This is a genomic window from Micromonospora sp. PTRAS2 (assembly GCF_054052245.1).
Window position 1 is genome coordinate 229,469 of record NZ_JBSWBU010000006.1, and the last position, 115,343, is coordinate 344,811.

A 115,343-nucleotide genomic window follows, 5' to 3' on the forward strand; every position below is an offset into this window, starting at 1 on the left:
GGGGGCCCTGCGGCAGCACCGCCAGCAGCTGGCGGGGAAAGGGGACGGGCGGTCGCCCGCCGAGTTGGAGCGCCGCCACCGCCTGCGCGTCGGCGAGCGGGAACGCGACGCCGCCGTCGGAGATCAGCGACATCCCGGGCGCGGGGCCCGTCCCGTCGCCCGGGACGGCGACGACGAGCATGCCGGAGGCGGGTCCCGCGTGCACGAAGCCCCGCCCCCGGGCGTCGACCGCGGCCTGCTCGCGCGGGGCCAGGACGACCGTGCTGGCGTACGTGCTGGCCGAGGTGGGCTGCTGCCGCAGGCACAGCACCCGGCCGCCCGGGTCCTGCCACCCGGCCGCCGACAGGTCGGGCAGCCGGGACAGCAGCGAGCGGTCCGCCGACCTGGGCGCCTCGGCCAGCGCGGCGGTGTCCAACTCGATCGCGGCCCCGGCCGGCCCCGCCTCCAGGAACAGGGCCTCGGTGCGGTTCACCGGGGCGAGGCCGTCGGCGCGCAGCACGAAGTAGCGCCGCTCGCCGGAGGCCAGCTCCTGCCGGTACAGGGTGCCGATCGGGCGGCTGCGGCCGCCGACCTGCGGGCCCGCCGCGCCGGCCCCCGCGATGGTGGCCGCCCGCAGCGCCGGGCCGTCCGGGAGCCAGTCGAGCCACCGCTGCGGCGCCCGGACCGGGCGGGCGTCGAGGGCGCCGAGCGCGACCGGGACCACGTCGTCGAGCACCCGGTGCTTCACGCCGGCGTGGATCAGGAACCGCGCCCCGTCCGGCCCCCGCACCAGCAGGAACCGCCCGGCGGGCAGCGGCTCGGCGACGGCGCGCGGGTCGAGGTTGACGCCGAGGGACTCGCCGGGGGTGTCGACGACCGAGCCGGGCAGGCAGGCCAGCCACGGACCGGTGGTCAGCTCGGCCGGCGACGGCACGAGCTGCGGGGCGTCCGCGATCCCCAGGGCCGGGCCGCGCGGGACGTCCCGCAGCGAGTTGCGGGAGATCAGCTTGACCTTCGCCTGGCCGCCCTGCAGCAGCATCGCCGACGCCAGGTTCGGGGTGGGGTGCAGCACCCCGTCGAGATAGACGTACCGCGTGCCGGACTCCTTCTCGACGAGGATCGCGCCCTTCTCCCGGAAGGCCGCGCTGCCGCCCGGGACGATCCAGCCGTAGACGCCGAACCCGGCCGCGACGAGCACCGCGACCAGGATGCCGAAGCCGAGACCGGTCAGGGCCCGCCGGGCCGGGAAGACCGCCGTGCCGGGGTCGCCGAGCACGAGGGCGCAGCTGAGCCGGTCCATCATGAACTGGTACGCGTGGACATGGTCCCGCTGGGTCTGCATCCCCGCCCCTAACCGAACAGGCCCCGGGCCCAGGCGTAGACGCCCAGGACGTGCGCCAGCAGCGGTAGCACCGCCAGCCCGGTCGTGACGTCGAAGAACGTCGCCAGGTACTCCCAGATCGGAAGCATCCGGCGCGGCCACGGCCGGATCGCCGCGAGCACCAGCGCCACGACGAGACAGGCCAGGGCGACGAGCAGGCCCAGCCGTGCCCCCGGCGTCGCCCGCGCGGCGAACGTCGTGACCACCAGCAGGAGTCCGGATCCTCCGGCGGCCACCAGCGCCACCCGCTGCCACAGGCCCGTGAACGTGCGGGCCCGCAGCAGGACCGCGCTGGCCAGGACCGTCACGAGGGTCCAGCCGACCCAGCCCGGCGTCGCCATGACGAACAGGAAGAGCACCGGCAGCAGCAGCGCCGCGACCACCATCGTCACGGTCAGGTAGGTGTCGGCCAGGTAGGTGCGGTCCCGGACCTCGTCCGACGGCGCGGGCTCGATGTCGACGGTCATGTCGGCACCCGTCTTGGGCAGCTGCGGCCCCCGCAGCCCGGACATCCGGATCGCCGCCCTGGGTGCCAGCACCACGGCGACGACCACCGCCGTGGCCGCCACCGCCGCGGCCCGCTCGGCGCTCATGCCCATCGTGGCGTGCAGCGAGATCACGCAGACCACGACCAGCGCGGCGACGATCACCACGAGGAACGGCGCGAGCGGCAGCGCCGGGGCGACCGTACGCTGGGCGACGATCAACAGCACGGCCACGGCGGTGGCGGCCACCGCGGCGGCGCTGCCGGCCTCCGCCGTGACCGCGATCCGCTCCGGCGCGCCGTCGACGGCCGCGGCGGCGGCCAGCGCCGCGAAGGCCGCGGACGCCACGGCGAACACCAGCGACAGCGCCGGGTCGGCCAGCCGTCGGGCGATCCGCAACGCGGCGGCGCCGCAGGCGACGGCCAGCACGGCGGTGCCGGCCACCTGGGCCGGCAGCGGCCCGCGCGCCGCCGACGCGTACCCGAGCAGGCCGAGCGCCACGGCGGCGAGCGCGAGGAAGAGCCGACGGCGGTGGTGCGGCTGCCAGCGGTCCGCGCGGCGGTTGACGCTGGTGGCGATGCCGTCGGCCAGGTCGTCGAAGTCCAGCTCCGGCAGCGGGTCCTCGGCCGGGCGCAGCACGAGCTCCTCGCCCTCCAGCCAGTCGAGGCTCTCCGGCGTGCCGGCCAGGTCGAACGGGGCCTCGCCGACCCGCTGCAACACCCACCCGGCCGCGCCGTCCGCGTCGGTGGCCGGGCCCGCCGTCGCCGTGTGTCGCAGCAGGATCGGCAGCAGCGTCGCGACCGGGGTGCCCGACGGCACGGCCAGGTCCACCTTCCGCCGCGGGCCGGTCACGCTGATCCGGCAGAGGTCGTTGTCCAGTGTGCTGTTCACGTCATCTCCCGGTGGTCACGAAGCCGGTCTGGACCAGGCGTACGCCGCGCCGGGTCACCAGTTGGGCGCGGCCGGCCGGCAACTGTCGCGGCGTGGCCTCGCCGAGGAACCTGCCCTCCTCCTTGGGGTAGGAGAACAGCAGGGCGGGGCTGCCGAGCTCCCACAGCCGGCGGATGACCGGGTCCATCATCGCCCGCATCGCCCCGGACGTGCTCCGGGCGACGATCAGGTGCAGGCCGATGTAGGCGCCCTGGGCCAGCAGCGGCAGCAGCGGGTCGAGGGTCGAGCCGGCGCCGACGCCCCTGGTCATCAGGTCGTAGTCGTCGACGACGACGAACAGCTCCGGGCCCTGCCACCAGTCCCGGCGGCGCATCCGCTCCGACGAGACGTCCGGGCCGGGGATGCGGCGGCTCATCGACACCGCCGCCTGGCCCGCCAGCTCGAACAGCCTGTCGCCGGTGAGGCCGGTGCCGACCTGGTAGTCGGCCGGCAGGGCGGTGTCCAGGTCCCGCCGGGTGTCGCCCAGCACGACCTTCGCCTCGTCCGGGCCGTAGCGGCGGCGGACCGCGTCCAGCACCAGGCGCAGCGCGTTGGACTTCCCGGTCTCGGCGTCGCCGAACACCAGCAGGTGCGGGGTGGTCAGGAAGTCGTGCCACACCGGGGCGAGGCGCTGTTCGTCGCGGCCCACGCACACCCTGAACTCGGGCTCCGGCGGCGGCAGCTGGGCGACGGGCAGCCGGGTGGGCAGCAGCCGCACCTCGGGGGCGAGGCGACCCGGCCAGAACACCCGGATCTCCTCGGTCACCGCCTTGGTGGCCTCCGCCAGGTCGTCGACCGCCGAGCTGCCGTCCATCCGGGGCAGGGCGGTCAGGAAGTGCAGGCCGTCCGCGGTGATGCCGCGCCCCGGCTGGTTCGGCACGGTGGCCGCCTTGCGCGAGCCCACCTCCGACTCCATCGAGTCGCCGAGACGCAGCTCGACCTTCGTGCCCAGCAGGTCCCGCAGCCAGGTCCGCAGCTCCGACCAGCGGGTCGCGGTGACGACGAGGTGGATGCCGAACGACAGGCCACGGGAGGCCAGCTCGCCGATCCGCTGCTCCAGGTCGGGGTAGTCCTGCTTCACCGTGTACCAGCCGTCGACGACGAGGAACACGTGCCCGAACGGATCGTCGATCGCGCCCGCCGCCCGCTGCGCCAGGTAGGTGGCGACCGAGTCGATGCCCCGCTCGACGAACTCGGCCTCCCGCCGCTCCAGGACCTGCCGGACCTCCTCGACGGTGCGGACCACCCGGTCGCGTTCCAGCCGGGTCGCGACGGAGCCGACGTGCGGCAGCCCGGCCACCGCCGCCAGGCCGCCGCCGCTGAAGTCGAGGCCGTAGACCTGCACCTCCTCGGGGGTGTGGGTCACCGCCAGCGACAGGATCAGGGTGCGCAGCAGGGTCGACTTGCCGCTCTGCGGCGCACCGGCGACGCCGACGTGCCCGTCGGCCCCGGACAGGTCCGCGACGAACAGCTCGCGGAGCTGGTCCTGCGGCCGGTCGACGATCCCCACCGGCACCCGCAGGCGTCCGCGCAGCGCCGGGTCCCCGACGGTCGCGCCCCGCGCCGGGTCCGGGACGACGCTGGGCAGCAGCGTGTCCAGGCTGGGCGGGTCGGACAGCGGCGGCAGCCACACCTGGCGGGCCGGCGGGCCCGACCCCGCCAGCCGGCCGACGAGGACGTCGACGAGGTTGGGGCCGGTGGCCTCCTCGTCGGCTCCCGCCCCGTCCGCCGGGTCGGCCGACGGGGCGTCCGCCCGCGCCGGGTCGTGCCGGACGCGGGCCTGCCGGGTGCCGAACAGGACCACGTCGGCGGGCTCCCGGGCCTGCCGGCCGGGCTCGTCCACGACCGGGCGCCCGCCGGTGTACGGGCCGGACACGTACGCCGACTTGAACCGGACCAGGTTGCTGGTGTCGACCTTCAGGTAGCCGTTGCCCGGCTCGGACGGCAGCTCGTAGGCGGAGCCGACGCCGATGACGGCACGGGACTCCATGGTGGAGAACGTCCGCAGGGCCAGCCGGTAGGACAGGTGCCCCTCGACCCGGTTGATCCGGCCCTCGTCGAGCCGCTGCGAGGCGAGCAGCAGGTGGACGCCGAGGCTGCGGCCCAACCGGCCGATGGACACGAAGAGGTCCATGAACTCGCTCTTGCTGGACAGCAGCTCGCTGAACTCGTCGACGACGACCAGCAGCACCGGGAACGGCACGAGCGGGGCGCCGGCCGCGCGGGCCTTCTCGTAGTCGAACAGCGACGCGTGGCCGCTGGCCCGCAGCACCTCCTGCCGCCGCGTCAGCTCACCGTTGAGCGCGTCCTGCATCCGGTCGACCAGGGGCAGCTCGTCGGCCAGGTTGGTGATGACGGCCGAGGTGTGCGGCAGCCGCTCCATGCCGAGGAACGTCGCCCCGCCCTTGAAGTCCACGAGGACGAGGTTGAGGATCTCGGAGGAGTGGGTGGCGGCGAGCGCGCAGACCAGGGTACGCAGCAGCTCGCTCTTGCCCGAGCCGGTGGCGCCGATGAGGAGCCCGTGCGGGCCCATCCCGCCCTGGGCGGACTCCTTCAGGTCGAGCTCGATGACCTCGCCGTCGGCGGTGACCCCGATCGGCACGGTGAGCCGGGAGCGTTGCGGCTGCCGGCCGCGCCACGACGCCTGCACGTCGAAGGTGTGCGCGTCGCGGATGCCGAGCAGGGTGGTCAGGTCGAAGCTCGACTCCAGGGGCTTCTCGACCGCTTCGAGGGTGCCGCTGGTCCGCTTCGGCGCGATGACGCGGGCCAGCGCCTCGGCCGGCACCACGCCGAGACCGTCGCGCTCGGCCGACCGCGTCTCGTCACCGGCGGGGAAGGCGACCTCGGTGTCCCGCACGTCGAGCCGCAGCACCCGCGGCCCGCCGGGCAGGGCCCCGGTCAGGTCGAGCAGCACGACGTTGCGCAGCCCCGCGCCGTACAGGCGGGAGCTGTCCGGAAGCCGCGCCAGGTAGGCCAGGATGACGACGAACGGCTCCGCCGAGCTGGGCCGGGCCGACTGGTCGTGGTCGCCGCGGTCGACCACCTCCTGCCCGAGCAGGTCCATCAGCTCGTCGTGGCCGGCGGCGAAGAGCCGCGCCGGGCCGGCGGCGTCGTGGGCGGTGGGGTGCGCGTTGTGCGGCAGCCACTTGATCCAGTCCCATTCGGCGCGGTGCTCCTCGGCGGCCAGCACCGCGATCCGCAGCTCGTCGGGGGCGTGGAACGTGGCCAGCTGGGCGAGCATCGCCCGCGCCAGTTCGGCCGCCGGGCCGCCCTCACCCTCGAACTCGATGCTGGTGAAGCTGCGCAGACCGACGGCGATCGGCACGCCCGACACCGTGCGGTACGCCTCGGAGAAGCGGCGCAGGGAGATCGACGAGAGGGGTTCGAGATCCTCGATCGGCTTGGTGGTCGGGGGCAGGAACCGCATCATCGCGTTCTGCCGGCCCAGGCCGATCCGCACCCTGCCGAAGTCGTCGTGGCTCGGCCGGCGTTCCCAGAGGCGGCTGCTCATCGCCACCGACCAGAGCGTGTCCGGCTGGGGGTTGTCCCACAGCACGGCCTGCCGGTGCTGGTTGGCGGCCTTGCGGGCCTGCCGGCGGAGCTGGGTGACGTAGCGCAGGAAGTCCCGCCGTTCACCGCGCATCTTGCGCTTGCGGTCGGCGGCGGCCCGGCCGATCTGGACCAGCCCCATGAACAGCATCCCGACGGCCATCGCACCGCCCATGACGTACAGGATGGGGGTGCGGTTGAACAGGCCGAACATCATCATCATGCCGCCCATGCCCAGGCCCATCGGGACCATCATGGCGAACGACCGGAAGTCCAGCGGGGCCTCCTCGGCCATCAGCGGGGGCTCCTGGAGCTCGACCTCCCCGTCCGGGGCCTCCGGTCCGGCGGCACGCGGCGGCCGCTTGACGGTGATCGTGTTCACGTGCACCCTCCTCGGGTCCGGCTGCTCATCCGCCGCCCCAGGCGTCGTCCTCCCGCAGCAGCGTGACCGCGTACCGCGTGTCCTTCCCGGCGTCGTTCGCCGGCTCCTCGCCCATGGGGTCGTCGGCGACGTCGGCCGGGCCGGCGGCGGGCCGGCGTCCGGCGCGGGCGCGCCCGGCCGCTCTGCGCTCCTCCGCCTCCGCCTCGGCCCGGGCCCGCCGTTCCGCCTCGGCCCGGGCGCGCAGCTCGGCCCGTTCCGCCGCGGTGTAGTCCGGCCCGCCGCAGCGGGGCGGCTGTTCCTCGGCGAGGGGCGTGCCCCGCCGGTCCCACCGCCAGGTGCGGACCGGTTCCGGCCGGCTACGCATCCGTCCCCCGGTCCGCCCGGTCCGGGTCGGCGGCCGGCAGGTCCGCGCCGGCCAGCCACCACCGTTCGCCCGGCGCGTCCCAGGCGCTGGTGTCCTCGGGCTCGCCGGTCGGGCGTACCACCGGCACCCGGTCCGGAGCCGGCGCGTCGTCGGCGGCCCAGCTCGTCGGGGCCTCGATCAGCAGCTCGGCGGCCTCGGGCCGCTCGGCCTTCTCGCGTTCTCCGGGCCCGGGCACCGAACCGACCGGTGCGGCCGCCCACCCCGGCCGCACCGGCGCGGCGGGGCCGCCCGGTGGGTCGACGCCGCGCTCCGGGCCGGGCACACGCTCCGGGCCGGGCACACGCTGCGGCTCGGGGTCACCCTGCAGGCCGGCGGCACGCTTCGGGCCGGGCTTGCCCTGCGGCTCGGGGTCACGCTGCGGGCCGGCGGCCCGCGACGGCACGGGCACCGGCACCGGCACCGGCACCGGCAGGTCCTGGTGCCAGCCCGGTTCGGGGTCGAGCAGTTCGGCGGCGTCCGGCCGCTCCGATGCGGCGCGCCCGTCGGGATCGGCCGGTGCGGCCGGCGGCGCCACCACCGGCGGCAGGCCGGATCCACCGGGCGGCGCGCCCTGCGGGGCGTCCGGCGCGTCGACGCCGTCCGGCACCGGAGGCTGCCACGTCTGCGGCTCGCCCTCGACCAGTCCGGAGGCGTCCGGACGGTCGGGCGCACCACCCCCCGCGCCACCGGGCGCACCCGACGGCGGCGGCAGGAACGGGGGCACGCCGCCGGTCCCCGCCGGGGCGGGCGGCAGCGGGGACGCGCCGAGCCCGCTGCCCCCGGCCTCCGTGCCGCCCGGCGAGTGCGGCACGTCGACGCCGCCCGAGAGCGGCGGGTCCCAGGTCTGCCGCTCCCCCTCGACCAGGCCGGACGCGTCCGGACGGTCGGGCGCACCACCCCCCGCGCCACCGGGCGCACCCGACGGGGGCGGCAGGAACGGGGGCGCCCCGGAGGTGCCGTCCGGCCTGCCGCCACCGGTCGCGTCGGGCGGATCCACGCCGCCGAGCACCGGCGGGGCGAGCCCACCGGGCCCGTCCACGCCGGGCGGGTCGACCGTCGGCGGAGCGTCGACGCCCGGTGCCTCGAACCCCGGGAGCCCGCCGCCGTTCTGGCCGTCCGGCACCCCGCCGCTGCGGGGCGGTGGCGTGCCGGTCGGTGCCGACGGCGTACCGCCGGGCCGGTCCACGCGCGGCGGGGGCGTGGTCACCGGCGGCGTGCCGCCGGGCGGTCGCGGGGAGCCGACCGGCAGGGGCGTCGGCGGCCTCGTCACCACCGGAGGGGACGTCACCGGCGGCCGCGTCGTCACCGGCGGCGTCACGACCGGGGCCGTCACCGTGGGCTTCGGCGGCGACGTCACCACCGGGGACCTCGACGGCGGCCTCGTCACCGGCGGCGTCACCACGGGCGCGGAGGTCGACAACGGCGGCCTCGTCACCGGCGGCGTCGCCACCGGGGGGACCGTCGCCGACGGCCGCGTCGTCACCGGCGGCGTCACCACCGGGGCCGTCAACGACGGCTTCGTCACCGGCGGCGTGACCGGCGGCGGCTTCGCGGTGGTCGTCGGCGGCTTGGTCGAGGTGGACGGCGGCGTGACGGTCGGCGGCTTCGTGGGCGAGGGTTTCGGGGGCGGCGGCTTCGTCGTCGTCGGCGGCGGCTTCGTCGTGGTGGTGGGCGGTGGCTTCGTGGTCGTCGTCGGCGGCTTGGTGGTGGTGGCCGGCGGCGTCGTCGTGGGCCTGGTCGTGGTCGTCGGCGGTGTCGTCTGGAAGTTCTGGCTCGGGGTCGGTGGGACCACCCGGCCGTACGTGAGCTGGTACTGACCGGCGAGCGTGTCCACCACCTCGAACATCTGGGCGGTCATCGGCTTGACGTACTCGGTCGAGCTGATCGCGACGAGCCCGGTGTCGGTCACCCCCGCGCCGTTCGCCTTGGCGATCTCCGCCCAGCCGACGTCGATCGTCTCCATGGCGTTCTGCGCCCAGGCGAGGTAGTTGGCGCTGTTCCAGAGCTGGTCGGGAACTGATCCGGTGCCCCCGCTGCCGCCCCCGCCGGCGATCCGTTCGGCGTTGGCCCCGAGGTAGTCGGCGAACAACTGCATCTTGGCGAGGAACGCCTCGGCGGCCACTCCCGCCCACGCCCGGTCCTCGCCCGCGATCGCGTGCGCCTGGTCGTAGATGAACGACTCCAGCCAGGACAGCAGCTCGTACGCGTACTGGAAGGCGCCGTAGGCGTCGGCGAGGGACTGCGCGTCGACGATGCCGCTGGCGATCGCCGTCTTCTCCGCCCCGGAGATGGCGGTGGCCGACACCCCGACGACCGATGCCTTCAGCTTCTTCCACTGCGGCGGGTCGCTGTTGGCCCAGTCGACGTAGTCGTTGAGATCCTTGGCGGTGGCCGCCGTGCTGCCGAAGACGGCGTCCGGATCGATGTTCGGCCGCTTCCAGTCGGCATCGGGGTCGGAGTTGTTGTCCGCCACGGTTCATCCTCGATCCATCTGAAGTACGACCGGCTGGCTACGGCCGGCTCTTCCCTACGGCTGGTCGGTGGTGCCCTCGTCGTCGCCGTCGCCACCGGTCGAGCCGCCCGGCACGCCCGAACTGTTGTTGCCGTAGTCCTTGAACATGCCGATCTTGGACCAGGTGTCCCGCATGGCGTTGTCGAACCTGGCGGCGGTCAGCTTGTTGAGGTCCTCGGCGCTCTCGTATTCCCGCAGCATGGCGCGCAGGTTCCTGGCGAGGCCGACGAGTGCCTGGTCGACCGCGTTGAGGAAGCCGATGGTGTCGCCCTTGAGGCCGTAGTTGGTGGTGGAGCCGCTGGGTCCGGTGATCACCTCCCGTAGGGCGACGGCGTGACCGAAGGTGCCCGGTTTGATGTCCAGCACCGACAGTTTCCGCACCGCCTGGGTGAGTGACCCGTCCTCGGTGATGCTCTCGATCTGTCGGCAGAAGTATTCGATGGCCGCCGAACTGATGACGACCTCGCCCCGGTCGCCCGACCTTCCGTACACGCCCGTCGGCGGCTCGAAGTCGATGGGCGGCTTGTCCGTGTAGTGACGCTCCGGGTCGTAGTCGCCGGGGTCGGGGGCCGGATTCTCGACGAGCTTCTCCCACTTGTCCTGCGGGAGGATGTGGTCCCGGTAGTAGATCCAGATGTTGGTCTCGTACTGGGTGTACTCGTTGTCCATGAAGTTGTCTGCGGCGTCCTCCCGCATACGCACCACGGTGTCGAACGCCCAGCCAGGATAGTGATCGCCGTCGAATCGGTCGAGCAGCCTCAGGCTCTTGATGGCTTCGTCGTTCGGCGTGCTGTAGTCGACCATCTGACCTCCAGAACACGATGACCAGGAATGGTGCCGGTCGGGTGGGCGTCGAGGCCGCCGTCACGCGGCAGCCCCGACGCGCGGTCACCCGCCCCGGACGTCGTTCCAGATCTTCGCCGCGTTCTGTTCGGTGGTGCCGTAGTTGTCCGCGATGCTGAGCAGCGTCTGCCGCGCCGAATCCAGCGCGACCGTCATCTGGGCGGCCGCCGCGTTCCAGGCCGCCTTCGACACCTGGTACTGCTCCTGCGCCGCGCCGGTCCATTCGGCGAGCGTCCGCTCGACGCTGCCCTCCATCTCGGCCAGCGCGGAGGTGATACGCCCGTTGATCCCGTTCATGTCGGTCAGCGTGGCGTCGGCCTGGGTGAAGCTGAAACGGTAGTTCGACATCGGTCAGATCCTTTCTCGACGGTTCGGTCAGAAGCCCGGCAGCGCCTGTGCGAAGGACGCCGCCGTGGAGGACGCCTCGTCCTCGGCGGCCGAGTAGGACCGGGTGTTGACACCCATGGTCTCCATGATGGTCAGCAGCTCGTTGATCACCTTCTGGAACGCGTTCTCCCAGGCGTCCATGGCCGCGTTGAACTGAGCCGACGCCTCACCGGTCCAGGACGCCTGGAGCATTCCCATCTGGTCGTTGACGTTGCGCAGGTGAGTGGTGAACTCCTCTGCCCGGCTGGCGAACTCCTGGGCCGCCTGCTGCATGCCCGGTTCGTTGGTCTGCACCACTGGCATCGTCACAGCGAATCTCCTCCGAACGGTCGTTCCGCGATGACGCCGCGCGGTCGGCGATCCGGTTCCGCCGGCGTCGGCGACAGTTTTGCCAATCGACCCGCCCGTCGGGAGGCTTCCGCCGACGGGACTGCCCGTTCGACGCCCCGGATTGCCTTCCGGTGCCCTGTCGGCACACTCGGGAAGATCCGCTGCCTGTTCCGCCCTCATCGGCCGTCAGCGCCTTGGCCACGGCCGCCGCCGGTCCTGTACTGGGGGCCGCGTCCGGCGAAGGAGGAGCGCGTGGAGTTCAGCGAGCGCATCGAAAGCCTGTTCCAGCGGTACCAGCAGCAACGCGACGGCCTCGGCGCCCTGCGGCGGCGGATGCGGTCGATCGCCGTCACCCGCACGTCGCCGCGGCGCGAGGTGTCCGTGACCGTGGGGCACAACGGCGTCGTCTCGGACATCTCCTTCCCCACCAACGCCTACCGCCGGCTCGCGCCGGCCGAGCTGCGCACCCTGCTCATGCAGACCATCGGGGAGGCGAGGGAGGAGGCCCAGTCGCAGGCCGCGGCGGTCATCGCGCCCCTGCTGCCGGACGGGCTGAACGCCCGGGACCTGATCAGCGGCGACGTGGACACCGACACGCTGCTGCCGCCGCAGCCACGGATGGTCAACAGCGTCCGGCAGCAGTTGGGGCTGGGGCGGGTGTCGGGATGAGCGGCGACCTCTTCGTCGACCCGGAGGGCCTGGGCCGCCTCGGGGACCAGTACCGCGGCCGGGCGGACGCGTTCCGCCAGCTCCAGGCGTACATCGAGGCCCTGCGCCACACGTACGGGACCAGTTGGGGCACCGACGACCTGGGCCAGCAGTTCGCCGAGAAGTTCGTCGCCGGGCTGCTCGCGCTGGAGAACATCGTCGGCGCGGCGGCCGACACGCTCGACTACACGGCCGACGGCCTGACCGTCTCCGGCACGACCTTCCGGGGCGCCGACGACGATGCGTACGGCGCCGGCCGCAAACTCGGGACCGTCTTCGGGAACCTCCGCCCGAACTCCGGCACCAACCCCGCCACGGACAACCGCCGCTACGAGAAGCTACGGCCGGCGCTGCTGCGTACCGTGCCGGACCGATTGGAGCCGGAACGGCTGAGGCCGGGGCTGGTCCTCACCGTGCCGGCGGGCACGCTCAGCTCCTCGGTCCTCGCCCCGGCGCTGCCGCCGGACGCCGAGGTCATGGTCGGCGGCGTGCCGGTGGGCGACCACCAGCAGGTGGTGTACTTCCGGGAGGTCGCGCCGGGCACCGTGCGGGTGGACACCAACCACTACCGCGCGATCACCCCTCTGCCGCCCGGGACGGACGTGCGGCTGGGAGGCACACCGTTCGAAGTGAAGGACGGCTACCAGCTGTTCCTGGTGGACCGCGCGCCGGCCGACGATCCGCCCGCCGGGCCCACGTACGTCGACTACCACCCCGACGGCACGTCCGAGCCGTACGGCACGGCTCAGGGATAGCGCCCGATGCCCGACCTGCACATCTCGACCGACCCGGAATGGCAGTGGGTCTACGACGCCATCCTCTACGGCGTCGGCGAGGAATACCCGGAGGCGGACCCGACCGCCCTGCGCCAGATGGGTGACGAGCTGCTCGCCTTCACCAACACCCTCAACGAGGAGGTGGCCGGGACCGCCGGCCTCGCGGGCAACATGCCCGCGCTCCTGAGCGGCGACGCGGCGCAGGCGTTCGAGCACTTCGCGCAGAGCCTCACCACGAACGTGCCGGTCGCCGGCGACATCTCCACCGCCCTCGGGCAGAGCGCCTACGACTTCGCCCTCGACGCGGAGCAGACGCAGTACAACATCGCCATCGCGATGTTCACCACGCTGTGGGACGTCTTCCTGGCCCTGTCCGGCGGAGCGAGCGCCTTCATGGTGCCGGCCCTGATCCGGACCGGCAGCGAGATCGTCAGCACCCTGATCGCGCAGTTGCGCAACCGCATCCTGCAACGCATCGCCAACCTGACGTTCGACGCCATCGGCGAGGGTTTCGAGGAGCTGTGGCAGGGCCTGGCCGCCCAGGGCCTGCAGATGGCCGAGGGCAACCGGGACAAGATCGACGGCAACGACGTGCTGCTGGACTTCCTCGCCGGCATGCTGATCGGGGCGACGGCGAGCGGCGTGATGCAGGCCGGCGCGAAGTGGTTCCCCAAGGTCGGCACCCACCGGTACGGCCAGGAGATCTTCGCCGCAGCCGGCGAGCTCCTCGGCGAGACCTTCCTCTGGGGGATCCTCGGCGGCGACTTCAACCCGGGTGCCACGGTGACCTCGTCCGTCATCACCGGCTTCACCCAGCAGTGGGCCGAGGACCTCGGCCAGCACGTCCGCCCCGGGCCGCAGTCCGGGCCCGGCGGCCACGGCCAGGGCGGAGACGGCATCGGGGACCCGGCCGGCCTGGACGGCCCGAAGACCGACCGGTCCGGCCCCGGGCAGGACCCGTGGCGGCCGGGCGACGACTCCCCGGCAGGGGAGTCCGGTGCCGAGGGGCCGGGCGGCGACCCGCCCCCGTACGAGCAGCCGCTCCCGTACGACGACGTGACCGGGGGCCCGCTGCCGGTGACGGACGGTGGGCTGCCCGGGGGACAGGGGCGCGAGCCCGGCGCGCAGCGCCCCGGCCCGCCGACGAACGTCGACGACGATCCGGAGCCGCGCTCGACCACGGGCGGCTCGACGGACCCCACCGGCCGGCGCGAACCCCCGCCCGTGACCCGGGACCCCGTCGCCGAGGCCGGGCCACGGACCCGCGACGAGACGCCGCCGACCCGAGACGGCGCGCCTGGCGACCCCGCGCCCCTGGACCCCGCGCCTGTCACCGGTCCGCCCGCCACCCACGAGTCCGTCACCCGCCCGCCCACCGGCCCGGGTGACCTGCCCGCCGGCGGGGACGCGCCGCCGCTGGACCCGCCCACCGACGGGGACACGCCGCCCGTCGACCCGCCCACCGACGGGGAGACGCCGCCCGTCGACCGGGACGGCCCCTCCCGCGGTCCCGAGCACGCGCCGCAGCGGCCCGGTGAGCAGCCGTCCACCCTCGACCCCGGGCGCGCCGACCCTGGCGAGACGCCGTCCCCGGTGGGCGACACACCCGGTCCGGCCGACCCGGAACACCGTGTCGGTGACCCGGAGCACCGCCCTGCCGGCCCCGAGAACCGTCTCGACGGCCCGGAGCACCGCTCCCCGGGCCCGGAGAGCCACTTCGGCGACCCGGAGAGCCGACCCGGCGACCCGGCGACCCGGCCCGGCGACCCGGCGACCCGACCCGGCGACCCGGAGGCGCGCCCGCACGGCCCCGGCGGCCACCTGCCCCCGCCCGTGGACACCGGCCTGCGGGGCGGCCCGCTCCCCCAGGACGCCGAGGGCGTCACCGCCGGGCCCACCGGCACCCCGCGCGGTCTCGACGGCCCGGCTCCCCTCGGCGGCCCGCCCGTGCCGACGGGCCCGGCCGACGAACGGCCCGACGGCGACGGCCTGCCCGGCGTGGTGACCCAGTTGACGCCCACCGGCCCGACCCCGCCGGGCGGCCCGGCGGCCGTGCCGGAGGCCGCCACCACCGCCACCGCGCCGGCCACGACCGCCCCGGCCACCGGCACCACCGGCCCGGCCACCGGCACCATCCGCCCGGCCACCGGCGCCGAGGGCCCGACCACCGCGCCGACCGGCCCGGCCCGCGACGGCACCACCGCACCCCCGCGCGGAGCCACCACCAGTCCGCCCCGGCGGCGCGGACACCCCCCTCGCGACGCCGACCCGCGCACCGCCACCGGCTCCGCCGCCGGCCCGCCACCGCAGGTCGCCGACAGCGTCGTCCGGCCGGTCGAGCCGCCGGTCGGGACCGCCCCGCCCGGGCCGGTCGCCCCTCCGGCCGAGGCGACCCGGTTGACCAAGCCGGCCCAGTCGACCGAGGCGACCCAGTCGAGTGCGACGGCCCGGTCCAGTGAGGCGACCCGGTCGAATGAGACGGCCCGGTCGACCGAGCCGGTGCGGGCCACCGCCGAGCCGCCCCCGCCGACCATGCCTGCGGGCGGCGAGGTCAGGCCGGCCCCGACCGACGGGCCACTGCAGGCCCCCACCGACGGGCCACCACAGGCCCCGACCGACGGGCCGCAGCCGGTCCCGGCCGGGTGGGCGCTCGTCGACCCGTACGACACGACCCACGCCGAGGCCGCCCGCTCGTTCCCCGCCCGCGACGGCGAGCTCGTCGTCTTCGCCCACGGCACCCCCGACCACCTGGTGCTCGGCGACCGGCGGGTCACGCCCGAGCAGCTCGCCGAGCTGCTCGGGGCAGACCGTCCACCGCGGATCGTCCTGATGTCCTGCGACACGGGTGCGGACGCCGACGGCTTCGCGGCCAAGCTGTCGCGGCTGCTGCCCGGCACCTCGGTCACCGCCCCCACCGGCACGGTCTGGACGACCCCCGGCGGGCACGCGTTCGTCGCGGCCACCGCCTACGGCCCCGACGGACGCCCCCGCCCGGCCGAGCCGGACGCCGACCACGGGTGGCGCACGTTCACCAGCGACGCCCCCGGCGACACCCACGTGCAGGAGGCCGGCGCCGACCTGCCGGGCACCCCGCCCCGCCCGGTCGCGGACGCGGCCGGGGACGCGGTCGCGTGGAAGGGCAACGGCCGGCCGTACGCCAACCGGCCGGTCCTGGAGACCACCGAGCACCTGATCTTCGCGACCCACCTGGAGGAGCAGCTCGGGGCATACCTGTACCGGCTACCCCGGGTGCGGCGGGCGGCGCAGGCCACCGTCGCGCGGCTCCGGGAGGTGCTGGACACCTTCGACGGTCGTCCCGGCGGCGTGTGGCGCTCGTTCATCAAGGACGACCCGACCAGCGCCGGGCAGGTGGGTGACCACCTCAGCGCCGCGCAGGTCGACGAGCTGCTGGACGACGGCAACCTGCGCGAGCTGATGACGGCCTTCTACAACGCCGCCTACTTTCACCACGCCTCGCCCGATCCGACCCTGAAGACCGTCGTCCAGGAGCTGTTCGCCGACGCGGACTGGGACCGGGCCGCGCAGCTCGGGCTGGACGTGCCGGCCCTGCAACGCCAGCACAAGCAGCTCGACACGCTCTCCGGTGCGCTGATCGGCGGGCTGGCCAAGCTGGCCGGCCGGGGGCACACCTTCGGCGAGGGCGACCCGTTCGCCCTCGGCCGCGTGGCCGGGCAGTCGGAGAAACCGCTGACCGACCTGATTGCGCTCGGCGGCAGCCAGGCCAACCGGATCGCCCGCCACGGCGACCAGGCCAACCGTGGCGGGCCCGGCAAGTTCACCCCCACCCACCTGGCTTCGCTCGGCGCGCCGCTGAGCGACCGGGAGAAGAGGTATCTCTCCGGCCGGGGACGTCGGCCCTTCACCGCCGTCGAGACGGACGGCACCGGGACGGTCCACGCCGAGCCCGACGCCTCGTGGACCGCCGAGGGTTCGCTGGGCGTCGAGATGCCCCTGCCCTGGATCGGCGGCCGGGCCGGCGTCGTGCTGGACACCGGTTCCCGGCTCGCCTCGGTCTGGTACCGCCGGACCCACCACGAGGCGGGCCTGCCGGTGACGGCCGGCATCTCCGGCACCACGGCCCGGCTCATGATGGCGTTCGAGTGGCTGAACGTGCCGGGGGTCAGCCGCGAGGACTTCCTGCTGGCCGTCATCGCGTGGATGCTCACCTTCCAGGACCACTCGCTGTACGAGATCCTGCGCGGCGCCGAGATCGTGGGCAGCGGCCCCCCGGTGTCCACCATGGCCGCCGACGAGGTGTACGAGGCGCTCGCCGCCCTCGGCGTTCCGGCCCCCGTCCTGCGCCAGGTCGGCGATCCGCAGCACCGGCTGCCGGCGGCCGCGCCCGAGGGGCTGCCTCCGGCGGTCGACCTGGCCGACACGGCGCTCCTGGAGCAGCTGCTGCCGCACGAGGCCGCCTACTTCGCCAAGGCCCGGGCCACGCACACCGCGCACGGCTACGCCGCGGTGACGTCCGACGAGTTGGACGGGTCCCTGGAGGTGGCCGACGAGTTGGCCAACGCCGCCTACGACGTGGCGACGGCCAAGCAGCTCACCCAGGAGTGGCTCAACTTCAACTCCGTGGACCCGAAGGCCCTGGCCAACCGGCTCACCCGGGCCCACCTGCTCGCCCTGCAGGTGTGGACCGGCTCCAACCACAGTCTGCTCAACGCGGTCGCCCCCGCCGGCCCGTTCACCGACCTCGCCGCCGAGCTGCTGCTGGAGCACAAGATCCGGGAGGCCGTCGACCTGCTCATCGACCTCGTCCCGGCCGAGATCCCGACCATCCTCGCCAACGACCCGGTCCTGCGTGGCCTGCACGACGACATGGCCACCGACCCCGACCGGACGCCGGAGCGGATCGCCACCGCGCGGGAGCAGGCGCAGGACCGGGGCCGGGAGATCCGGGACGCCGTCGAGGCCGAGCTACGGGCGCACTTCGACATGGTCGTCGACGCGCTGCGGCAGCTCCCCCCGGCCGACAAGGGCGTCGTGTGGCGCGCGGACTGGGCGGCCGGCGGCCTGACCAACCCGCTGGGGAAGATGTTCTCGGCCTACGGCGGGGACGACCTCACCCTCTCCGGCCTGAACAGCGCCAGCCGGGACGAGCGCGTCGCCCGGGGGATCCTGGCCAGGTACACCAACAGCGCCACCAGCCACCGGGTGCTGATCGGGATCGAGCTGGCCGGTCACGCCGGCCGGGACATCACCCCCTTCTCGGCGAAACCCACCGAGCAGGAGGTGCTCTTCCTTCCGGGCGCCCGCTTCGTCGTCACGTCCCGCGAGATCGACGAGACCGCCGGCATCGAGAAGATCATGGTGAGGGAGGTGGAGCCCGAGGGGGTCGCCCGGGAGACGCTCGTCGCCGAGGCCAAGCGGTCCGTCGCGGAGGTGTCGGGGCTCGGCGTCGCCGTCCGGAGTCTCGCCGAGACCGTTCCCGCCCTGGCCGAGCAGGTGCGGGCGCTGAAGCCGGGGTTGACCGCGGCCATCGCGAGGTTCCGTGACCTGCTCGACAGGTCCACGGCCCCGTCCGACGCCGACGGGTCGGTGCGGGAGCGGCGGAGCAGGGTGCTGGCGGCGCAGCGGACGACCGCCGACTACCAGCACACGATCGCGAGGGCCTGGGTCGCCGTACGGGACCTGGAGGACCGGGCGCAGGACCCGGGCAACGCCCGCGCGATCGTGACGGAGGCCGAGCGGATCTGGGCCGACCTGTACCAGGCCGGCGAGGACGCCCACGACATCCTCGAGGCCATGGAGCACGAGGCCCTGGCCGCCAACCGGGCCCTCGGCCAGGCGCAGCACGTCCTCTTCACCGACTTCCCCGCCACCGAGTCGGGGCCGCGCACCATCGACGAGGCCGGGCAGGCCGTGGACACCATCGAGGACGGCGTCACGCAGCTCGCCGCGGCCGAGCAGGAGTCCGCCCGGCTCACCCACGGCCTGCCCGACGACGACGGACTGCTGGTCCGGTCGGCGGCGCTGGCCCGCAACCGGGACGCCGCCACCCGGGCGATGCTGGAGGCCGAGGCGGCGCACGCCCACCTGCCGACGCAGATCCGTGGCCTGGCCGACGACCTCCGGCGGGTCGAAACGGCGGTCGCCAACGCGGAGTGGGAGATCGGCAGCGCCGACTCGGCCCTCGACGCGGTCCGGTCCCTGGCGGAGCAGATCGACGACCGGTACGGCCAGTCGCAGGAGCTGGCCCGGTTGATCGACGAACTTCTCGACGACCTCGACGTGCTGGTGTTCGACGCCGCCAACACCTTCGGGCCGGCCGCCTCGCCGCTGGAGGGCGAGCTGACCATCGGCTGGGTCACCGACCCGGTCGTCGACGAGCAGGTCCCCGCCGGACGGGTCCTGGTCACCGCAGCCGACGGGGCGAACATCGACGCCGCGCGGGCCTTCCCGGCCGACCCCGACCGGTACGTGATCTTCGCGCACGGCACGCCGCACGAGCTCGACCTCGGCGGGGGGCGGGGCCGCAGCCCGGCGGACGTGGCCCGGCTGATCAGGGACGACCCCGGGTGGCAGGGCCGGCCGATCCTGCTGATGTCGTGTCGCACCGCCGCCGACGCCGACACCGGCTTCGCCGCCGCGCTGGCCCGCCTGCTCGACGTGCCGGTGACCGCCCCGACCGGCACCGCCTGGAGCACCCCGGACGGTTCGGCGCTCGTCGCCGGCACCGTCCTCGACGCCGAGGGGCGGCCCCGGCCGGCGCAGCCGGGCCCCGACGACGGGTGGCGCACCTTCACCCCCACGGCCGACGACCTCCTCGCCGTCGACGACCTGGGACCCCGCCTCGCCGGGTCGGCTCCGCCCCACACCACCGCCTCCGCGCCGCCGCCGCACCCGGTCGCCTGGAGTCCCGACAGCCGCCCCTACGGCGCCCGGCCCATCCTCGACACCGCCGAGTACCGGGAACACGCCACCCGGTTCGAACGCGACCTCGGCGCCCACCTCTACCAGCTCCCCCACGTCCAGCACGCCGCGAAGGCCACCGTCGAACGGCTGCGTGAGGTCCTGGAGGCGTACGCGAACGACGGGCGTCCCGACGGCGTGCGCCGCTCGTTCGTCAAGGACGACCCGACCAGCGCCGGCCAGGTGGGCGACCACCTCACCGACGCGGAGGTCCGTGCGCTGCTGCGCGACGGCAACCTGCGTGAACTCATGACCGCCTTCTACAACGCGGCCTACTACAACGACGCCGGCCCCGAGGCCACCCTCAAGAAGGTCGTCCAGAGCATCGTCGCGGACCAGGACTGGACCCGGGCCGACGCGTTGGGCCTCGACAGCGCCGCGCTGCGGAAGCTGCGCCGGCAGCTGACCGGCTGGAACCGCACCGTCATGCAGGGCATCGCCGGCATCGTCGGCAAGGGCTACAACTACGCCTTCGACCCCTTCGCCCTCGGGAACATCACCGCCCTGTCGAAGAAGCCGGCCGCCGACACCACCGCCATCACCGCCAGCCAGGCGGGCCGCTCCAACCGGCTCGGCACGGCCGACTTCGCCAAGAACCTCGGCGTGCCCGGCAAGCTCACCCCACGGCAGCTCGCCGCCCTCGGCGCCGCGCTCAGCGACCGGGAACGCCGCTACCTCACCGGCCCCGGGCGCAGGGCCTTCACCGTCACCACCGCCGACGGCACCGAGCAGCGCCATGCCCAGCCGGAGAGCAGCTGGACGGACGAGGGCGCCCTCGGGGTCGAGCTGCCCCTGCCCTGGGTCGGCGGACGCGCCTGGTTCGACAACGACACCACCTCGCTGTGGTACCGCCACACCCACACCAAGACCGGCCTGCCGGTCGTCGCCGGCATCTCCGGCACCACCGCCCGGCTGCTCGCCGCCTTCGCCTGGCTCAAGGTCCCGGGCGTCGCGCCGGAGCACTTCCTGCTGGCCATCGCCGCCTGGATGCTCACCTCCGAGGACCACTCGCTGTACGAGATCCTCCGCGGCGCCGAGATCGTCGACGTCGGGCCCGTCGTGTCGGAGGCGACGAGCGCCGAGGACGTCCACCACGCCCTCGCCACGCTCGGCCTGCCGGTCACGACCCTGCGTGGCCTCGCCGACACCGGCATGCTCCCGCACGAGGCCGCCTACCAGGCCAAGGCGGAGGCACACGGCTTCAAGAGCATCACACCGGGCGACCTGGCGCGCGCCGGCAGGAGGCGGTACGAGCTGTGGCAGGCGGCGGGCCAGCCGCACCTGGCGTCGCCGGCCATGCTCGACTGGATCGCCACCAACGGGATGGACACCCGGGCGCTGACCCGGCAGCTCACCCCGGCGCACTTCACCGCGCTCCAGGCGTACACGGGCAGCAACCACAGCCTGCTCAACGCCGTCGCGCCCGCCCCCGTCGTGGGCACCGTCGCGTCGGGCCTGCTCCTCGAACGCGCGGTGCGAAGGAGCGTCGACCGCCTCGTCGAAATGGTCCTCGGCGCTGCGCCCCAGGAGATCCCCTCGGCGGTCAGCACGGACCCGGCGGTCGTCGAGCTGCTCGGGCAGTTCCAGGCCGACCCCGACAAGCACGACAAGGCCGACTCCTACCGGCAGAAGCTGCGCGACCGGGCGAGCGCCCTGGCGGCCGAGCTCGAGGCGGAGATGCGGGCGCACTTCGACATGGCCATCGAGGCCATCCAACTGCTCCCGCCCGCGACGGGCATGACGGTCTGGCGCAGTGACTGGGCCGCCGGGAAGCTGGGCGACCCGGTGTCGGGGAAACTCGGCCAGTACGGCGGCACCCAGATCACCTTCGGCACGCTCAGCAGCGCGAGCCGGCGGAGCAGGGTCGCGGAGGAGTTCCTGGCGGGCTACACCGCCGACGGCACCACCCATCCGGTGCTGCTGGAGCTGCGGCTGGACGGCCATTCGGGACGGGACATCACACCGCTGTCGGCCAAGCCCGGCGAACAGGAGGTGCTCTTCCTGCCCGGCGCCCGCTTCGAGGTGGTCAGCCGCACGACCAACGACCGCTACGAACACATCGTCGTCGAGGAGGTCACGCCGGCCGCCATCGCCCTGCACACCTTCGACACCACCGCCGAGCACGCACTGTTCGAGCTGACGGGCATCGGCCGCAGCATCGAACGGACCGTCGACGCGGTCACCGACCTGACCGACGCGGCGACCCGGACGGCGGCGCAGGTCGACCAGGCCGCCGCCGACGTCGGCCCGCCGCACCGGCGGGTGGCCGACCTCGCCCGGCAGGCCCTGACCACCCTCGGCGAGGCGAAGGCACTCGACGAGCAGGCCGGACGGGACCGGCAGGCCGCGCTGACCGTTGGCGAGCGGGCCCTCGCGGAGATCGCGCCCCTGGTCACCGACCGGCCGACGCCGGCGGCGCAGCGGGCCAGGCAACGGCGGGACGCGTTGACCCAGGCGCTGCGGGGCGCGATCGCCGCCCGGTCCGCCGCCCAGCAGGCCCTGCAAGGCGCCCTGCACGCCACCCAGCAGCTCGACCTGCTCGACCGGGCGGCCCGCCAAGCGGCCGACGTCGCGTCGCGGGCCGCCGCCTACACCGACGGCGTCGCCCGGCACGCCCGCCAGGCGGAGGCCACGGCACAGGCCAGCGCCACCACGATCGCCACCGCCATCGCCGCCGCCTCCGATCTGGCGAAGCAGGCCGCCGACGGGACGGCAGCCGACCCGAGGACCACCGCGCTGCTGCTGGCCCGGCACCGGGACTCGGCCGGCAACGCGGCGGCGGACGCCGAGTCGGCCCGGTCCACCACGGAGGCCGGGATGGCCGACGCCCCCCGCGCCCTCGCCGACGCCACCCGGGCCCTCGCCGAGGCGACGTCCCACGCCGGCACGGCCGAGCAGTACCGCGGTCGGCTCGACGCCGAACGTCGACACGTCGAGCACCACGCGAGCGAGGTCGCGCGCCTGAACGCACTCGTCGTGCAGGCCGCGGCGGACGCGGTCGACGCGGCCGAGATCGCCGGCATCGAGGACATGGCCGCCCTCGACGTCGCCCTCACCGACCTGAGCGCCGAGGTCACGGCCGCGTCGGCCGAGGCGGGCCGGCTCACCGGGGAGTCGCGGTCGCACCGCCGCACGGCGGATCTCGACCGGGCGGCGACGGCCGGGATCGCCGCCGCCGAGGCCGCCGACGGGCAGGCGCGCACGGCGTACGACGACGCCCGCGCGGCCGTCGAGCTGGCGGCAGCGAAGGTCACCGAACTCGCCGGCAAGGTGCCCGCCGCCAGGCTCCAGCCGGCGAGGGACGCCCAGTCGGCCGCGCAGGACGCCCTCAGCCGGGCCGAGGAGGCGCTGGCCACCGCCGCCGGGTCGCTCGACGGGGCCCGGGAGACGGCCGAGCGCCTGCACGCGTACGCCGCGTCGGTCCACCCGGCCGTCGCGCAGCTCGACCGGGCCGCGAAGGACGTCAGCGAGGCGACCGCCGAGGTCGCCAGGGCGCAGGCCGCGGCCCGGGACGGCGCGGCCCGGATCGCCGCCGCCGAACCCCACTCGGCCGCCGCCCGCCTGGCCGCCCGCGAGGCATGGGCGGCGTACGCCGCGGCGAAGTCGGCCCACGGCCGGGCCCGGGCCGCGCTCACCGCTGCCGCCGACGGCCTCGCGCGGGCGGACGCGGCGGCGGGCAGCCCCGAGCAGTGGTCGGCCGCCCTCGACACGGCCCTGCCTGAGGTCACCCGGCAGCAGCGCAGCGCGACCCTGCGCGCCGGGGAGACGACCGAATTGGCGACCAAGGTGACCACGGCCGCGCAGCAGGCGGCCCGGGAGCCCGTGCCGTGGGCGCGGAGGGACGCGCCCGGCGACGTGGTCGACCTGTCCGTGCCCGCCGGACGGGTGCTGGTGCCGGGGTCGGACCGGGCCAACCTCGACGCCGCCCGCGCCTTCGCGCCCGACCCCGACCGGTACGTCGTCTTCGCCCACGGCACGCCCGAGCACCTCGTCGTCGGCGACCGCCGGATCACGCCCGCGCAACTCGCGCGGATGATCCAGGACGACCCCGCCTGGGGTGGCCGGCCGGTCGTCCTGATGGCGTGCGACACGGCCGCGTCGCCGGCCGGGGCGGCACCGTCGGCGAGCTTCGCCGAAACGCTGGCGGGCCTGCTGCCGGGGACGCCCGTCACCGCGCCGAACGGCACGGCGTGGCTGGCCGGGGACGGTCAGGCGTTCGTGGCGGGCACCGACTACGACGCCGACGGACGTCCCCGGCCGGCCCCCAGCACGGAGGCCGACCAGTGGCGGACCCTGACGGTGGATCCGGACACCGGTCAGGTCGACTCCCGTCCCGACGGGGCACGCCTGGGCGGGGCGGCGCACCCGGCGGTGGCCGGGCCGGTCAGCTGGGCGCCGTCACCGCCGCCGCCGTCCTGGGAGCAGCAGGCGTGGCAGGCCTTCCAGGACCTGCAGGAGGCCCGGGGCTCGGAGCGGCAGGCGGAGCGGGAGCAGCAGCTCCAGGCCCTCGCCGGCACCCCGGAGCAGCAACAGAAGCTGCTGCTCATGGTGAGCGACCACGTGATCGAGACGACGAAGCGGCACCTCTACCGTGGCTCGGCGAACCAGGTCGACCACGTGGCCCGCACCGGCGGGCTGACCCACGAGTATCTCGGCAAGGTCCGCAGCGGCGACTACTTCACCCCGGACCAGGATCCGGCCGTGCGCCTGGCCCAGCAGGGCGTGGTCGCCACGCACCTGCACACCGGCAACTGCGGCGAGAACGCCGCGCTGGCGTTCTCGCTGCTCTGGCAGCTGCTGCCCGGGGTCCGGCTGACCCAGATCAACCACAGCCTCGACCACGCGTTCGTGGTCATCGGCGACCCCGACAGCGCCGACGCGGTGATCTGCGACCCCTGGCCGGTCCAGGCCACCGCGACGACCCGCCGCGACTACTTCATGTCCAACTACGACGGTCAGGACAACTTCACGGCGGTCTCCGACGGCACGGACCTGCTGGCCCGCGCCGCGTCCACCGTCGACCTGGAGGCCCTGGGCGCGGTCATGGACATGGAACGGCCCAGCGTCGGACTCGACGAACTCACCAGCCAGTTCGGCGACACCCTTCCGCGGGGCCTGTACCGGCACCTGCACACCACCGCCAACCCGCCCCCGCCCGTGGCGGCGGCCACCGGGCCCGGCGACGGCGACACCGGGGGCGGCGGCCGGGCCGATGCGGAGTCGGAGTCCGACGGCGGGGCCGACGCCATGGACACCGAGGACCTCGACGACGCCGCCTCGGACGACGACGCGACGACCGACGATGCCATGGACGACGCGATGGACGAGGCCCCGGACCCGGCCGACTCGGACGACGACGAGGGGGCCGACGCCGGCGACGACATGGAGCTGGACGACGGCGACGGCGACGGCGACGGCGACGGGATGGACGTGGACGCGCCCGCCGCCGTCCGGTTCGCCCAGCCGCCGACCGCCGCCGGTCCGGGCCCGATCGTGTCCACACCCGTGCCCGCCGGCCTCGTCTGGCTGCCGGCCGCCGACACCGCCAACCTGGACCTCGCCGCCAGCCACCCGCACACCTCGGGCCGGTACCTCGTCTTCGCCCACGGCACCCCCACCCACCTCGCCGCCGCCGACGCCACGCTGACCGCCGCCGAGCTCGCCGCCCTCGTCCGCGCCGACCCGGCCTGGCGTCCCGGGCAGGCCGTCACCCTCGTCAGCTGCGACACCGCCGCCCGACCCGACGGGTTCGCCACCCAGCTCGCCCACCACCTCGGCGTGCCCGTCACCGCGCCCACCCACGCCGCCTGGACCACGCCCGACCACCACACCTTCACGGCACCCACCGTCTACACCGCGGACGGCCGCCCCCGACCCGGTGCCGCCGGCACCGCCGTCTGGCACCACATCACCCCCGGCGCCGGGGCCACCACCAGCGTCGGACCCCACCTCGACCAGCCGACGACGGCGCCCGGCCCGGTGGCGGTGCCGTGGGGCCCGGCCACGGCACCGGTGGCCCCGCGACCGGTGCCGGCCGGGCTGCTGCTCGCCGACCCGGACGACACCGCCGCCCTCGACGCCGCGCGACGCTTCCCCGCCCGCGACGGCACGTTCGTCGTCTTCGCCGACGGCGACGCCGGCGGGATCGTCGTCGGCGACACGCCGCTGTCACCCACGCAGCTCGCGGACGCGATCCGCGCGGACCCACGCTGGACGGGGCGGCCGGTGCTGCTCCTCGCCGGGCGCACGGCGGCCGGGTCGGGCTTCGCCGAGCAGCTCGCCCGGCTGCTGCCCGGCACACCCGTCACCGCCCCGGAGGGTACGGCGTGGACCACGTCGGACGGCCGGGCGTTCGTCGCGCCCACCCGGCGCGACGGCGGCCGGGGCCGACCGGCGGAGCCCACCACCGCCGACCGGTGGAGGACGTTCACCGTGGACCCGGCGACGGGCCTGACGAGTGAGGAGTTCCTCGCCGCCGCGCTGCTCCCGGCGCGCCCCGACGCCGTGCCGGCCGGCGGGGAGGACCCGGTCTCCTGGGACGTGTCGGCGGCCGGACCGGGCACGCCGGACCCCACCGGCGACACCGACCTGGGCATCGGCGACACCGAGAACATCGTGCTCACGGACAGCTCGGGGAAGGTGGTCGCCGTCGTCTTCCCCGTTCAGCCCCGCGACCGCGAGCACATGCCCGAGAGCGTGCTGGGGATCGATCAGGACGGCGATCTGGGGTCCTACACGCAGACCACCAGCCTCCAACCGGACAGCGAGGAGCAGGAGCTGCCGATGCCCTTCGGCGGCCGTCGGGCGTTCGACGGACGGGAACCGGTGTACGTCTACACCCAGGGAAACCCGACGAGGTTCGCGGTGGCGTTGCGCGGCGGCGGCACCAGACTGCTCACGGGCGGGGACTTCGCCGCCCTCGTCCGGCAGACCGGCGCGTTGCGGCGGGCGCGTTCCGGGGCGCTGGCGCCGATCCTGTTCCTGACGCCCTCCAGCGCCCGCTACCCGGGCCCGGGCGGTGCCGCGCACGACTTCTTCCGGCAGGTGCAGGAGTGGGGACATCTCGGCGAGGCGTACGGGCCGACCCAGCGGCTGGTGCCGTCCATCTTCGAGAAGAACAAGATCACTGTCTCCGACATGGGGATGTTCGTGCAGATCCCCCAGTCGCCGGGCGACCTCACACCGGCGCCGCCGACGGCACCGGCCGTGCCCCTGGCCGTCACCGCGCCGACCGCCGCGGACCAGCCGACCAGGCGGGGACAGCCCCTGACCATCGACGACGTCGAACACGTCGTCGTGCGCAAGGCGGACCGGGTCGTCGGCATCGTCTTCCCGATCAAGGGCAGCACCAGGATCTGGTACGAGTTCCAGGATGTCGCCGAGGACGACCCGCTGGACCACTACGCCCAGACCAGTGACGGCGACCCCGACAGTTTCCAGCAGGAGCTGCCAACCCCGTTCGGCGGTCGCGCGGGGCTCGGCCAGCGGCAACTGTTCTACATCAGCGCCCACGCCGAACCGGCGAGCTTCCTCGTCCGGCTGGCGGCCAGCGGCGCGCACCGCAAGCTCAGGGGCAACGAGCTGGCGTTCCTGGTGTGGCAGTCCGGCGCCCTCCTCCAGGCGCCCTCCGGCAGGCAGGCGCCGCTGCTGTTCGTGTCGTGCAGCGGCGCCCGCTATCCCGGGCCGGGTGGCGCGGTGTACGAGTTCGTGCGCAGCGTCCAGGCGTGGGGACACGACGGCGAGGCGTACGGCGGCACGCAGACCACGTGGGTGTCGCTCACCGACAAGCACAAGATCACCGTGTCCGACATGGGGACGCTCGTGGCGTTCCCCGGCTCCGGCCGGCCGGCCGGTGGGCCGCCGCCCTGACGCGGCCGCCCGGCCGGGGCGGCCCGCCCGGCCGGGGCGCGGTGCGGTCGGGCAGTCCACCGCGCTGCCGGGGCAACGATGCGCGGGCACGGCTCGCGGGACGCCGCGCCGCCGTAGGTTGGGGCGCAACGACAGGACGGGAGGCGGGCGATGACCGAACCGACGACGCTCGGGCGTTACCACGAACTGCTGCTCAGGCTGGCCGGACGGGTGTCGGACGTGGTCGTCACGGGGGCCCGGCAACGGCTGTCCGAGGGGCGCGTCGAGGACGTGGCCCGGGCGCTGCGCGCCGCGGTCGGGTCGGGCCGGCTGACCGTCGACGCCGCCGAGGCGGCGCTGCTGGCCGCCGCCCTGCCGGACGTCGACGATCCCGCCCCGCGCGACGCCGGGCGGGCGGCTGCCCTGCCGGCGTACGCCTTCGCGCCGCTGCTGCCCGGGGCTTCCGCCACGATGGTGCCGGTGGTGCTGGACCTCACGTCGACCGTGGCCGCCGACGGTGGCCCGGACGCGGCAGCCGTCGCCGTGGCGGCCGCCGCGCCGGGGGCCGTCGGCCTGTGGCGGGCGTGGCGGGCGCCCAACGCCACGAACCCGGGCCGGCCGGCGCCGGTCTACCTGCTGGAGACCACGGCCGATCCCGAGGGGCAGCCCGGCATCGCCGCCGCCGTGCAGGGCGCGCTGTGGTCCGCCGGGGTCGAACACCCGCAGGTCGAGGTGTACGGTCCGGCGACCGCGCTGCCGCCGTACCAACGGCTCGCGCGCGGCCGTTCCGCGCTGCTGTGGGCCGCGCGGCCCGCCGGCCCGGTCACGATCGCCCGGGTCTTCGACCGGGTCGACCCGGTCGCCGGGCCGCGCTTCGACCCCGGCCACGAGGTGCTGCCGGCCGGCCCGGAGCGGGACCGCGTCCTGTCCTACCTGCGCGCCGGGCACGTGCTGATGGCGACGACCGCCGGCGCACCCGACGTCGTCGAGCCGCGGCGCGGCGACGTGGTGCCGATGAGCTACCGCACCGACGGGGCCTGGATCTGGACCGACACCGTGGCGTACTACCTGGAGAGTCACGGCCTGAGCCCCGACGTCGAGCTGATGGCGCACCTACGGTCGGCCGGTGACCGTCCCGTCGTCGACTCGGTGGCCGCGCACCGCGCGATGGTGGCGCTGACCGCTCCCGTCGAACAGCCGCCCGCCTGGACCGTCGCCGCGGCTCCGGCCCGGTGAGGCCCGGTGCCCCCGACCCGAGAGGCCGCCGAGATGCAGCCTGAGCTGCCGCACGACGCCGCGCACTACTTCCTCCTGATGGACCCGGCCTGGGAGCCGGAGCCGGGCGAGGAGGTGCCGCCGCTGGAGGTGGTCGTCGGCGGGTGGCCGGTGACCGACGGCGGCGACATCGGGGCGTTCCGGGCGAACCCCGGTTACGTGCCGAGCGACGAGAACGCCCCGACGGATCCGCTGGACGCCGTGCTGCGGCTCGTCATGTCCCACCGGGCCGACGCGGAACAGTTGCAGCTCGTCCTCCGCGACTCGGCCCTCGACATCGGCATGGACGGCGACGGGCGGCCCCTGGTCGCCCGGTCCCCCGACGGCGTGCCCTGCGTGGTGGTGGCGACCGGGCCCGCGCACCGGGCCCGCAGCGCGCCGCCGGCGTGGCGGCGCGGGGACCTCGACGACCTGGTGACCCTGCTGGTCGACGGCGTCGACGTGCTGGTCAACCCGGGTGGCCCGGCCGCCACCCGGCTGACCGGCGAGTTCGTCCGCGAGACGGTGCTGATGACCGACGCGGAGGTGAGCGCCGCTGCCGGGCGCTGCCTGCGCGCCGACGACCGCGTCGCCGTCGTCCGGTGGGACACTCCCCCGGCCGACGGCGACGCGGCCCGCCCCGGCGACGGCGCTCAGCCGGCCGCGCCGACGCCCACCGGGGCCTCCGACGACGGCTCCACGCCCGAGCGGCACTCGGGTGAGCTGGTGCCCGACCGGAACCCGATCCCCGCGTACCGTTCGTAGTCGGCGACCGTGCGCGCCGGGCCGCACCCCCACGGGCCCGGCGTCGCGTTGCGCAGCATCGTCACGACCCGGCGGCGGCTCGCCCGGTCCCGCGCCCACCAGGGCTTGCCCGCCCCGGGCTCGGTGTGGTCGGTCCAGTGCTTCGCGTCCTCCTGCCGCAGGTAGTAGTGCCAGGCCAGCAGGTCCGGCAGGTGGAACAGGTCGTAACCCCAGGTGTACGCGCGGACGGTCAGGCTGATCTCCTCGCCCATGAAGTAGACCCGCGGGTCGTACGGGACCTCGGTGACGAACGACCCGGGCGCGAAGAGGAAGTGCGCCGAGACGAACCGCGCCCGGGGTGGGCCCGCGAGCTGCTGCCAGCCGTCGATGGCCCGCTGGCCGAACAGCGGGATGCCGTCGTCGGTGAAGCTCTCGCACACCATCACGGTCGGCTCGCCCGTGCCGTCGCAGTCGGTGCCCGGCTCGTAGGCCGGCAGGTACGACGTGACGATCGGCTTCGCCGCGCCGGTGGCCGCCGCGTGCCGCAGCACCCTGCTGTCCCAGCCCGGCGCGAACCGGGTGTGACTGTCGATCTGGAGGAAGTGGTCCTCGCCGTCGTAGAGCCGCATGACCTCGGCGCGGGCCCAGCAGGCGCCCCGGCTCTCGGCCGCGTCGAACTCCACGATCCTGATCCGCGCGTCGCCGCGCAGCGCGGAGATGTCCTCTCCGTCGGCGTGCTGCCAGTTGACCCCGATGCGGAGGCTGTCGGGCCGGTCGGCCTTGGCCAGGCAGTCCTGGACCGTGGCGACGAGCTCCGGGTCGCGGTACGAGGCCACGGACACGAAGATCGTCCTGTTGGTGGCCGGTTCGGTCATTCCTGCTCCCTGGTTGGTCTGGCTTCCCGGTCAGGCCGTGCGCGCCGGGGCGAGGTCGTGCCGGAACGGGACCGGGTGGTCGCGGCCGTGGCCGCGCGCCGCCGACGCCGGGGCGGCCTCGGCCCGGGCCGGGGGACGCCCGCCCGCCGCCAGCACCCGGCGGTACGCGGCGCGCAGGGCCGGACCGGGCTCGACGCCGAGTTCCTCCCGCAGGGTGCGCCGCAGCCGCCGGAACACCACGAGGGCGTCGGCATGGCGGCCGGCCCGGTGCAGCGCCCGGATCAGCAGCTCGTGGACGGGTTCGTGCAGGCAGTTGGCGCGGGCCAGGCCCGCCAGCTCGGCCACCAGCCCGTAGTCGCGGCCACGGTCGAGCAGCAGCCGGGCCCACTGCTCGGCGGCGGCCAGCCGCAGCTCGGTCAACCGCTCCCGCTCCCACTCCAGGTGCGGCGCGCGGAGCCCGGCGTAGGGGTCGCCGTGCCACAACCGCAGCGCGTCGCCCAGCCGCCCGATGGCGCCCTCGGCGTCCCCGGCGGCCACCTTCGCCGCCGCCTCGGCCCGCCAGCGCTCGAAGACCGCCGCGTCCAGCGCGTCGCCGGGCAGCCGCAGCACGTAGCCGTGCGGCGTGGAGGTGAGCAGGTCGCCGGCCGGGGGGCGGGCCGGGTCCGGCTGGAGCCGGCGGCGCAGCCCGCAGACGTACGTGTAGACGCTGCCGACCGCCGTGGCCGGCGGGGAGGCGCCCCACACCGCCTCGACCAGCTCGTCCCGGCCGACCGCCCGGCCGGCGCGGGCGGCGAGCACCGCGAACACGGCCCGCTGCCGCGCCGGGCCGAGGTCGATCTCACTGCCGTGCACCCAGGCGCGGAGCCGGCCCAGGACCGACACCCGTAGGCGCGCCGCGGTCGCTCCGCCGACGGCGACCCGTTCCATCTGTTCTGTCCCCACCATTGCTGACCGCCTTTGCGCAGCTTCGACGAACCGTCTTCCCGGCCGCCGCCGGGTGGACGCCGGAAAACATAGGTCAGCGGTTTACGGCGACGATGGGTCCAAGTGCCCACCGCGGTCGTTGTGGGGGGCCCAATTCGCGGGCCCCGCCGTCGTTTCGCAATGGCGGGGCCGGATCGCCGGACGACAGTTTCCGGCGGGAATGCGCTGTTCGTATCCATGCTGGACACCGGACGGAAACACCGCGTCAATCTGCTCCGGCTCAACTTGCTCCGCTTCCGCCGCGGCCGGTATCGTGCCCGAATCATGGGGACGGGGGACGATGTGGGCGGGAAGGATTCGTCCACAGAGGACGCCGCCGGGTCCGACCGGCACATTCTCCCCCGGGGCGAGGCCCAGCGTCGCGTCCAGCTCGGCGCGCTCCTCGTCGGCGTCGCCGTGGCGACGATCGCCCTGCCGTCTCTGATCATGGGGCCCGGCGACGACGACCCGCCGGCGACGAGCCCACCGCCGATGGCGGTGTCGGCTCCGGCGAGCACGCCCGTCGGCCCACCGGCCTCGTCCGGCTCGCCGACCCCGGTGCCGTCGTCGGCTGCCGCGTCGCCGAGGTCCGGCGCGGCCACGCCCTCCGGCGGCTCCGCGTCGCGTCCCGTTTCCGGGTCGACCGCGTCGGGCACGACGCCTCGCTGCGCCGCCGAACCCGAGGGCAACGACGTCACCCTCACCGCGGCGGTTTCCTGCGGCGTCTACAACGCCGGTTTCGGCAACGGCTGGCGGGCAACCGGCGACGGGCTGAAGCTCCTGCCCGGCTGGAAGGTCCCGGACACCGGCGAGGTCGGCCTGCGGGTGGAGCGCACCCGGCCGGGGCTGCCGCAGACGGAGATGGCGCTGATCGCGGCCCGGCCCGTCCGCATCGACGGTGACGACGTGCTGCGGTTCCGGGTGTGGGGCGGCCGGGACTACGGCACCGTCCTGCGGGTCTCCGTCTCCCCCGCCGGGCGCGGCATGGTCACCGTCAGCGCCGGCGCGGACCGGTGGACCAACTACTCGGTCCGGCTGGGTCAGCTGACCGGCGCCGCCTCGCTGACCCGCATCGACCTGGTGGTGGCCGCCGACGAGGTCCCACAAGTCAACCGGTTCTACCTCGATGACATCGCCATCGTCGGCTGACCGGATCCACCCGGCCACCCAGGTCGAGCGGCTGGCGGCGGTGGCGGCGCTGTGCCGCGCCGTCCTGCTCGGGCGGGCGATCGTCACGGTCACCGCCTCGGCCGCCGGCCTGCTCATCGTCGAGCGCCCGGACCGGCTGCTGATGGTGATCGGCCTCGTCGTGCTGTCGACCACCGTCGAGGTGACCGTGCTCTCCCGGCACCCCCACTGCGTGCGGTTCGTCGGCTCCGCCCTCACCCTCGACGCGCTGCTGCTCGGTGCGGTGCTCGCCCTCCAGGCCGGCGGCGCGGCATTCTTCCTGTTCGCCGCCGGCGGCGCCGCCCTGGCCGGGGTGCTGCTGGGCACCCGCGCCTGGCCGTTGTGGGCGGTGGACGCGCTCCTCGGGTTCATCGCCGCGGCGCGGATCCTGCGCGCCGACGACGTGCCGTCGGAGGTGTCCGCGTTCGTGGTGGCGTTCCCGATGGCGACCGTCGTGACGGGGATCGTCGCCGCGTGGGTGACGCAGGCGACCGTGCGGCACGTGGACATGCTGGTCGACATCATCGGGGTCGCGCAGCGGTCGGCGGCGGCCTCCGAGCGGGCTCGGCTGGCCCGGGAGCTGCACGACTCGGTGGCGAAGACGTTGCGGGGGGTCTCCTTCGCCGCCCTGGCCCTGCCGGCGTCGCTGCGCAGCGGCCCGGAGCTGGCCGAACAGCTCGCCAACGTCGTCGCGGCCGGTGCCGACGCCGCCGCCGGCGAGGCGCGCGACCTGATCGAGGGGCTCCGCCTCGACGACGCCGACCAGGACTTCGCCGCCAGCCTCGACCGGATCTGCCGGGAGTGGTCGGCGGCCACGGGGACGCCGGTGCGGCTGACCGCCGAGGACGTCGACCCGACGGCGGCCGTACGCTACGAACTGAGCCGGATCCTGCGGGAGGCGCTGCACAACGTCGAGCGGCACGCCGAGGCCGGCCGGGTGACGGTCGGCCTCGCGCACACCGGCACGGTGCTCCGGCTGACCATCGAGGACGACGGGAAGGGCTTCGACGTGCCGGCCGACCTCACCGAGCTGCGCGCCAGGGGCCACTACGGCCTGCTGGGGATCGCGGAGCGCGCCCGCACGGTCGGCGGCACGGCCACGGTGCGCTCCAGCCCGGGGCGCGGCCTGACGGTCGAGGTCGGCGTGCCGCGACCCGCGCCGGTCGCCGCGCACCGACCGGCATGATCGACCTCGTCGTCGTGGACGACAACCCGATCGTCCGGGCGGCCGTGCGGGGCTTCCTCGCCGCCGCGTCCGACGTGCGGATCGTCGGCGAGGCATCGGACGGCCGGGAGGCGCTGCGGCTGGTGACCAGCCTGCGCCCGCACGTGACGCTGCTCGACTACCGCATGCCGGTCGCCGACGGGCTTTCGGTCGTCGGCGACCTGAGCGCGCACACCAGGATCCTGGCGTTGACCAGTGACACCGATCCCGGGACCGTCTCCGGGATGCTGCGCGGCGGGGCCGGCGGCTATCTGGTCTGGGGCCAGTTCCGGCCGGACGACCTGCTCGACGCCGTCCGGGAGGTCGCCGCCGGGGGAAGCTGGCTGTCGCCCACCGCGGCCTCCGTCGCGGTCACCGCGCTGCGCCGGCACGAGCCCCCGCCGGACGACGCCCGGGACCGCGACCTGGCCCGGCAGTCGGCGCTGCGCAGGTACGGACTGTCCCGGCGCGAACAGGAGGTGCTCGACCTGCTGGGCACCGGCATCACCAACGCCGCCATCGGCCGCCGGCTGGGGCTCACCGAGAAGACCGTGAAGAACCACCTCAACCACGTCTTCGCGAAGCTCGGCGTCCAGAACCGCACCGAGGCCGTCCTGCTCTGGCTGAACCACGACCACTGATCCACCCCGTCGCTCCCGCCGGTCTGATTCTGCACCGCCCCGAGGCCCGCACTCGTCCAGCCTGGCGCTCGCGTGCAGTCATGTTGCGCGCTCGTACCTCCCCGCCGCCGGGGCGCAGACCCGGCCGGGCCCCCGCTTGTACGGTCCGGTTGCCGCATGGCCCGCAGCGGGCGAGCCGCGCGGGTCGTGCGCCCGTCACCCGACCTCGACGGAAGGTGGAACGCCGTGGTATCCCTGCTCCGAGGCCGCTTCCGTGGTGACCGGGACCCCGGAGGCATCGTCCGGCACACCGTGGGCAACGCCGTGGTGCTGCACGCCGAGGGCGTGATCAGCCCGGAGGCCCAGTCGCTGGCGCTCTCCGTGGCCGAGGACCACGAGAACGACGTGGTGGTGCTGGACCTCGCCGACGGGATGCCGATCACGTCGTGGGAGTCGATGGCCGGGGCGCTGCCCCGCCGCCGCCGGGGCATCCGCCTGATGACCTGCGGTCGCCAGCACGGGCCGGCGGCGATGGCCGGGCAGTGGCTGTCCGAGCGGCTCAACCGCACGGTCGTCGCCCCCGACGGCACCCTCGTCCGGGGGGCGGCCGGATCGCTGTTCGTCCACTCCGCCTCCGACAGCGGCTGGATCCGGTTCCGGCCCGGCCGGGCACCGGAATGGGACTCGAAGCGCTATCCGGCGCCGTCCTGGGACGCCGCCGCCGTGCGGCGTCGCGCGTCCAGCTCGACGGGGGAGATCGAGCCGCTGCCGGGCGGCGTGTGGATCCACGACACCGGCGAGCCGGAGCTGATCGAGCGGCACCGCGACCGGCTGGTGAGCGGCGTGCCGTGCCACCACGAGACGATGACCGTGCTCCTCGGCTGCCCCGGCACCGCGCCGTTGTCGCTCGACGACGTCATGCGGTTCTGGCGCGATCTCGACGCGGACAGCCGCACCCGGGCCCGCTTCGTCCAGTACGGCACCGTCGACCTGCCCGACGGCGAGGCCCTCGGCCAGCGGCTCGCCGACCTCTTCCAGTCCACGGTGGTCTGCTACACCGGGGTGCCGATCGGCACCCCGGACCGGACCGAGTTCCGCACCGTACGCGCCGACGCGTCGCTGGGCTGGCCCGTCTTCGCCAGCGAACTCGGATACGCGCCCCGCTCGCGCCCCCGGTCGGCGGCCCGGTGTCCCGTGGTGCTCAGCCACCGTGGCCCGCTGCGCTGGAGCGACGAGGTGGAGCCGCGCGTCTACTGGTACGCCGCGGACGCCGTGATCGAGGTCGTGCAGGCCGGGCTGTGGATCCGGCCGCCGCAGGTGCCCCCGAACGCCGAGCGGGTCCGCGCCGCGTTCGTCGACCCGGAGCACAGCACCCTGTTCTTCGACGACTCCGTCGAGGAGACCGCCGCCCGGATGCGGGAGCTCGCCGCGGACGTGCTGGCCCGGCTCGACGAGCGCACGGCGGCGGGCAACGTGCTGCTGCCCGCGTCGGCCCTGGCCCCGGAGCCACGGCCCGCCGGACCGGCGCTCGGCGCGCTGAGCCCCGACGGGGATCGGCCGCCGGTCGTGGCGGTCCCGGCCGTCCCGGCGTCACCGGCCGTCGGGGTCCTGCCGCCCGCCCCCACCATCGGGACCGCCGCTGCGGTCGTGGGTGCCGTCGCCGAGGGCCTCGCCGCCGAGGTCGTCGCCGCGATCGAGCCGGTCACGGCCCTCGAGCCGGAGCCGACCGCCGCAGTGCCGATCGCCGCCGGGCCGGAGCCGACCGCCGGGCCGGAGCCGACCGTCGTGCCGACCGCCGCCGCACCGGGACCGGCCACCACCGTGCCGATCGCCGCGCCGATCGTCCCGCCGATCGCCGCCCTGCCGGAGCCGATCGCGCTGGCGGTCGGGCTGGCGCCGGTGTCGCCCGGACCGGCGTCCGCCCCGCCGCCCCCCACGCCGCGCCCGCACGACACCGCCTCCGACGCGACCGGCACCGCCCCCACGCCGCGCCCGCCCGCGCCCGCACCGTCCCCGGTCCGCCGGCAACCCGTCCCCGCTCCGGCGGCGGCGGCGCTGCTGGTCGAGGGACGACCACTGACCGACGAGCGGGCCTGGCTGCGGCGGACGCTGAGCCGCGAGTTCGACCAGCTCGCCAGCTCGGTGGCCCGGTTGCTGTCCGAGCATCCGGGGATGCAGCGCAGCGCCGGGCACGCCGTCGACGAGGTCCTGGCCGACTGGGTGGCCGTCCGCCTCTACCTGTCCCGGCGCGGCGCGGCCATCGACGCGGGCCTGCGCAGCGGGGAGCCCGGACCGCACGTGCCCTTCGCCCGCTGCGCGGTCGCCGGCCTGTCCCGGCTGCCGTCGCACCGGGGCGCCACCGTCTACACGACCACGGCCTCCGACGCCCAGTGGGCGCTCTACCGCCGGGGCGGGCTGGTCACCGAGTGGGGCTTCGTCAACGCCCTCACCGCGCCGTGCGCCGGTCAGGACGGCGACGTGGACGTGCTGCTGTGGTCGATGACCGCGCGCCGGACCGCCCTGCTCGAACCCGGCGGCGAGGAACGCGCCGACGACCGGGTGCTGTTCGTGCCCGGCACCAGCTTCAAGATCCTTGAGGTACGCCGCCCTGAGGGCGGCCGGCGCGGTCACGTCATGATGCGGGAGCTCGGCGCCAACGAGATCGACCCCGACGGGCGGGTCGACCCCCACCGGCTGTCCCTGGACGAGCTGGCCCTGACCACGCTGCGGCGCGGGGTGGACCGGTGGGCCGGGGCCGAACCCGCCACGCGGGTGGGCCCCGGGGCGGCGGGCCGGTTCGCCGCGCTGCCCGGCCTCGTCGTCGGTGCGGCGCGATGAGCGGCGAGGTGCTGGTGGTCGGCGGCGGCCGCCCGAACGCGTACCCGAGCATCGGCTCCGCGCTGTCGCGGGCCCGCCCGGGCACGACCATCGCGGTGCACGCCGGGCGCTACAGCGAGAGGCTCGTTGTCGGCAACAGCGTCACGATCGCCGCCGAGGACGGCGTCGGCACCGTCGAGGTGCACGTCGAGGAGGGCAGCGTCCTGGTCGGCAACGGCACGGGGGCGCAACTGCGCGGCATCGTGCTCTCCAGCGCGGACGACCGGCTCGCCGCCGTGGACGTGCACTCCGGGCAGGTCGCGCTGGACAACTGCGCCGTCCGGGGCGCCGCGTGGGTGGCGCTGCTGGCCCGGCACGAGGGCTCCATCGCGCTGCACGGCTGCACGGTCGGCAGCACGGGTGGCGCCGGCATCGTGGTCACCTCGGAGCGGCTCAGCACGGTCGAGGACACGGTGGTCACCGACGTCAGCTCGTCCGGCATCGTGGTCGCCGAGAAGGGCGTGCTCACCCTGCGGCGCAGCGCCGTGCGCAGCCCCGGCGACAACGGCATCTGCGTCAACGGCGACGCCCGCTGCGTCATCGAGGAGTGCGAGATCACCGGTGCGGGCAAACCCGCGCTGGTGGTGGAGCAGCGCGGGCACGCCCGGGTCACCGGGCTCACCGTGCGCGACAGCCGCAACGTCGACCTCTACGTCCGCGGCGAGGTGGACGTGACGGTCACGGGCTCCGAGTTCGCCGGCGCGCAGGTGCAGGCGGCGCACGTGGCCGACGGCGCCACGCCGCACTTCCACGACTGCCTCTTCCGCTCGGCGGGCGGGGCCGCCGTGCACGTCACCGGCGGGGCCCGCCCCCGCTTCACCGACTGCACGGTCGCCGACTCCCCGGTCGGCGTCCAGGCCGACGGCGGGAGCCGGCCACGGTTCGACGGCCTGACCGTGCACGGCACCGGCGAACACGTCGCCAGGGTCGTCGGCGGCGCCGACGTCGAGCTGGGGCGGCTGCGCGCGGACCGGTTCGCCGGCGCCGGCCTGCTGGTCGACGGCGCGACGGTCGAGGGCACGGACCTGCGGGTGGACGGCGGCGCGGGGGTCGCCGTCGAGGTCCGCGGCGGGGGCGTCGCGACGGTGTGCGACGCGCGGCTCTCCGGCGGCGGCGAGCACGCCGTCACGGTCGGCGGCGGGTCCACCCTGGGGCTCGAATCGGCCCGGCTGCGGGGCGCCGGACTGCTCGCCGTGGACGCGGCGACCGTCACCGTACGCGACTGCGAGATCGTGGCGGCATCGGGCACCGCGCTGACCGCCGGGGACGGGGTGGTCCTCACGGCCGCTCGTACCCGGATCCGCGACGCCGGCGGCACCGGCGTGCTGCTGGGCCCCGGCAGCAGCGGCACCCTCACCGAGTGCGAGGTGCTGGACAGCGCCGGCGACGGGGTCGGCGTCGACACCGGCCTGCCGGTCGAGCTGACCCGTTGCACGGTGCGGGGCAGCGCCGGGGAGGACCTGCGCCGCGGCGCGGACGCCCGGGTGGCGCTGCGGGACACGGAGGACCCCGTTCGCGCGCCGGGCCACTCCCCCCGCCCGCCCGACGCGTCCCCGGCCGACGACGGGCCGCCGACCCCACCGCCCGGCGCGGAGTCGCCGGCCGGGGCGCTGGGCGAACTCGCCGGCCTGATCGGGCTCAGGGGCGTCAAGCAGGAGGTCAGCGCCCTGGTCAACCTCATCCGGATGGCGCAGGCACGGCAGCGGATGGGCCTGCCGATGCCGCCGATGAGCCGGCACCTCGTCTTCGCCGGCCCGCCGGGCACCGGCAAGACCACGGTGGCCCGGCTCTACGGCTCGGTCCTGGCCGAACTCGGCGTCCTGACCAAGGGACACCTGGTCGAGGCGGCCCGGGCGGACCTGGTCGGGCAGTACATCGGATCGACTGCGATCAAGACCACCGAGCTGGTCACCAGTGCGCTGGGTGGGGTCCTGTTCGTCGACGAGGCGTACACGCTCTCCGCCGGCTCGGGCGGGTCCGGGCCGGACTTCGGCCAGGAGGCCATCGACGCGCTGATGAAGATGATGGAGGACCACCGCGACGAGCTGGTCGTGATCGTGGCCGGCTACTCGGAGCTGATGGGGCGGTTCCTCGACTCCAACCCCGGCCTGGCCTCCCGGTTCACCCGGACCGTCGAGTTCCCGAACTACTCGGTCGACGAGCTGGTCACGATCACGTCGAACCTGTGCGCCAAGCACTACTACGAGCTGACCGACGACGCCCACGACGCCGTGACCCGCTACTTCGAGCGGGTGCCGAAGGGGCCGACGTTCGGCAACGGCCGGGTCGCCCGCAAGCTGTTCGAGGCGATGATCAACAACCAGGCGTCCCGGCTGGCGGCCCTGCCGCCGGGCCGGGACGTCGCCCTGAACCGCCTGACCGCTGCCGACCTGGGGCCGGAGCTGGCCCTGCTCGACGAGCTGCCGACGCCGGCCGACGCCGCGCCCGACGCGGCGGCCGACCCGGCCGGCGCGGTCGACGCGACCCACGGCTGGCGGCGGATGGGCGAGCTGGTCGGCGGCGGGGCCGTGCGCGAGGCCGCGGCGGCGACCCTGGTGGAGCTCTGCCGGCTACGCGGCCGTCACCGGTCGATCGGCAGGGCCGGCAACGTCGTCATCACCGGCCGGCGGGGCGACGGCCGCACCGAGTACGCCCGGCACTACGCCGCGGCGCTGTCCGAGCTGGGCCTGGTGTCGACCGGCCAGCTGGTCCGGGTGTCGGTGGCCGGCGAGCTCGCGCCGCAGTGGCCCGGCCAGGCCCGCCACCTGGTCCGGGCGGCGGTCCGCGACGCGCGGGGCGGGGTGCTCGTCGTCGAACACGCCCACGCCGAGGCCGCCGCCGAGGTGCTGGAGGCGTTGGTCGACGAGATGCGCGACAACCCGGCCGACCCGCTGGTGGTCCTGATCGGCGAGGAGCCGGCAACCGACGGGGTGCCGGGGCTGGCGGACGCCTTCGGCCGGCACTGGCGGGTGCCGCCGCACTCGGCCGCCGAGCTGGGCGAGATCGCCGTACGGCAGCTGCTGCGCCGGGGACACGAGGTGCCCGACGACGTCCGCGCGGCGATCGCGGACCTGGCCGCGCGGCTGGCCGAGCCCACCGTACGCGGCGCGCACCTGCTCGCCGCCGGCCTGGCCCGCACCGCCGCGTCGCGTACCCTCGCCGTGGCCGACCTGGTCGGCGTGAGCTGGAGCCCGCAGCCGACGGGCGGCCTGGCCGCGGTCGGCTGAGGGCGGGCCCGTTGGACGCCGAGGACTTCGCCGGGGACCTGTTCCTCGCCCTGGCCACGCAGGGCCGCCTGGAGCTGGACGCGGCGGTGGCCGACGAGGCCGTCGCCGGGCTGCGGCGCACGCTGGACGTCGTCGTGGAGCGGATGCGGATCCTGCGGGTGTGGGAGGGCGGGGCCCGTCCCGCCGTGTGCGACCTGCCGCCGGGGCTCGCCCAGGCCGTGGTGGACGTCGTCTTCGCCGAGCAGCTGACGCCCGGCCGGCTGGAGCACGCCGCCCGGGAGCTACCCAAGTACATCGAGGCCCTCCGGCTCGCCCGCCGGCCGCCGCGGTGAGCCGCCCGCCGGGATCGTGAAGGGTTCGTGAAGACGCCCTGCCGAGACTTGGTCGCGTGCCGAGTCACCGGGAGGTTGTTGTGGAACAGGTCAGGGTCGCCGTGCACGCGACGGATCCGCTGAGCCGGGCCGGCGTCGGCGACTACCTGCGGCATCGCGCCGACGTGACCCTGCTCGACGACGGGCGGCAGGACGAGGCCGACGTGCTGCTCGTCGTCGCCGACCGGCTCACCACCGACGTCGTGGCGGTGCTGCGGCGCAACGCGGCCGGATCCGGCGCGCCCACCGTCCTGATCGCCAACGAGATCAGCCAGACGGAGTTGATCACGGCGGTCGACTGCCGGGTGGTGGCGATCCAGCCCCGGGCGGCGATCACCACGGACCGGCTCGTCGACAGCCTGGTGGCGGCCCGCGACGGCGGCGGGGTGATGCCCCCGAACCTGGTCGGCGAGCTGCTCAAGCACATCGAGCGGCTCCAGCGCGACGTGCTCACCCCGCACGGCCTGACCGCCTCGGGCCTGAACGCGCGGGAGATCGACGTGCTCCGCCTGATGGCCGAGGGCCTGGACACCAACGAGATCGCCAGCCGGCTCTGCTATTCCGAACGCACCGTCAAGAACGTCATCTACGGCTTCACGCACCGCCTCAAGCTGCGGAACCGCTCGCACGCGGTCGCGTACGCCCTCCGTGCCGGGATGATCTGACCACTGCCGTCGGCTGCGGGTCGCCCCCGCGTCGCGGCTCGTGCGCAACGGCGCCGGATCACTGCTGCTCCCCGCACGAGCGGCGGGCCACCAGTGCCGGCTCGAAGACGATCTCGACCGCGTCCTCGGGGGCCTCGACGACGAGTTCGGCCGCCCGCCGACCCATCTCGTAGGAGGGCTGGTCGACCACGGTGATCCCGAGCGTGGCCGCCCAGGGGAAGTCGTCCATCGTCAGGAACGCGACGTCGTCGGGGATGGCGACGCCGCGGGCCACCAGCGCCGAGTAGACAGCGACCGTCAACCAGCCGGCGGTGCAGACGATCGCGTCCAACGGCTTCCCCCGGGCCTGCCCGGCGGCGAGAAGCGCACCGACGGCCAGGTCCACCCCCTCCTCGTTCTCCGCCACGGTCACCGCCTCCTCGGGCAGCGGCAGGCCGGCGTCGGCCAGCCCGCGCCGCAGGCCCGCCGTGCGCTCGACCTGGGACGGCCGGGGCCCGGAGGAGACGACGCCGACAGCCGACCGCCCGCACCGGGCCAGGTGCGCGGCCATGAGCCGGCCCGCCCCGACGTTGTCCAGGCTGATCGAGTGCATGCCGGGAACGGGGTCGGGCACGGTGCGGGCGACGATCACACACGGCGTGCCGCGCTCGGCCATCCGCCGGGTCAGCTTGTCGGAGGCCTCGCCGGTCGTCACGACCAGACCCCGGACGCGCTGCTCGTCCATCGCCCGCACCTGTGCCACGTCGAGGTCGACGTGGCGGAACGTGTTCGCGAACATCACGAGGCTGTCGTTCGTCGCCGCCACCTCCTCGATGCCCCGCATGAGATCCAGGTAGAAGGGGCTGCTCAGGTCACGGATGACCACTCCGATCGTGCTGGAGCGCCCGGCGAAGATGCTCCTGGTGAGCGCGTTGGGGGTGTATTCGAGACGGGTGACCGCCTCCCACACCCTCGTGGCTGTCGCCTCGGCGACGGTGCCGCCGTTGATGACCCGGGAGACCGTGGCCGTGGACACGCCGGCGTGCGCGGCGACGTCGCCGATGGTTACTCGCCTTCCCATGCCTCGCAGATTCCTCTCCACCTGGTGTCGGTCAGCCGGTGACGCGCCGGCCGTCGCGGACCACGACCCTGCCGCCGATCATGACGATCCCCACCCGGGTCAGCTCCGCGGGGTCGGTCACGACCAGATCGGCGATCGCGCCCGGCACGACCCGGCCCCGCCGGGACGCCAGGCCGGGGATCGCGTCCGCGACATTGGCGGTGGCCATGGCGACCGCCGCCGGCAGGCCCACCACGCCTTCCCTGGTGCAGCGGTCGATCGCCAGCAGGATCGGGTCGTGGTGGCCGCCCGCGTAGTCGGTCGAGATGGTGTCCACCACCTGCGCGGCGAACATGGCGTAGAGCAGGTCCGGGCTGGGGGTGAGCCGCTGGGCGCCGAACGTGTCCAGGGTGGAGACGTCCACGATCGCCCCCGCCTCCTTGAGTCGCTCGGCGTGCTCGACCGCCTCGCGCAGTTCGAAGCTCGAATGGTTGGAATGTCCGGCAATCAACCTTACGTCGGTCTTCGCGATCGAGGTGACCTGGGTCATCGACGCCGCCGCGTTGTGCACCAGCACCGGCACGCCGTGCACCCGGGCCTGGTCGGCGGCCTCGGCGAGCCCGCGCAGGGCGATGTCGAAGGCCGGCAGCACGATGCCCGAGACGATCTCCCGGACGTCCTCGACCGACAACCTGCCGATCAGCCCCGCGGCCGCGAGCGCCTCCTCGACCGCGTCCTGGTCGAACGCCGACGCCGAGATGTGCCGGCCCAGCACCGCGATCTTCAGGCCGTTCGCCTGGCGGGGGGTGATCGTCACCCCGGTACGCCTGCGCACCTCCGCGGGGATGTACATGTAGCTCGCCCCGCCACCGCCCAGGGTGTGCCCCGCCCCGATCTCACCGAGTGCGACCGCGCCGGCGGCCACGGCCTGTCCCGCGCCGAACCGGCGGTTCGCCTCGGTGAGACCACCGCCGTCGGCGATGGTGGCCGCCTCCAGACAAGCCGGGGTGTTGCACGAGGCGAGCCGGACGTTGACCGGATGCGCCTCGTCGGTGCTCGCAAGTTCCTCGGCGGTGACGAAGCCGTCGACGCAGAGGACCGTCGTCGTGCCTTCGAGAAGGTGGCGGTCGAGATTCGCCCGTACCTGCTCGTGCGACAGGCGCTCGTGGCCGCTCGGGAACAGCGGCCCGTACGCGGTGCCGTGGGTGTGGTTGTTGATCAGGCCGGGAAGCACCAGCATGCCGGTGGCGTCGACGATCTCGTCCACCGCCTCGTAGGTCTCCGCCGGCCGCGAGGGGACGATCTCGACGACCACGTCGCCCTCGACGACGACGTCGACCCCCCGCTGCTGTTCCGTTCCCTGGCCGTCGATCAGATCGCAGGCGTGCAGGACGGTCGTGGCCACAGTCTCTCCCTTCCGTGCTTCGGGGTCAGGGTCAGAACCGCTCGAACCGGAACGCGGCCAGGGCGTCGTCCCGGTTCTCGCCGAGGGCCTCGGCGGCGACCAGGTCGCCGGCGTGCACGCTCAGGGTCGCCCCGCTGTGCGAGACGGCGAAGTGGAAGTTGGGCAGGTCGACCACGCGGCCCAACACCGGCAAGCCGTCACCGGGGATGGGGCGCTCGCCGACCCGCACGCTCTCCACGACCACGTCCCGCATCCCCGGGTACAAGGCACGGCCGGCAGCGAGCACCTTGTCGACCGCCCGTTGGTCGACGCTGGTCTCACCCCTGTCGTCGAGGTGCGCCGCGCCGTCGATCTCGTGGGTGTGCAGCAGGAGCCGTCCGCCGCCGTCGGGACGCAGGTGGACGCCGGGCGCGTGGACGACGCGGGACACCGCGACCGCGGCCGGAGACGTGTAGACGAGCACGCCCCGGGTGTTGCGCATCGGCAGGTTCAGCCCCGCCAGGCCGGCGATCCGGTCGGCCCCCGGCCCCGCACAGTTCACGACCGCGTCCGTGACGATCTTCCGCCCCGAGGCGAGGTGCACGGACCGGACCAGGCCGTCCGTCACCTCAAGGCCGGTGACGGCATCGTCTCGCACCAGCTCCGCGCCGGCGACGACCGAGGTCGAGAGCAGGTGGCCGATCAGCCGGGTCGGCTCGATCCAGCCCTCCTGCGGGAAGTAGGCGATCCCGTCGTCGGGCAGCTCGGCGGGGCTCATGTCCGGCTCCAGGCGCAGCGCCTGCGCCCGGGTGAGCCAGCGCGCCTCGTACCCGTAGGCGAGGACGCCCTCGACCTTCCGGCGCAGCTTCGCGCGCCCGGCCTCGTCGTCGGCCCATTCCAGGTTGCCGCCCTCGTGGTACCAGTCGCTCAGTGGCACCTCGGCCGCCAGCCTGCGGTGTGCCGCCATGCTCGCGACGCTCAGGTCATGGTACGGCCGGGGCTGCTTGCCGCAGGAGTTGGTCCAGGAGAACGTCGCGCCGGAGGTGCCGCCGGCCGGCGCCGCCGCGTCGACGACGGTGACGCGGGCGCCGCGTCGGGTCAGCGCGGCGGTCACCGCCGCGCCATAGACGCCAGCGCCGATGACGACTACGTGCTCAACCATGGTGATCTGGGTTCCGTTTCTCTCGGGAGACAGGTCGGGTCGCTGACGGGGAACAGCGGGGCGGCCGGTGGTCAGCTCGGCAGCGCACGGGCGATGCCCGGCGGGATCACGACGGATGCCTCGCCGCCCGGGGCCGGGATCCCCCGGCTGCCCGGGTCGGGCACGGCCACCCGCAGCCGCAGCGCCTCCGCGACCCGCACCACGACGGTCGCGACGCTGCCCTCGTTGACGACCTCCGTCACCCGGCCGTCGAGCGTGACGCCGGCCGGGGCGGGTGGATCGGTGGGACCGACGAGCCGCAGCGCCTCCGGTCGCAGCAGGAGCTGCACGGACGCCCCGGTCTCGGGAGCCTCCGCCCCCACGACCCGCGCGCGGACGGGGTGCGCCGCGCCGGGCAGCCGCACCGTGCACTCGGCCGCACCGGGCCCGGCACCCGTGCAGGTGCCGGTGACGAGGTTCGACTGGCCCACGAAGCCGGCCACGAACGAGTTCACCGGGTCGTGGTAGATCTGCTCGGGCGTACCGAGTTGTTCGATGCGTCCCGCACGCATCACCGCGATCCGGTCGCTCATCACCAGCGCCTCGGTCTGGTCGTGGGTGACGAACACCGACGTGATGCCGAGTTCGCGTTGCAGGTGCTTGATCTCCAGGCGGAGCTGCTCGCGTAGCTTGAGGTCCAGGTTGGACAACGGCTCGTCGAAGAGCAGGACCTTCGGCCGGACGACGATCGCCCTCGCCAACGCGACGCGCTGTTGTTGCCCGCCCGAGAGCTGGCCGGGTGCGTCCCCCTCGCGACCGGCCAGGCCGACCCGCTGGAGGGCGTCCGCGACCAGCGTCCGGATCTCCTCCGGACGCCGCCGGCGCATCCTGAGCCCGTAACCGACGTTCTGCCCGACGGTCAGGTGTGGAAAGAGCGCGTACTGCTGGAAGACCATGGCGGTGTCGCGCCGGTCCGGCGGCTGCCGGCTGACGTCCTGCCCGTCGAGCAGGATCCGCCCCCGGTCCGGGGTGAGGAACCCGGCGATCATGTTCAGCGTCGTCGTCTTGCCGCAGCCCGATGGGCCCAGCAGGGTCAGGAACTCGCCGGGACGCACGTCGAGGTTCAGGTCGTCGACGGCCACCGATGCCCGGAACTGCTTCCGGATGCTGTGCAGGACGACACCGAAGCCGCCGGAGGCCGCCGCCTCGGACGCGCGAGCCGACGGCTCGGCGCTGGTTCGCGTTGGTGCGATCATGTGGATTCTCCGTGGATGAAGTCGGTCAGGCGCACGAACCGGGAGGCCGCACCCGCGATCGCGCAGATGCCGACGACGCTCGTCACCGCCACGCAGGCCAGGGTGGGGGAATACTGGTACTCCATGTACTGGAGCAGCCGGATGGGCAGGGTGTTCGCGTCCCGGGAGGTCAGAAACAGCGACAGTTCGACGTTGTTGAAGGACACGATGAACGCGAACAGGGCTCCGGCGAACATCCCGGACCGCATCAGCGGCAGCGTCACCGTGTGAAAGGCCCGCCAGGCCGAGGCCCCGAGGTCGCGGGCGGCCCGTTCCCAGACCGGGTTGACGCCGAGCAGGCTGACCCCGACCGTCCGCAGCACGAAGGGGATCCCGATCAGCGCGTGCGTCGCCACCAGCAGGACCGGTCCGATCAGCCGCCGCGCGTCGAGCACGGAGACGAGTTGGACCACGGCGAGGCTGATCACGATCTCGGGCAGCAGCAGTGGGGCCGCGAGGAACCCCTCGAGGAACCGCCTCCCGCGGCCGGTGTCCCGGGCCAGGGTGTAGGCCGCGGCCGACCCCAACACCAGCGCACACACGGCGGATCCCAGGGCCACCTGTGCCGACAGGGCCATCGGAAGCAGCCACTCCCGGGTCAGCGCCGCGCTCCACCAGCGCAGCGACAGGCCGCTGGGCGGGAAAGCCGGGTAGGTGTCGGGCTGGATCGAGGTCCAGACCACCATGAGCATCGGCACGGCGATGAACCCGAGGATCAGGACGAGCAGCACGCCGCGCAGGACGATCCACGTACCGCGGTGCCGGAGGGCGGCACGGAGCACCCGGGTGTTCATCCGAGCCTCCCCCGGGGCCGGCGGCCGATCACCAGCAACGCCGAGACGGTCACCGCGCCGACCGCGAGGATGACCACGGAGATCGCCGCCGCCTGTCCCCATTCGAGGCTGACCACCATCCGGTCGCGCACCAAGGTGGCGAGGGTCTGCACCCGCCCGCCGCCGAGCACTGCGGCCGAGGCGTAGGCGCCGAGGCTGATCGCGAAGGTCAGGGTGAAGCCGGCGATCAGGCCCGGGCGGATCAGCGGCAGGGTGATCCGGTAGAACGTCGTCACGGGGCCGGCGCCCAGATCGCGGGAGGCCAACTCCAGGCGGGGGTCGACGCTCTGCAAACTCGACATGGCGGTGAACACCGCGAAGGGCAGCAGAACGTGGGCGAGACCGAGGATCACCGCGAACCGGGAACCGATGAGGGGTACCGGCGAGTCGATCAGCCCGGCTGCGAGCAGGGCCTTGTTGACCAGGCCGTCGTCCTGGAGCAGGACCAGCCATCCGTAGGTCCGGACGACGACGCTGGAGACCAGGGGTGAGATCACGATGAGCAGGACGAGTGTCCGCAACCGGGATGCCGACCGGACCAGGAAGTGCGCGACCGACAGCCCGGCCGTCATGCAGACGCAGCCCACGGTTCCCGACATCCACACCGTCTCCCAAAGGACGGACCGGAAGTAGCCGTTGCCGAACAGCTCGGCGTAGTTGGCGGCCGTGAGCGGGCCGGTCAGCGTCGCGCCGTCGTAGGTGAGGACGCTGCTGGCCAGGAGGATCGCCGTCGGGATCGCGAAGGTCGCCAGCACCCAGACCGTCGCGGGCAGGGCCAGCCACGGGAACGCCGACCGGAAGCCGGCTCGCGTGGCAGTGGTGGAGGGCCGGCTGGGGCTTCGAGCCGGCGGGATCGCCGTGGACGCCGTCACCGTACGGCCTCCGCCCACTGCTGTCCCCACGCGGTCCGGTTCCGCATGACCTTCGCCGCGTCGGCGATCCTGGTTCTCTCGAGCTGCTCGGGCGTGGTGATGTGCTTGGCGGCGAACTCGGCCGGGAAGTCCAGGCCGGTGATCGCCGGCCCCACGTGGTAGGCCAGCGCCCAGCGGCGCTGGACGTCCGCGGAGAGCCAGTAGTCGACGAACGAGTAGGCGGCCTCCTTGTGGGCGGCGCCGACGGGAATGCCCAGTGCACCCAGCAGCGCGTAGGTGCCCTCCCTGGGGACGGTGTAGTCGTAGTTGGTGGTCCGCGCGTAGATGGCTGCCCGCCCGTCGAAGTAGGGGAACGCGGTCGCGGTGCCCTTCTGCATGAACGGCACCGCCTCGGCCGAGGCCTGCGGCGTGGCGAGCGCGTGTTTCGCCAGCTCGGTGATCCGCGCGAAGCCGGGGGCCGTGTCGTCGATCCCGCCGCCGTCGAGTTCTGCGGCGTTGAGCATCGCGTAGACACCCAGGACGTTCGCCGGGTTGAAGATCAGCGTGCCGGAGCGGTAGCGCGGTTCCCACATGACGTTCCAGCTCGTCGGCGGCTGCGCGAAGGTCTTCTTGTCGTACATGAGCACCACCTGCTGGACCTCCTGGATGGCCCCGGCTCGATACGTGTGCTCGCGCAGCTTCGGCGGCAGGTTCGCCAGGTTGGGCACCTGTTCCGGGGTCACTTCGGCCAGGAGTTTGTCGATGCCGCCCTGGTAGAGCTCCATGCTGGTCATCACGGCCACGTCGAAGCCCGGGTTCCCCTTCGACGCCCGGATGGCCGCGTACTGCTCCGACGCGGATCCGCCGGCGGTGTACTGGATGCGGATCCCGGTCTTCTCCGTGAACGGCTTGGCGATGGTCTCCTCGAAGAGTTGCTGGTATTCGGCGCCGTAGCCCTCGACGAGCAGGACGTCGCCCGCGCCGTCGTCGACGCTCGTCGAGGTGCAGGCGGCGAGCGTGACGGAAAGAAGTCCGAACATGAGCGCGACGGGGAGTGACCTTCTCATGTTGTGCGCCCCTCTGAAGGAGTGATGTAACTAGTTTCACGTAACTAGTTACACACCTAAGCACACGCCGTCCGAGGGAGTCAACACCTGAGGTTTGCGCACTTCAACGGGCCCGCGCGGGGCGCCGGTTCCTCGCGTCGCTCCTGGCGCAGCCGCTGACCTACGACAGGCCGAGAGCGCGCCGGCGCGCTCACCGTCCCGTGGCAACCGCCGCGACGGCGGCGTGCGGCCGGCGGACGGCGTCGCCGGGCTGATGCAGGCGCTCGACCTCCGTGAAGCCGGCGCGCGCCAGCCGCGCACAGAACTCGTCGACGGGCCAGCGCCAGGCGGTCACGACCTTGTGGTCGAAGGCGGCGACCTCGTCACCGACGAAGATGCCGGCCACCAACGTCCCGCCCGGGGCGATGACCCGCCGGAACTCGGCGAGCACGCCGTCGAGGTCCGGCGGCGGCAGGTGGATCACCGAACCCCAGGCCAGGATGCCGGCGACGCGGTGATCGGCGATGGCAAGCCTCTCCATCGACCCGAGCAGCCACCGGCCGCCCGGGTGGGCCGCCCGCGCATGGTCGACGAACTCGCCGACCATGTCGACTCCTGTCGCGTCGGCGCCCAGCGAGCGGAGGTGAGCGGTGAGGTGGCCGGGCCCGCAGCCCAGGTCGAGCACCGGGCCGGGGCAGCCCGCCAGGTGGCGTTCGATGAAGGCGAGATCGTCGGCGTGCACCTGTCCCGTCGTCCCGAACAGTCCGATGTAGAGCTCCGCCAGGGACGCGTACGCCCGCCGGACCTGTCCCATGTCCACCACCCCACCCTAGGGCGATTTGACACCCCCGATAGCTAACAGTTATCTATTACCGGTCTACGAAGGGTGGGGCCGGGTGCAGGACGTGGTGCTGGCCATGCTGGCCAAGGAGCCGGCGTACGGCTACGACCTGCGCAGCCGGTTGCGGGCCGCGCTCGGCCCCCTCGGCGAGACGATGAACGCGGGGCAGATCTACGTGACGCTGACCCGGCTGGCCAAGGCGGGGCTGGTGACCTCGCAGCGCGTGGAGGGGCTGCCGGACCGGCCCGACCGCCGGGTCTACGCGTTGACCCCGGCCGGGCAGCAGCGGGTCGCCGCCTGGCTGGCCGAGGTGCACTGGCCGAGGCCCGACCTCACCGAGTTCCACCTCAAGCTGGTGGCCGCCGCTGCCGCCCGGCTCGCCGACCCGGTGGATCTGGTCGACGCGCAGCGGCGTGAGATGCTGCGCCGCCTGCGCGACGCCCAGCGGGCCGCGTTGGACCGGGCGGTGGACCCGGTCGTCGGGTTGCTGTTGGAGGGGGTCGTGTTGCGGCTGCGGGCCGACCTGGAGTGGCTGGAAGCGTGCGAGCGGACCTGGACCGGGCGTGACCAGGCCGGGCAGGAGGGAAAGCGATGACCGAGGGCAGCGGGGGCACGCCGGGTGGCGCCGCATGACCGGGCCGGCGGTGCTGCGGGCCCGCGCGGTGAGCAGGTGGTACGGCCGGGACAGCGCCCTCGTGCGCGCGGTCGACGACGTCGACCTGGAGGTGCCGGCGGGGCAGACGCTGGCCATCATGGGTCCCAGCGGCTGCGGCAAGTCGACCCTGCTGCACCTGCTCGGCGGGCTGCAACGCCCCACCCACGGCGAGATCGTGCTGGCCGGGCAGCGGGTCGACGCCATGAGCGAACGCGCCCTCGCCCGGCTGCGGCGACAGCACATCGGCTTCGTCTTCCAGTCGTTCCACCTCATGGACGAGCTGACCGCCGTGGAGAACGTCGAGCTGGCCGCGCTGCTGGCCGGGCGGTCTCCCCGCCGGGCCCGGCAACGCGCCCTGCACCTGCTGGACCGGGTCGGGCTCGCCGACCGCGCCCGGCACCTGCCGTCGGCGTTGTCCGGCGGGCAGCGGCAGCGGGTCGCGATCGCCCGGGCGTTGAGCAACGAGCCGCTGGTCGTGCTGGCCGACGAGCCCACCGGAAACCTGGACAGCGCCGCCACCCTGGAGGTGCTGCGGCTGTTCGAGGAGCTGCGCGCGGCGGGGCAGACCCTGGTGGTGGTCACCCACGACGCGCGCATCGCCGCGGTCGCCGACCGGGTGATCTCCATGCGGGACGGGGCGTTCGCCGACGACAGCCGGTTCGCCGCCGGCACCGCCGGCCGCGCGGGCACCGGCACCGTCTACGGCGGGGGGCGCTGAGATGACGGGGCGTCTGCTGCTCGTGTGTCGGCTGCTGGCGCGGGACCTGCGCCGACGCCGCGTCGAGACCGCACTGCTGCTGCTCGCCATCAGCGCCGCGACCGCGACCCTGACCCTCGGCCTCACCCTGAACGACGCTCTCGCGAAGCCGTACGAGCGGACCCGGGCCGCCACCGCCGGCCCCGACGTGGTGGCGACGCCGGCCGCGTCGGGCCCGGCAGCCCTGGCCGCCCTCGCGCCGCTGGCCACCGCGCCCGGCGTCACCGCGCACAGCGGACCGTACCCGATCGGCTATCTGATGCTGACCGCCCGAGGCCGGACCGTGCAGGCCGTCGTCCAGGGCCGCGACGACTCCCCGGCGACCCTGGACCGGCCGGCGGTGACCGGCGGCACCTGGGTACGCCCCGGCGGCGTGGTCGTCGAGCACGCCTTCGCCGCCGCCCTCGACATGCGCATCGGCGACACGGTCAGCATCGACCGCCACCCCCTGCGGGTGGTCGGGACCGCGGTGACCGCCGCCCGCGCCGTCTACCCGCGCGCCGACTGGCGCGCCGATGCGGGCAGCCCCCTGACGGAGAGCGCCGGCCTGGTGTGGGTCGACCGCGGCGAGATCTCGGCGCTGGCCGGCGCACGGCCCCTGTCGTACGCCCTGAACCTTAGATACGCGGACCCGCACGTCGGCACCTCCTTCACCCACAAGCGCGAAGACGGAATCGAGTACACGAGCTGGACAGGGATCGCCGAGGCGAACGGCAGGCTCGTCACGGGGGCGCGGCTGGCCCTGCTGGTCGGCAGCTGGCTGCTCACCGCCCTCGCGGTGGTCGGCGTCGCCAACATCGTCGCCGGCCGCATCGCCGACCAGCGTCGCCGGGTGGGGCTGCTCAAGGCCGTCGGCGCCGGACCGGCCATGGTCGCCACCGTCCACCTCGCCGAACACCTCGTCGTCGGGCTCGCCGCCGCCGGCACCGGCCTCGCCGCCGGCTGGCTCGCCGCGCCGGCGCTGACCGACCCCGGCGCCGGGCTCCTCGGCGCCACCGGGACCCCGCCACCCGGGCTGCGCGCCGTGGTCGCCGGCACCGCCCTCGCCCTCGCCATCGCCGCCGCGGCGACGCTGGCGCCCGTGCTCCGCGCCGCCACCACCGACACCGTCCACGCCCTGGCCGACGCCGCCACGCCACCCCGGCGGCGCGGATGGCGCGTCTGGCTGTCCCGCCGGATGCCCACCGCCCTGCTGATCGGGGTACGCGTCAACGCCCGCCGCCCCCGCCGCGCCCGCCTCGTCATGGTGAACACCCTGATCACCACGACGGGCCTCGCCGCCCTGCTCATGGGCCTGCGGCAGGACCGGCAGGTCGGGCTCGGCGGGGCGGAGCTGGCCAACCCCCGCGACGCCCGGACCATCCAGGCCATGCTGCTCGTCATCGGCGTGCTGTGCGTCCTCGGGCTGGTCAACGCCGTCGTGAGCACCTGGACCGCGGTCCTCGACGCCCGCCACCCCCTGGCCGTCGCCCGCACGCTCGGTGCCACGCCGGCGCAGGTGACCATGGGGATGGCGGTGGCGCAACTCCTCCCCGCCACGCTCGGCGTCGCCGTCGGGGTCCCGGCCGGCATCGGCCTGTACCTGGTCGTCAGCGCGGGCGAGCAGCGGTACGCACCCGTCTCCTGGCTGCTCGCCATGGCCTGCGCGGTGCTGCTCGCCGTCGCCGCGCTCGCCGCCGTCCCCGCCCTGGCCGCCGGGCGGCGGCCCGTCGCCGACGTCCTGCGGTCCACCCCGGCCTGACCGGCCGTCGCGACGGCCCGCCGCACCCGGTTGAGCTATAACGACCTGATGGGAACAAGGCCGACGCTCGTCGTCGTCAGCGGACCGTCGGGGGCGGGCAAGACGACACTCGCCCACCTGCTCGCCCGGCGGATCGGGTGCCCGGCGATCTGTCGGGACGAGATCAAGGAGGGCATGGTCCACGCGGCCGGCGACTTCGTCGCCGCACCGACCGACGAGCTGAGCCTCCGGACCCTGCCCACGTTCTTCGAGGTGCTGCGGCTGCTGTTGACCGCAGGCGTCACGACGGTCGCCGAGGCGGCCTTCCAGGACCGCCTCTGGCGCCCCGGCCTGCAGCCGTTGCTCGGGATCGCCGACGTCCGGGTGGTGCACTGCCAGGTCACCGCGCAGGCGGCCTTCGACCGCGTCCGGCGACGGCAGGACGAGAACGCGACCCGGCGGGCCCACGCCGACGCGTACCTCGGTGACCGGCAGACCCACGCCCTCGGCCACCGGGGCTTCCAACCCGTCCGGCTCGCCGTGCCCGAGATCGAGGTGGACACCAGCGACGGCTACCGCCCGGGGCTCGACGAGATCGCCGCCTTCGTGAACGCCGGCCGATGAGGCGCTGCCGCCCGCACGCCGCACGGAGGGGAAGTCACGGGTCGATGAGCCCCTCGGCCAGCAGATCGCCCCACAGGGCGTCGGGCACCGGCGTGGCGGCGAGCTGCACGTTGCGGTCGACCTGTTCGGCGTTGCCCGCGCCGAACAGCACGGAGACGACGGCCGGATGCCGCGCCACGAAGGCCATGGCCGCCTGCGGCAGGCTCACCCCGTGCGCGCGGCACACCTGCGCGATCCGCACCGCCCTGGCGTACGTCGCGTCCGGCACCGGCCCGTAGTCGTACGTCCGTCCCGGTGGCTCGGTGGCGAGGATGCCGCTGTTGAAGACCCCGGCGGCGAGCACACCGACCGCCCGTTCCCGGCACCGGGGCAGCAGCGTACGCGCTGCCGACTGGTCGAGCAGGGTGTAGCGGCCGGCGAGCATCACGGCGTCGATGTCGGTGTCGGTGACGAACCGCTCCAGCATCTGCCACTGGTTCATCCCGACGCCGATCGCGCCCACCACGCCCTGGTCACGCAGCTCGTGCAGGGCCGGGTACGCCTCGTCGACCGCCTGCCGCCAGTGCTCGTCCGGGTCGTGGATCAGCACGACGTCCACCCGGTCGAGGCCCAGCCGGGCGAGGCTGGACTCCAGCGACCGGCGTACCCCGTCGGCGCTGAAGTCCCAGCGGCGCGCGTGGTCGGCGGGTACGTCGAACCCGCCGGCGTCGTCGCGCAGGTGCGCGGTCTGCGGCGACGGCACCAGGATCCGGCCGACCTTCGTGGAGACCGTGAACTCCGCGCGGGGCCGGCCCGCCAGCGCCGCGCCGAGCCGGCGCTCCGACAGGCCGAGGCCGTAGTGCGGGGCGGTGTCGTAGTAGCGGATGCCGGCCTGCCACGCGGCCTCGACCGCCCGGCGGGCCGTGTCGTCGTCGACCGCCCGGTACAGGTTGCCGATCCCGGCCGCGCCGAACCCCACTGTCGTGACCGGGGCCGACGAGCGCCCCAGGCGGGTGGTCCTCATGACGTCTCCTCGTTGCCGGGTCGGGGGTGGGTGCTCGGCGGGGGGCCTCCGGCGGCGGCCGGCCGGACGCGCAGGCCGTGCACGCCGCCGTCGACGGCGAGCACGGTCCCGGTGGTGGAGGCGGCCAGCGGGCTGGCCAGGTAGGCGATCGCGGCGGCGACCTCGTCGGCGGCGACCAGCCGGCCCATGGGCTGGCGGGCCCGCAGGGCGGCGAGCTCGGCGGCCGGGTCGGCGGCGGAGTCGAGCAGCCGGCGCACCCAGGGGGTGTCGGCGGTGCCCGGGTTGACGCAGTTGACCCTGATCCCCTCCGCGACGTGGTCGGCGGCCATGGCGAGGGTCAACGCCTGCACGGCGCCCTTCGTGGCGCTGTAGAGCGCCCGGTCGGGCAGACCCACGGTCGCCGCGATGGAGCAGGTGTTGACGACGGCCGCGCAGGCGGAGGCCCGCAGGTGGGGCAGGGCCGCCCGGGTGACCCGGACGATGCCCACCACGTTGACGTCGAAGACCCGGTGCCACTCGTCGGACGGATTCGCCTCGACGGACCCCTGCGCGCCGACGCCGGCGTTGTTGACCAGGATGTCGATGCCGCCGAGGTGGTGGGCCGCGGCGGCGACGGCCTCGGTCACCGACGTGTCGCTCGTGACGTCGCAGCGCAGGCCGTGCAGCGGGGCCGGCACCCCGAACGGGTCCAGGTCGAGGCAGGCGACGGCCGCCCCCCGCCCGGCGAGCATGCGGGCGGTGGCCAGGCCGATGCCGGAGGCACCGCCGGTCACCACGGCGGTCAGTCCGGTGAACTCGCCGGTCATGACTCTCCCCACTCGGTCCGGACGCGGCCGTCCCGGCCGGCGTGGTCGCTCATCGTCTCCTGTCGAAGCATCGCACCGAAACCCCGGCGCCGCAGTCACCACCGGTCGCCCATTTCCCATGACCCAGGGGGGTTATCGTGGTGACGCCCTCCCCCACCAGCGACGGAGACCCCAGTGTCCCTGCACAAGCTCGGCTTCCTCACGATCGGCCTCTTCGACGAGGCGGATCCCCTGGCGGGCCACGAGGCGACGCTGAACCTCATCGAGCTCGGCGAGCAGCTCGGCTTCGACAGCGCCTGGGTGCGCCACCGCCACCTCCAGTTCGGCATCTCCTCGCCGGTGGCCGTGCTCGCGGCCGCCACGCAGCGCACCCGCCGCATCGAGCTCGGCACCGCAGTCATCCCGCTCGGCTGGGAGAACCCGCTCCGCCTCGCGGAGGACCTGGCCACGGTAGACGTCCTCTCCGGCGGCCGGTTGAACCCGGGGGTCAGCGTGGGCCCGCCGATGCACTACGACCGGGTACGGCACGCACTGTATCCGGACACCGGCGACGCCGAGGACTTCGGCCACACCCGGGTCCGTCGGCTGCTCGACCTCGTACGCGGGGAGCCGGCCAGCGACCTCGACGGCGTCGAGGGATTCGAGGCGTACTCCCGCCGGGTGCAGCCGTACTCCCCCGGCCTGATCCACCGGATGTGGTACGGCGCCGGCAGCCTCCGGTCGGCGCGCTGGGCCGGCGAGCAGGGCATGAACCTGCTGACCAGCAGCGTGGTCAAGGCCGAGGAGGCCACCGAATTCGACGACATCCAACTCGCGCACATCCGCGCGTACCGCGCCCACCACCCGGCCGGGCCCGCCGCCCGGGTGTCGCAGGGGCTGGTGGTCATTCCCACCGACAGCGCCACCGCCGAGCAGCGCGCCCGCTACGAGGAGTACGTCCGTCGGCGCGCCCCCCGGACGGCGGCGCCGCAGGGGCCGCAGCGGATGGTGTTCGCCCGCGACCTGATCGGGCCGTCCGACCGGATCGCCGAGGAACTGACCGCCCTCGCCGCGTTCCGGGAGGTCGACGAGGTGGCCTTCGCCCTGCCCTTCACCTTCGACCACGCCGACTACGTGCAACTGCTCACCGACATCGCGACCCGGCTGGGCCCCCTGCTCGGCTGGCGCCCGGCACGCTGACCCCGCCCGCCGGGAAGCGCCGGACGGCCTAGAGCGGGAAGCGGCCCTGCCGCCACTGCCAGTGACGCCCGGCCGTCAGGTGGTCGACGACCGCCCGCTGGAGCGCGGTGCGGCGCGGCAGCCGGTCCAGCGGCGTGGTCAGGGTGCGGAACACGAACCGCAGCACCTCGACGTCGGCGTCGAGCCCTTCCGGCTCCTCGTAGGGTTCCAGCTCGAACCTCCGCTGGAACCGCACGATGTTGGAGCTCTCGGGCAGGTATTCCCGCAGCTGCGGGTCGAGCAGCCACGAGCCGCAGGCGAACGCCGTGTAGCGCTCGTCGGGGAAGTGGCGCGGGAAGAATCCGCGGGCCTCGTCGAGCGACGCCGCGACCGCCTCCGGGGTCAACGGCCCCGAGTCGGGGATGTGCAGGCCGATCGCGCCGTCGCCCCGGTGGTGCTGCAACCGGCCCAGCTCGTAGAGGCCGCCGCGCACGTGCAGCGTCAGCCAGCTCTGCATCACCGGCCAGCCCTCGCCGCGCATCCGCCGGTCGACCGCGAGGTTGCGGCCCAGGTCCGCGAGGGTCGTCCACGACACGGCCTCGGCGATGCCGTGGTCGCGGTGGTAGCCCCGGACGACGTCGACCAGCGCCAGGTAGGCGTAGCCGTAGAGGTGCCGCCAGGCGGGACCCCGGTCGCGGGGCAGCGCCGGGCCGGGCGACAGCCAGCCGTGCCCCCCGAGATCTGCGCGGACCAGGGCGGTCGAGCGGTCGAGCAGCCAGCGCAGCTCGGGTGTCCACAGCGGAGAGCCGGCGTCCGGCCAGCCGGCCATGATCTCGGCGGCGTCGTCCGGGGGCACCGCGAGCCGGTCGAGGATCGCGGGCGCGTCGGCCCTGGCGGGCAGCGGAGCCGACGGCCCGTCCCCGGCGAGCCGGTGCACGCGCTCGACGTCCTCGACGGGCACCCCGAGCCGGGCGGCGATGGCGGCGACATCCACGCCGACGACGCTACCGGCCGCCGGGCCGCCGCGACAGGCCGGCGACGACCGGCCCGCGCGACAGGTGGGGGCGTGGCCGCTCCGGCCGCCCCGGCGGGCCGCTACGGTGATCGCCGTGGCGGAATGGGAGCTGTGGCAGCAGGACGACGACGGCAACCGGGTGCGGACGGGCGTCTTCGCCGACCGGATCGAGGCGCTCGCCGGGGCCCTGGCGTCGGAGTCGGCCCTGGCGTCGGAGTCCGGCGGGGCGCACCGCCAGACCTACCGGGTTGACGGGCCGACCGGGCCGGCCTGCCGCACGGACCGCGACCTCTACCGACGCCTCGTCGCGGCGGGTGAAGCCATGAACGACGCCCCGCGCAGCCTCGACGAGTTCCTGCGCGCCTGGTGGCGGGTCGCCCGGCCGCTGTCGGGCCGGACCTCGCTGGACCTGGACACGGTCGCCGCGCTGGTCGTGGCGGCGGGCGTGGTCGAACCGGCGCCGCTGCGGACCTCGTGGCGGTCCGCCTCGTACCCCTACGTCGACGAGCCGACCTCGTTCGCCGACTGGGAGGCCGTCGTGCTGTCCCAGATCGCGGACCTGGCCGACTTCGCTGACCAGGGACCCCTGGACGAGTACGCCCGGCTCGGGGTCGACGCGCCCCGGCCGGCGGGCTGCGCGCGCGCCACCGGCAGGCGCTGGTACAACTTCGACCCGCAGGCCTACCTGGAGTGCGGGGTGGCCGGGGCGCTGGGCGGCTGGAGCGAGGACGACGGCCTCCGGCAACCGGTCCCCGGCCCCGTCGTGCCGTTGGCGGACGAACCAGGGCCGGGCGAGCACCGCCTCGGCCACCTCGGTTGGGCCGACCTCGCGGAGCTGGCCCGGTGCGGGCAGGAATACGAGTAGCGGGGCACCCCGTCGGCCGGGGTCACCTCCCGGACCCGGCCCACGGCGGTCACCAGGTGGGCCGTCAGCGCCGGTGCTGCGCCGCCGGGTCGAAGCGGGCGACGAAACGCCGCTGCCACGGCGTCTCCACGGCCTGGGGCAGGTAGTGCGCGCGGACGTAGGCGACGGCCTCGGCCGGGGGCACCCCGTCGAGGATCGCCAGGCACGACAGTCCCGTCCCGGTGCGCCCGAAGCCGCCCCCGCAGGCCAGCTCGACCCGCTGCGTGCCGGCCCGGTCCAGCGCCTCGCGCAGGGCGGCCGCGAAGTCCGCGCGGTCGGCCGGCAGCCAGAAGTCGCGGCAGCGGACCCACCGGCTGTCCCACGGCACCGGCCCCGGCGGGGCGCCCACCAGGTAGACCCCGAACTGCGGCTCGGGCCCGTCCGGCAGCGGGTTCCGCAGGCCACGGCCACGCACCAGCCGTCCGGACGGCAGTCGCATGACGCCCGGCGCGCTCGGCTGCCAACCGGCTTCGGTCATCGCCATACCTTTCCCACCGCCGGCGTCAGCGCCGGGCACCGCCCGGTCGACGCCGGTCGCCGCCGGCGGCCCGGTGGCCGACGCGGGGAGCCTGCACCACCGGGGAGTTGCCCCGCCCGGGGCGGGGGCTTCGCGCCGCGTCGGCGACCATCTCGTCGGGGTCGTCACGGAGCGCCTGCCGGATGTGCGGCGGAACCAGCTCCGACGTCGCCACCGCCATCCGCACCTGCACCGACCGGTCGTCGACCAGGTGCCGCAGGTCCGCCTCGGTCAGCTCGACCGCGAGCACCAACGCGACGCGCACGTCCGCCACGGGGTCCCGGGCGAGCGCGCCACGCTGGGCGGTGCTGGTCCGCGGGTTGCGGGCGAGCCCCCGGCGTACGCGCGCGGTGCGGTCGGCCAGCAGGGCGGTGATCACCTCGGAGTCGTGGGTGTGGGTGGCGAGACGTTCCCGCACCTCGGGGGAGACGTCGTCGACCAGCCGCGCGGCCAGGTCGGGCTCCAGTTCGCGCGACTCGGCGAGGAGACCGCGAAGCTCCTTGTCGTGGGCCTGCGCCATCACCCGGCGAACCGACTCGTCGCAGGCCGGATTGCCGGCGACCGCCCAGCGGACCCACCGGTCGGCGTCCTTGACCAGCCGCACCAGGTTGCCGACCGAGGCCGAGGGGTTCCGCGCCACGGCCTCCCTGACCTGACGGTCGTGGTCCCGGGCCAACGGCCGCAGCGCCTGGGCGGGCGCGTCGGTGCGGCCCGCGACCGCCCTGCGGACCAGGGGCGACGGGTCGGCCGCCAGGTCGATGAGGGTCAGCTGGGGCGTCTCGGGGTGCTGGGCGAGGGCGAGCCGCGCCTCGGCGCTGTCACCGTCCGCGCCGTCCGCGAGAGCGCCCGACCCACTGCGGCGGTGGGGCCCGCCGACGTCCCCCTGGTTTGCCATGGGCGCCATCATGTCACGGGCCCGTCCGGGTACGAAGTTCGTCGGCCGGGCGGCGGGCAGGCGCCTCAGTACCGGTCCCGGGTTCCCAGGAGGGCGTGGTGCGCGGCGCGACGCCAGGGCTTGAGTTCGGTGTCGATCGCGGCCCAGCGGGTGTCGTCGACGCGGAGGGCCCCGTCGACGTCGGGCAGGGCCTCGATCAGGCGCATCCGCTGGTCCTCGCTCGGGTGGGTGCTCCACAGGTCGGTGGCCCGCCGGCTGACCTGACGGGCCAGCGGCAGCTGGACGGCCAGGCGTTGCCGGGCCTCGGCCGCCAGCTCCTCGAGCTGTTCACCGTCGATGCGGGGCGCCAGATGCCACAGGTCCCGCCAGATCCGGTCGGCGAGCAGCACCGTCTCCGACGAGCGGAGGAAGGGCGCGGTGCCGGCGACCCGGCGGGCGACCAGATCGGCCCGGTACTCGGCGCGGCGGCTGTCGGGCATCGCGACGCTGTCGACGAGCAGCTGCACGGTCGCGCCGACGACATTGACCAGGGCGATGGTCCCGTGGACGGCCATCCCGAGGAGGACGACCAGGCCACTCTGCCGTTCGGCCAGCGAGTCCGCCGTGCCGAGGGCCCGCCGCCACGGGTTCCGCCCACCGGTGGCCGCCACCGCCCGGGCGCCGAACGTCCTCGCCGGCAGCGTCCACCGCACCCGCAACGGGTCGCCGTTGGCGAGGTGACCCAGTTCGTGGGCCAGGACCGAGACGCGGGCGGCCCGCGGCAGCATCACCCAGAGGGGGATGCCGATGACGAGCACCGACCGCTGGCGCCACCCCAGCTGGGCGACCGCGGCGTTGATGCTCAGGTCGGCGCAGATCACGTCAGGGACCGGCGTTCCGGCGGCCTCGGCGACCTCGCGCACCAGCCGGTGCAGCTCGGGGGCCGCGCGCTCGGTGATCAGGCCATGCCTGGGCACCCGCCCGAACGCGGGCTTGACCAGCAGCAGGACGAGCACGGCGGGGATCGCCAGGACCAGCCGGATCCCCGGCGACAGGTCGCTGGCGACCACGAGCCAGCCGAGATAGCCCAGCGCGGCCACCCCGAGCAGGGCCAGCACCACGGAGACCGCCAACAGCCAGACCTCACCGGTCGACGCGCCGGCCTCGCGCCCCTGCGGGTCGGCCAGCAGCTGCTCGTGCGTCGACCGGTCGAGCTTGAGCCCGCGCCGGAATCCCCATCGGCCGATCGTCCTGGTGCCGCGCCAGGGAGCCAGGGCGACGTCGTACACCTCCAGGTTCCACCGGCAGGCGGGGCACCAGGGAACCGTGCCCACCTGCGGCGGAACCAGGTCGTGGGCACAGGACGGACACCTGCTCGGCGTCCTCGTCGTCGTCGGCACGACGCCGGAGTCTATAGCGCGGCGCCTGCGGATCCAGGCGTGGCGATCAGACGGGTCGCGACGGTGGCCCAGATCGCGCCGGCCATGGCCGGCGGCCACCATCCACTGTGGCGCGGCGGCGTCATGCCGGTTCGCCCCAGACGACGGCGACGCTGTTCGGGTCGGTCGGGCTGTAGCGGACCGCCACCGTGCCGCCGGGTCGGAGTTGACCGAGGTACACCGGCGGCACGAGGCCGGTGTGCGTGGCGGGGAACGGCGGCCGGTCGGCGGGGGTGACCATGAGCTGGATCTCGACGAGGGGGGCGTGGTTGACGTACCCCCCGGTCTGGCGGAGCCCGACGATCGTGGCCGTCGCCGGCGTGCCGGTCGTGGCGAGGTGGGCGGTCGCCTGCTGACCGGCCAGTTGCTGGCGCATCTGCTGCATGGCGGCCAGCCCCTGGCGCAGTTGGGCCCCCGGGTCGTAGGTGCGGTCGATCTCGTCGGCCTGGCGGCGCAGGTCCCGCAGCGAGCTGAAGAATCCCATGGTCAGACCTGCGCTTCCTGGTAGAGCCGACCGAAGTGGGTGGCGAGCTGCATGTCGCCCCGCATCCGGGCGTTCCACCCGGCGACGGCCGCCGGCCAGGCGGCCGGGTCGACGCCGAGGGTGGCGGCGTACCGGGCCATGCCGGCCTCGTCGAGGCCGCGGGTGGCGGCGGCCTTCGACGCCCGGGCGTACAGCTCCAGGCCGACCCCCTCGATCGGGGTGAGGCGCGGGTCGCCCGGCGGCACGTCGGCCGGCTGCGGCACCGCCACGTTGCCGTAGCCGGCGACGCCACCGCCGTAGCCGGGGCCGAAGCCGCCGGCGGCCTGGGCCTGGCTGGCCTGCTGCTGCAGGGCGCGGGCCTCGGAGATCATCGCGGGGGCCGCCTCGACGACGTTCCGCATGTCCTTGAGCTGCTTGAACAGTCCCATTGCCGGGTTCCTTCCCTCTCGGCGCCGGCGCGGTGCCGGCGGTGGAACCAGTTCACGCCACCGCGCGGCCCGACGCCTGAGTAGCCGCTACTCATCCTCTGCCCAGGCCGTTGCTCAGCCGCCGGCCGGCGCACACCCCCTAGAGCGTCCTAGGACAGATTGGTCGGCGGGTGGCCGGCCGATCACTGCGGCCCGCCCGCCTCGGTGAGCCGGCCGCCGGCCAGCCGGAGCCAGCGGTCCACCCCGATCGCGGCCAGGAAACGGTCGTCGTGGCTGACCACGACGAACGCCCCCCGGCACGCCAGGAGCGCGCTCTCCAGCTGCGCCACGCTGGCCAGGTCGAGGTTGTTGGTGGGCTCGTCGAGCAGCAGCAGCTGCGGTGCCGGCTCGGCGTTCAGGACGCACGCCAGCGTGGCGCGCAGCAGTTCACCGCCGGACAGCACGCCGACCGGCAGGTGGGCGCGGGCGCCCCGGAACAGGAAGCGGGCCAGCAGGTTCATCCGGTCCGCCTCGCTGCGCGAGGGCGCGAAGACGGCGAGGTTGGCGGCGACCGTCCGGTCCGGGTCGAGCAGGTCGAGGCGCTGCGACAGGTACGCCACCCGGCCCTCCGCCCGCGCGACGGTGCCGGAGACCGGCTCCTGGTGGCCGCCGACCAACCGCAGCAGGGTGGACTTGCCCGCGCCGTTCGGCCCGACGAGGGCGACCCGTTCGGGGCCACGGATGTCCAGGCCGACGCCGTCGCCGGCGAAGACCGGACGCCCGTCGTAGGCGGCCTGCAGGGCCTCGCCGTGGAAGACGGTGCGGCCGGCGGGCACCGTCGTCTCCGGCAGGTCGAGGGCGAGGTCGTCGTCCCGGCGGGCAGCCGCGCTCGCCTGGTCCAGCCGGGCCTGCGCCGCGCCGAGGCGCGCGGCGTGCACGTCGTTGGACCGGGCCGCCGACACCTGCGCGTCGCGCTTGAGGTTGCCGGCGACGATCCGGGCCAGCCCCGCGTCGGCCAGGTTGCGCGAGGCGGTGGACGCGCGGCGCGCGGCCCGCTCGCGGGCCTGCTGAAGCTCGCGCTTCTGCCGCTTGACATCCTGCGCGGCCTGCCGCACCTGCCGCTCGGCGACCTCCCGCTCGGCCCGCACCGCCTGCTCGTACTCGGTGTGGTTGCCGCCGTACCAGCGGATCTCGCCGTGGTCGAGGGCGGCGATGCGGTCCACCTCGTCCAGCAGCGCCCGGTCGTGGCTGACCACGAGCAGGCAGCCGGCCCAGGAGCGGAGCACGGCGGTCAGCCGCGCCCGCGCCTCGCCGTCGAGGTTGTTGGTCGGCTCGTCGAGCAGGAGCACGTCGGGCCGCTTGAGCAACTGGGCGGCGAGGCCGAGGGACACCACCTCGCCGCCGCTGAGGGTGCCGAGCCGGCGGTCCAACGCGACGTCGGTCAGCCCGAGGCGGTCGAGTTCGGCGCGCGCCCGTTCCTCGACGTCCCAGTCGTCGCCGACGGTGGTGAAGTGCTCCTCGGCGGCGTCGCCGGCCTCGATGGCGTGCAGCGCGGCGACGACGTGGTCGATCCCGAGCACCCGGGCGACCGTCTGGTGCCGGGCGAAGGGCAGGTGCTGGGGCAGGTAGCCCAGCGTTCCCTCGATGGTGATGCTGCCGCTGGCGGGCCGGAGCTCGCCGGCGACGAGCCGCAGCAGGGTCGACTTGCCGGCGCCGTTGGGCGCGACCAGGCCGGTGCGGCCGCCGGGCACGGAGAACGACAGGTCCTGGAAGACGGGGGTGCCGTCCGGCCAGGAAAAGGACAGGGCGGAGCTGACGACATGACTGTCGGACATGGGGAACCTCGGCAGACAGGTGATCCGGGCGCGCACGCGCCGCCCGGCGTGAGCAGGGCATGACGACATGGGCGACGCGAAGGCGCGGGTCGTGCGCCGTCGGTCACCGCTGCGGGCTCTCACCCGGAGATGTCGTCGTCACCTGCCACGCTGTGCTCCTGTCCGGTCGGCTGGAGCCAGGATAGCTCACCGGGCCTTCGCCGCCCGGCGTCGTGGATCCGGCTCAGGCCGCACCGCGCGACGACGCGGCGCGGCCGCTGATCTGGATGAAGTGGAAACCGTTCACGATCACCCGGTGATCGCCGAGAGCCTCGATCGCCGCCGCCAGATCCGCGTCGGTCAGGCCCTGCGCCAGCAGCGCGGGCCGCAACTGCGGGATGCCGGCACGCAGCAGCCGGCAGCCCGGATCGCCGCCGCGCCAGCTGCCGCCCCGCACCCGGAAGGCCACCTCGGTGAGGCCCGCCGCGACGAAGGCCGCAGGAGCTCGCTGGGGCCACGCGAGGTCGAAGCCGGCGGCCACGAGAGCCGCCGCATGGGCCGCCATGTAGCGGGTCAGCACGTCGGCGGTCGCCTCGTCCGGCGCGTACGTCACGAAGTCGCCGGGGGCGGGCGCGAACTCGCCGACGAGCAGCACGCCACCGGGCGCCACCGCCGCGACCATCCGCCGCAGGGCCTCCTCACGTCGGGGCAGGTGGCCGAGCAGCAGGCGGGCATGCACGAGGTCGAAGAGGCCCAGCGGCCCGTCGGCGACGATGTCGTGTCGGCGGACGGCCAGGCGCGCACGAGCCGGGATGTGCTGCGGCGCGATGTCCGTGGCGACCACCTCGGCGCCCCGTTCGGCCAACCACACGGCGATGCTTCCCGCGCCGGCGGCCACCTCGAGGCAGCGCTTGCCGTCCAGTTCGGTCAGCGCCCCGAGCAGCTCACGGGTCGACTCGTCCAGCAGGTCGGCCAGCGCGTCGTGGTGGCTGCCGGCCTGTTCGCTCGCGTTGTCGAACGCGTAACCCTTCGTGGTCATCTCACCATCGTGCATCGTGGCTCTGCCGAAACGGTGACGCGCCCGCCCGCCGGGCGGCCGGGCCACCCCATGCGCCAGCCGCGCACCCTGGGTCTGACGGGCCGGGACCTGCGCCGCCCCGGGGCCACGTCACCCCGCCGGGGGTGCGGTGCTCTGCCGGACCGTGAGGGTCGTCGCCAGTTCCAGTCGCACCTGGGCGGTGCGTTCCCCCCGCCCGAGGGCGAGCGCCAGCTCGGTGGCGGTGGCGGCCATCTCGGCCAGCGGCTGGTGGACGGTGGTCAGCGGGGGGTCGACCAGCGCCGCCAGCGGCAGATCGTCGAAGCCCACCACGCTGAGGTCGGCGGGGATCCGCAGCCCGCGCTCCCGCGCGGCCTGGTAGACGCCGAGGGCCTGCTGGTCGTTGCAGGCGAAGATCGCCGTGGGCCGGTCGGGTCGGCCCAGCAGGTCAAGCGCGGCGGACCGGCCGTCGACGTGGTTCAGCCCGGTGTGGACGACCAGGCCGGGCTCCACCGGCAGGCCCGACGCGTCGATGGCGGCCCGGTAGCCGTCCAGCCGGGCCCGGCAGCACAGGACGTGCTCCGGGCCCCCGATCATCGCGATGCGCCGGTGGCCCAGCTCGATCAGGTGGCGGGTGGCGGACCTTCCGCCGGCCCAGTTCGTCGCCCCGACGAATGGCACGTCGTCGGGCAGTTCGGCGGTGGGATCGAAGACCACGAACGGGATCCCGCGGGCGCGTAGCTGGTCGTGCTGCTCCGCGCCGAGCTGGGCGACCACCACCAGGCAGTCCGGGCGGCGGGCGAGGGTGTCGTCGATCCAGTACCGGATCGCGTTGTGCTGCGGGCCGAACTCCGTCAGGACGACGCCGACGCGCTGCTTGCGGGCCGCCCGCTCGACGCCGCGGATGATCTGCAGGCCCCACATGTCCTCGATCTCGTCGAAGACGAGCTCCATCATGTTGCTGCGGGTGACCGGCGCCGACCGACGGTATCCGTGCTGGCTGAGGGCCGCCTCCACCCTGGCCCGGGTGTCGGCGGCGACGCCCGACCTCCCGTTGATCACCTTTGACACGGTCGGGATCGACACTCCGGCCGACCGGGCGATGACGGCGATCGTCACCGGCCTGGTCGAATCGGCGACCGAGCCCGCCTCGTCGACCGGCTCGCCCGACTCGCCGTGTGTCAACCCGGCCTCCTCTTCCGCACCAGCCTCGCCGACTACGCCGACGCACCGCTCCCGCGACGGCCACCCGCCACGCCGGTCCCGCCGTGTGGCGCGCCACCGGCGTCGTTCCGCGCGCAAGGATAGCCGTTCGGCCGTCGCCCGGCGGGCACCGACGCTTTCCACGCTTGATCTGAAAATTTCCGAAGTGGATCGCCACCCGCCGGAAAGGCTTCTCGCCTGGCGAGGACCCGGCGACATCGCCGCCCGCCGGCCCCCGTCCCCGGGGAGGCGAGATTCATTGACGCACATCACCGGTTGACGTACCGTCGGGCCGGAAACTTTCGGCCTTGACGGACCGATCGTTTCCCTTCGGGAGCCTTGAAGGTCGCGGCGGACGCCTGGGCAGCGTCCGCACACTCCGCATTTTCCGGTCGCGCGGGCGGGCAGCGCTGTCCGCCCGCGCGGCCCCGCGTACCCCCTCAACCGCCACCATGGCGAGGAGTCCCTGATGAGTTCGCAGTACCTCGGAAAGACGCGACGGCGGATCGGCCTGATCGCCGCCGCGGTCGCCACGCTGATGATGGCGGGCACGATGGTCGCCGGCAACGCCCAGGCGGCGGCCGGCTGCCGGGTGGCGTACGCGGTGCCGTCCCAGTGGCAGGGCGGCTTCACCGCCGACGTGTCGGTCACCAACCTCGGCGACGCGGTCAACGGGTGGACGCTGGGCTGGACGTTCCCGTCCGGCCAGCGGGTCACCCAGGCGTGGAACGCCACGGTCACCTCGTCGGGTGACCAGGTCACCGCGAAGAGCATGAGCTACAACGCGGCGATCGCCACGAACGGCTCGGTCTCCTTCGGCTTCAACGGCTCGTGGTCGGGCAGCAACACCGCACCGACCTCGTTCACCCTCAACGGTGTGGCCTGCACCGGGAGCGTGGGCGGCACGCCGACCCCGACCCCGACCAGCACCCCACCCCCGTCCCCGACGCCCACCACCTCGCCGTCGCCGTCACCGGGCGGGGACGCGATGGCCACGGTCGCGGCGATGCAGCCCGGGTGGAACCTGGGCAACACCTACGACGCCATCCCCGACGAGACCGCCTGGGGCAACCCGCCGGTGACCCAGGCGCTGCTGCAGAAGATCCGTTCGCAGGGCTACCGCAGCATCCGGATCCCGGTGACCTGGAGCAACCACCACGGGCCGGCGCCGACGTACGCCCTCGACCCGGCCTGGCTGGCCAAGGTCCGGCAGGTCGTCGACTGGTCGCTGGCGGAGGGTCTCTACGTGTTGGTCAACCTGCACCACGACTCCTGGCAGTGGATCAACACCTATCCCGGTGACCGCACGAACGTGATGAACCGGTACACCGCGCTGTGGACCCAGCTCGCCACCACCTTCCGCGACCACTCCTCGAAGCTGACGTTCGAGAGCATCAACGAGCCGCAGTTCACCGGCACGTCCGGGGACGCCCAGAGCGACGAGGTGCTGCGCGAGCTGAACGTCGCGTTCGTCCGCCTGATGCGCCAGTCCGGGGGCAACAACGCCACCCGGCTGCTCGTGCTGCCCACCCTCTACACCAACTCCAACCAGGAGCGGCTCGACGCGCTGACGGCCACGATCGACCAGCTCGGGGACCGCAACATCGCCGCGACCGTCCACTTCTACGGCTGGTGGCCGTTCAGCGTCAACATCGCCGGCGGCACCCGCTACGACAGCAACGTCGAGCAGGACATCGTCGACGGCTTCGACCGCGTCCAGCAGACGTTCGTCTCCCGGGGCATCCCGGTGATCGTCGGCGAGTGGGCGCTGCTCAGCTACGACTACACCCGGCCCGGCATCATCGAACGCGGCGAGCTGCTCAAGTTCTTCGAGGCCGTCGGCTACCACGCCCGGATCCGCAAGCTCACCACGATGCTCTGGGACGCGGGCTCGTTCCTCAACCGCAACACGCTGCAATGGCGGGACCAGGGCATCTACGACATGATGAAGGCGAGCCTGACCACCCGCTCCGCCACCGCCTCCTCGGACCAGGTCTACGTGCCCCGCACCGGCACCATCACCAGCAGGTCGCTCACCCTGAACCTCAACGGGGCGACGTTCCAGGGCCTCCGGCAGGGCAGCACCGACCTGGTCAACGGCACCGACTACACCGTCTCCGGCACCACCCTCACCCTGACCGCCTCGGCCCTGACCCGGCTGGTCGGCAGCCGCGCCTACGGCGTCAACGCCACCATCGAGGCCCGCTTCTCGCAGGGCGTGCCGTGGCAGATCAGCATCATCACCTACGACCCGCCGACCCAGGCGGCGGCCACCGGGACGACCAGCTCGTTCACCATCCCCACCCAGTTCCGCGGCGACCAGCTCGCCACCATGGAGGCCACGTACGCCGACGGCAGCCCCGCCGGCCCGGCCAACTGGACCCCCTACAAGGAGTTCTGGTCCAACTTCCAGCCCGACTACACCGCCAACACGATCATCATGAAGCCCGAGTTCTTCGCCGAGGTCAAGGACGGCCCGGTCACGCTGACGTTCCACTTCTGGAGCGGCACGAAGATCAAATACCAGGTGACCAAATCTGGGACGTCGGTCACCGGCGCGCCCGCCTGACCCGCGTCCGGCAACAGGCGGGGCCCGCAGCCAGGCGGCTGCGGGCCCCGTCGCGTCGGGGAACAGCGGGGATACGGCCCGCCGGGGCGGGGCGCGTCCGCCTCAGCGCAGCCCGGCGAACAGGTCGTCCTCGGGCGTCGGCGCGCCGGTGGTGTCGCGGACCCGGACGAAAGTCTCCACGCCCATCAGCTCGGTGAACCGTTCCTGGCCCAGTTGCAGGAAGAAGATGTTCTCGGCCTGGCTGGCGTGCGTGGCCAGCGACTCGAACTTCTGCGCGCCGTAGGCGCTCGTGTCCACCCAGGTGGTGATCTCCTCGTCGGGCAGGCCGAGCGGCGGCAGCTCCGCGGACCCGTCCGGCTCGGGGAACTCGGCGCCGATCTCCTTCATGACGCGGCCGAACTCCTGGAACGCGCTGCGCGGCACGGTGGTCCAGTAGACCTTCGCGGGGATGCCCGTCCGCTCGACGGCGGCCATGGTGATCCGGTGCGCCTGGATGTGGTCGGGGTGGCCGTAGAAGCCGTTCTCGTCGTAGGTGACGACGACGTCGGGCCGGTAGCGCCGCATCAACTCGGCCAGCCGGTCGGCCGCCTCCGCCACCGGCGTGTTCCAGAACGCGCCCGGCGCGTCGTTGGCCGCCCAGCCCATCATGCCCGAGTCGGCGTAGTCGAGCGTCTCCAGGTGCGTGACCTTCAGCGCCTCGCAACTGGCCGCCAACTCGGCCCGGCGCATCGCCACCACGGCCTGCGTGTCGTGCGCCTCGTCGCCCGGCTTGACGCCGCCGGGGCCGTCGCCGCACCCGCCGTCCGTGCAGGTCACGAGCACCGTCGTGATGCCCTCCGCCGCATACCGGGCGAGGACGCCGCCGGTGCTGGTCGCCTCGTCGTCGGGGTGCGCGTGCACCGCCATCAGGGTCAGATTTCGTTGGGCCACCCCACCACGATACGGGGCAAGCCCGGCCCACTAGCATTGCCGCGGTCCGCGACGTCTGCTGAATCGAGGCGAGATGCGTTGGCTGCGGCAGTTGCTGGGTGGCAACCGGGTCCAGCTCGACCCGGAGCGGCAGCAGGCGCTGCTGCGCGACGTCCGGCACCGGTACGGCGCCCGCTCGCAGGCGCGGTTCCCGGAACAGGCCGAGGCCATCTCCCGGCTGCTGGACGACGACGACGGGCTGGTGGTGGCGGCCCGGATCCTCGGCGAGGCCGCCGACGAGGCCCACGCGGAGCTGCAGGCCCAGGTGCACGACGTGCACCGGCGCACGGGCCGGCGGCTGCTGCTGCACCGCCGCAACTACCGGCCGCTGTGGAAGGAGGCCGGTCCCTCGCTGCGCTGGCCCCTGTTCGCGCTGCCGTCCGGCCTGCACCCGTACGCGCAGGTGGCCGCCGCCGTCGCGGTGGTCGGCAGCCGGGCGTCCCGGCTCGACCGGGTGACCGACCCGACCCCGCTGGTGACCCACGTGTTCGAGGTGCTCGACCTCACCACCGCCGGCTGGGAGTACGGCCGGGTGCGGGTGGACACCGATGCCGCGGCCCTGGCCGAGCGTCTGATCTCGACCGCCGGGCAGATCCTCGCCACCATGGACGACCCGCCCCGGCTGCCGCCCGCGGTGCGCGAGCTGATGCGCCGCAACAACACCCTCGACGTGCACGACCCGGCCGGCCCTCGGGTGGTCGGCGGGTTCAACCCGGGCGCGCGGATGCGGGAGGTCCTGCTCGCCTGAGGCCGCGCGGGCCGGGGCGGCGACGAACTCCGGCGGCGGCCCCGACCGGGCCCGCGCGGCGGCCCGTCGCGGGCCGCCGGGGAGCCCTCAGTGGTCGCCGGGCACCCGGGACAGGACGCGGGAGAGGGCGAGGCTGGCGGTGCGCACCGCCGGGGCGAGCCGGGCCGGCGGCAGCTGGTGGGCGGGCACCGAGATGGACAGCGCGGCGACGATCCGGCCGTGCACCAGGACGGGCGACGCCACGCAGGAGAGCCCCGGGGCCGCCTCCTGCCGGTCGTAGCCGACGCCGTCGTGGCGGATCTGGGCCAGCTCGTCGGCGAGCCGCCCGGGGTCGGTGACCGAGTGCGGGGTGAGCCGGGGCAGCGGCTGCGCCAGCACCTCGTCGATGAGCTCCTGCCCGGACCAGGCGAGCAGCACCTTGCCGACGCCGGTGCAGGTCAACGGCAGGCGACCGCCGACCCGCGACGGCGTGTCGACGCCCGCGTGCCCGCGGATCCTGTCGGCGTAGACCACGTCGAGGCCGTCGCGGACGCCGAGGTGGATGGTCTCATGGGTGGCCTCGTAGAGGTCCTGCAGGAACGGCAGCGCGGCCTCGCGCAGGCGCAGCTTGACCGGCACGAGTTCGCCCAGTTCGAACAGCCCGATGCCGAGTCCGAAGCCCGCCGGGGCGCGGCGCAGCAGGCCCAGCCCGACGAGTTGCTCGGCCAGCCGGTGCACGGTGGCCTTCGGCAGGCCCGTGCGCCGGGACAGCTCGGTCAGGCGCAGGGTCTCCTCCGCCGGGCGGAACGCGCGCAGCAGCCGTACCCCCCGGTCGAGCACGTTGCCCCGGGTGGGGCCCGCCGGGCCGGACGGCGGCGCGCCCGGGCCGTCGGCGTCGGCGGATCCCGCCGTGTTGTTCCGTGGCATGGAACACGAGGTTGCCAGCCGGTGGGCGCGGCGTCTACACCTGGAGGCCGGGATGCCGGGTGCGCCAGCGCCGGCATGGTCGTCCCGCCGGGCGGAACGGCCGGGGTGTCCGTTTTCGTCCCAGGCCAAGGAGCAGGAGACATGCCCAAGACGAAGGTCGCCATCATCGGCTCCGGCAACATCGGCACCGACCTGATGATCAAGATCCTGCGGGGGTCGGAGACGATGGAGGTCGCCGCCCTCGTCGGCATCGACCCCCGCTCCGACGGGCTGGCACGGGCGGCCCGGCTCGGCGTGCCGGTCGTCCCGACCGGCGTGCGGGGGCTGCTCGACCATCCCGACTTCGGCGACGTCCGGATCGTGTTCGACGCCACGTCGGCGCAGGCCCACCTCGCCAACGACGCGGCCCTGCGGGGGGCCGACCTCACGCTCGTCGACCTGACGCCGGCGGCGATCGGCCCGTACGTGGTGCCGCCGGTCAACCTCGACGAGCACCTCGGCGCCCGCAACCTGAACATGGTGACCTGCGGCGGGCAGGCGACCATCCCGATGGTCGCCGCGATCGCCTCGGCCGCCACCACGCACTACGCCGAGATCGTCGCGTCGATCTCGTCGCGCTCGGCCGGCCCCGGCACCCGGGCCAACATCGACGAGTTCACCGAGACCACCTCGCGGGCGATCGAGCAGGTGGGCGGGGTCCGGCGCGGCAAGGCGATCATCGTGCTGAACCCCGCCGAGCCGCCGCTGATCATGCGCGACACCGTCTTCTGCGTCGTCGACGACTGCGACCGCGACGCGGTCACGGCGGCCGTGCTGGCCATGGCCGAGAAGGTCCGGGCGTACGTGCCCGGGTACCGGCTCAAGCAGGACGTCCAGTTCCGCCGGATCACGGCGAGCAGCCCGGAAGCCGACCTCGTCCCGCACGCCCCACCCGGCGACCGCTGGGTGGTCAGCGTGTTCCTGGAGGTGGAGGGGGCGGGCCACTACCTGCCGACGTACGCGGGCAACCTGGACATCATGACCTCCGCCGCGCGGCAGGTCGGCGAGCGACTGGCGACGGCGGTGGCGGCCCGATGAGCACCCGGATCTACGTCCAGGACGTCACCCTCCGCGACGGCATGCACGCCATCCGGCACCGCTACACCCTCGACCAGGTCCGGGCCGTCGCCGCGGCCCTGGACGCCGCCGGCGTCGCCGCGATCGAGGTGTCGCACGGCGACGGGCTCGCCGGCAGCAGCATCAACTACGGCCCCGGGGCGCACACCGACTGGGAGTGGATCGAGGCCGCCGCCGAGGTGGTGCGCCGGGCGACCCTCACCGGCCTCCTGCTGCCCGGCATCGGCACCGTGCGCGAGCTGCGGAAGGCCTGGGACCACGGCATCCGTTCGATCCGCATCGCCACCCACTGCACCGAGGCGGACATCGCCAACCAGCACATCGCCGCCGCGCGGGAGCTGGGCATGGACGTCTCGGGCTTCCTGATGATGTCGCACATGGCGCCACCGAAGCTGCTCGCCGAGCAGGCGAGGATCATGGAGGCGGCCGGCGCGCACTGCGTCTACGTCACCGACTCCGGGGGCCGGCTGACGATGGACGGCGTCCGGGAGCGCGTGCGCGCGTACCGCGACGTGCTCGCGCCGGAGACCCAGATCGGCATCCACGCCCACCACAACCTGGGCCTCGGCGTGGCCAACTCGGTCGTCGCCGTCGAGGAGGGGGTGTACCGGGTCGACGCGTCCCTGGCGGGCCAGGGCGCCGGCGCCGGGAACTGCCCGATCGAGGCGTTCGTCGCCGTCGCCGACCTCACCGGCTGGGAGCACGGCTGCGACCTGTTCGCGCTCATGGACGCCGCCGACGACATCGTCCGCCCGCTCCAGGACCGTCCGGTGCGCGTCGACCGCGAGACGTTGACCCTCGGGTACGCCGGGGTCTACTCCAGCTTCCTGCGCCACGCCGAGGCCGCCGCCGCCGAGTACGGCCTCGACACCCGCAGCATCCTCGTCGAGGTGGGTCGGCGGCAGTTGGTCGGCGGCCAGGAGGACATGATCGTCGACATCGCGCTCGACCTGCGACGGCAGCGGTCGTAGCGGCTGGCGCAGCCCCGCTCCGGCCGGTCAGCCCGGCGCGGAGCCGTTGTCGACCAGCCGGAACCGGGTGGTCACGGTCGCGTCGCCGGCCTCCTCCAGGATCAGCCCCCACGTCGGCGAGAACTGCAGGTACGCCGACTGGCTGCTGATCGCGTACGCCGAACCGTCGCGGACGACCGTGAACCGCTGCCTCGGTTCGTCCCGCGCGCATCCGGCCGCCTCGATGCGCAGCGGCTCGCTGCCCGACGACCGGACCTCCCAGCAGGTGTCGGCCCCGTCGGGGCCGGGCTCGGCGGCGCGGATCTGGTAGGTGTCCCCCAGCGGCGCGAAGACGAACAGCTGGCGGCCCTCGTCGCCGTCGACCTCGGCCAGCCGGCCACCGTCGAGCAGCGACACGCCGCCCGACGAGGCAGCCACCCGCACGACGGTGACCTGACGCTGCCCGGACAGCACCGGGTCGCCGCCCGGGGGGCCGGCGGGCGGGCCGGACGATCCGGTGGGCGGGGCGGACGTGCCGCCGGTCGGCCCGGACGAGGCGCGATCCGGCCCGGACGACGTGCGCTCCGGCGCGGGCGAGGTGCGGTCCGGCCCCGGCGACGTGGGGTCCGGCCAGGGCGACGCGACCGGGCCGGAGGTGGGGCCCGCCGGCCCGATCGGGACGGGGTGCGGCCGGCCACCGGACCCGGCGAGGGCGACACCCGCGCCGAGCGCGGCGACGGCGAGGGCGGCGAGCGACACCGACGCGGTCCGGCGCCGCCGGCGGCGGGCGTCGCCGCGCCGTCGGACATCGGCGGCGGCGGGGACCGTCCCCTGCCCGCCGTGGCCCGCCAGCGCCCGCAGGGCGTCGGCGAGCTGGTTGTCAGAACTCATGACCGCGCCCTTTCGTCCGCGCCGTGGTGCTCCGGTTCGGTCAGGTGTGCGGCGAGGGCCCGACGGCCCCGGGCCAGCCGCGTCTTGACGGTGTTCTCGTTGGTGCCGACCTCCGCCGCGATCTCGGCCACGCTCAGCCCGACCAGGTGGTGCAGCACCACGGCCCGGCGTTGCTCGGCGGGGATGTGCCGCAGCGCGGCCACGATCGCGACGTGGTCGACCGAGGCGGCGTCGACGCGTTGCTCGGTGACCTCCCGGCGGTGGGCACGCATCCGGTTGACGGTCTTGCGCCAGGCGCTGACCGCCACCCGGTACGCCACCCGGCGTACCCACGCCTCCGGGCTGTCGCACCCGCGCACCGCGGCCCAGCGGTCCCAGGCCCGGGCGTACGCCTCGGCCACCGCGTCCTCGGCCTCGGCCCGGTTGCCGACCATCGCGTACAACTGTCCCAGCACCCGGTGGGCGGACGCGGAGTAGAAAGCGTCGAACTCCGCGGCGTCACGCATCGGTCAAAGTCTCCACCAGAGCTGGTCGGTTCCGGAAATGGGGTCCTCCCGGGTGACGTCGGCGGCCCGGCGGGGGAACTGCCGGCCGGGCCGCCGACTCAGGTCACCGGCGCGGGGCGGGCCCCGTGTCGTTGAACCGGAAGCTGCTGACCGGCGGGGCGTCGCCCAGCTCCTCCAGGATCAGCCCGGACCGCGCCGAGTCGCGCAGGTACGCCCACCGGTTGCTGACCAGGTACTCGCGCGCCCCGCCGCCGGGGGCGGGCGCGATGGCGAACCGCTGCGCCGGGTCGTCCGCCCGGCAGGTGGCGCCGGCGACGTACAGCGGCTGGCCGTTGTTCGGGTTGCGCGCCTGCCAGCAGACCGGCTTTCCGGTGCCGCCGCCGTAGTACGCCTTGATCAGGTACTCCCCCGCGCCCAGCGGGGTCGGCACGAAGACCTGCCGGCCACGGTCGTCGTCCACCTCGGCCAGTCGCCCGCCGTCGAGCAGGGACAGCCCCGACTCGAACGACCCCACCCGGACGATGGTGACCCGGCGCTTGCCCGACAGGACCGGGTCCGTGCTCGCCCGCGCCGCCGGTGCCGCCGGGGCCGCGGCACCGGGCGGTGCCACCCCCGCCGCCACCGGTGCCGGCGCCACCCCGGCCGGCGCGGTGTCGCCCGCGGACGCGGACAGCGCTCCGTAGAGCGTCGCGGCGGCACCGGTCAACACCGCCAGGCCCGCCCCGGCGAGCCACCTACGCACCAACACCGTTACCTCCCCACTGCCCCGGCTCCCCGAGGCCCCGGCCGAGACCGGCCAGCCCTGCCGGCTGCCGGTCCTCGCTCGACTCGATCTGATGACGCGCGAGGCGGGCCGCAGGTTTCAGCAGATCCCATCGAGGTACGTCTGCGGCCGCGCGGGTGGCCGCCGGCCGCGCGGCGCACCGGTCGGTCGGCTCCGGCCGCCGGGGTCAGGAACCGGACGGCCCGCCCAGCCGCAGGGCCAGGAAGAGGTCCACCCGGTCGGCGAACCGGTCGAGGTCGCGGCCGGTGAGCCGCTCGATCTGACCGATCCGGTACCGCAGGGTGTTGACGTGCACGTGCAGCGACTCGGCGCACCGCCGCCAGGCGCCGTTGGCGGACAGGAACGCGTTCAGGGTGTGCACCAGCTCCGTGCCGTGCTGCCGGTCGTAGCCGGTCAGCGGGTCCAGCAGCCGGGCCCGGAAGGCCCGCTGGGTGTCGGCCGGCACCCCGGCGAGCAGCATCAGGTGGGAGGCCACCTCGTCGGAGCGGACCACGGCCACCGGCCCGGGTCGGGCCGCCGCCGCGCGCAGGGCGTGGGTGGCCTCCTGCACGAGACCCGGCAGCGCCGTGGCGGCCCGGCCGGCGGTGCTGATCCCGACCGAGAGACGCCCGGTGCCCAGCCCGGCCGCCAGGACGTCGAGGGCGTCGCGGAACGCGCCGGCCACGCTCGCGGCGGTCGGCCCGGACGCGGCGTCGCCCACCACCGCCAGCAGGGTCCCGTCGGGCGCGTCACCGGGCAGCGCCGCCGTCACGGCCGCCGGCAGTCCCGTGGTGCGGATCGTCTCGCGCAGCACCGCCAGGGCCAGCGCCGGGGGCGTCCGCAGGCCGGTCAGGGTCGCGGCCAGCGCGACGAAGCCCCGGTCCGGCGCCAGCCCGCAGGCCCGCAGCCGGGCCCGCAGGTCGGCCTCGTCGCCGTCGCCGGCCAGCGCCCGCCCCACCTGGTCGGCCAGGCGCTGCTCGACCCGCTCGGCCTCGTCGGCCTGGGTCCGTTCCAGGGCGACCACGTCGACCAGCTCGGCCAGCACGTCGTCCCCGCCAGGCTCCGGCCCGGCCGGGCGGTGCGCCCCGTCCGGCACGTGCGCGCCGGCCGGGGCGCAGGCGAGCAGCCAGGACGCCATCCGGTGCTCCGGGGACCCGGTGATCGCGGTGACCGACACGCGGGCCCCGTCGACCCGGGTGGTCGTCGGCAGCCGGGTGGCCGTCAGGAAGGCGGTGCACAGCTCCCGGGCGGCCGGGGCCGGCAGCGGGGCGGTGCCGGCGATCAGCCGGCCGGCGGGCGAGAGCAACCAGCAGCGTACGCCCAGGTCGGCGGCGATGGCCGGGAGCAGGTCGGGCAGCCGGGCCCCCGCGGCCATCGCGGCGACCACCCCCCGCTGCCGGCCGAGCATGGTGGCCAGCCCGGTCGCCCGCTGCTTCCACACCGACGGCGCGAACGCCTCGATGACCTCGCGGAAGGACACCTCCACCGGGACCTCGAACAGGGGCACGCCGTGCCGGCGGCACGCCTCGACCAGGTCGGCCGGCACCCGGCCGAGAGCCGCGTGACCGGCGCCGATCGCGGTGACCCGGGCCGTGGCGCAGGACCGGACGAAGGTCTCGGCGTCCGTGGCCCCCCGCCGCCACATCAGGCCGGTGAGCACCACCTCCCCGCCGCGGAGGTAGCGGCGGGGGTCGGGCAGGTCGGTGACGAAGACCTGGGTGACCGGGCGGTCCAGCCCGTCGCCGCCGGTGAGCAGGGTCAGCCTGAGGGCCGGTAGGGCCAGCGCGTCGCGCAGCAGCATCGTCATCCCCGTCGTCGAGGAACCCGATCGGCACACGGTAGGACGGTGAGGTTTCGGTTACGTGTCCGATCCTCGCGGTTCACGGCGGAACATGGCGGCCGTCCGCACCGGACAGACGGTGCCAGACCCGGTCGCGGGTGAACGGCAGGTCGGTGAAGCGGACCCCGGTCGCGTCGCGCAGCGCGTTGGCCATGGCCGCGGCGACCGGGTTGAACGGGCTCTCGCTCATCGACTTCGCCCCGGCCGGCCCCACCGGGTCGGCGGTGCGCGCGAAGTGCACCTCCGTACGCGGCACGTCGGCGAAGGTCGGCAGGTGGTAGTCGCGGAAGCCGGTGGTGGTCACCCGGCCCCCGGCGTCGAGGCGGACGTGCTCGGCGAGGGTGGCGCCGAGCGCCTGCGCCACGCCCCCCTCGACCTGGGCGCGGCACTGCATCGGGTTCAGCACCGTGCCGGCGTCCGCGGCGTGCACGCTGCGCAGCACTGTGATCTCGCCGGTCTCGGGGTCGACGGCGATGCGGAACCAGTGGACGTTGAACGCCACCGACCGCTCGGCACCGTCGGCGTGCCCGGTGGCGGTCGGCGGGGTGCCCCGGGCGGCGGCCAGCCGGTGCAGGTCGGCCAGGGGCAGCGGCGCGCCGCCGCCGTGGACGGCGTCGGGGCCCAGCCGCAGGCCGGCGGGGTCGGCGCCGGGGCGGGCCCCGGCCGCGAGGTCGAGCAGCAGCGCGCGCAGCGCGGTGGCCGCCCGGAGCACGGCGGTGCCGGCCACCGTCGTGGCGGTGGAGGCGAACGCGCCCGTGTCGTGCCCGACCAGCGCCGTGTCCGACTGCCGGACCCGGATCCGGTCCACCGTGGTCGCCAGCACGTCGGCGGCGATCTGCCGGTGGACCGTGGTGGAGCCGTTGCCGAACTCGGCCGTCCCCACGTCGAGCTGGTAGCCGCCCGCCGGGGTGAGGCTCAGCCGGGCCCGACCGTGGTGTCCCCCCGGCGGCCCGGTGGCGATCATGGCCAACGCCGATCCCTCGCCGACCAGCCATCCGGCCGGCGCGTCGGGACCGGTGCCCGGCCGCGCCGCCGCCGAGCGGACGACGTCGAGGCACTGGTCGAGGCCGTAGCTGCGGATCGCGAGGTCGGCCGCGTGGCCGGCCGGGGTGACCAGGTCGTCGCCGTCGCGGACGACGTTGCGGGCGCGGAACTCCTCCGGCGCGACGCCCAGCCGGCGGGCCAGCTCGTCGACGGCCGACTCGACGGCGAAGGAGACCTGGCCGAGGCCATACCCCCGGAAGGCCCCGGCCGGGACGGTGTTGGTGTAGACCGCGAAGGCGTCGATGCGCGTGGCGGGACACCGGTAGACGGCCACCGACTCCGCGCAGCCGTGGAAGAGCACCCCCGGGCCGTGGTTGCCGTACGCGCCGGTGTCCGAGACCACCCGCAGCCGCAGCGCGGTCAGCGTCCCGTCGCGCCGGCCGCCGACGCGGACCCGGACGGTGAACGGGTGCCGGGTGGTGGCGGCCGTGAACTGCTCGGCCCGGGTGAACTCCAGCTTCACCGGCCGCCCGGTGCGCAGGGCCGCGAGCAGCGCCACGTCCTCGACCAGCATCTCCTGCTTGCCGCCGAAGCCGCCGCCGACCCGGCCGGCGACCACCCGGATCCGCTCGGCCGGCAGGTCGAAGATGCGGGCGAGGGCCCGCCGGGTGAGGAACGGCGTCTGGGTGCTGCTGCGCACGACGATCCGCCCGTCCGGGTCGAACGACACGATGGCGCAGTGCGTCTCCAGGTGCGCGTGCTGCACCCGCTGGGTGCGGAACGTCTCCTCGTACACCACGTCGGCGGCGGCGAACCCGGCGGCGACGTCGCCGCACTCGCCGTGCAGCTCGGCGGCCACGTTGCCGGCCGGTCGGGCGATCCGCGACCGCGCGCCCTTGTCGCCGTGGATCGCCGGCGCGCCCGCCCGCATCGCCCGCTCGGGGTCGGTGACGGCGGGCAGCGGCCGGTAGTCGACGCGGACCAGGGCGCAGCCCTGCTCGGCGGCGGCCTCGGTCTCGGCGACGACGGCGGCGACCCGCTGCCCGACGTGCCGGACCACGTCGTCGAGGACCCGGGTGTCGGCCGGGTCGTCGTCGGCGTTCTCGTGCTGGGCGGTGGAGAAGAGCGCCGCCGGGGCGTCCCGGTGGGTGAGCACGGCGAGCACGCCGGGCACGGCCAGGGCCGCGCTCGCGTCGACGTCGACGATCCGGGCGTGCGGCAGCGGGGAGCGGACCAGCCGGACGTGGGCCAGGCCGGGCACCGAGACGTCGGCGGTGAACCGGGCCGCGCCGGTGACGATGTCGGGCCCGGCCGGGGCCGGCAGGTTGCGGCCGACCGCCCCGCCCGGTGCCGCGTCCTCGGTGGTGCGGACGCCGTGCAGCGCGTCGGCGATCGACCGGTACCCGGTGCACCGGCACAGGTTGCCCTTCAGGGCGGCGGGCAGGTCGGCGCGCTGCGCCTCGTCGAGGGCGACGGCGGTCATGATGAACCCGGCGGTGCAGAAGCCGCACTGGAAGCCCTGGGCGTCGAGGAACCGCCGTTGCGTCTCGGCCCCGCCGGGCACCGCGGCGACGCCCTCGATGGTGGTCACCTCACGGCCGACGGCCCGCACGGCGGGATAGAGGCAACTGTGCACCGGCACGCCGTCGACGTGCACCGTACACGCCCCGCAGTCGCCGGTGTCGCAGCCCTTCTTCACCCCGAACCAGCCCTGTTCCCGCAGGTAGCCGCGCAGGCACTGGCCGCCGGTCGGCGCGACGGCGCACGGCTGGCCGTTGACCCGTACGCTCACGGCGCCGTCACCCGTGCCAGCTCGGCGCGGACCTGCTCGGCCAGCCGCAGGGTCATCCGCCGCCGCCACGCCGGCAGGCCGTGCACGTCGTCGTACCAGTCCGCGGCGGGGATCCGGGCGTCCAGCAGCTCCGCCAGCTCACCCGGCCGGGGCGGGCCGGGCAGGGCGACGCCGACCGGACGCCGGGTGGCGGCGGTCACGGTGAGGGTGAACGCCCCGGTGTCGGAGTCCCGGTGGCCGACGACGAGCGCCGCCGAACGGCCGAGCGGGTGCAGCGACGCCCGCCGCAGCGCGAACCGGCCGCCCAGCACCCGCGCGGGCAGGCGGATCGTGTGCAGGTACTCGTCCGGGCGCAGCACCGTGACGCCCACGTCGCGGACCAGCCCGGTCGCCGGCACGCGCCGTTGCCGCCCGGCCAGGTCCCGGATCAGGCAGCTCCCCGCGGCGGCGGTGACCAGCGAGATCATCGGCCCGGCCGGCAGCGCCGCGCAGAGGTTGCCGCCGACCGTCGCGACGTTCCACACCTTGAACGAGGCGAGGAACGCGTCGCAGCAGTCCCGGATCAGCGGGCCCAGCGACGGCCAGCACGGCGGCGGCGCGTACCGGGACAGCTCGGCGACGGTGCAGGTCGCGGCGACGTCGAGGCCCGGCTCGCCGGGGTCGGGGCTGACCCGCAGCGGGGGCCAGGCCAGGGTGGTGAGGTCGCGCAGCCGGCGGACCTGCGGTTGCGGCTGCGCGAAGAGGTGGGTGCCGCCGCCGAGCCAGCGGTCGCCCTCCCGCCACGCGTCGGCGTCCGCGGCGATCACGTCCTGCACGGTGAACAGGTCCACAGGCATCGCGCTTCCGTTGGGGGCGGATGCCGCCGGCCGAGGTGCCCGGGGTGCGGGCGGGCCGGCGGCGGTGGCCGTTGAGGGGAATCCAAGCAACCCGGCCGCCGGCCCGACAATGCGCGCCGGCGACAACGCCGCCGGGGGCGGGACCGTCCCGGTTGGACGAAGCTCCAAACCGGGGCGGGCGTCGCCGGGACCGGGGCGGACACCCTTGACAGCCTCCCGGCCCGCTCCGCATGGTGGGCCGGTCGACGCCCGTCCGGGCCGCGCCGGGACCGCCGGTGGCCCGGCGCGGGCATCGGCAGGCGTGGGCGCTCCACCCGGCGCGAGGGAGACGTCGTGCAGCTGTCCCGTACCCCCGGTTCACCCCCCGCCGTCGCCGGGCTGGTGCTCGCCGCCGGCGCCGGCCGCCGCTACGGCAGGCCCAAGGCGCTCGTGCACCACCGCGGCTCGCTGCTGGTGGAACGCGCGGTGCGTACCCTCGTCGGGGCCGGCTGCTCGCCGGCGCTGGTGGTGCTCGGCGCGGCGGCCGACCGGGTCCGCGCCGACGCCGACCTCTCCGCCGCCCGGGTGGTGGGCAACCCCCGGTGGGCCACCGGGCTGGGCTCCTCGCTGCGGGTGGGGCTGCGGGCGCTGACCGGCACCGACGCGGTGGCCGTGGTGGTGCTGCTGGTCGACATGCCGGGGGTCTCCGCCGAGGCGGTGCGGCGGGTCGCGGCCGGCGCCACCCCGGCGTGCCTGGCCACGGCCGGCTACGGGCCGGGCCGCCGGGGTCATCCGGTGCTGCTGGGCCGGGAGCATTGGCCCGGCGTGTGCGCCTGCGCCGTCGGTGACAGCGGCGCGGGCGGCTACCTGCGGCAACGGCTCGACCGGGTGCGGATCGTGCCGTGCGCCGACGTGGCCGACGACGCCGACCTCGACGTCCCGCCCGCCGGCCCCGCCGCCACCGCCACGCCGCCCCCCGCCACCGGGTCCGCCGACGACGGGTCGCCCGACCGTGGATGAGGTGCTCGCCGAGCTGGTGCGCCGCTGCGCCGACGGCGACGCCGTCGGCCTGGCCACCGTCGTCGAGACCTGGCGCAGCGCGCCCCACCCGGCCGGCACCGCGATGCTGGTCGGCCCGGACGGCTCGGTCACCGGCAGCGTCTCCGGCGGCTGCGTCGAGGCCGCGCTGCACGACGCCTGCCGCCAGGCCGTGCGCACCGGGCGGCCCGCGCTGCTGCGCTTCGGGGTGGCCGGCGCCGACGCGTTCGCGGCGGGCCTGACCTGCGGGGGAACCATCGAGGTGTACGTCGAGCGGGTCGACCGCGCCGGCTTCGCGGAGCTGCCGGTGCTGGCCGGTGCCGTCCGCGCGGGCACGGCGGTGGCGGTGCTGACCTGCGTGCAGGGGCCGCCGGGGCGGCTCGGCCGGCGGATGGTCGCCGGGCCGGACGGCCACCACGGCAGCCTCGGCGACCCCCGGTTGGACGAGGCGGCGCTGGCCGCCGGCCGCCGGCTGCTGGCCGAGGGTCGCAGCGGGCCGGTGCGGCTGCCGCCCGCCGGTCCCGGCGCGGCGGGGCGGGTGCGGGTGCTGGTGCGTTCCTATCCCCCGCCGCCCCGGTTGATCCTGTGCGGCGCGATCGACGTGGCGGCCGAGCTGGCCCGCATCGGCGTCGTCCTCGGCTACCGGGTCACCGTCTGCGACGCCCGCCCGGTCTTCGCCACCGCGCGCCGCTTCCCGCAGGCCCGGGAGGTGGTGGTCGACTGGCCGCACCGCTACCTCGCGGCCGAGGCCGAGGCGGGGCGACTGGACGGACGCACCGCCGTGTGCGTGCTCACCCACGACCCCCGGTTCGACGTCCCGGTGCTGCGGCTGGCCCTCGACCTCCCGCTGGGCTTCGTCGGGGCGCTGGGCTCCCGGCGGACCCACCACGACCGGCTCGGCCGGCTCCGCGCGGCCGGCGTCACCGAGGCGGCGCTGGCCCGGCTCAGTTCCCCCGTGGGCCTGGACGTGGGGGGCCGCGACGCCGCCGAGGTCGCGGTCAGCATCGCCGCGGAACTCGTCGCGGTGCGGCACGGCCGCGCGGGCGGCCGGCTGCGCGACGCCACCGGCCGCATCCACGGCTGACGCGCCCGCTCGCTGCGGCTGCGGCTGCGGCTGCGGCTGCGGCTGAGCGTGGTCGGGCCCGGTGGGCGCTGGACGAACGTACAACGGCGGTGCCGGGAAGTCCGGCGGTTTTGGTCGTCGCGGCGCTGTCGACCCCACCGGTCGGCCTGTTTGACTGCTCCTGCGACGGGCGGGCCAGGGGAGGCGACCGGTGACACGGATCGAGGAGTTCAACGCGCTCGCCGCGCAGCGGGCCGAGGACGATCTGCTGGCCTGCTGCGCCGTGCCCCGCTGGGCCCGCGAGGTCGCGGCCGGGCGGCCGTACCCGGACCTGGCCGCGCTGCTGGCCGCGGCGCACGCCGCCAGCGCGGGGCTGACCTGGCCGGAGGTCGCGCAGGCGCTCGCCGCCCACCCGCGCATCGGCCAGCGCCCGGCGGGGCAGCGCCGGGAGGACGGCTGGTCGCGCGGGGAACAGTCCGGCCTGGACGCAGCGTCCGCCCGGAGCCGGGCCGACATCGCCGAGGCCAACGAGGCGTACGAGCGCCGCTTCGGGCACCTGTTCCTGGTCTGCGCCGCCGGCCGCAGCGACGCGGAGCTGCTCGCCGCCGCCCGGGACCGGCTGGCGCACGACGAGGCCACCGAACGGGAGGTGGTACGCGGGGAACTGGCGAAGATCGCCGCGCTGCGGATCAGGAAGCTGCTCGATGGGCCGGCCTGACGCGGGGGCGACCGCGCCGCTGTCCACGCACGTGCTGGACACGGTCGTCGGCGCGCCCGCGCCGGGCATCGGCGTCCGGCTCGACCGGCTCGACGGCACGCGGTGGCGGCAGGTCGCCGCCGGCCGCACCGACGCCGACGGCCGGCTGCGCGACTGGGTGCCGGCGGCACAGTGGAGGGTCGGCCGGTACCGGCTCGTCTTCGGCCTCGACGGGCACCTCGGGCCGGATCCCTTCTTCCCGGAGGTGGTGCTCACCTTCGCCGTCGGCGACCCCGCGGCGCACCTGCACCTGCCGCTGCTGCTCAGCCCGTTCGGCTACACCACCTACCGAGGGAGTTGACAGATGGGAATCGTGCTGGGGCCCAACCGGTACGGCAAGGCCCAGGTGCGCGTGGTCCACGTGGTCCGCGACGGCGACCGGCACACGCTGCGGGACCTCGACGTGCGGACCGCCCTCGCCGGCGACCTGGCCGCCACCCATCTCACCGGCGACAACAGCCAGGTGCTGCCGACCGACTCGCAGAAGAACACGGTGTACGCGTTCGCCCGTAAACACGGCGTCGCCTCCCCCGAGGCGTTCGCGCTCCTGCTGGCCCGGCACTTCGTGCACAGCCAGCCGGCCGTCCGGCGTGCCGAGGTGGCGGTGCGGGAGTTCGGCTGGCAGCGGCTCGGGCAGCACTCCTTCCAGCGCGGCGGCGCGGAGACCCGCACCGCGACGGCCACCTACGACGGCGAGACCGCCCGGGTCGTGTCGGGCCTGACCGACCTGGTGCTGTTGAACACCACGAACTCCGAGTTCCACGGCTTCGTGCGCGACGAGTACACGACGCTGCCGGAGACCACCGACCGGATCCTGGCCACCGCCGTGGACGCCCGCTGGCGGCACCTCGACGCCGACGCCGACTGGGACGCCGCCCACCGGCAGGTGCGCGAGGCGCTGGTCGCCGCGTTCGTCGAGACGTACAGCAGGTCGTTGCAGCAGACCCTGTACGCGATGGGCCGCCGGGTGCTGGAGGCCAGGCCGGAGGTGGCGGAGATCCGGCTGTCGCTGCCCAACCGGCACCACATCCCGGTCGACCTGTCGCCGTTCGGGCTGGACAACCCCAACGCCGTCTTCGTCGCCACCGACCAGCCGTACGGGGTGATCGAGGGCACCGTCGGCCGCGACGGCGTCGCCCCGGCCGACGGCGACTGGTGACGCCGTGATCGTCATCGACAACTGCGCCGTCGCCACGGTCGACGCCGCCGGCAGCGAGCACCGCGCCGGGCACGTGGTGATCGGCGACGACGGGCGGATCGCCGCCGTCGGGGCCGGGCCGGCCGGGCCGGTGGACCCGTCGGCCCGCCGGGTCGACGGCACCGGTTGCCTGGCCACCCCGGGCCTGGTCAACACCCACCACCACCTCTACCAGTGGGTGACCCGGGGGCTGGCCCAGCAGTCGGACCTGTTCGGCTGGCTCACCACCCTCTATCCCGTCTGGGCGCACCTGGACGCCGACATCGTCCACGCGGCATCGGCCGCCGGGCTGGGCTGGCTCGCCCTGTCCGGCTGCACCACCAGCACCGACCACCACTACGTGTTCCCCCCGGGCCGCGACGACCCGCTGGCCGCCGAGATCGAGGCCGCCCGGCGGATCGGGCTGCGCTTCCAGCCGTGCCGGGGGTCGATGGACCTCGGCCGGTCGGCGGGCGGCCTGCCCCCGGACTCGCTGGTGGAGGAGACCGAGGCGGCGCTGCTGGCCACCGAGGCCGCCATCGACCGCCACCACGACCCGTCCCCCGGCTCGATGCTGCGCGTCTCCGTGGCCCCGTGCTCGCCGTTCTCGGTCACCGGCACCCTGATGCGGGAGTCCGCCGCGCTGGCCCGGCGGCGGGGGGTCCGGCTGCACACCCACCTCGCGGAGACCGTCGAGGAGGAGGAATACTGCCGCGCCACCCACGGCTGCACCCCGGTCGAGTACGCCGAACAGCTCGGCTGGCTCGGCGACGACGTGTGGCTGGCCCACGGCGTACACCTGGACGACCCGGCGGTGGCGAAGCTGGCCGCCACCGGCACGGCGGTGGCGCACTGCCCCAGCTCGAACGCCCGCCTCGGCGCGGGCACCGCCCGCGTGCCGGACCTGCTCGCCGCCGGGGTGCCGGTGGGCCTCGGCGTCGACGGCGCGGCCTCCCAGGAGGCCGGCCAGCTCGGCGCGGAGCTGCGCCAGGCGCTGTACGCGGCCCGGCTGCGCGGCGGTCCGGCTGCGCTGACCGCCCGGCAGGCCCTCGCCCTGGGCACCATGGGCGGGGCGCGGTGCCTCGGCCGCGCCGACGAGATCGGCTCGCTGGAGGTGGGCAAGCTCGCCGACGTCGCGCTCTGGCGCGTCGACGGGCTGGGCCACGCCGGCATCGACGACCCGGTGGCGGCGCTGGTGCTCGGCCCACCGGCGCCGCTGGCGCTGCTGCTGGTCGGCGGCCGGACCGTCGTCGAGGACGCGGAGCTGCGCACGGCCGACGCCGACGCCCTCGCCCTGGCGGCCACCGGGGCGCACCGCCGGCTGCTGGAGCGGGCCCGATGAGCTACGACCTGGTGGTGCGGTCCCGCCGGGCGGTGCTGCCGCAGGGGCAGCGGCCGGCTGCGGTCGCCGTGGCCGCCGGCCGGATCGCCGCGCTCGCCGGTTACGACGCGCCGCTCGACGCCGTCGTCGACGAGGACCTGGGCGACGTCGCCCTGCTGCCCGGCCTGGTGGACACGCACGTGCACGTCAACGAGCCCGGCCGCACCGAGTGGGAGGGTTTCGCCAGCGCCACCCGGGCCGCCGCGGCCGGCGGCGTCACCACCCTGGTCGACATGCCGCTCAACAGCGTCCCGCCGACGGTCACCGTGGCCGCGCTGGGGACCAAGCGCGCCGCCGCGCGGGGCCGCTGCCACGTCGACGTCGGGTTCTGGGGCGGCGTCGTGCCGGGCAACCTCGGCGACCTCGTGGCGCTGGACCGGGCCGGGGTGTTCGGCTTCAAGGCGTTCCTCGTCGACTCCGGCGTGCCGGAGTTCCCGCCGGTCGACGCCGTCCTGCTGGAGCGGGCACTGGCGGCGGTCGACGCGCTCTTCGTCGTGCACGCCGAGGACCCGGGGTCGGTACGCGAGTCGCCCCCGTCGCCGCGCTACGCCGACTTCGTGGCGTCCCGGCCGCCGGCGGCCGAGCGCTCCGCCGTCGCCACGGTGGTGGCCGCCGCCCGCCGCACCGGCGCGCGCGTGCACGTGCTGCACCTGTCGTCGGCCGGGGCCCTGCCCGAGCTGGTCGCGGCGCGGGTCGACGGCGTGCGGCTGACCGTGGAGACCTGCCCGCACTATCTCGCGTTGACCGCCGAGCAGGTGCCCGACGGCGCGACGGAGTTCAAGTGCTGCCCGCCGATCCGGGACCGGGGCAACCAGGACCGGCTGTGGGCGGCGCTGGCCGACGGCACGGTGGACTGCGTGGTCAGCGACCACTCGCCCTGCCTGCCCGAGCTGAAGCGGGCCGACACCGGCGACTTCGCCGCCGCCTGGGGCGGCATCGCGTCGGTGCAGCTCAGCCTGCCGGTGGTGTGGACCCAGGCCCGTCGCCGGGGGCACGGCCTGGCCGACGTCGTCCGCTGGATGGCCACCGGCCCGGCCGACCTGGTCGGGCTGCGCGGCAAGGGGCGGATCGCGGTGGGCGCCGACGCCGACCTGGTGGCCTTCGACGCGGACGCGGGCTTCCGCGTCGAGCCGGGCCGGCTGCACCACCGGCACCCCGTGACGCCGTACGCCGGCCAGCGGCTGACCGGGGTGGTGCGGGCCACCTGGCTGCGCGGCGAACCGGTCACCGGCGACGCCCCGCGCGGCCGGCTGCTGCGGGCGGGTGCGGCATGAGCAACCCGCCCGACCCGGCCCCGCCCCGCCCCGCCGACGGCGCCCAGCCCGACCTGACCGACCTGACCGCCCTGCCCGATCTGGCGTCGCGCGCCTTCGGCGGCGGCGTGGTCGCCGCCAACGACGAGTTCTTCGCCGCCGCGGACAACCTGGTCGATCCGCTGCCGCCGACGTTCTCGCCCCGCACGTTCGCCGCGAAGGGCCAGGTCTACGACGGCTGGGAGACCCGCCGCCGCCGCGAGCCCGGCTCCGACCACGCCATCGTCCGGCTCGGCCTGCCGGGCGTGGTGCGGCTGCTGGTCGTCGACACCAGCTTCTTCACCGGCAACTATCCGCCGTTCGCCGCCGTCGACGGGTGCGCCGTCGACGGCTACCCGGGGCCGGACGAGCTCGCCGGGGCGCGCTGGGTGCCGCTGCTCGACCGCTCGCCGCTGGCCGGGGACAGCCGCAACGTCTTCCCGGTCGACGTGCCCCACCACGTCACCCACGTGCGGCTCACCATCTTCCCCGACGGCGGCGTCGCCCGGCTGCGGGTGCACGGGGACGTGGTGCCCGACCCCCGGCTGCTGCCCGACGTGCTCGACCTGGCCGCGACGGAACACGGCGGCCGGGTGCAGGCGTGCAGCGACCGGTTCTACGGTGCCCCGCAGAACCTGCTCGCCCCCGGCCCGGCCCGGGTGATGGGCGAGGGCTGGGAGACCGCCCGCCGCCGCGACGACGGCAACGACTGGGTGCTGGTCCGGCTGGGCGTGCCGGGGGTCGCGCAGTTCGTGGACCTCGACACCAGCCACTTCAAGGGCAATGCCCCGGGCCGGGCCACGCTGCGCGCCGCCGACGAGCGCCACGGCGACCTCGCCGACCCGGCCACGTGGTTCCCCCTGCTGCCGGAGACCCGGCTGCGGCCGGACACCCGGCACCGCTTCCCGGTCGACGCGACCCGCGCCGCCAGCCACGTCCGGCTGGACATCTTCCCCGACGGCGGGATGGCCCGGCTGCGGGTGACCGGCCGGATCGACGCCGCCGGCCGGGACGCCCTGGTCGCCCGCTGGCGGCGCACCCGGCCGCCGACGGCCGGCCCCGGCGGCGGCTGAGCCCGGCCGGTCGCGGCGGGCCGATCAGCGCCGGCCGGACGCGGCGGGCACACAGCTTCCTGACAGTTGGCGGCGATCCTGGGCACCGGCGCGACCGCGTCGCGTCGGAGGTCCGACAGGAAGGCGTCACGATGAGGAAGTACCCGATGGCCGCGCTCCTCCTGGCCGTCATGATCGGTGGCACGGGGTGCTCGAACACCGGATCCGACCAGACCGACACCGCCGAGCCGCCGGAGGTGGCCACGCTGCGCAGCGACGCGCCCTCCGTCGCCCCGTCGGCGTCTCCGGCCGACGAGCGTCCCCGCGAGCGCCTCGACGACACCGAGGAGGACGCGAAGGCGCGCGCGAGGCCGTACGAGAAGTGCATGGCCGACCACGGCGTCGACATCCACCGGGAACGGGCCGGCGGCACCACGTCGGGCCGGATCGGGAAGGCGAACAAGGCCTGCGAGAACCTGCTGCCGCTGCCGCCGTGGGAGCTCGACCCGGCCAACCCGGAGGCGAGGGACTTCGCGCGGGACGTCGTGGCGTGCCTCAAGGAGAAGGGCGTGCGCTACGTCGAGGTCAACCCCGACGGCCCGGGCTGGTCGTTCGGCGGCGAACAGAACGACGCCGAGTCGATCTCGAAGGGCATGCGGTTCTCGCCGGAATGCGAGCGTGAGGTCGCCGCGAAGCGCAAGTGACCGCACGGACCGGAGGCGCCACCCGCGATCGGGTGGCGCCTCCGTCGTTCTCCGCCCGCGACGGTGCGGTCGGTCGCCGCCCTCCCCCGCGTGCTCCTTCTTCCCCGCGACGGTCAGGACGAGGCGAGCGCCTCGGTCGGCGTGAGCCGGGCGGCCCGGATCGACGGGTAGACCCCGGCGACGACGCCGACCACGACGGCGCCGCCGAGCCCCGCGAGCGTCGCCGGCAGCGGGACCACGACCGGCCAGCCCTGGTGGACCGCGTACGCGGCGGTGGCTGCCAGGCCGACCAGGGTCCCGGCGACACCGCCGAGGGCGGCCAGCGCGGCCGACTCGGTGAGGAACTGGGCGCGGATCTGGCCCCGGTGCGCGCCCAGCGCCCGACGCAGGCCGATCTCGGTGCGGCGTTCCCACACGGCGATCACCATCGTGTTCGCCACCCCGATGCCGCCGACGAGCAGCGCGACCGCGGCGAGGCCGAGGAGCAGGGCGGAGAAGGCGCCCTCGGTGGCCCGCTTCGCGGCGAGGGCGTCCGACGGGCGGGTCACCACGACCTGGCCGGGCTGCACCGGCGAGACGGTGGCGGGCAGGACGGCGCGGACGGTCTCGATCGCCGACTCCCGGCACTGGACGTAGATGACGGTGGGATGGCCGTCGAAGCGGAGCTGGCTGCGGGCCGCCTCCCAGCCGACCAGGACCGAGCGGTCGATGTCGGGGGAGAGCGGCGTGGCGGCGAGGATGCCGACGACGGTGAACCACCGGTCGCCGATGATCACCATCGGCGCCGGGCCGCCGGTGGCGGGCAGGTCCGCGAACCCGAGCCGGGTGGCGGCGACCGAGCCGAGCACCACGGTCGGGAACCGCTCGGTGACGGGGTCGAGCCAGCGCCCGGAACGCACCGTGGCGTTGATGGCCCGCGGCAGGTCGAGGCGGGCGGCGAGCACGGTCAGGCCGGAGCCGTCGCGGGCGTCGGTGCGGTCGTTGCGGCGGACCAGCGCGTGGGTGTTGGCGACCGCGCTCGCGACCGTGACCGGGCCGATGCGCTGCACCATCGCCACGGACTCCTCGGGCAGCTGCGGTGGCGAGTCCGTGCCGGGTTGCGCCATGACCTGGAGGCTGTTGGTGCCCAGGGCGGACAGTTCGCGCAGCAGCGCCGCCTGGCTGGCGGCGGGGACGCCGGTGACCAGGACCGTGGTGGCGATGCCGATCGCGATGCCCAGGGCCGAGAACGCGGCCCGCATCCTGCGGGTACGGATGCCGAGCAACCCGACGTCGAGCAGGTCGAGCGGGGAGAGGCGGACGGGGCGGATCATCGGACGGCCGCCGTGTCCCGCACGAGCCGGCCGTCGCGGATCTCGACGCGGCGGGGCAGGCTGGCGGCGATCTCGTTGTCGTGGGTGATGACGGCGATGGTGGTGCCCTCCTCGTTGAGTCTGCGCAGCAGGCGCAGGACGGCGTGCCCGGTGCCCGTGTCGAGGGCGCCGGTGGGCTCGTCGGCCAGCACCAGGGCGGGTCCGTTGACGATGGCCCGGGCGATGGCGACCCGCTGGCGTTCGCCACCGGAGAGCTGGGCCGGGCGGTGGCCCACCCGGTGGGCGAGGCCGACCCGGTCGAGGGCGTCGAGCGCGAGCGCCCGGCGACGCCTGCGCGGGACACCGGCGTACAGCAGGCCGGTGGCCACGTTCTCTGCGGCGGTGAGGCCCTCGGCGAGGTGGAACTGCTGGAAGACGAAGCCGAGCCAGCGGCCCCGCAGGGCGGAGAGCTGACGGTCGGAGAGCGCGGCGACGTCCTGCCCCGCGATCCGGATGGTGCCGGAGCTGGGCCGGTCGAGGGTGCCCATGAGGTGGAGCAGGGTCGACTTGCCGGAGCCGGACGGCCCGACGATGGCGAGCAGTTCGCCCTCGGCGATGTCGAGGCAGATCCCGCGCAGCGCGTCGACCCCGCCCGGGTAGCGCCTGCTGACGTCGCGCGCGGACAGGACGGTGCTCACGAGGTGGTCACCACCCGCGTGCCCGGGGCGAGCCCGTCTCCGCTGATCTCGACGAGGCCCTTGGCGAACATGCCGGTCTCGACCGCGACCAGGCCGCCGCCCTCGACCTGGACGGCGTAGCCGCCCTCGGCGAGCGCCAGCAGCGCGCCGACCGGCGCGACGAGGACGTCCTTGTGGGTCTCGGCGACGAAGTCGACCTGCACGTCGGCAAAACTGATCTTGGCGACGGCGGCGGACTTGTCCAGGGTGACCGTCACGGTGACCCTGGCCGGGCCGCCGCCCGTCGGGTCGTCGCCCGCCGCGGCCTGCACGGCCTGGCCGACGGCGGCGACCTTGCCGCCGACCGCGCTCTCGTCGGGCAGCCGCACGTCGACCACGTCGCCCGGCTCGACCGAGGCGGCGTCACCGACGTCCATCTGCACGGTGACCACCTTCGCGGTCTGGGTGACCGACATCAGCGGGGAGTTCGCGCTGTCCCCGGGCTGGGCGGCGACCGAGTCGACCCGGACCGCGCCGACGAGCACCGCCACGTCCCCGGGCTCGACCACGCCGGTCGCCGGGACCCCCAGATCGTTCTGCCAGCGCTTGACGGCCGCGCGCAGCCCGGTGGTCAGGACGGCCTCACCCCGGCCCACCGTCACCGCCGGCCGGGACGCGGCCGGCGACGGAGCCGGCGACGGAGCCGGCGACGGGACCAGCCGGGTGCCGGGCCTCGGCTGGTCGCCGATCTCGTAGCCGAGGGCGTCGAGGTTGTCGGCGACGATCCGCACGTCCCGACCGACCGTGCCGAGGTCACGCAGCGGGCGGTACAGCGGCATCCCGCCGTAGAACAACGGCACCGGCCGGTCGTCGACGCGGTAGAGCTGCTTTCCGCGCCGGACCGCCGCCCCCGGCGCGGGCAGCCACGTCACCGTGCCGTCCCTGCCGCCCTTGAGCACCCGGGCGGCGCCGTAGCCGAGGGTGCCCGGCAGCGACTGCGCCATCGACATGTCCTGCCGCGCCAGCGCGACGCTGCGCACCCCGGCGGGTTCGTCGACGGCCGGCGGTCGTCCGCTGTTCCGGCCGAACCAGACGACACCCGCCGTGACGGCCAGCACCGCGAGGACGACGGCGGGCACCACCAGCCTCGGCAGGCGTCGGCGGCGCGGCGTCGGTTCCGCGCCGACGACCGGGATGACCTGGGTTTCGGTGTCCGACGGTGGCACCGTCCGGGGCAGTGACATGGCGCGATCGTGGCCCGGGAATATCAGGATCCTGTCAGGCCCGGGCGTGACCTTTTCCGCACCGCCGCCGCGCCGCGCGGCGCACCGCCCCTGGGCTGCCCGGGCGCGGCGCGACCCACGTCGCGGCCGAGGTCGCAGCCGGTTCGGGGCCTGACGCCTGACCTATAGTCCCCACCATGTGCGCACAGGTGATGCTCGCGGAGGACGACCGGCGGCAGGCCGAGGCGCTGCGCCGCTACCTGGCCGCGGAGGGACACGAGGCGACGGTCGTGCACGACGGCGAGGCGGCGCTGCGGCAGGCCCGGCAGCAGCCGTTCGACCTGCTCGTGCTCGACGTGATGCTGCCGGGGCTGGACGGCATGCAGGTCTGCCGCATCCTCCGGCAGGAGTCGGACGTGCTGATGCTGATGCTGACCGCCCGGTCGAGCGAGGACGACCTCCTGCGCGGCCTGGACCTGGGCGCCGACGACTACATGACCAAGCCGTTCAGCCCCCGGGAACTGGTGGCCCGGATCCGGACGCTGCTGCGGCGCGTCCGGACGACGGGGCAGGACTCCCCCGTGCACCGGGTCGGGCGGCTCACCGTCGACGAGCCACGGCACACCGTGACCGCCGGTGGCGTGCCGGTCGACTGCACCGCCGGCGAGTTCGCGATCCTGGCCGCGATGACCCGCCAGCCGGGGCGGGTGTTCACCCGCGGCCAACTGCTGGAACACACCCGGGGAGTCGAGCGGGAGTCGACCGAGCGCACCATCGACGTACACGTGATGAACCTGCGCCGCAAGATCGAGCTGAATCCCCGCCGCCCCCAGCAACTGCTGACCGTCTACGGCGTCGGCTACAAGCTCAGCCCCGGGGCGCCGTGAGACGGCAGCGGGTGCCGCCGCACCGCAGTCTGGTGGTGCGGCTGCTGGCCACCTCCCTGCTGGTGGCGGTCTGCGCGATCCTGGCGACCACCTGGCTGGCCGTGCAGTCGACGACCCGGGCGATCCGGCAGGAGCAGGGCCGCTCGCTCGCCGACGACAAGAGCATCTACGACACGATGCTGGGCTACGCCGCCACCCACCGGGACTGGTCGCAGGTGGCCCCCGTGCTCGCCGAGCGGGCCGGCAAGCTCGAACGGCGGATCACCCTGATGACCCCCGACCGGCAGGTCATCGCCGACACCGCGCCGCAGGGCCCGTCGCTGCACGCGGCGCGGCCGTCGGCGACCGTCGACCCGCTGCAGGTGGACCTGGGCCTGACCGGCGGGACCGAGCGGATCGACCCGCGCGCGCTCGGGCCGTACGTGCTGACCGCGCAGGAGAGTGCCTTCAGCCGGGCGCTGGCCACCCGGTGGCTCGGCTGCATCCGCGGTGAGTCCACCCTGGACGGCAAGGTCGTCGTCGGCCCGGGCGGGCGGGCGTCGGTGCAGGTGAACGGGCCGGACGTGCGCGACGTCGCCGGCTTCTGCCTGCCGACCGAGCTGGCCGAGCCGCTGCCGAGCGAGGCCAAGGGGATCGCGCAGCTGAGGACCGCGACGAAGACCTGCCTGCGCGAGGCGGGGATGCCCGACCGGGTCGCGATCAGGGCGGACCGCACCGCGACCCCGAGCGGCGACGCCCGCGCCGACCGGCAGACCGACACCTGCCTGCAGAAGGCGCGGCTCGCCCAGCTCAGGTCGTACGTGGCCCCGCCGGCCCTGCTCTTCGTGACCGACGAGGCCCAGGGCACCGCCGAACCGGTGTTCAACCTGTCCCGGGACAACGCGATCCGCATCGCCCAGGTGACGGGAACGGTGCTGGCCGCCACCGTGCTGATCACCGTCCTGGTCGGGCGGCGGCTGGTCCGGCCGCTGCGGGCGCTGACCGACGCCACCCGGCGGCCGATGGACGAACAGGCCCGGGTCCCCGTGACCACCCGCGACGAGATCGGCCTGCTCGCCACCGCCCTCAACGACCTCGCCGCCCGGCGGGAACAGACCGAGGCGCTGCGCAAGAGCATGGTCAGCGACGTGGCGCACGAGCTGCGTACGCCGCTGACCAACATCCGTAGCTGGCTGGAGGCCGCCCAGGACGGCCTCGCCCAGCCCGACGCGCAACTGCTCAGCCTGCTGCTCGACGAGGCGCTGCTGTTGCAGCACATCATCGACGACCTGCGCGACCTGGCCGCCGCCGACGCCGGTGACCTGCGCATCCACCGCGAGCCGCACTTCGTGGCGGACCTGCTGGAGCAGGTCGTCGAGGCGCACCGGGGCGCCGCCGAGGCCGCCGGGGTGCGGCTGGGCACCGAACTGCTCGCCGACCCGGAGCTGCCGGTCGACGGCGCCCGGCTGCGGCAGCTCGTCGGCAACGTGGTCGCCAACGCGGTCCGGCACACCCCCGCCGGCGGCTCGGTCACCGTGCGGTGCGCGGTGCACGACGACCAGGTCGCCATCGCCGTGTCCGACACCGGGACCGGCATCGCGCCCGCCGACCAGGCCAGGGTCTTCGACCGGTTCTGGCGGGCCGACGACTCGCGGGCCCGCAGCACCGGGGGCAGCGGGCTCGGCCTGTCGATCGCCCGCAAGCTCGCCGAGGCCCACGGCGGCACGATCGGCCTCGAGAGCGTCCTCGGCCGGGGCAGCACCTTCACCATCCGGCTGCCGATCGCCGAGCCGGCGGCCGCCGGTCACCGCCGTCCCGTCGCCGGGCGGTAGCGGAGCGGGGCGGCGCCTGTCGGGCCGCCGGACCGGCCGCAGGGTGGGCTTAGTGCTCACCGCCCGCCGCGGCGCAGCACCAGCGTCACGAAACCCAGCACGTGACGGTATCCGCGCAACCACTGGTCGCGGTGCTCCCGGGCGGCGGTGAGCGCCTCGGCCGCGTCCGGGTGGCCGGGATTGTCCAGCGCCCACTCCGTGAGCGAGCCGATCCACGACCATTCGTAGTCGTCCCACTCGGCGGCGTCGCTGACGTGGGCGTACGTCGGCGTCCAGCCGGCCCGCTCGGCGGCGTCGACCAGGCCGGCGAGGTCGGTGAACTCCTCGGGCTTCACACCGAGCGCCGCCAGCGCCTGCGGGGTCGGTGGGACCTGCCAGAACCCCTCGCCGACCAGGAGGACGCCGTCGGCGTTCACGTGCCGGCCGGCCAGCTCCAGCGTCCCGCCGAACCCGCCGAACGCGTGGGTCGAGCCGACGCACAGCACCAGGTCGTAGTCGCCGTCGGGCACGTACGTCCGTGCGTCGCGCCGGTGCAGGGTGAGCCGGTCCGCGAGGCCGCGCGCGTCGGCGGCGCCGGCGGCGCGTTCGAGGGCGTACGCGCTGACGTCCACGCCGTCCGCGTGCCCGTCGGGATAGTGGGCGAGGGCCTGCAGCGCCCAGGCCGCCTCGCCACAGCCGAGGTCGAGGACGCGGGCCGTCGGTTGCCGGCCCGCCCGGCGCAGGAGCCGGTTGACGTTGACGCCGAAGATCGGGGCCGCGATCGGGTGGCGCGAGTGCGCGATGCTGCTGAGCCGTTGACGATCCACCGCCCGAGTCAACACGACTCCGGTCACCCACCGCACCGGGGTTGTCGGGCCGGGCGCGGCGACGCCACGAGCGACCGGTCACGGCGGGCTCAGCGGCCTGGCCTTCTGCGGGTGGAGCGTCTCGTGGCGGGCCAGCATGGCGACGAACTCGGCGATCTTCCGCTCGCGGGTCTCCGCGCGCTTGACGGCGTTGAGGCGGTAGACGAGAGCGAACCGGTTGGCCTTGGTGAGCACGTCGAACATGGCCTGGGCGGCGGGGTCGGCGGCGATGGCGGCGAGGAGGTCGGCCGGCACCTCGGCCTCCGATGACGGGGCGTAGGCGGCCGTCCACCGCCCGTCGGCCTTGGCGGCCTCCACCGCCGCGCGGCCCGGGGGCAGCATCCGCCCGTCCGCCTCCAGCCGGGCCACGTGGGCGACGTTGCGCTGCGACCAGACGCTGCGGGGCCGGCGCGGGGTGAACCGGATCCAGGAGGTCTCCTGGTCCCGCTTGCGGGCCTGCCCGTCGATCCAGCCGAAGCACAGGGCCTCGTCGACCGCCTGCTGCCAGGTCAGCGTGGTGACGGTGCCGCCCTTGCGGGTCAGTGCGAGCCAGACGCCGGGCGACGTGGCGTGGTGGGCCGACAGCCACGCGCGCAGCGCGTCGGAGTCCGCGACGATCAACTCGTCCAGTTCGGCAGTCGCCATGACGGCAGGTTAGCCCGCTGCGGCTGGAGCGGTGGCCGCACCCCGCAGGTCACCGTGGCGCCGGGTCAGCCCCGCCCCGGGCGGACCGCCGACGTGCCGCGGCGATCTCGGGATGGTGGCCGACGGCCCAACCGGCCAGCGCGGAGAGCGGCTCCAGCAGGCTGACGCCGAGGGGCGTCAGCCGGTACTCGACGCTCGGCGGCGACGTGGGAAACACCTCGCGCGCGACCAGACCGTCGCTCTCCAACGTGCGCAGGCTCCGGGTGAGCATCCGCTGGCTGATGCCGTCCACCGCCCGATGCAACTCGTTGAACCGGTGCGGCCGCTGGTCGAGCAGCGTGAGCAGCAGCAGCGTCCACTTGTCGCTCACCCGCCGCAGCACGTCGGTGACCGGGCAACTCTCGTACTCGCCGGCCGGAACGGGCTGCGGCAACCGGTGGCCGCCCAGCCCGCCACGCACACCCGTGTTCCCTGTGGCCATGAAAGTGCCTTCTTTCGCTCGCGCCGGTCAGCTGCCCAGGATGGACACGGTCGGTGACGAACCGTAGTGGAGGCGGCATGGGATTCGTGGTGGTCAGTGGCGGCACCAACGGAATGGGACGGGCGTTCGCCGCCGGGCGGGCCGATCGCGGTGACCAGGTGCTGGTGCTCGGCCGCAACCGCGAACGCGGCGAGGCGCTGGCGGGTGGCTCCGTCGCGTTCCTCCCCGTGGACCTCTCCAGCGTGGCCGAGACCCGGCAGGTCGTCGAGCACATCCTCACCGAGCACCCCGTCGTGGATGCCTTGACGCTGTTCGCCAACGCGGTGGCGCCGCGTCGGATCGTCACCGACGAAGGGCTGGAGCAGACGTTCGCGCTCTACTATCTCAGTCGCTATCTGCTCAGCTTCGGCCTGCGTCCCGCCTTGGACCGGGCCGCCGCCCCGGTGATCGTGAACGTCGCAGGCGTCGGCGTCACCCGGGGCGGGGTGCGCTGGGCCGACCCGCAGCTGACCTCGGGTTACTCGGCCCTCACCGCCCAGCTGCAGGCCGGTCGAGCCAACGATCTGCTCGGCGTGGGCTTCGCCGAGCAGTCCGGCAGCCGCGCCCGTTACGTGCTCTACCATCCCGGCTTCACCCGCAGCGGCGACCGTGGCCCGCTGCCGCTGGTCGTCCGCGGACTGCTGGCGGCGTCGGTGGCGGCCCGCCCCGTCGCGGACGCGGTCGCCCCGATCCACCGGTTTCTCGACGCGCCACCGGCCGAGCCGCTGACGGCCGTCGACCGCCACAAGCGGCTTCCGCCCGACTTTCCCACGCTCGACCCGCGGCACGCCGCACGTCTGATGCAGCTCACGGAGAAGCTGCTCGACTGACAGCGCGCAGCGTCACGCCTGGTATGCCCGCCACTGTTCGGCCGGGGTGAGCGGCACGAGCGGGGGCCGCTCCACGACCGTGGTCAGCTCGATCCGCCGGCCCTCGGCCGCCGACCGCAGCAGGGCGGTCATCGTGTCGAGCACGTGCAGCGCCACGTCGCCGCCGGCCCGCGGCGGACGCCGACCCCCGGCGGTGACGGCGTCGATCAGGCCGACGCCCCGGGAACCGTCGACGTAGCCGGCCCCCGGTGGCACGACCTGCCATTCGGTGCCGCCGAGCGCGAACAGCCGGATCTCGCCGTCGAAGTAGTTCGGGTCGGGCACGGCGAGCGTGCCGGTCTCCCCGTGCACCTCGATCGGCGCGGCCGTCGTCGCGACGCCGTCAAAGCTCGTGGTGAGGGTGGACAGGGCGCCGTCGGCGTGTTCGAGCACGCCGGTGACGTGGGTGTCCACCAGCACCGGAACCCGCTGGCCGAGGCGCGGGCCCGAGCCGATGACGCGCTCGGGACGCAGCCGGCTGGCGGCTCCGTGCACCGCGCGGACCGGCCCGAGCAGGTGGACGAGCGCCGAGATGTAGTAGGGCCCCATGTCCAGCAGCGGCCCCCCGCCCGGGGCGTAGTAGAAGTCGGGGTGGGGATGCCAGCGCTCGTGCCCCGGGGTGACCATGACGGCCGACGCGGACAGGGGACGGCCGATGAGCCCGCCGTCGATGGCGGCGCGCGCCGTCTGCGTGCCCGTGCCCAGGACGGTGTCCGGCGCGCACCCGACGCGGACGCCGGCCGCCGCGGCCCGCTCCACGGTCGCCCGGCCGTCCGGCAGCGTGGCGGCGAGCGGCTTCTCGACGTACACGTGCTTGCCCGCGTCGATCGCGCCGAGGGAGATCTCGGCGTGCGCCGCGGGGATCGTGAGGTTGAGCACCGTCTGCACGTCGGGGCGGTCGAGCAGGCGCTCGACGCTCACCGCCTCGGCTCCGGGAAGCCCGGCGGCGGTCGCGGCGGACCGGGAGGCGTCCAGGTCGGCCACCGCCACGATGTCCACCGCCGGGTGGTTCGCGAGCGTGTCCAGGTAGGCGCGGGAGATGACGCCGAGCCCTACGACGCCGACGCGGTGCGGGTCGCCCACACCATCCCCCTCTCGATGACGGTACGGATGCTCGGGTGCTCCAGCACGTCGAGGCTGTGCCCCGGGGTCGTCACGACGACGCGCCCGGCGCCCCACTGCCGGGTCCAGATCGCCGGCGAGGTGACCGGCCGGTGCCACGGCTGCCACGGCTGCGCCGGGTGGGTGGTGGTGGCCAGCACCTCGATGAGGTCGTCGTGCAGCACCCAGTACTGCTCGGTGACCAGCTCGATGTCCGGAATCCCCGCGGTGATCGGATGCTGCCGCCCCAGGTCGGTGACGCGTACCGTGTGCGGGAGGAAGTTGTCCTCCGCCCCACCGCGGCGCTCGCACGGCTCCTTGCCCGGATGGGTCGCGAACTGGCCGCCCACCAGGTGCAGATAGTCGGACGACATCCGGAACGAGTCCACGATGCCGCCGTGCCAGCCGGTGAACCCCGTCCCGGCGACGACCGCCGCGCACAGGCCCGCCACCTGCTCCGGGGTGATCTGCGACATCGTCACGCACTGCACCACGAGGTCGGTGCCGGCCATCTCGTCGGCGTCGGCGTAGACGTCCGTCGACTCCTCGATCCGCACCGCGTAGCCGCTGCGCTCAAGGAACGGAAGGAACAACTCCGTCGCCCGGACCGGCTCGTGCCCCTCCCATCCGCCCCGAACCACCAGCGCTCTGCGCCGCGTCATCCTCGCTCCCTCCCCGGGTCGCCGCCCCGCCCGCCGACGCCGGCCCGGCGGGACGCCCCGATGCCTGTGCCCGTCGCGCAACCGTACTCACTCGACGGTGGATGCGGCACCGGCCGGGTTCGGGGCGCGGTCGGGATGACCTCGGCCGTCCGGGGCGCGCCCGAGGCCGGTCACCCCGGTCCACCAGCGCGGTTGCCGCGTACCGGCCCTGCGGGCAAACTCCTTCCTGATCTGACTGAACCGTCGACCGGTTCAGCCCGTTGAGGGGTCGAATCCGCAGCCTGCCGAGGAGCGCCACGGTGCCACTGACCTCCAAGCCCTACCGCCAGCGCCTGGGACGGCTCGTCGGTGCGTTGCGGCGACGGATGCCCCGGCTCCCCGGCCCGCCGCTGGTCACCCGGATCGCCGCCGGCGTCCTCGTGCTGGCCCTCGCCGTGCTGGCCGGCTTCGCGGCGAGCGCCGGCTTCGGCACGGCCACCGCCGAGACGGTGCGCGAGGGCAGGCCGGTCCCCGCCGACCAGGCGCAGATGATCGCCCAGGCCGCGCTCTCCTGCCCGACGCTCACCGCCCCGCGCCTGGCCGGCCAGCTCATGGCCGCGTCGGGCTTCGACCCCGACGCGCGCACCGACAACGGCGGCTCCGGGGTCGCCGGCCTGAGCGACGAGCTCTGGCAGCGCTGGCGTCCCTGGCCCGACGCGCCCCGGCTGGACGTCGCGGCGAACATCGTCGCGCTCGCCCACCACATGTGCGACCTCGTCGGGCAGCTCCGGCACGGCGACATCGACGGCGACGCGTGGGAGCTGGCGCTCGCCGCCCACCACTCGGGGTTCTCCGTCGTGCAGGCCGACCGGCGCATCCCCGACGCGGCGGCCCCGTACGTGCGCACCGTCGCCGGATACACGGCGTGGTATTCCCGGCAGCCCGACTTCGACCGCGACGCCGCCGGCGGCCCGCCGACCGCCGCCCAGCCGGCGCCGGCCGCCGGCAGCGCGCCGCGCGCCATCCCCCAGGAGCACCTGGAGCTGATCCTCGCCGCCGGCAAGGTCTGCCCGGCGGTGACGGCGGCGAAGATCGCCGGCCAGCTGATGGCGGCGTCGGGGTTCAACCCGCACCTGCTCGGCGCGAACGGGGCCCAGGGCATCGCCCAGTTCCTCCCCACGCTCTGGAGCCGGTACGCCACCGCCGGGCAGTCGCCGTGGGAGCCGGCGGCGGCGATCCCCACCCTCGCCCGGACGATGTGCGCCCTCACCACCGACCTCGCCGGGCTCGCCGCCGACCCGTACCCGATCGCGCTGGCCACCTTCCAGTGGGGCCCGGGGGTGCAGGCCGGCGGCGCACCGAACCTGTCCACGGTGGAGCAGCACGCCGGCCGGGTGCTCGCCTACGCCGCCTTCTACGCCCAGGACCCGCGCCTGGGTGGCCGTCCGTCGCCGCGCCCCACCGTCGCGCCCGCCGTCCCCACCGGACCGGCGCTGGCACTGCCCACCCGCAGGCCCGACGCGGGCGGCGGCGCGTCCCGCCCGGCCGCCGCGACGACCAGGACCACGCCCGCGGCCCCCCGCCCCACCCCGACGACCCCCCGGGCGACCACCGCGGCGCCCGCGGCGACCAGCTACCAGATCAAGGGGTACGGCGGGAAGTGCGTGCACGCGCCCACGGCCGCCGACGGCCAGCAGCTCGTGCTCTGGGGCTGCGGCAGCTCGACCCGGCAGAAGTGGACGTTCGGCGGCGACGGGACCGTCCGCATGGGCAAGCTCTGCATCGACCTGGCGGACGCCGCCACGGCCGACGGCACCCGGGTCCAGCTCGCGACCTGCAACGGCGGCTGGGCCCAGAAGTTCTGGGTCAACCCCTCCGGCGACCTGGTCAACTCGGTCGTCGGCAGGTGCGTCGAGGTGCGGGACTGGTCCACCGCCAACGGCACCGGCCTGCAGCTGGCCACGTGCAGCGGCGGGGCCAACCAGAAGTGGACGAAGGTGCGCGGCTAGCGGGGGGCGCCGAGGCGCGCCGACACCACGGCCGTGCCGTCGGCGTCGGCGACGGCGAAGAACGCCAGGGTGTCGACGGGGACGGCGATCTCGCCGGTGACCTCCTGCGTCCCGGCCGTCGCCGTCCACCGCGCCACCTGGTGCGTCCGGGTGTCGGCGGCGACCGCGTAGAGGCGGTATTCGACCCCGGCGGTCAGGCCGACCACGGTGGCCCGCACGTCGGCGACCGGGCCGGGCCGGTCGGCGCGGGCCGAGACGGTGACGGAGAGCCGCGCGGTGGCGCCGACCCCCTCCACCGTCACGCCCGCGTTGACCGGGTTGACGGTGGCCGGGCCGGCCTCGGGGGCCCTGCCGGCATAGCGCTGGCCGAGGGAGACGCCGAGGGACACCGCCGCGACCACGGCGAGCCCACCGGCGACGAACCACAGCCGGCGGCCACGCCGGGCCCGGTCGGGGGCGTGTCCGGCCGGACCCCGCCCCGCCGGACCGGTGGCGCCCGCCGGGCGGCGGCCCGGCCGGCTCCGACCCGTGCCCCCGCCGGGATCCGGCTCGACGGTCGGCCCGGCGGGCGGGGTGGGGTCGGTGCCGGCGGCCCGGGCGGAACCGGAGCCGGCGGCGGGCTCGGCGGCACGGGTGGGGTCGGTGCCGGCGGCGGGCTCCTGGTCGGCGCGGGCCACGGCGGTCGGGGCCGGCTCCCCGGCCGGGGCGGGCTCGGAACCGACCGCGAGCAGTTCGGCGGCCTCGTCGCTGGTGAGCCCGGAGAACGCGGTCACCAGCGGGCCCAGCCGGTCGCACTCGTCCAGGCAGAGGGAGCACGTCCCGAGGTGACGTTCGAAGTCCTGTTCGCCCTGTGGGTCGAGGTCACCCCACAGGTAGGGGGCGCACAACTCCAGTGGGGCGTGGGCCACCGGACCGGGGGCGTCGCTGTCGCTTCGGAGGTCGGTCATGGTCCGTCAGCTCTGCTCGGGGAGGCAGCGCCTCGCGGTTCTGCCGCCGCAATCGTATGCCATCGCGGTGGCGGCGGACGCCTCACGCACCGTCGACCGTCCCGATGACGGCGCGCAACGCGCGCAGGGCGTAGTAGGCGCGGGACTTGACCGTGCCCTCGGCGATGCCGAACGCGGCCGCGATCTCGGCGGTGGACAGCCCTCGGAAGTAGACGGCCTCCACGACCCGGCGGTGCTCGACGCTGATCTTCGGCAACGCGTCCCGGATGGTCTGCGTGGTCACCACGCCCTCGGCCACGTCGCCGGTCGCCGGCATCCGATTGAGGTCCAGCGAGCCGACCTCGGCCGGGCGGGCCTGCCGGGCCCGCGCCACGTCGATGGCGACCCGGCGCGCCACGGTGAACAGCCAGCGCCGCTGCGTCTCCGGGTCGACGGCGAGGTTGTCGATGTTGCGCCAGGCCCGGACCATCGTCTCCTGGAGCAGGTCCTCGGCGAGTTGCCGCTCACCGAGAGCCAGCCGCAGCAGGAAGCGGAACAGCGGATCGGCGTGGGCGTCGTGCAGCGCCCGCAGCCGCGCGTCGGGCGGGAGGTGCGCCGCCGACGACGTGGCCTCGACGTCAGCCGGAGACGAAGCCCGGTCGTCGACCCGGGTGTCGCCTGCGACCACCTCGATGCCGGCCCCGCCCGGCGCTTCCGCGTCCGGCACGCGAGAAAGACCTGCCACCCGGCGCCTCCCCAGCACACTCACCGTCCGCGTGACCGGCTGCGCAGGCGCATTAGGACAATCGATCACACGGCGACTCAGGAGAGCATACGGGTAGCCCGCCGACGGCCCTTCGCTGCTGTCGCCCGGTGACGGGCGGCGGAGTCGGGTCCCGTGGGCGCGGCCGGACCGCCGCACCCGTGGCGCGGCGGTCACGGCGTCCGCCACCGGCTAGACATGGGCGGCCGCCGCGGGGGTGACGTCCTCGGCGCGCAGCGTACGCAGGTCCGCCACCGTCGGCCCGGTCAGGCCGCGCAGCCGGCCCGCCTGCCGGGTCACCGCCTCGTCGAGGACCTGGCGGGCGTACCGGCCGTTGCCGAAGGCCCGGCCGTGGGGCACCTGCTCGAAGTGCCGGCGCAGGGCCGTCAGGGTGTCCCCGGGGCAGTCGTAGCCGCCGGCCCGGGCGATGCCCTCGAAGATGGCGACCAGCTCGTCGGCCGTGTACGGGGCGAAGTGGATCCGCCGCGAGAAGCGGGACGCCAGGCCGGCGTTCGCGGCGAGGAACTGCTCGATCTCCGCCTCGTACCCGGCGACGATCACCACCACCTCGTCGCGGTGGTCCTCCATCAGCTTGACCAGCGTGTCGATCGCCTCCCGGCCGAAGTCGTTGCGGGCGTCCGGCGGGGCCAGCGTGTACGCCTCGTCGATGAACAGCACCCCGCCCCGGGCCCGCTCGAACGCCTCCCGGGTGCGCTGCGCGGTGTGTCCGACGTACTCGCCGACCAGGTCGGCGCGGGCCACCTCGACCAGCTGCCCGCCGCGCAGCACGCCCAGCGCGGTCAGCAGCTGCCCGTAGAGGCGGGCCACCGTGGTCTTGCCCGTGCCCGGCGGCCCGGAGAAGACGAGGTGCCGGGAGACCGACGGGGCCGGCAGGCCGGCCCGGACCCGGGTCCGGACGGCGGCCAGCAGGTCGATCAGCTCGGCCACCTCCTGCTTCACCGCGTCCAGGCCGACCATGGCGTGCAGCCTGGCCAGCAGGGCGTCCACGGCGGCGGCGGGCGGCTCGTCGTCCACCGGGCCCGCGCCCACCTCGCCGAGATCCTGCGGCAGCAGCTGCGCCAGCTCCACCCCGGACGCGGCGCCGCTGCCCGACAGCCGGAACGCCTGCCGGCTGACCATCTCCTCGAAGGTCTGCCGGGCCACCCGGGCGTTGCCGAACGAACCGGTGCGCGGCATCGCCTCGAACAACGTCTCCAGGGCGAGGCGGGTGTCGTACTCCAGGGCGTAGTGGTGGCTGCTGCACAGGCGCTCGACGATCTGCACCAGCTCCGGGGTGCTGTAGCTCTCGAACTCGACGGTCTTGGAGAACCGGGAGGCCAGCCCCGGGTTCGCCGCCAGGAACGTGCGCATCTGCGCCGAGTACCCGGCGACGATCACCACCACCTCGTCGCGGTGGTCCTCCATCAGCTTGACCAGCGTGTCGATCGCCTCCCGGCCGAAGTCGTGCCCCGAGCCGCCGCCGTCGACCGGGGCCAGGGTGTACGCCTCGTCGACGAAGAGCACGCCGCCGATGGCCTCCCGGAACCGCTCGGTGGTCTTCACGGCCGTGCCGCCGATGTGTTCGGCGACCAGGTCGGCGCGGGCCACCTCGACGAGTTGCCCGCCGGGCAGCACGCCGAGGGCGGCCAGGATCTGGCCGTAGAGCCGGGCGACGGTCGTCTTCCCGGTGCCCGGCGCGCCCGCGAAGATCATGTGCCGGGACATCGGCGGCGCGGGCAGCCCGGCCGCCGCCCGGCGCTGACTGATCCGGTGCAGCCCGACCAGGGTCGCCACCTCCCGTTTCACCCCGGCGAGGCCGACCAGCGCGTCCAGCTGGGTCAGCAGCGGCGCGACCGGGTCGTCGGCGGCTGGCGGCCCCGCGGGCCCCGACGGCGGGGTCGGTGCCGCCGCCGCGCCGGAGGGCGCCGGTGCCGGCGGGTCGTCGCGTACGGGCGGCTGCGGCGACCGTTCCCGACCCGGACCGGCCCCGTCGACGGGTCCGGCCGGGTCGACCGGCGGCGTGCCGCCGTCGCCGCCGACGACCTCGACGGCGGCGTCGGCGACCGTGGTACGCACCGGCCCTCCCTCGTTGCCGCGCAGTTCCGTACGGACCAGCCGCACCGGCTGGCGCGTCTGGACCAGCACCCCGGCCCCGGCGTTGCCGAACACCTCGCACCCGGTCAGCTCGCCCTGCGAGTCTTCGGCGAACCGCACCCCCGGCCCGCCGCTGCCCCGCACCCGGCTGCGCCGCAGGTGCACGGCCACCCCGCGCTGCGCGGTGAGCCCGGCCCCCCGGCTGCCGAGCACATCCACGCCGGCCGCCCGCAGCCGCCCGGCCGCCACGACCAGCCCGCTCGCGCAGTCGCGCAGCGTCACGCCGTCCAGGACCAGTTCGCCGCCGGTGACCGCCGCGCCGGCCGCGCCGGCCCCCGTCACCTCGCCCTGCCGGACGCTGACCCGGGCCTCCTCGGCGACCCGCAGCCCGTCCTCGGCCGGCCCGGTGACGGTGAGGTCCTCGACCTCGGGCCGGGAGTTGCCCCGGGCCAGGAGCCCGGAGCGGGCCCCGGCGACCGTCACCCCGTGGACGCTGCCGGTCGCCGCCCCGGCGAAGAGGAGACCCGCCCCGTCGGTGGCGGTCAGCGTGCCACCCTCGATCCGGGGGGCCGCCGTGCCGGTGGCCACCAGGGCCGCGCCGGTCGTCACCTCGACGCGGAGCCCGCGATAGGTGCCGGTGGCGGTCGCCTGGACGCTGATGCCGTGCCCGCTGCCGACGGCCACGACACAGTCGCGCAGCATCGGGTCGGCGTGCCCGTCGACCAGCACCGCCGGGCCGGTCGCCGCGTGGATCTCGCAGCCGGTCAGCTCCGGGCTGCCCCCGGTCACCAGCACCGGGTGGCCGGCGGTGTCCGCGATCCGGGTGCCGACCAGGCGTACCGCGCCGTCCTCGACGACCAGCCCCGGGCCGTCGACGGCGCTGATCACGCACTGTTCCAGCAGCCCCCGTCCGCCGGCGGTGCACAGCACCCCGCTGCCGCGGACGTCGGTGAGGGTGCACTCGCGCAGGACCGGGTCGCCGCCGGTGATGGCGACGGCCACCGTGCCGATCCCGGCGATCGCGGTCCGGGTGACCTGTCCCGTGCCGGCGCGTTCGAAGAGGAGACCGGCGCCGCCGGGGTTGCCGACCCGACCGTCCCGCATGGCCAGTTCGCCGCCGGGCACGTGCACCGCGACGATGCCGCCGGCCCGTACGGCGCACCGGGTGAGCTCCAGCCGCCCGCCGCGGACCTGGACCGTCGGGAGCTGCCCCGCGCCGCCGACCAGTTCGATCCCGTGCAGCGTCACCGACCCCCCGCCGACGAAGAGCGCGACGCCCTCGCCGCCGTCGATGGTCACCGTGCCCGGCCCCTCCTCGGCGATCAGCGTGACGTCGCCGCCGAGCTGGATCTGCTCGCGGTAGCGGCCCGGCTGCACGACGACGGTGGCGCCGGCCGGTGCGACGGCCAACGCGCCCGCGATCGTCGGTTGGCAGCCCGGCTCCGTCTGGGAGACCGCCAGCATGGTGCTGTTCACTCCTCACCGTCCTCTCGTCTGGTCGGTAGCGTCCGCCCCGGCCGGTCGCCGCCCCGCGGCGGTGGCCCCGGCTCGGTGCGGCCGGGCCGCCCCGACCGGCAGGGTGCCCCGGTCCGTCCCGACGGGCAGGGCGAACAGCCGCCCGGCCGCGTCGACACCGGGTGCCACGGCCAGCGGTGGCGTGGGGCCGTTCGTGGCGATCCCGGCCGGGGCCGCTGCCCGGAGCCGGTCCAGGGTCTGTTCGCCGCCCGGGAGTTGCCGGCCGGCCGGCAACTCCCGGAGGAAGATCCGCTGCGGGGCACCGGGGCCGGCGGGCTCCACGGCGAGCACCTCGAAGCAGGTGCCGGCGGGGAAGACCGCCGGGCCGGACGCGCCGTCGGCGCGGGGTGCGGTCCGTGTGCCGGCCGGGCCACCGCGCGGGGCGGCGGCGTGCGCGGCGAGGCCGCCCAGCCGGCGGGCCCCCGTGGACCAGATCACGAACTCGGCCCCGGCGTCCGGGACCGTGGGTGCCGCCGCCGGGGCCGTGGCGGGCACCGGGTCGACGTCGAGGAAGGCCGGCTCGACCAGGACCGTGCCCGGTCGGTAGCCGGGCCCGGGCGGTGCGGTCGCGGCACGGAAGACCGGGCCGAAGACCACCGGCAGGCGGCGCAGCCCGTAGGCGACCCAGCGGGCCAGCACCGCCGGGTCGGCATCCGGCTCCGGGTCGGGGGCGTCGCGCAGGATCGCGTTCACCGTGTCCCGCTCGCCCACGCAGTAGGCGCGGACCGCGACCAGGCCGGCCGGCAGGTCGGGGGCGCTCACCGCCGCCACCCGCAGCCCCGGTTCCTCCGCCAGGGTCCGGGTCACCACCTGGACGTACGAGTCGTAACGCCCGGCGAGGATCCGGCGCAGCGCCACCCGGTCCTCGGCGGCGAGCGCACGCCCATCGGGCCGTAGCAGGACCGGTACCCGGGCAGGGCCGGCCGGCGGGGCGACCGGCTGCCCCGAGGTGGGCGCGCTGTTGCCGGCCGGCGGCGCGGTGGCGGCTGCCGCTCCGGACGGGGCCGGCGGTCCCGCCACGGGCGGCTCCGCCAGGGGGGTCGACGCAGGCCCGGGCGGACCCGCCGGCGTCGGGTCGATCCGCAGCAGATCGAGGCCCGGGGCCCGAAGCCCCTGCCACCGTCGCGCGACGTCCGACGGCACGAGCGCCGCGTCGACGGCCGACGCGGACCGGTCGGCCGCGAGCAGCGACACGACCGTGGGCGTGGGGTCCGCCGCGACGGCGGCCGGTGCGGGTGGCCCGGGGTCGGCCGGGCTCAGGGGGGACGGCGTGGGCTCCGGCGCAGGCCGGGCGGGCGGCGTGGGGTCGGCCGGGGACGGCGTGGCGGACTGCGCGGTGCTGGCGCGAGGGGGCAGGACGGGGCCGAGGTCGGTCACCAACCGGGCGGCACCGGCAGGGTCCCGGGGGTGCCACCGGCGAAAGGCGCCCGGGGTGGTGAGCAGCCCCGTCGCGGTGGCCTCGGCCCGGGCGTCGCTGGCGACCACCGGACGACCGAGCACATCGGCGAGGGCCCCGAACAGCATCCCGGCCACGGCCGGGTACGGCGCACTGCCGCGAAGCACCAGGGGCCGCCCGTCGAGCCACACGGCGGCCAGGTGGCCGGCGAGCACCCCGGGCGGCACCGGACGCCCGTCGACGCGGAAACCGCCGGCCCCGATCTCCACCTCGACGAGGAACGCGTCGAGGGGTGCCGGGTCGGGCTGACGAGGCGTCTCCGCGTCCAGGAAGGACCAGCCGCCCGGGATCGCCCGGCCCGGCGGCGGCCCGGCGGCGGCCGGCGGGAGTGGTGGCCTGTGGGTCGCGGCCCCCGCAGCGGGCAGGGGCGGCCCGGGGCGGGTGGGCTCCGGGCCGGACGCCGATGGGACCGGTAGCCAGGTGTAACCGTCGCCGATCCGGGTCACCTGCCAGCCCTCGGGCGTCCCCGGCCGGGCCTGATCCGAGTCGTCGGCCGGCCGGGCCTGCCCCGGGTCGTCGCCTCGCTCGGGTGGACCGGGGCCGTCGACCGGCTGGGACTGGTCCGGCAGCGGCGCGCACCACGCCGCAGGCGGGCTCTCCGGCCGGATCGGCCCGCCGTCGACGACGATCCAGCGCAACGCCGCCGGGACCGCCCGGGTGGACACCGCCGGGGCGTCCAGCGGCACCGACCCGTCGATCCCGAGGTCCGTGGCGAGCCCCGCCGCCAGGTCGGGTACCGCGTCGGGGTCGGCGTAACGGCCGAGCGGGACCAGCCGGAACCCGACCGCCGAACCGCCGAGATGCACGGGCAGCAGGTCGACGAGGAGACCGAACAGGTCCGGTCGTTCCGAGACCGCCGACGAGCAGAGCACCGGGGTGCGGTCCGGGTCGACCGGCAGGCGGGCGGCCACCCCGGCGAGGGCGGCGAACGGCTCGGCCTCGCCGTGCAGGAGGAGCACGTCGCCGACGAGAGCCGCGCGGACGGTCGCGGACGGGTCGCCCATCGCCGGCTACCCCGCCGCCCGCTCGCCCGGGCACTCCGGGCCGCCCGGTCCACCGATGGCCTCGACGAGCGCCGCCCGGGCGCGGTGCACCGCCACCGCGTCCACGTCGGGCACGGTGTAGTCGGCCGCCCGGATCGCGGCCAGCAACCCCGGGTCAGGGGCGATGCGGTACCGGGTCAGGTAGTGCCCCGCCGCGGCCGACCACACCCAGCGGCCGTCGCCGCGCAGGTCCGTCGGCACCTCCCGGGCCGGCTCCATGACGTCGGGCACCCGGACCGGGCTGGTGACCAGGCAGAACCCGGCGGCCAGATACCCGGCGACCCGGTCCGCCTCGGCCGCCGACAGCCGGGGCCGGTCGGCGCCGAACGTCGGGATCCCGGCGGCGTCGAGAGCGTCGAAGGTCGCCGCGATCCGGACCGGCTCGGCCGGCCGGGCGGCCCAGAGCAGGACGGCCCGGTCGAGCGCGTGGCGCTGGTAGGACGGCAGGTCGACGGCGTCCGCGAAGACCTCGACCAGCGGGTCGTGTTCGCCGGCCGCCACCAGCGCGGCCTGGATCCGCGCGGCGAGCGCGACCGCGCCGGCGCGGGCCTGCGCCAGGTAGACGCGCCTGGCCGGCGGGTGCGGCGTCGCCGTGGCCGGGTGCCGCCAGACCCGCCACAGCCCGACGGGTTCGGCGCTGCCGTCGGCACCCGCGACGGCGGCGACGGCGGCCCGGTCGGCCGGGTCCGGCCCGGCTTCGCCGGCCGGGTCCGCGCGCCCGCCGGCGGGACGCGCCGGGGTCAGGGCGTAGGGCGGCGGGTCGTCCCGCTCGCACCGGGGCACGTCGGCGAGCAGGTCGGCCGGGAAACCGGTGGCGGTGAGCGCGCCGGTGAGCAGCCGCGCGTCGGCGTCGGTCAGGCGGACCTGCCGGGCCAGGGCGGCGAAGGCCACCGCCCGGGCCACCTCGGTCACCTCGCCCGCGGCCAGCCACCGGCGGGCGGCGGCGAGCAGCGGCCCGGGGGCGTGCCCGGCGACCCGCAGCAGCAGCCGGTGCAACGCCGACGGCACGGTCATGCCCCCACAACGTGGGGCTCGCCGGAGTGGTTCACCCCGATCTGCTCGGCGTCGCACATCGCGGCGAACAGGAACGACAGCGAACGGTGCACCGCCACGGCGTCGACCACCGGCGCGGCGTGGTCGGCGGCCCGGATCGCCGCGAGCAGGTCCGGCTCGGGGGCGAGACCGTAGTGGTCGGTGTAGTAGGCGACCGCCTCCGACCACAGCCACCGCCCGTCGCCCCGGATGCCCGTCGGCACCGCGTCGGCGTGGTGCTCCGGGTCGAAGACGTCCGCCGCCCGCTCCGGGCTGGCCAGCAGCGGCACGCCCGCGCCCAGGTACGCGGCGACCCGCTCCGCCTCGTCGTCGGTGAGCGTCGCGGGCGGGGCGGCGGGGTCCGGCGCGGCGGCCATCCGCAGCGGCTCCGCGGGGCGGGCCGCCCAGAGCAGCGCCGAGTAGGCCAACGCGCGCCGCTGGTACTGCGGCAACTCCCCCGGGTCGGCGAAGACCTCGACCAGCGGATGCCGCTCACCGGCCGCCTCCAGGGCGCACCCGACCCGGGCGGCGAGGGCGACCGGTTCCCCGCCCTGCACGAGGTAGAGCCGCTTCGGGGGCGGGTGCCGCGCGTCGAGGGCCGGGTAGCGCCAGGCCCGCCAGAGTCCCACCGGCCCGGGTTCGGCGGCCACCGCGTCCACGGCGACCCGGTCGAGGTCGTCGGGCCCGCCCGGGCCGTCTCCGCCGACGGTCAGGTCCAGGCTGTACGGCACCCGGATGCCGGGTTCGGCCAGCACCTGCGGGCCGACCGGGGCCATCCCGTACGCCACCGGCGGGCCCCCCGCGCCTCGATGCAGCCCGGTCAGGACACCGACGTCCTCCCCGGCGTCGCTGAGGATCCCGGCGAGCAGGTCCGCCTCCGCCCCGGTGACCGGGAGGTGCCCGGTCAGGCAGGTGAACGCCAGCGCCTGGGCCACCTCCGTCAGTTGCCCCGCCGCCAGCCACTGCCGGGCCTCGCCGACCAGTTCGTCCGGCACCTGCCCGGCGAGGCGCTGCAGGAGGCGGTGCAGGGCGGTCCCCCGGTCGGTGGCCGGCTCGGTCGTCGCGGTCATGCCCCCACAACGGGCACCGGTGCGGTTCGGTTCATCCCCGGTCCGCCGCCGGTCGTGGCGTTCGGTTCCGCCGTCGGGGCGGCACGCCGGGGCGGTCCGGCACCGGGGCCGGCGGGGCCGGCTGCGCGTCGACCGGGTACACCGGCAATGCCGGATCGCCGGTCACCAGGACGTCGCCGAGGGACGCCACGACGACGGTGTGCGGCAGGAGGACGCGGGGTCGGTGCCGGGCGTTCGGCTCGTCCGTCGGCAGCATCCGGCTGGCCTCGTCGACCGGGACGACCGGGGTGTCGGCGGCGGCGAGCGCGTCCAGGCCACGCACCCCACCGTCGCCCGCCACCGCGTCCGGGTCGGTCGCGTAGCTGGCCAGCGAGCCGGGTTCGGCCCGGTCGACCAGGGCGGCGAAGTCGCGGGCCGGGAAGACGTACACCTGCGCGTCGTCCGGGGCGGTGAACGCGTCGGCGTCGACCACGAACTGACGTACCACCGGGCCGTCGCCGGAGGGCAGGCCCACCTGCGCGACGTGGTCGGCCATCCCCCGGGCCACGCCGTGCGCGGTCTCCGGCCGCGCGAACACGGCAACCGGGGCGTACGGGTCACCGACCCGCACCCGGAGCTGGCCGGTGTCCGGATCCTGATGCAGGTCGGTCGACACGGCCCCCGCCGTTCCGTCGGGCGCCTCGACGACGAGGTGCAGCCGGACCTGGCCGGGGCCGGGCGGCACCGGCCCGGGTCCGGCCTCCCCCGCAGCCGGGCGGGCCGGGGCGAGCGGGCGGGCCGGGGCGAGCGGGCGGGCCGGGGCGAGCGGTGCGTCGAGGACCCGGTTCGACACGTCGCGCGGGTCGCCGCCGGGGGCGTCCCGGTTGACCAACCGGGTGAAGTCGGCCCGCCCAGCCACGATGCCGTCGCGGACCTGTTGGGCGAGGCCGTGCATCGCGCGCAGGCGGGGCAGGTCCGGCACCCCGCTGCCCCAGAGGACGGTCATCCGCTGGAGGGTGCGCAGCAGCGTCATCCAGTCGGCGAGCGGACCCGGCGCGCCGGGGATCCCGGCGAGGCCGCCACGGCCGGGGTCACGGCTGATCCGGAACGCGTCCAGGGCGAGGCTTGCCGCGCCGAGCAGCCCGTCGAGCATCGCCTCCCGGGTGTCCAGGGTGAGCCGGTCGAGCTGCACGTCGGTGCGCAGACCCACCACCGCCAGCGCGTCGTCGAGCTTGGCGAGGTTGCGGTCGATCGCCGCCTGGTCGAGGCTGGGGCGCAGCCGGTCAGCCAGCACCCCGACGGCCGCGGCGGCCCGGTCGAACGCCGCGAGATCGGGGCTGCCGTCGCCGAGCCCGCCGACCACCTCGTGGTACGCGTCGAGCGCCGCGCCGACGGCCCCGAGGACGCGCCCGTCGGCGATCGGGCCGGGGCCCTCGGTCACGCCGAACCACAGCGCCCCGAGCGCCTGGGTGAGCAGTTGCCAGCCGTACACCTGCATGATCGGCTCGTCCAGCGCGATCTCGCTGGCGCCCCGCAGCCGGGTCAGCTCGGCGCGGAACCGGGCCAGCGCCGCGACGTGGTCGGCGTCGTCCGGCTGGTGGCCGTCGACCAGCGGCGTCAGGTCGAGGTCCCGATGGGCGGCCGGGGCCAGGTCGATCAGCGGCGCCAGCTCGACGATCGCGTCGAGCGCACCGGTGGCGCGCGCCACGAGGGCGGCGACGGCGACGTCCCCGGTGCGCCACTGCCGCGCCCACTGGCCCACCAGCCAGTGGAAGTCGTCGAGCACGCCGCCCACCTGCGCCGCACGGGCCGTGAACGGGGCGGCCAGGGTCGGCGTGGCGAGCACCGGCAGCAGCCGGACCAGGACGCCGCCGAGCTGGTGGACGACGACCGCCGCGGCGGTCTCCGGCTCCCCGGCGGACAACCCGGCGACGACCTGCCGCGCCTCGGTGATCCGCAGCAACATGTCGCCCCGGAGGTCCCGACCGTCGTACACGCCTCCGATCACGCTGTCGGAGGTCGGATCGTCGGCGTGCGCCGGGCCGGGGAGCACCCGGCGCAGGGACAGCTCGACCTGCATCCGGGCCTGCGGAAGGACCCGGTCGAAGGCGGTGAGCCCGGCGAGGACCCGCACCGGAAGGACCCCGCCGGGCAGCTGCGCGTCGAGCTGGAAGCGGAGGAAGTCGGCGGCGGTGTCGGCCAGGAGGCGGGCCACCGCGTCTTCCCGGGCCACGCTGAGCACGCCCGGGGTCACCCGCAGCACCAGGCTGAACTCCAGCGTCGTGCCGTACGCCACCGGCTGCGGTGAGCCGGCCAGCCAGGACGTGACCAGCGCAGCCCGCTGGGCGAGCTCCTGGCGGGCCGGTCCGGTCAACCTGGCCCAGTCGACGACCGGTTCGGGCGGGGTGAGCCGCTGGTGGTCCTCGGCGGCCGCCGGCGGCACGGAGTCGCCGAGAAGTTCCAGGTCCCACGGTCGCCGGACCAGGCCTACCAGATCGGGCACCGTCTGGAGGCCGTGCTCCGCAGGGATCCGGATCGGGAACTCGAAAGCGACGCGCTCGGTCCCGGTCCGCCACGCCCCCTCCAGCTCCGCCGCCGTGATCGGCGGCACCGTGGGGTCGACTGCCGGAGGCTGCTGCCCCGCCTGGCCCGTCGTGGTCTGCGGTGCGAAGGGCGCGACACCGATCGGTTGGACGACCTTGTCCGCACCCCAGTACGCCCCGTCTGCGTCCGGTTCCCCGATCAGCGCCGCCAGCAGGTGGAGGTGACGCGGTCGCAGTCCGGCCCACCGCATCCCCCGCAGCTGGGCCTCCTCCTCGTCGGACAACGCCGCCCGCTCCTCGTCGGTCAGGGCATCGCCGGGAAGTCCCGCGAGGTCACCGAGGAGGCTTCCGGGCACGTTCGGACGGTGCGGTGCGGTGTCGTCGCGGTACTCCTCGCGCAGGCCGAGCTGGTGGGCGAACTCGTGCACCAGCTCCTCCTCCAGGGCGTCGTGACGCCAGTGGAACTGGTCGGTCGGCCCTTCGTCGATCACCTGCACCCGGAGGTGGGCGTCCTGCGGGGAGGCGGCCCGGGCCACGGTCACGTGCAGCAGGTCGCCGAACCGGTTGGGCAGCCGGTACGCGTTCTCGTCGGCGTAACCGTCGCTGTTGAACACCCGGTGCACCCCCCGCCGGAGGGTGGCGAGCATCTCTCCGGCGGGGTCGTCGTCGAGCCACACCCGCACGGTCAGGTCGGTCACCGAATGGCCGCCGTACCGGAACCCGCGGACCTCGAACCGCGACACGACCTCGTACCGGTCGTCCGGGTCGGGTCCGGGTCGGCTCACCGGGTCGACCCAGTGGTGCTCGCGGACCGCGACCTGCGC

At 75.3% G+C, this 115,343-nt stretch carries 87 protein-coding genes (2 of these 87 running past the window's edge); 35 read left to right on the plus strand and 52 right to left on the minus strand.

Annotated features, from left to right (window positions below; translation table 11 throughout):
* The 8 genes from eccB to ACVMYR_RS20885 all read right to left on the minus strand — a co-directional run.
* Positions 1 to 1,321 carry the 5' portion of a type VII secretion protein EccB gene (gene eccB, locus ACVMYR_RS20850; protein WP_457122476.1) on the minus strand. Its footprint begins 68 nt before the window's first position, so only the first 1,321 of its 1,389 coding nucleotides appear in the window; its start codon is at positions 1,319 to 1,321; the stop codon falls past the left edge of the window.
* An 8-nt stretch (positions 1,322 to 1,329) separates the two neighbouring features.
* Complete coding sequence (gene eccD, locus ACVMYR_RS20855) at positions 1,330 to 2,736, minus strand: type VII secretion integral membrane protein EccD (protein ID WP_457122477.1); 1,407 nt, start codon at positions 2,734 to 2,736, stop codon at positions 1,330 to 1,332.
* Position 2,737: 1 nt separating this feature from the next.
* Positions 2,738 to 6,706 (minus strand): type VII secretion protein EccCa, encoded by a 3,969-nt coding sequence (gene eccCa / locus ACVMYR_RS20860; RefSeq protein WP_457122478.1) that lies wholly within the window; start codon positions 6,704 to 6,706, stop codon positions 2,738 to 2,740.
* Positions 6,707 to 6,731: 25 nt separating this feature from the next.
* Complete coding sequence (locus ACVMYR_RS20865; protein WP_077937382.1) at positions 6,732 to 7,070, minus strand: hypothetical protein; 339 nt, start codon at positions 7,068 to 7,070, stop codon at positions 6,732 to 6,734.
* Positions 7,063 to 9,582 carry a hypothetical protein gene (locus ACVMYR_RS20870; RefSeq protein WP_457122479.1) on the minus strand — a complete coding sequence of 840 codons (2,520 nt, stop codon included), beginning with the start codon at positions 9,580 to 9,582 and terminating at the stop codon, positions 7,063 to 7,065. Before ACVMYR_RS20870 ends, ACVMYR_RS20865 begins: the two co-directional genes overlap by 8 nt.
* A gap of 54 nt (positions 9,583 to 9,636) precedes the next feature.
* Positions 9,637 to 10,425 carry a hypothetical protein gene (locus tag ACVMYR_RS20875; RefSeq protein WP_077937379.1) on the minus strand — a complete coding sequence of 263 codons (789 nt, stop codon included), beginning with the start codon at positions 10,423 to 10,425 and terminating at the stop codon, positions 9,637 to 9,639.
* An 84-nt stretch (positions 10,426 to 10,509) separates the two neighbouring features.
* Positions 10,510 to 10,812 carry a WXG100 family type VII secretion target gene (locus ACVMYR_RS20880; RefSeq protein WP_074478818.1) on the minus strand — a complete coding sequence of 101 codons (303 nt, stop codon included), beginning with the start codon at positions 10,810 to 10,812 and terminating at the stop codon, positions 10,510 to 10,512.
* A 27-nt stretch (positions 10,813 to 10,839) separates the two neighbouring features.
* Entirely contained in the window at positions 10,840 to 11,160 is a 321-nt protein-coding gene (locus ACVMYR_RS20885; protein WP_074478817.1) for a WXG100 family type VII secretion target, read from the minus strand.
* 273 nt (positions 11,161 to 11,433) lie between these two features.
* On the opposite strand from ACVMYR_RS20885, the gene ACVMYR_RS20890 reads away from it, so the two are divergent.
* The 5 genes from ACVMYR_RS20890 (at position 11,434) to ACVMYR_RS20910 (ending at position 29,471) form a co-directional block, all read left to right on the plus strand.
* Complete coding sequence (locus ACVMYR_RS20890) at positions 11,434 to 11,850, plus strand: YbaB/EbfC family nucleoid-associated protein (protein ID WP_091281714.1); 417 nt, start codon at positions 11,434 to 11,436, stop codon at positions 11,848 to 11,850.
* The gene (locus ACVMYR_RS20895) at positions 11,847 to 12,644 is read left to right on the plus strand and encodes a hypothetical protein (protein ID WP_457122480.1); all 798 of its coding nucleotides are present in this window, start codon (positions 11,847 to 11,849) and stop codon (positions 12,642 to 12,644) included. Before ACVMYR_RS20890 ends, ACVMYR_RS20895 begins: the two co-directional genes overlap by 4 nt.
* Positions 12,645 to 12,650: 6 nt before the next feature.
* A complete protein-coding gene (locus tag ACVMYR_RS20900; protein WP_457122481.1) occupies positions 12,651 to 27,473 on the plus strand; it encodes a hypothetical protein in 14,823 nt (4,940 codons plus the stop codon).
* Positions 27,474 to 27,623: 150 nt separating this feature from the next.
* The gene (locus tag ACVMYR_RS20905; protein ID WP_457122482.1) at positions 27,624 to 28,688 is read left to right on the plus strand and encodes a hypothetical protein; all 1,065 of its coding nucleotides are present in this window, start codon (positions 27,624 to 27,626) and stop codon (positions 28,686 to 28,688) included.
* Positions 28,689 to 28,694: 6 nt separating this feature from the next.
* A complete protein-coding gene (locus ACVMYR_RS20910; RefSeq protein WP_457122483.1) occupies positions 28,695 to 29,471 on the plus strand; it encodes a type VII secretion system-associated protein in 777 nt (258 codons plus the stop codon).
* Here ACVMYR_RS20910 and ACVMYR_RS20915 read toward each other — a convergent pair.
* Both ACVMYR_RS20915 and ACVMYR_RS20920 read right to left on the minus strand, forming a co-directional pair.
* Positions 29,360 to 30,325: a GlcNAc-transferase family protein gene (locus ACVMYR_RS20915; protein ID WP_457122484.1), complete on the minus strand. Its 966-nt coding sequence runs from the start codon at positions 30,323 to 30,325 to the stop codon at positions 29,360 to 29,362. The two genes, ACVMYR_RS20910 and ACVMYR_RS20915, sit on opposite strands and share 112 nt — an antisense overlap.
* A gap of 30 nt (positions 30,326 to 30,355) precedes the next feature.
* On the minus strand, positions 30,356 to 31,270 hold the full coding sequence (locus ACVMYR_RS20920; protein ID WP_457122485.1) for an AfsR/SARP family transcriptional regulator: 915 nt from the start codon (positions 31,268 to 31,270) through the stop codon (positions 30,356 to 30,358).
* 303 nt (positions 31,271 to 31,573) lie between these two features.
* Here ACVMYR_RS20920 and ACVMYR_RS20925 point away from each other — a divergent pair, with 303 nt between their 5' ends.
* From ACVMYR_RS20925 to ACVMYR_RS20955, 7 genes are all read left to right on the plus strand, one after another.
* Positions 31,574 to 32,437 (plus strand): hypothetical protein, encoded by an 864-nt coding sequence (locus ACVMYR_RS20925; RefSeq protein WP_457122486.1) that lies wholly within the window; start codon positions 31,574 to 31,576, stop codon positions 32,435 to 32,437.
* On the plus strand, positions 32,415 to 33,641 hold the full coding sequence (locus ACVMYR_RS20930; RefSeq protein ID WP_457122487.1) for a sensor histidine kinase: 1,227 nt from the start codon (positions 32,415 to 32,417) through the stop codon (positions 33,639 to 33,641). The genes ACVMYR_RS20925 and ACVMYR_RS20930 overlap by 23 nt, the downstream gene beginning before the upstream one ends.
* Positions 33,638 to 34,300, plus strand: coding sequence for a LuxR C-terminal-related transcriptional regulator (locus ACVMYR_RS20935; protein ID WP_077937371.1), 663 nt, complete (start codon positions 33,638 to 33,640; stop codon positions 34,298 to 34,300). The genes ACVMYR_RS20930 and ACVMYR_RS20935 overlap by 4 nt, the downstream gene beginning before the upstream one ends.
* A gap of 225 nt (positions 34,301 to 34,525) precedes the next feature.
* Positions 34,526 to 37,117: a hypothetical protein gene (locus ACVMYR_RS20940; RefSeq protein WP_457122488.1), complete on the plus strand. Its 2,592-nt coding sequence runs from the start codon at positions 34,526 to 34,528 to the stop codon at positions 37,115 to 37,117.
* Positions 37,114 to 40,383: a right-handed parallel beta-helix repeat-containing protein gene (locus ACVMYR_RS20945; protein ID WP_457122489.1), complete on the plus strand. Its 3,270-nt coding sequence runs from the start codon at positions 37,114 to 37,116 to the stop codon at positions 40,381 to 40,383. Before ACVMYR_RS20940 ends, ACVMYR_RS20945 begins: the two co-directional genes overlap by 4 nt.
* Positions 40,384 to 40,394: 11 nt before the next feature.
* Positions 40,395 to 40,715: a hypothetical protein gene (locus ACVMYR_RS20950; RefSeq protein ID WP_228986943.1), complete on the plus strand. Its 321-nt coding sequence runs from the start codon at positions 40,395 to 40,397 to the stop codon at positions 40,713 to 40,715.
* A gap of 80 nt (positions 40,716 to 40,795) precedes the next feature.
* The gene (locus ACVMYR_RS20955; RefSeq protein ID WP_457122490.1) at positions 40,796 to 41,419 is read left to right on the plus strand and encodes a response regulator transcription factor; all 624 of its coding nucleotides are present in this window, start codon (positions 40,796 to 40,798) and stop codon (positions 41,417 to 41,419) included.
* A gap of 58 nt (positions 41,420 to 41,477) precedes the next feature.
* Here ACVMYR_RS20955 and ACVMYR_RS20960 read toward each other — a convergent pair whose 3' ends face one another.
* From ACVMYR_RS20960 to ACVMYR_RS20995, 8 genes are all read right to left on the minus strand, one after another.
* Positions 41,478 to 42,479, minus strand: a complete 1,002-nt coding sequence (locus ACVMYR_RS20960) for a LacI family DNA-binding transcriptional regulator (protein ID WP_457122491.1) — start codon at positions 42,477 to 42,479, stop codon at positions 41,478 to 41,480.
* A 31-nt stretch (positions 42,480 to 42,510) separates the two neighbouring features.
* Entirely contained in the window at positions 42,511 to 43,863 is a 1,353-nt protein-coding gene (locus tag ACVMYR_RS20965) for a hypothetical protein (protein ID WP_457122492.1), read from the minus strand.
* A 31-nt stretch (positions 43,864 to 43,894) separates the two neighbouring features.
* Positions 43,895 to 45,004, minus strand: a complete 1,110-nt coding sequence (locus ACVMYR_RS20970) for an NAD(P)/FAD-dependent oxidoreductase (protein ID WP_457122493.1) — start codon at positions 45,002 to 45,004, stop codon at positions 43,895 to 43,897.
* A 71-nt stretch (positions 45,005 to 45,075) separates the two neighbouring features.
* Positions 45,076 to 46,239, minus strand: coding sequence for an ABC transporter ATP-binding protein (locus tag ACVMYR_RS20975; RefSeq protein ID WP_457122494.1), 1,164 nt, complete (start codon positions 46,237 to 46,239; stop codon positions 45,076 to 45,078).
* Complete coding sequence (locus tag ACVMYR_RS20980; RefSeq protein ID WP_457122495.1) at positions 46,236 to 47,072, minus strand: ABC transporter permease; 837 nt, start codon at positions 47,070 to 47,072, stop codon at positions 46,236 to 46,238. Before ACVMYR_RS20980 ends, ACVMYR_RS20975 begins: the two co-directional genes overlap by 4 nt.
* Positions 47,069 to 47,983 (minus strand): ABC transporter permease, encoded by a 915-nt coding sequence (locus ACVMYR_RS20985; protein ID WP_457122496.1) that lies wholly within the window; start codon positions 47,981 to 47,983, stop codon positions 47,069 to 47,071. Before ACVMYR_RS20985 ends, ACVMYR_RS20980 begins: the two co-directional genes overlap by 4 nt.
* Positions 47,980 to 49,002 carry an extracellular solute-binding protein gene (locus ACVMYR_RS20990; RefSeq protein WP_457122497.1) on the minus strand — a complete coding sequence of 341 codons (1,023 nt, stop codon included), beginning with the start codon at positions 49,000 to 49,002 and terminating at the stop codon, positions 47,980 to 47,982. Before ACVMYR_RS20990 ends, ACVMYR_RS20985 begins: the two co-directional genes overlap by 4 nt.
* Before the next feature lie 217 nt (positions 49,003 to 49,219).
* Positions 49,220 to 49,822 carry a class I SAM-dependent methyltransferase gene (locus tag ACVMYR_RS20995; protein ID WP_457122541.1) on the minus strand — a complete coding sequence of 201 codons (603 nt, stop codon included), beginning with the start codon at positions 49,820 to 49,822 and terminating at the stop codon, positions 49,220 to 49,222.
* An 82-nt stretch (positions 49,823 to 49,904) separates the two neighbouring features.
* On the opposite strand from ACVMYR_RS20995, the gene ACVMYR_RS21000 reads away from it, so the two are divergent.
* Genes ACVMYR_RS21000 through ACVMYR_RS21015 form a run of 4 tightly spaced genes read left to right on the plus strand, consistent with a single transcriptional unit; the run spans position 49,905 to position 53,605 of the window.
* Positions 49,905 to 50,444 carry a PadR family transcriptional regulator gene (locus ACVMYR_RS21000; RefSeq protein WP_457122498.1) on the plus strand — a complete coding sequence of 180 codons (540 nt, stop codon included), beginning with the start codon at positions 49,905 to 49,907 and terminating at the stop codon, positions 50,442 to 50,444.
* Between the two features lie 34 nt (positions 50,445 to 50,478).
* A complete protein-coding gene (locus ACVMYR_RS21005; protein WP_077937362.1) occupies positions 50,479 to 51,222 on the plus strand; it encodes an ABC transporter ATP-binding protein in 744 nt (247 codons plus the stop codon).
* A 1-nt stretch (position 51,223) separates the two neighbouring features.
* The gene (locus ACVMYR_RS21010) at positions 51,224 to 53,002 is read left to right on the plus strand and encodes an FtsX-like permease family protein (RefSeq protein ID WP_457122499.1); all 1,779 of its coding nucleotides are present in this window, start codon (positions 51,224 to 51,226) and stop codon (positions 53,000 to 53,002) included.
* A 48-nt stretch (positions 53,003 to 53,050) separates the two neighbouring features.
* A complete protein-coding gene (locus ACVMYR_RS21015) occupies positions 53,051 to 53,605 on the plus strand; it encodes an AAA family ATPase (protein WP_077937360.1) in 555 nt (184 codons plus the stop codon).
* Positions 53,606 to 53,639: 34 nt separating this feature from the next.
* Here the strand turns inward: ACVMYR_RS21015 and ACVMYR_RS21020 are convergent, their stop codons facing one another.
* Positions 53,640 to 54,608 carry an aldo/keto reductase gene (locus tag ACVMYR_RS21020; RefSeq protein WP_396788366.1) on the minus strand — a complete coding sequence of 323 codons (969 nt, stop codon included), beginning with the start codon at positions 54,606 to 54,608 and terminating at the stop codon, positions 53,640 to 53,642.
* A complete protein-coding gene (locus tag ACVMYR_RS21025; protein ID WP_077937358.1) occupies positions 54,605 to 55,414 on the minus strand; it encodes an SDR family NAD(P)-dependent oxidoreductase in 810 nt (269 codons plus the stop codon). The genes ACVMYR_RS21020 and ACVMYR_RS21025 overlap by 4 nt, the downstream gene beginning before the upstream one ends.
* 174 nt (positions 55,415 to 55,588) lie before the next feature.
* Between ACVMYR_RS21025 and ACVMYR_RS21030 the strand changes: the two genes are divergently transcribed.
* The gene (locus ACVMYR_RS21030) at positions 55,589 to 56,593 is read left to right on the plus strand and encodes an LLM class flavin-dependent oxidoreductase (RefSeq protein ID WP_396788365.1); all 1,005 of its coding nucleotides are present in this window, start codon (positions 55,589 to 55,591) and stop codon (positions 56,591 to 56,593) included.
* 28 nt (positions 56,594 to 56,621) lie between these two features.
* Here ACVMYR_RS21030 and ACVMYR_RS21035 read toward each other — a convergent pair whose 3' ends face one another.
* Complete coding sequence (locus tag ACVMYR_RS21035; RefSeq protein WP_396788364.1) at positions 56,622 to 57,566, minus strand: acyltransferase domain-containing protein; 945 nt, start codon at positions 57,564 to 57,566, stop codon at positions 56,622 to 56,624.
* Positions 57,567 to 57,681: 115 nt separating this feature from the next.
* On the opposite strand from ACVMYR_RS21035, the gene ACVMYR_RS21040 reads away from it, so the two are divergent.
* Positions 57,682 to 58,452, plus strand: a complete 771-nt coding sequence (locus tag ACVMYR_RS21040) for a hypothetical protein (RefSeq protein ID WP_457122500.1) — start codon at positions 57,682 to 57,684, stop codon at positions 58,450 to 58,452.
* Positions 58,453 to 58,516: 64 nt separating this feature from the next.
* Here ACVMYR_RS21040 and ACVMYR_RS21045 read toward each other — a convergent pair whose 3' ends face one another.
* The 8 genes from ACVMYR_RS21045 to ACVMYR_RS21080 all read right to left on the minus strand — a co-directional run bounded on the left by ACVMYR_RS21045 (position 58,517) and on the right by ACVMYR_RS21080 (position 66,247).
* Entirely contained in the window at positions 58,517 to 58,969 is a 453-nt protein-coding gene (locus tag ACVMYR_RS21045; RefSeq protein ID WP_396788363.1) for a protein phosphatase, read from the minus strand.
* 25 nt (positions 58,970 to 58,994) lie between these two features.
* Positions 58,995 to 59,903: a hypothetical protein gene (locus ACVMYR_RS21050; protein WP_457122501.1), complete on the minus strand. Its 909-nt coding sequence runs from the start codon at positions 59,901 to 59,903 to the stop codon at positions 58,995 to 58,997.
* A gap of 65 nt (positions 59,904 to 59,968) precedes the next feature.
* Complete coding sequence (locus tag ACVMYR_RS21055; RefSeq protein ID WP_158229406.1) at positions 59,969 to 61,216, minus strand: M48 family metallopeptidase; 1,248 nt, start codon at positions 61,214 to 61,216, stop codon at positions 59,969 to 59,971.
* Positions 61,217 to 61,403: 187 nt separating this feature from the next.
* Entirely contained in the window at positions 61,404 to 61,805 is a 402-nt protein-coding gene (locus tag ACVMYR_RS21060; RefSeq protein ID WP_077937352.1) for a hypothetical protein, read from the minus strand.
* Positions 61,806 to 61,807: 2 nt separating this feature from the next.
* Positions 61,808 to 62,233 carry a hypothetical protein gene (locus tag ACVMYR_RS21065; RefSeq protein WP_077937351.1) on the minus strand — a complete coding sequence of 142 codons (426 nt, stop codon included), beginning with the start codon at positions 62,231 to 62,233 and terminating at the stop codon, positions 61,808 to 61,810.
* Positions 62,234 to 62,415: 182 nt separating this feature from the next.
* On the minus strand, positions 62,416 to 64,047 hold the full coding sequence (locus tag ACVMYR_RS21070; protein ID WP_457122502.1) for an ABC-F family ATP-binding cassette domain-containing protein: 1,632 nt from the start codon (positions 64,045 to 64,047) through the stop codon (positions 62,416 to 62,418).
* A 223-nt stretch (positions 64,048 to 64,270) separates the two neighbouring features.
* Positions 64,271 to 65,065 (minus strand): class I SAM-dependent methyltransferase, encoded by a 795-nt coding sequence (locus tag ACVMYR_RS21075; RefSeq protein WP_158229405.1) that lies wholly within the window; start codon positions 65,063 to 65,065, stop codon positions 64,271 to 64,273.
* Positions 65,066 to 65,194: 129 nt separating this feature from the next.
* Positions 65,195 to 66,247 carry a LacI family DNA-binding transcriptional regulator gene (locus ACVMYR_RS21080; RefSeq protein ID WP_228986944.1) on the minus strand — a complete coding sequence of 351 codons (1,053 nt, stop codon included), beginning with the start codon at positions 66,245 to 66,247 and terminating at the stop codon, positions 65,195 to 65,197.
* 487 nt (positions 66,248 to 66,734) lie between these two features.
* Between ACVMYR_RS21080 and ACVMYR_RS21085 the strand changes: the two genes are divergently transcribed.
* The gene (locus tag ACVMYR_RS21085) at positions 66,735 to 68,834 is read left to right on the plus strand and encodes a cellulase family glycosylhydrolase (protein ID WP_457122503.1); all 2,100 of its coding nucleotides are present in this window, start codon (positions 66,735 to 66,737) and stop codon (positions 68,832 to 68,834) included.
* Positions 68,835 to 68,936: 102 nt separating this feature from the next.
* Here the strand turns inward: ACVMYR_RS21085 and ACVMYR_RS21090 are convergent, their stop codons facing one another.
* The gene (locus ACVMYR_RS21090; RefSeq protein ID WP_091281807.1) at positions 68,937 to 69,764 is read right to left on the minus strand and encodes a PIG-L family deacetylase; all 828 of its coding nucleotides are present in this window, start codon (positions 69,762 to 69,764) and stop codon (positions 68,937 to 68,939) included.
* 73 nt (positions 69,765 to 69,837) lie between these two features.
* Here ACVMYR_RS21090 and ACVMYR_RS21095 point away from each other — a divergent pair, with 73 nt between their 5' ends.
* On the plus strand, positions 69,838 to 70,551 hold the full coding sequence (locus ACVMYR_RS21095) for a hypothetical protein (RefSeq protein WP_457122504.1): 714 nt from the start codon (positions 69,838 to 69,840) through the stop codon (positions 70,549 to 70,551).
* A gap of 87 nt (positions 70,552 to 70,638) precedes the next feature.
* Here the strand turns inward: ACVMYR_RS21095 and ACVMYR_RS21100 are convergent, their stop codons facing one another.
* Positions 70,639 to 71,457 carry an IclR family transcriptional regulator gene (locus tag ACVMYR_RS21100; protein ID WP_457122505.1) on the minus strand — a complete coding sequence of 273 codons (819 nt, stop codon included), beginning with the start codon at positions 71,455 to 71,457 and terminating at the stop codon, positions 70,639 to 70,641.
* 141 nt (positions 71,458 to 71,598) lie between these two features.
* Between ACVMYR_RS21100 and ACVMYR_RS21105 the strand changes: the two genes are divergently transcribed.
* Both ACVMYR_RS21105 and dmpG read left to right on the plus strand, forming a co-directional pair.
* Positions 71,599 to 72,534, plus strand: a complete 936-nt coding sequence (locus tag ACVMYR_RS21105) for an acetaldehyde dehydrogenase (acetylating) (RefSeq protein ID WP_457122506.1) — start codon at positions 71,599 to 71,601, stop codon at positions 72,532 to 72,534.
* On the plus strand, positions 72,531 to 73,544 hold the full coding sequence (dmpG, locus tag ACVMYR_RS21110; protein ID WP_363630789.1) for a 4-hydroxy-2-oxovalerate aldolase: 1,014 nt from the start codon (positions 72,531 to 72,533) through the stop codon (positions 73,542 to 73,544). The genes ACVMYR_RS21105 and dmpG overlap by 4 nt, the downstream gene beginning before the upstream one ends.
* Positions 73,545 to 73,571: 27 nt before the next feature.
* Here dmpG and ACVMYR_RS21115 read toward each other — a convergent pair whose 3' ends face one another.
* From ACVMYR_RS21115 to ACVMYR_RS21140, 6 genes are all read right to left on the minus strand, one after another.
* Entirely contained in the window at positions 73,572 to 74,414 is an 843-nt protein-coding gene (locus ACVMYR_RS21115) for an RICIN domain-containing protein (RefSeq protein ID WP_457122507.1), read from the minus strand.
* Positions 74,411 to 74,920 carry an RNA polymerase sigma factor gene (locus ACVMYR_RS21120; RefSeq protein ID WP_457122508.1) on the minus strand — a complete coding sequence of 170 codons (510 nt, stop codon included), beginning with the start codon at positions 74,918 to 74,920 and terminating at the stop codon, positions 74,411 to 74,413. The genes ACVMYR_RS21115 and ACVMYR_RS21120 overlap by 4 nt, the downstream gene beginning before the upstream one ends.
* A gap of 103 nt (positions 74,921 to 75,023) precedes the next feature.
* A complete protein-coding gene (locus ACVMYR_RS21125; protein ID WP_043963012.1) occupies positions 75,024 to 75,668 on the minus strand; it encodes a hypothetical protein in 645 nt (214 codons plus the stop codon).
* A 202-nt stretch (positions 75,669 to 75,870) separates the two neighbouring features.
* Positions 75,871 to 77,520, minus strand: a complete 1,650-nt coding sequence (locus ACVMYR_RS21130; RefSeq protein WP_457122509.1) for a PucR family transcriptional regulator — start codon at positions 77,518 to 77,520, stop codon at positions 75,871 to 75,873.
* A gap of 43 nt (positions 77,521 to 77,563) precedes the next feature.
* Positions 77,564 to 80,299 (minus strand): molybdopterin-dependent oxidoreductase, encoded by a 2,736-nt coding sequence (locus ACVMYR_RS21135; protein ID WP_457122510.1) that lies wholly within the window; start codon positions 80,297 to 80,299, stop codon positions 77,564 to 77,566.
* Positions 80,296 to 81,135, minus strand: coding sequence for an FAD binding domain-containing protein (locus tag ACVMYR_RS21140; RefSeq protein WP_457122511.1), 840 nt, complete (start codon positions 81,133 to 81,135; stop codon positions 80,296 to 80,298). Before ACVMYR_RS21140 ends, ACVMYR_RS21135 begins: the two co-directional genes overlap by 4 nt.
* Before the next feature lie 333 nt (positions 81,136 to 81,468).
* Between ACVMYR_RS21140 and ACVMYR_RS21145 the strand changes: the two genes are divergently transcribed.
* The 9 genes from ACVMYR_RS21145 to ACVMYR_RS21185 all read left to right on the plus strand — a co-directional run bounded on the left by ACVMYR_RS21145 (position 81,469) and on the right by ACVMYR_RS21185 (position 89,578).
* Entirely contained in the window at positions 81,469 to 82,134 is a 666-nt protein-coding gene (locus ACVMYR_RS21145) for a nucleotidyltransferase family protein (RefSeq protein WP_457122512.1), read from the plus strand.
* Positions 82,127 to 83,236: an XdhC family protein gene (locus ACVMYR_RS21150; RefSeq protein WP_457122513.1), complete on the plus strand. Its 1,110-nt coding sequence runs from the start codon at positions 82,127 to 82,129 to the stop codon at positions 83,234 to 83,236. Before ACVMYR_RS21145 ends, ACVMYR_RS21150 begins: the two co-directional genes overlap by 8 nt.
* A 190-nt stretch (positions 83,237 to 83,426) precedes the next feature.
* Positions 83,427 to 83,933: a 2-oxo-4-hydroxy-4-carboxy-5-ureidoimidazoline decarboxylase gene (gene uraD / locus ACVMYR_RS21155; protein WP_228986948.1), complete on the plus strand. Its 507-nt coding sequence runs from the start codon at positions 83,427 to 83,429 to the stop codon at positions 83,931 to 83,933.
* Entirely contained in the window at positions 83,920 to 84,273 is a 354-nt protein-coding gene (gene uraH / locus ACVMYR_RS21160; RefSeq protein WP_457122514.1) for a hydroxyisourate hydrolase, read from the plus strand. Before uraD ends, uraH begins: the two co-directional genes overlap by 14 nt.
* A 3-nt stretch (positions 84,274 to 84,276) precedes the next feature.
* A complete protein-coding gene (gene pucL, locus ACVMYR_RS21165; RefSeq protein WP_077937335.1) occupies positions 84,277 to 85,131 on the plus strand; it encodes a factor-independent urate hydroxylase in 855 nt (284 codons plus the stop codon).
* A gap of 4 nt (positions 85,132 to 85,135) precedes the next feature.
* Positions 85,136 to 86,491 carry an 8-oxoguanine deaminase gene (locus ACVMYR_RS21170; protein WP_396788353.1) on the plus strand — a complete coding sequence of 452 codons (1,356 nt, stop codon included), beginning with the start codon at positions 85,136 to 85,138 and terminating at the stop codon, positions 86,489 to 86,491.
* Positions 86,488 to 87,804 (plus strand): allantoinase AllB, encoded by a 1,317-nt coding sequence (gene allB, locus ACVMYR_RS21175; protein WP_457122515.1) that lies wholly within the window; start codon positions 86,488 to 86,490, stop codon positions 87,802 to 87,804. Before ACVMYR_RS21170 ends, allB begins: the two co-directional genes overlap by 4 nt.
* Complete coding sequence (gene alc, locus ACVMYR_RS21180) at positions 87,801 to 88,895, plus strand: allantoicase (RefSeq protein WP_457122516.1); 1,095 nt, start codon at positions 87,801 to 87,803, stop codon at positions 88,893 to 88,895. The genes allB and alc overlap by 4 nt, the downstream gene beginning before the upstream one ends.
* A 131-nt stretch (positions 88,896 to 89,026) precedes the next feature.
* A complete protein-coding gene (locus tag ACVMYR_RS21185; RefSeq protein ID WP_218107027.1) occupies positions 89,027 to 89,578 on the plus strand; it encodes a hypothetical protein in 552 nt (183 codons plus the stop codon).
* Positions 89,579 to 89,691: 113 nt separating this feature from the next.
* Here the strand turns inward: ACVMYR_RS21185 and ACVMYR_RS21190 are convergent, their stop codons facing one another.
* The 3 genes from ACVMYR_RS21190 to ACVMYR_RS21200 are packed head-to-tail and all read right to left on the minus strand — an operon-like array spanning position 89,692 to position 92,791.
* Positions 89,692 to 90,891 (minus strand): ABC transporter permease, encoded by a 1,200-nt coding sequence (locus ACVMYR_RS21190; protein WP_396788350.1) that lies wholly within the window; start codon positions 90,889 to 90,891, stop codon positions 89,692 to 89,694.
* Entirely contained in the window at positions 90,888 to 91,568 is a 681-nt protein-coding gene (locus ACVMYR_RS21195) for an ABC transporter ATP-binding protein (RefSeq protein ID WP_077937327.1), read from the minus strand. Before ACVMYR_RS21195 ends, ACVMYR_RS21190 begins: the two co-directional genes overlap by 4 nt.
* On the minus strand, positions 91,565 to 92,791 hold the full coding sequence (locus ACVMYR_RS21200) for an efflux RND transporter periplasmic adaptor subunit (RefSeq protein WP_457122517.1): 1,227 nt from the start codon (positions 92,789 to 92,791) through the stop codon (positions 91,565 to 91,567). Before ACVMYR_RS21200 ends, ACVMYR_RS21195 begins: the two co-directional genes overlap by 4 nt.
* Positions 92,792 to 92,967: 176 nt before the next feature.
* On the opposite strand from ACVMYR_RS21200, the gene ACVMYR_RS21205 reads away from it, so the two are divergent.
* Both ACVMYR_RS21205 and ACVMYR_RS21210 read left to right on the plus strand, forming a co-directional pair.
* On the plus strand, positions 92,968 to 93,657 hold the full coding sequence (locus tag ACVMYR_RS21205) for a response regulator transcription factor (RefSeq protein WP_077937326.1): 690 nt from the start codon (positions 92,968 to 92,970) through the stop codon (positions 93,655 to 93,657).
* Positions 93,654 to 95,468 carry a sensor histidine kinase gene (locus ACVMYR_RS21210; protein WP_457122518.1) on the plus strand — a complete coding sequence of 605 codons (1,815 nt, stop codon included), beginning with the start codon at positions 93,654 to 93,656 and terminating at the stop codon, positions 95,466 to 95,468. Before ACVMYR_RS21205 ends, ACVMYR_RS21210 begins: the two co-directional genes overlap by 4 nt.
* 56 nt (positions 95,469 to 95,524) lie before the next feature.
* On the opposite strand, the gene ACVMYR_RS21215 is transcribed toward ACVMYR_RS21210, so the two are convergent.
* The 3 genes from ACVMYR_RS21215 to ACVMYR_RS21225 all read right to left on the minus strand — a co-directional run bounded on the left by ACVMYR_RS21215 (position 95,525) and on the right by ACVMYR_RS21225 (position 97,439).
* The gene (locus ACVMYR_RS21215; protein WP_457122519.1) at positions 95,525 to 96,274 is read right to left on the minus strand and encodes an SAM-dependent methyltransferase; all 750 of its coding nucleotides are present in this window, start codon (positions 96,272 to 96,274) and stop codon (positions 95,525 to 95,527) included.
* Positions 96,275 to 96,352: 78 nt separating this feature from the next.
* Positions 96,353 to 96,958 carry a YdeI/OmpD-associated family protein gene (locus ACVMYR_RS21220; protein WP_457122520.1) on the minus strand — a complete coding sequence of 202 codons (606 nt, stop codon included), beginning with the start codon at positions 96,956 to 96,958 and terminating at the stop codon, positions 96,353 to 96,355.
* 49 nt (positions 96,959 to 97,007) lie between these two features.
* Complete coding sequence (locus ACVMYR_RS21225) at positions 97,008 to 97,439, minus strand: winged helix-turn-helix transcriptional regulator (protein ID WP_457122521.1); 432 nt, start codon at positions 97,437 to 97,439, stop codon at positions 97,008 to 97,010.
* 77 nt (positions 97,440 to 97,516) lie between these two features.
* Here ACVMYR_RS21225 and ACVMYR_RS21230 point away from each other — a divergent pair, with 77 nt between their 5' ends.
* A complete protein-coding gene (locus ACVMYR_RS21230) occupies positions 97,517 to 98,308 on the plus strand; it encodes an SDR family NAD(P)-dependent oxidoreductase (RefSeq protein ID WP_457122522.1) in 792 nt (263 codons plus the stop codon).
* 12 nt (positions 98,309 to 98,320) lie between these two features.
* Here ACVMYR_RS21230 and ACVMYR_RS21235 read toward each other — a convergent pair whose 3' ends face one another.
* A complete protein-coding gene (locus tag ACVMYR_RS21235) occupies positions 98,321 to 99,430 on the minus strand; it encodes a Gfo/Idh/MocA family protein (RefSeq protein ID WP_457122523.1) in 1,110 nt (369 codons plus the stop codon).
* Positions 99,400 to 100,110: a ThuA domain-containing protein gene (locus ACVMYR_RS21240; RefSeq protein WP_457122524.1), complete on the minus strand. Its 711-nt coding sequence runs from the start codon at positions 100,108 to 100,110 to the stop codon at positions 99,400 to 99,402. Before ACVMYR_RS21240 ends, ACVMYR_RS21235 begins: the two co-directional genes overlap by 31 nt.
* Positions 100,111 to 100,409: 299 nt before the next feature.
* On the opposite strand from ACVMYR_RS21240, the gene ACVMYR_RS21245 reads away from it, so the two are divergent.
* Positions 100,410 to 102,098: a ricin-type beta-trefoil lectin domain protein gene (locus ACVMYR_RS21245; RefSeq protein ID WP_457122525.1), complete on the plus strand. Its 1,689-nt coding sequence runs from the start codon at positions 100,410 to 100,412 to the stop codon at positions 102,096 to 102,098.
* Here ACVMYR_RS21245 and ACVMYR_RS21250 read toward each other — a convergent pair.
* The 7 genes from ACVMYR_RS21250 to ACVMYR_RS21280 form a co-directional block, all read right to left on the minus strand.
* Complete coding sequence (locus tag ACVMYR_RS21250; RefSeq protein WP_457122526.1) at positions 102,095 to 103,045, minus strand: hypothetical protein; 951 nt, start codon at positions 103,043 to 103,045, stop codon at positions 102,095 to 102,097. The genes ACVMYR_RS21245 and ACVMYR_RS21250 overlap by 4 nt on opposite strands.
* Before the next feature lie 82 nt (positions 103,046 to 103,127).
* Positions 103,128 to 103,769: a sigma-70 family RNA polymerase sigma factor gene (locus ACVMYR_RS21255; RefSeq protein WP_228986953.1), complete on the minus strand. Its 642-nt coding sequence runs from the start codon at positions 103,767 to 103,769 to the stop codon at positions 103,128 to 103,130.
* Between the two features lie 210 nt (positions 103,770 to 103,979).
* On the minus strand, positions 103,980 to 107,357 hold the full coding sequence (locus ACVMYR_RS21260; RefSeq protein ID WP_457122527.1) for an AAA family ATPase: 3,378 nt from the start codon (positions 107,355 to 107,357) through the stop codon (positions 103,980 to 103,982).
* A gap of 3 nt (positions 107,358 to 107,360) precedes the next feature.
* Positions 107,361 to 109,856: a hypothetical protein gene (locus ACVMYR_RS21265; protein ID WP_457122528.1), complete on the minus strand. Its 2,496-nt coding sequence runs from the start codon at positions 109,854 to 109,856 to the stop codon at positions 107,361 to 107,363.
* A 6-nt stretch (positions 109,857 to 109,862) separates the two neighbouring features.
* A complete protein-coding gene (locus ACVMYR_RS21270; protein WP_457122529.1) occupies positions 109,863 to 110,909 on the minus strand; it encodes a hypothetical protein in 1,047 nt (348 codons plus the stop codon).
* Complete coding sequence (locus tag ACVMYR_RS21275) at positions 110,906 to 111,997, minus strand: hypothetical protein (protein ID WP_457122530.1); 1,092 nt, start codon at positions 111,995 to 111,997, stop codon at positions 110,906 to 110,908. The genes ACVMYR_RS21270 and ACVMYR_RS21275 overlap by 4 nt, the downstream gene beginning before the upstream one ends.
* A gap of 31 nt (positions 111,998 to 112,028) precedes the next feature.
* Positions 112,029 to 115,343: the 3' portion of a WXG100-like domain-containing protein gene (locus ACVMYR_RS21280; protein ID WP_457122531.1), read on the minus strand. Its footprint extends 25,623 nt past the window's final position; only the last 3,315 of its 28,938 coding nucleotides appear in the window; its start codon lies off the right edge, out of view; its stop codon occupies positions 112,029 to 112,031.

Coding starts and splice junctions, on each gene's coding strand:
- ACVMYR_RS21225 (WP_457122521.1), bottom strand. CDS start 97,439: ATGGCCACAGGGAACACGGGTGTGCGTGGCGGGCTGGGCGGCCACCGG.
- ACVMYR_RS21220 (WP_457122520.1), bottom strand. CDS start 96,958: ATGGCGACTGCCGAACTGGACGAGTTGATCGTCGCGGACTCCGACGCG.
- ACVMYR_RS20980 (WP_457122495.1), bottom strand. CDS start 47,072: ATGAACACCCGGGTGCTCCGTGCCGCCCTCCGGCACCGCGGTACGTGG.
- ACVMYR_RS20895 (WP_457122480.1), top strand. CDS start 11,847: ATGAGCGGCGACCTCTTCGTCGACCCGGAGGGCCTGGGCCGCCTCGGG.
- ACVMYR_RS21050 (WP_457122501.1), bottom strand. CDS start 59,903: ATGGCAAACCAGGGGGACGTCGGCGGGCCCCACCGCCGCAGTGGGTCG.
- ACVMYR_RS20975 (WP_457122494.1), bottom strand. CDS start 46,239: ATGATCGCACCAACGCGAACCAGCGCCGAGCCGTCGGCTCGCGCGTCC.
- ACVMYR_RS20905 (WP_457122482.1), top strand. CDS start 27,624: ATGACCGAACCGACGACGCTCGGGCGTTACCACGAACTGCTGCTCAGG.
- ACVMYR_RS21025 (WP_077937358.1), bottom strand. CDS start 55,414: ATGACCGGCGAGTTCACCGGACTGACCGCCGTGGTGACCGGCGGTGCC.
- ACVMYR_RS20960 (WP_457122491.1), bottom strand. CDS start 42,479: ATGGGAAGGCGAGTAACCATCGGCGACGTCGCCGCGCACGCCGGCGTG.
- ACVMYR_RS21095 (WP_457122504.1), top strand. CDS start 69,838: ATGCGTTGGCTGCGGCAGTTGCTGGGTGGCAACCGGGTCCAGCTCGAC.
- ACVMYR_RS20925 (WP_457122486.1), top strand. CDS start 31,574: ATGGGGACGGGGGACGATGTGGGCGGGAAGGATTCGTCCACAGAGGAC.
- ACVMYR_RS21010 (WP_457122499.1), top strand. CDS start 51,224: ATGACGGGGCGTCTGCTGCTCGTGTGTCGGCTGCTGGCGCGGGACCTG.
- ACVMYR_RS20930 (WP_457122487.1), top strand. CDS start 32,415: ATGACATCGCCATCGTCGGCTGACCGGATCCACCCGGCCACCCAGGTC.
- alc (WP_457122516.1), top strand. CDS start 87,801: ATGAGCAACCCGCCCGACCCGGCCCCGCCCCGCCCCGCCGACGGCGCC.
- ACVMYR_RS21100 (WP_457122505.1), bottom strand. CDS start 71,457: ATGCCACGGAACAACACGGCGGGATCCGCCGACGCCGACGGCCCGGGC.
- ACVMYR_RS21185 (WP_218107027.1), top strand. CDS start 89,027: ATGAGGAAGTACCCGATGGCCGCGCTCCTCCTGGCCGTCATGATCGGT.
- ACVMYR_RS21005 (WP_077937362.1), top strand. CDS start 50,479: ATGACCGGGCCGGCGGTGCTGCGGGCCCGCGCGGTGAGCAGGTGGTAC.
- ACVMYR_RS21105 (WP_457122506.1), top strand. CDS start 71,599: ATGCCCAAGACGAAGGTCGCCATCATCGGCTCCGGCAACATCGGCACC.
- ACVMYR_RS21140 (WP_457122511.1), bottom strand. CDS start 81,135: ATGCCTGTGGACCTGTTCACCGTGCAGGACGTGATCGCCGCGGACGCC.
- ACVMYR_RS21085 (WP_457122503.1), top strand. CDS start 66,735: ATGAGTTCGCAGTACCTCGGAAAGACGCGACGGCGGATCGGCCTGATC.
- ACVMYR_RS21190 (WP_396788350.1), bottom strand. CDS start 90,891: ATGATCCGCCCCGTCCGCCTCTCCCCGCTCGACCTGCTCGACGTCGGG.
- ACVMYR_RS21230 (WP_457122522.1), top strand. CDS start 97,517: ATGGGATTCGTGGTGGTCAGTGGCGGCACCAACGGAATGGGACGGGCG.
- ACVMYR_RS20875 (WP_077937379.1), bottom strand. CDS start 10,425: ATGGTCGACTACAGCACGCCGAACGACGAAGCCATCAAGAGCCTGAGG.
- ACVMYR_RS21115 (WP_457122507.1), bottom strand. CDS start 74,414: ATGAGTTCTGACAACCAGCTCGCCGACGCCCTGCGGGCGCTGGCGGGC.
- allB (WP_457122515.1), top strand. CDS start 86,488: ATGAGCTACGACCTGGTGGTGCGGTCCCGCCGGGCGGTGCTGCCGCAG.
- ACVMYR_RS21250 (WP_457122526.1), bottom strand. CDS start 103,045: ATGACCGACCTCCGAAGCGACAGCGACGCCCCCGGTCCGGTGGCCCAC.
- ACVMYR_RS21265 (WP_457122528.1), bottom strand. CDS start 109,856: ATGGGCGACCCGTCCGCGACCGTCCGCGCGGCTCTCGTCGGCGACGTG.
- ACVMYR_RS21045 (WP_396788363.1), bottom strand. CDS start 58,969: ATGACCGAAGCCGGTTGGCAGCCGAGCGCGCCGGGCGTCATGCGACTG.
- ACVMYR_RS21200 (WP_457122517.1), bottom strand. CDS start 92,791: ATGTCACTGCCCCGGACGGTGCCACCGTCGGACACCGAAACCCAGGTC.
- ACVMYR_RS20970 (WP_457122493.1), bottom strand. CDS start 45,004: ATGGTTGAGCACGTAGTCGTCATCGGCGCTGGCGTCTATGGCGCGGCG.
- ACVMYR_RS20995 (WP_457122541.1), bottom strand. CDS start 49,822: ATGGGACAGGTCCGGCGGGCGTACGCGTCCCTGGCGGAGCTCTACATC.
- ACVMYR_RS21015 (WP_077937360.1), top strand. CDS start 53,051: ATGGGAACAAGGCCGACGCTCGTCGTCGTCAGCGGACCGTCGGGGGCG.
- ACVMYR_RS20915 (WP_457122484.1), bottom strand. CDS start 30,325: ATGACCGAACCGGCCACCAACAGGACGATCTTCGTGTCCGTGGCCTCG.
- ACVMYR_RS21205 (WP_077937326.1), top strand. CDS start 92,968: ATGTGCGCACAGGTGATGCTCGCGGAGGACGACCGGCGGCAGGCCGAG.
- ACVMYR_RS21070 (WP_457122502.1), bottom strand. CDS start 64,047: ATGTCCGACAGTCATGTCGTCAGCTCCGCCCTGTCCTTTTCCTGGCCG.
- ACVMYR_RS21020 (WP_396788366.1), bottom strand. CDS start 54,608: ATGAGGACCACCCGCCTGGGGCGCTCGTCGGCCCCGGTCACGACAGTG.
- ACVMYR_RS20880 (WP_074478818.1), bottom strand. CDS start 10,812: ATGTCGAACTACCGTTTCAGCTTCACCCAGGCCGACGCCACGCTGACC.
- ACVMYR_RS21120 (WP_457122508.1), bottom strand. CDS start 74,920: ATGCGTGACGCCGCGGAGTTCGACGCTTTCTACTCCGCGTCCGCCCAC.
- ACVMYR_RS21060 (WP_077937352.1), bottom strand. CDS start 61,805: ATGGGATTCTTCAGCTCGCTGCGGGACCTGCGCCGCCAGGCCGACGAG.
- ACVMYR_RS21270 (WP_457122529.1), bottom strand. CDS start 110,909: ATGACCGTGCCGTCGGCGTTGCACCGGCTGCTGCTGCGGGTCGCCGGG.
- ACVMYR_RS21065 (WP_077937351.1), bottom strand. CDS start 62,233: ATGGGACTGTTCAAGCAGCTCAAGGACATGCGGAACGTCGTCGAGGCG.
- ACVMYR_RS20920 (WP_457122485.1), bottom strand. CDS start 31,270: ATGGTGGGGACAGAACAGATGGAACGGGTCGCCGTCGGCGGAGCGACC.
- ACVMYR_RS20945 (WP_457122489.1), top strand. CDS start 37,114: ATGAGCGGCGAGGTGCTGGTGGTCGGCGGCGGCCGCCCGAACGCGTAC.
- uraH (WP_457122514.1), top strand. CDS start 83,920: ATGGGCCGGCCTGACGCGGGGGCGACCGCGCCGCTGTCCACGCACGTG.
- ACVMYR_RS21275 (WP_457122530.1), bottom strand. CDS start 111,997: ATGACCGCGACGACCGAGCCGGCCACCGACCGGGGGACCGCCCTGCAC.
- pucL (WP_077937335.1), top strand. CDS start 84,277: ATGGGAATCGTGCTGGGGCCCAACCGGTACGGCAAGGCCCAGGTGCGC.
- ACVMYR_RS20900 (WP_457122481.1), top strand. CDS start 12,651: ATGCCCGACCTGCACATCTCGACCGACCCGGAATGGCAGTGGGTCTAC.
- ACVMYR_RS20865 (WP_077937382.1), bottom strand. CDS start 7,070: ATGCGTAGCCGGCCGGAACCGGTCCGCACCTGGCGGTGGGACCGGCGG.
- ACVMYR_RS20990 (WP_457122497.1), bottom strand. CDS start 49,002: ATGTTCGGACTTCTTTCCGTCACGCTCGCCGCCTGCACCTCGACGAGC.
- ACVMYR_RS20935 (WP_077937371.1), top strand. CDS start 33,638: ATGATCGACCTCGTCGTCGTGGACGACAACCCGATCGTCCGGGCGGCC.
- ACVMYR_RS21240 (WP_457122524.1), bottom strand. CDS start 100,110: ATGACGCGGCGCAGAGCGCTGGTGGTTCGGGGCGGATGGGAGGGGCAC.
- dmpG (WP_363630789.1), top strand. CDS start 72,531: ATGAGCACCCGGATCTACGTCCAGGACGTCACCCTCCGCGACGGCATG.
- ACVMYR_RS21075 (WP_158229405.1), bottom strand. CDS start 65,065: ATGACCACGAAGGGTTACGCGTTCGACAACGCGAGCGAACAGGCCGGC.